General features: G+C 64.9%; 95 protein-coding genes and 2 tRNA genes (2 of these 97 cut by a window edge). 40 read left to right on the top strand and 57 right to left on the bottom strand.

The window, feature by feature from the left end; translation table 11 throughout:
- On the bottom strand, positions 1–350 hold the 5' portion of the coding sequence (hemA, locus tag BBTA_RS18840; RefSeq protein WP_041751516.1) for a 5-aminolevulinate synthase. Its footprint begins 880 nt before the window's first position; the window shows 350 of its 1230 coding nt (coding positions 1–350); it begins with the start codon at positions 348–350; the stop codon falls past the left edge of the window.
- 204 nt (positions 351–554) lie between these two features.
- Positions 555–1700: a PLP-dependent cysteine synthase family protein gene (locus tag BBTA_RS18835; protein ID WP_041750750.1), complete on the bottom strand. Its 1146-nt coding sequence runs from the start codon at positions 1698–1700 to the stop codon at positions 555–557.
- A gap of 703 nt (positions 1701–2403) precedes the next feature.
- On the opposite strand from BBTA_RS18835, the gene BBTA_RS18825 reads away from it, so the two are divergent.
- The 4 genes from BBTA_RS18825 (at position 2404) to BBTA_RS39005 (ending at position 6627) form a co-directional block, all read left to right on the top strand.
- Positions 2404–3411, top strand: coding sequence for a PrsW family intramembrane metalloprotease (locus tag BBTA_RS18825; protein WP_012044090.1), 1008 nt, complete (start codon positions 2404–2406; stop codon positions 3409–3411).
- Positions 3412–3534: 123 nt separating this feature from the next.
- On the top strand, positions 3535–4122 hold the full coding sequence (locus tag BBTA_RS18820; RefSeq protein WP_012044089.1) for an HdeD family acid-resistance protein: 588 nt from the start codon (positions 3535–3537) through the stop codon (positions 4120–4122).
- Between the two features lie 258 nt (positions 4123–4380).
- On the top strand, positions 4381–5466 hold the full coding sequence (locus tag BBTA_RS18815) for a 3-deoxy-7-phosphoheptulonate synthase (RefSeq protein WP_012044088.1): 1086 nt from the start codon (positions 4381–4383) through the stop codon (positions 5464–5466).
- Positions 5467–5475: 9 nt separating this feature from the next.
- Complete coding sequence (locus tag BBTA_RS39005) at positions 5476–6627, top strand: phosphotransferase (protein WP_083780678.1); 1152 nt, start codon at positions 5476–5478, stop codon at positions 6625–6627.
- Positions 6628–6679: 52 nt separating this feature from the next.
- On the opposite strand, the gene BBTA_RS18800 is transcribed toward BBTA_RS39005, so the two are convergent.
- Genes BBTA_RS18800 through epmA form a run of 3 tightly spaced genes read right to left on the bottom strand, consistent with a single transcriptional unit; the run spans position 6680 to position 9102 of the window.
- Positions 6680–6919: a hypothetical protein gene (locus BBTA_RS18800; RefSeq protein ID WP_012044086.1), complete on the bottom strand. Its 240-nt coding sequence runs from the start codon at positions 6917–6919 to the stop codon at positions 6680–6682.
- 36 nt (positions 6920–6955) lie between these two features.
- Positions 6956–8050: a lysine-2,3-aminomutase-like protein gene (locus tag BBTA_RS18795; protein ID WP_012044085.1), complete on the bottom strand. Its 1095-nt coding sequence runs from the start codon at positions 8048–8050 to the stop codon at positions 6956–6958.
- Positions 8047–9102: an EF-P lysine aminoacylase EpmA gene (gene epmA / locus BBTA_RS18790; protein WP_012044084.1), complete on the bottom strand. Its 1056-nt coding sequence runs from the start codon at positions 9100–9102 to the stop codon at positions 8047–8049. The genes BBTA_RS18795 and epmA overlap by 4 nt, the downstream gene beginning before the upstream one ends.
- Before the next feature lie 135 nt (positions 9103–9237).
- Here epmA and efp point away from each other — a divergent pair, with 135 nt between their 5' ends.
- From efp to BBTA_RS18775, 3 genes are all read left to right on the top strand, one after another.
- Positions 9238–9804, top strand: a complete 567-nt coding sequence (gene efp, locus BBTA_RS18785; protein WP_012044083.1) for an elongation factor P — start codon at positions 9238–9240, stop codon at positions 9802–9804.
- 104 nt (positions 9805–9908) lie between these two features.
- Positions 9909–11501, top strand: coding sequence for a M23 family metallopeptidase (locus BBTA_RS18780; protein WP_012044082.1), 1593 nt, complete (start codon positions 9909–9911; stop codon positions 11499–11501).
- A 70-nt stretch (positions 11502–11571) separates the two neighbouring features.
- Entirely contained in the window at positions 11572–11835 is a 264-nt protein-coding gene (locus BBTA_RS18775) for a hypothetical protein (protein WP_012044081.1), read from the top strand.
- A 72-nt stretch (positions 11836–11907) separates the two neighbouring features.
- Here BBTA_RS18775 and BBTA_RS18770 read toward each other — a convergent pair whose 3' ends face one another.
- Together BBTA_RS18770 and BBTA_RS18765 are read right to left on the bottom strand one after the other, a co-directional pair.
- Positions 11908–12090, bottom strand: a complete 183-nt coding sequence (locus BBTA_RS18770; RefSeq protein ID WP_012044080.1) for a hypothetical protein — start codon at positions 12088–12090, stop codon at positions 11908–11910.
- 57 nt (positions 12091–12147) lie between these two features.
- Positions 12148–12618, bottom strand: a complete 471-nt coding sequence (locus BBTA_RS18765) for a carboxymuconolactone decarboxylase family protein (RefSeq protein WP_012044079.1) — start codon at positions 12616–12618, stop codon at positions 12148–12150.
- A gap of 53 nt (positions 12619–12671) precedes the next feature.
- Between BBTA_RS18765 and BBTA_RS18760 the strand changes: the two genes are divergently transcribed.
- On the top strand, positions 12672–13226 hold the full coding sequence (locus BBTA_RS18760; RefSeq protein WP_012044078.1) for a MarR family winged helix-turn-helix transcriptional regulator: 555 nt from the start codon (positions 12672–12674) through the stop codon (positions 13224–13226).
- Positions 13227–13277: 51 nt separating this feature from the next.
- Entirely contained in the window at positions 13278–14498 is a 1221-nt protein-coding gene (locus tag BBTA_RS18755; protein WP_012044077.1) for a lytic murein transglycosylase, read from the top strand.
- 171 nt (positions 14499–14669) lie between these two features.
- Here BBTA_RS18755 and BBTA_RS18750 read toward each other — a convergent pair whose 3' ends face one another.
- On the bottom strand, positions 14670–15461 hold the full coding sequence (locus BBTA_RS18750; RefSeq protein ID WP_012044076.1) for an NYN domain-containing protein: 792 nt from the start codon (positions 15459–15461) through the stop codon (positions 14670–14672).
- 257 nt (positions 15462–15718) lie between these two features.
- On the opposite strand from BBTA_RS18750, the gene BBTA_RS18745 reads away from it, so the two are divergent.
- A complete protein-coding gene (locus BBTA_RS18745; RefSeq protein ID WP_012044075.1) occupies positions 15719–16117 on the top strand; it encodes a hypothetical protein in 399 nt (132 codons plus the stop codon).
- A gap of 77 nt (positions 16118–16194) precedes the next feature.
- On the opposite strand, the gene BBTA_RS18740 is transcribed toward BBTA_RS18745, so the two are convergent.
- Together BBTA_RS18740 and recJ are read right to left on the bottom strand one after the other, a co-directional pair.
- Positions 16195–17202 carry a serine hydrolase gene (locus tag BBTA_RS18740; protein ID WP_012044074.1) on the bottom strand — a complete coding sequence of 336 codons (1008 nt, stop codon included), beginning with the start codon at positions 17200–17202 and terminating at the stop codon, positions 16195–16197.
- An 826-nt stretch (positions 17203–18028) separates the two neighbouring features.
- Positions 18029–19870: a single-stranded-DNA-specific exonuclease RecJ gene (recJ, locus tag BBTA_RS18735; RefSeq protein WP_012044072.1), complete on the bottom strand. Its 1842-nt coding sequence runs from the start codon at positions 19868–19870 to the stop codon at positions 18029–18031.
- Between the two features lie 297 nt (positions 19871–20167).
- On the opposite strand from recJ, the gene BBTA_RS18730 reads away from it, so the two are divergent.
- The gene (locus tag BBTA_RS18730; protein WP_012044071.1) at positions 20168–21256 is read left to right on the top strand and encodes a methyl-accepting chemotaxis protein; all 1089 of its coding nucleotides are present in this window, start codon (positions 20168–20170) and stop codon (positions 21254–21256) included.
- A gap of 10 nt (positions 21257–21266) precedes the next feature.
- Here the strand turns inward: BBTA_RS18730 and BBTA_RS18725 are convergent, their stop codons facing one another.
- The 5 genes from BBTA_RS18725 to BBTA_RS38995 all read right to left on the bottom strand — a co-directional run bounded on the left by BBTA_RS18725 (position 21267) and on the right by BBTA_RS38995 (position 26318).
- A complete protein-coding gene (locus tag BBTA_RS18725) occupies positions 21267–21986 on the bottom strand; it encodes a haloacid dehalogenase type II (protein ID WP_012044070.1) in 720 nt (239 codons plus the stop codon).
- 15 nt (positions 21987–22001) lie between these two features.
- Positions 22002–23003: a class II fructose-bisphosphatase gene (gene glpX, locus BBTA_RS18720; protein WP_012044069.1), complete on the bottom strand. Its 1002-nt coding sequence runs from the start codon at positions 23001–23003 to the stop codon at positions 22002–22004.
- A gap of 204 nt (positions 23004–23207) precedes the next feature.
- Complete coding sequence (locus BBTA_RS18715) at positions 23208–24527, bottom strand: homoserine dehydrogenase (RefSeq protein WP_012044068.1); 1320 nt, start codon at positions 24525–24527, stop codon at positions 23208–23210.
- A gap of 39 nt (positions 24528–24566) precedes the next feature.
- The gene (locus BBTA_RS18710) at positions 24567–25787 is read right to left on the bottom strand and encodes an LL-diaminopimelate aminotransferase (protein WP_012044067.1); all 1221 of its coding nucleotides are present in this window, start codon (positions 25785–25787) and stop codon (positions 24567–24569) included.
- 231 nt (positions 25788–26018) lie between these two features.
- Positions 26019–26318 (bottom strand): hypothetical protein, encoded by a 300-nt coding sequence (locus tag BBTA_RS38995; RefSeq protein WP_012044066.1) that lies wholly within the window; start codon positions 26316–26318, stop codon positions 26019–26021.
- Here BBTA_RS38995 and BBTA_RS40135 point away from each other — a divergent pair.
- The 3 genes from BBTA_RS40135 (at position 26206) to BBTA_RS18695 (ending at position 28841) form a co-directional block, all read left to right on the top strand.
- Positions 26206–26526 carry a hypothetical protein gene (locus BBTA_RS40135; RefSeq protein ID WP_148221472.1) on the top strand — a complete coding sequence of 107 codons (321 nt, stop codon included), beginning with the start codon at positions 26206–26208 and terminating at the stop codon, positions 26524–26526. The genes BBTA_RS38995 and BBTA_RS40135 overlap by 113 nt on opposite strands.
- A gap of 34 nt (positions 26527–26560) precedes the next feature.
- The gene (locus BBTA_RS18700; RefSeq protein ID WP_012044065.1) at positions 26561–28369 is read left to right on the top strand and encodes an alpha/beta hydrolase; all 1809 of its coding nucleotides are present in this window, start codon (positions 26561–26563) and stop codon (positions 28367–28369) included.
- A 73-nt stretch (positions 28370–28442) separates the two neighbouring features.
- Positions 28443–28841, top strand: a complete 399-nt coding sequence (locus BBTA_RS18695) for an MAPEG family protein (protein WP_012044064.1) — start codon at positions 28443–28445, stop codon at positions 28839–28841.
- Between the two features lie 51 nt (positions 28842–28892).
- Here the strand turns inward: BBTA_RS18695 and BBTA_RS18690 are convergent, their stop codons facing one another.
- The 10 genes from BBTA_RS18690 to BBTA_RS18645 all read right to left on the bottom strand — a co-directional run bounded on the left by BBTA_RS18690 (position 28893) and on the right by BBTA_RS18645 (position 38809).
- A complete protein-coding gene (locus BBTA_RS18690) occupies positions 28893–29942 on the bottom strand; it encodes a LacI family DNA-binding transcriptional regulator (RefSeq protein ID WP_012044063.1) in 1050 nt (349 codons plus the stop codon).
- On the bottom strand, positions 29939–30583 hold the full coding sequence (locus BBTA_RS18685; RefSeq protein ID WP_012044062.1) for a ThuA domain-containing protein: 645 nt from the start codon (positions 30581–30583) through the stop codon (positions 29939–29941). The genes BBTA_RS18690 and BBTA_RS18685 overlap by 4 nt, the downstream gene beginning before the upstream one ends.
- A 10-nt stretch (positions 30584–30593) precedes the next feature.
- Positions 30594–31691: a Gfo/Idh/MocA family protein gene (locus tag BBTA_RS18680; protein WP_012044061.1), complete on the bottom strand. Its 1098-nt coding sequence runs from the start codon at positions 31689–31691 to the stop codon at positions 30594–30596.
- A 22-nt stretch (positions 31692–31713) separates the two neighbouring features.
- Positions 31714–32562 carry a carbohydrate ABC transporter permease gene (locus tag BBTA_RS18675; protein WP_012044060.1) on the bottom strand — a complete coding sequence of 283 codons (849 nt, stop codon included), beginning with the start codon at positions 32560–32562 and terminating at the stop codon, positions 31714–31716.
- Positions 32555–33496 (bottom strand): carbohydrate ABC transporter permease, encoded by a 942-nt coding sequence (locus BBTA_RS18670; protein ID WP_012044059.1) that lies wholly within the window; start codon positions 33494–33496, stop codon positions 32555–32557. Before BBTA_RS18670 ends, BBTA_RS18675 begins: the two co-directional genes overlap by 8 nt.
- A gap of 1 nt (position 33497) precedes the next feature.
- Positions 33498–34757 (bottom strand): extracellular solute-binding protein, encoded by a 1260-nt coding sequence (locus BBTA_RS18665; RefSeq protein WP_012044058.1) that lies wholly within the window; start codon positions 34755–34757, stop codon positions 33498–33500.
- A 283-nt stretch (positions 34758–35040) separates the two neighbouring features.
- Positions 35041–36267 (bottom strand): threonine ammonia-lyase, encoded by a 1227-nt coding sequence (locus tag BBTA_RS18660; protein ID WP_041750746.1) that lies wholly within the window; start codon positions 36265–36267, stop codon positions 35041–35043.
- Between the two features lie 117 nt (positions 36268–36384).
- Entirely contained in the window at positions 36385–37371 is a 987-nt protein-coding gene (gene argC / locus BBTA_RS18655) for an N-acetyl-gamma-glutamyl-phosphate reductase (RefSeq protein WP_012044056.1), read from the bottom strand.
- 11 nt (positions 37372–37382) lie between these two features.
- A complete protein-coding gene (locus BBTA_RS18650) occupies positions 37383–38033 on the bottom strand; it encodes an FMN-binding negative transcriptional regulator (RefSeq protein WP_012044055.1) in 651 nt (216 codons plus the stop codon).
- 245 nt (positions 38034–38278) lie between these two features.
- Positions 38279–38809 (bottom strand): DedA family protein, encoded by a 531-nt coding sequence (locus BBTA_RS18645; RefSeq protein WP_012044054.1) that lies wholly within the window; start codon positions 38807–38809, stop codon positions 38279–38281.
- A 268-nt stretch (positions 38810–39077) separates the two neighbouring features.
- On the opposite strand from BBTA_RS18645, the gene parE reads away from it, so the two are divergent.
- The 4 genes from parE (at position 39078) to BBTA_RS18625 (ending at position 43352) form a co-directional block, all read left to right on the top strand.
- Entirely contained in the window at positions 39078–41141 is a 2064-nt protein-coding gene (gene parE / locus BBTA_RS18640) for a DNA topoisomerase IV subunit B (RefSeq protein WP_012044053.1), read from the top strand.
- A gap of 239 nt (positions 41142–41380) precedes the next feature.
- Positions 41381–42169 (top strand): outer membrane protein, encoded by a 789-nt coding sequence (locus BBTA_RS18635; RefSeq protein ID WP_012044052.1) that lies wholly within the window; start codon positions 41381–41383, stop codon positions 42167–42169.
- 187 nt (positions 42170–42356) lie between these two features.
- Entirely contained in the window at positions 42357–42542 is a 186-nt protein-coding gene (locus BBTA_RS18630) for a hypothetical protein (RefSeq protein ID WP_012044051.1), read from the top strand.
- A 42-nt stretch (positions 42543–42584) separates the two neighbouring features.
- Positions 42585–43352: an SDR family NAD(P)-dependent oxidoreductase gene (locus BBTA_RS18625; RefSeq protein WP_012044050.1), complete on the top strand. Its 768-nt coding sequence runs from the start codon at positions 42585–42587 to the stop codon at positions 43350–43352.
- Between the two features lie 9 nt (positions 43353–43361).
- On the opposite strand, the gene BBTA_RS18620 is transcribed toward BBTA_RS18625, so the two are convergent.
- Positions 43362–44864, bottom strand: coding sequence for a caspase family protein (locus BBTA_RS18620; RefSeq protein ID WP_012044049.1), 1503 nt, complete (start codon positions 44862–44864; stop codon positions 43362–43364).
- Positions 44865–45366: 502 nt separating this feature from the next.
- On the opposite strand from BBTA_RS18620, the gene BBTA_RS18615 reads away from it, so the two are divergent.
- Positions 45367–46803, top strand: a complete 1437-nt coding sequence (locus BBTA_RS18615; protein ID WP_012044048.1) for a DEAD/DEAH box helicase — start codon at positions 45367–45369, stop codon at positions 46801–46803.
- 314 nt (positions 46804–47117) lie between these two features.
- Complete coding sequence (locus BBTA_RS18610; RefSeq protein ID WP_012044047.1) at positions 47118–48185, top strand: GGDEF domain-containing protein; 1068 nt, start codon at positions 47118–47120, stop codon at positions 48183–48185.
- A gap of 27 nt (positions 48186–48212) precedes the next feature.
- Here BBTA_RS18610 and BBTA_RS18605 read toward each other — a convergent pair whose 3' ends face one another.
- The 8 genes from BBTA_RS18605 to BBTA_RS18570 form a co-directional block, all read right to left on the bottom strand.
- Complete coding sequence (locus BBTA_RS18605) at positions 48213–48761, bottom strand: TfoX/Sxy family protein (protein ID WP_012044046.1); 549 nt, start codon at positions 48759–48761, stop codon at positions 48213–48215.
- A gap of 122 nt (positions 48762–48883) precedes the next feature.
- On the bottom strand, positions 48884–49288 hold the full coding sequence (locus BBTA_RS18600; RefSeq protein ID WP_012044045.1) for an iron-sulfur cluster assembly accessory protein: 405 nt from the start codon (positions 49286–49288) through the stop codon (positions 48884–48886).
- Between the two features lie 52 nt (positions 49289–49340).
- A complete protein-coding gene (locus BBTA_RS18595) occupies positions 49341–49712 on the bottom strand; it encodes an SUF system Fe-S cluster assembly protein (RefSeq protein ID WP_012044044.1) in 372 nt (123 codons plus the stop codon).
- Positions 49709–50956 (bottom strand): cysteine desulfurase, encoded by a 1248-nt coding sequence (locus tag BBTA_RS18590; protein ID WP_012044043.1) that lies wholly within the window; start codon positions 50954–50956, stop codon positions 49709–49711. Before BBTA_RS18590 ends, BBTA_RS18595 begins: the two co-directional genes overlap by 4 nt.
- Positions 50953–52275, bottom strand: a complete 1323-nt coding sequence (sufD, locus tag BBTA_RS18585; RefSeq protein WP_012044042.1) for a Fe-S cluster assembly protein SufD — start codon at positions 52273–52275, stop codon at positions 50953–50955. Before sufD ends, BBTA_RS18590 begins: the two co-directional genes overlap by 4 nt.
- A 23-nt stretch (positions 52276–52298) precedes the next feature.
- Positions 52299–53051 carry a Fe-S cluster assembly ATPase SufC gene (gene sufC / locus BBTA_RS18580; protein ID WP_012044041.1) on the bottom strand — a complete coding sequence of 251 codons (753 nt, stop codon included), beginning with the start codon at positions 53049–53051 and terminating at the stop codon, positions 52299–52301.
- Positions 53052–53162: 111 nt separating this feature from the next.
- Entirely contained in the window at positions 53163–54659 is a 1497-nt protein-coding gene (sufB, locus tag BBTA_RS18575) for a Fe-S cluster assembly protein SufB (protein WP_012044040.1), read from the bottom strand.
- A gap of 84 nt (positions 54660–54743) precedes the next feature.
- A complete protein-coding gene (locus BBTA_RS18570) occupies positions 54744–55907 on the bottom strand; it encodes a cysteine desulfurase family protein (protein ID WP_012044039.1) in 1164 nt (387 codons plus the stop codon).
- Positions 55908–56142: 235 nt separating this feature from the next.
- Between BBTA_RS18570 and BBTA_RS18565 the strand changes: the two genes are divergently transcribed.
- Positions 56143–56925 carry a LytTR family DNA-binding domain-containing protein gene (locus BBTA_RS18565; protein ID WP_244424039.1) on the top strand — a complete coding sequence of 261 codons (783 nt, stop codon included), beginning with the start codon at positions 56143–56145 and terminating at the stop codon, positions 56923–56925.
- A gap of 276 nt (positions 56926–57201) precedes the next feature.
- Positions 57202–57849, top strand: a complete 648-nt coding sequence (locus BBTA_RS18560; RefSeq protein ID WP_012044037.1) for an alpha/beta hydrolase — start codon at positions 57202–57204, stop codon at positions 57847–57849.
- Between the two features lie 192 nt (positions 57850–58041).
- Here the strand turns inward: BBTA_RS18560 and BBTA_RS18555 are convergent, their stop codons facing one another.
- Positions 58042–58713 (bottom strand): glutathione S-transferase family protein, encoded by a 672-nt coding sequence (locus tag BBTA_RS18555; protein ID WP_012044036.1) that lies wholly within the window; start codon positions 58711–58713, stop codon positions 58042–58044.
- A gap of 81 nt (positions 58714–58794) precedes the next feature.
- The gene (locus BBTA_RS18550; protein ID WP_012044035.1) at positions 58795–59898 is read right to left on the bottom strand and encodes an anhydro-N-acetylmuramic acid kinase; all 1104 of its coding nucleotides are present in this window, start codon (positions 59896–59898) and stop codon (positions 58795–58797) included.
- Between the two features lie 195 nt (positions 59899–60093).
- Here BBTA_RS18550 and tyrS point away from each other — a divergent pair, with 195 nt between their 5' ends.
- Both tyrS and BBTA_RS18540 read left to right on the top strand, forming a co-directional pair.
- The gene (gene tyrS, locus BBTA_RS18545; RefSeq protein ID WP_012044034.1) at positions 60094–61347 is read left to right on the top strand and encodes a tyrosine--tRNA ligase; all 1254 of its coding nucleotides are present in this window, start codon (positions 60094–60096) and stop codon (positions 61345–61347) included.
- A 56-nt stretch (positions 61348–61403) separates the two neighbouring features.
- Positions 61404–62672, top strand: coding sequence for an MFS transporter (locus BBTA_RS18540; RefSeq protein WP_012044033.1), 1269 nt, complete (start codon positions 61404–61406; stop codon positions 62670–62672).
- Positions 62673–62724: 52 nt separating this feature from the next.
- Here BBTA_RS18540 and BBTA_RS41370 read toward each other — a convergent pair whose 3' ends face one another.
- Both BBTA_RS41370 and BBTA_RS18530 read right to left on the bottom strand, forming a co-directional pair.
- Complete coding sequence (locus BBTA_RS41370; RefSeq protein WP_012044032.1) at positions 62725–65448, bottom strand: autotransporter domain-containing protein; 2724 nt, start codon at positions 65446–65448, stop codon at positions 62725–62727.
- Positions 65449–65697: 249 nt separating this feature from the next.
- Positions 65698–69396: a DUF3971 domain-containing protein gene (locus tag BBTA_RS18530; RefSeq protein ID WP_012044031.1), complete on the bottom strand. Its 3699-nt coding sequence runs from the start codon at positions 69394–69396 to the stop codon at positions 65698–65700.
- A gap of 498 nt (positions 69397–69894) precedes the next feature.
- On the opposite strand from BBTA_RS18530, the gene BBTA_RS38990 reads away from it, so the two are divergent.
- Together BBTA_RS38990 and BBTA_RS18520 are read left to right on the top strand one after the other, a co-directional pair.
- A complete protein-coding gene (locus tag BBTA_RS38990) occupies positions 69895–70602 on the top strand; it encodes a peroxiredoxin (RefSeq protein ID WP_012044030.1) in 708 nt (235 codons plus the stop codon).
- Between the two features lie 106 nt (positions 70603–70708).
- Positions 70709–72070, top strand: coding sequence for a M23 family metallopeptidase (locus BBTA_RS18520; protein WP_012044029.1), 1362 nt, complete (start codon positions 70709–70711; stop codon positions 72068–72070).
- Between the two features lie 75 nt (positions 72071–72145).
- Here BBTA_RS18520 and BBTA_RS18515 read toward each other — a convergent pair whose 3' ends face one another.
- A complete protein-coding gene (locus BBTA_RS18515; protein ID WP_012044028.1) occupies positions 72146–73363 on the bottom strand; it encodes a LysM peptidoglycan-binding domain-containing protein in 1218 nt (405 codons plus the stop codon).
- A gap of 151 nt (positions 73364–73514) precedes the next feature.
- Positions 73515–74681 (bottom strand): PLP-dependent aspartate aminotransferase family protein, encoded by a 1167-nt coding sequence (locus tag BBTA_RS18510; RefSeq protein ID WP_012044027.1) that lies wholly within the window; start codon positions 74679–74681, stop codon positions 73515–73517.
- Between the two features lie 421 nt (positions 74682–75102).
- On the opposite strand from BBTA_RS18510, the gene cas9 reads away from it, so the two are divergent.
- Together cas9 and BBTA_RS18500 are read left to right on the top strand one after the other, a co-directional pair.
- Complete coding sequence (gene cas9, locus BBTA_RS38215; protein WP_012044026.1) at positions 75103–78297, top strand: type II CRISPR RNA-guided endonuclease Cas9; 3195 nt, start codon at positions 75103–75105, stop codon at positions 78295–78297.
- 323 nt (positions 78298–78620) lie between these two features.
- Positions 78621–79883, top strand: a complete 1263-nt coding sequence (locus tag BBTA_RS18500) for a methyl-accepting chemotaxis protein (RefSeq protein ID WP_012044025.1) — start codon at positions 78621–78623, stop codon at positions 79881–79883.
- A gap of 286 nt (positions 79884–80169) precedes the next feature.
- On the opposite strand, the gene BBTA_RS18495 is transcribed toward BBTA_RS18500, so the two are convergent.
- Together BBTA_RS18495 and lipA are read right to left on the bottom strand one after the other, a co-directional pair.
- Positions 80170–80643, bottom strand: coding sequence for a type II toxin-antitoxin system RatA family toxin (locus tag BBTA_RS18495; protein WP_012044024.1), 474 nt, complete (start codon positions 80641–80643; stop codon positions 80170–80172).
- Between the two features lie 10 nt (positions 80644–80653).
- Positions 80654–81613 (bottom strand): lipoyl synthase, encoded by a 960-nt coding sequence (gene lipA / locus BBTA_RS18490; RefSeq protein WP_012044023.1) that lies wholly within the window; start codon positions 81611–81613, stop codon positions 80654–80656.
- Positions 81614–81796: 183 nt separating this feature from the next.
- Between lipA and BBTA_RS18485 the strand changes: the two genes are divergently transcribed.
- On the top strand, positions 81797–82387 hold the full coding sequence (locus BBTA_RS18485; RefSeq protein WP_012044022.1) for a DNA-3-methyladenine glycosylase: 591 nt from the start codon (positions 81797–81799) through the stop codon (positions 82385–82387).
- 78 nt (positions 82388–82465) lie between these two features.
- Here the strand turns inward: BBTA_RS18485 and BBTA_RS18480 are convergent, their stop codons facing one another.
- The 5 genes from BBTA_RS18480 to BBTA_RS18460 all read right to left on the bottom strand — a co-directional run bounded on the left by BBTA_RS18480 (position 82466) and on the right by BBTA_RS18460 (position 89679).
- Positions 82466–85333 (bottom strand): valine--tRNA ligase, encoded by a 2868-nt coding sequence (locus tag BBTA_RS18480; RefSeq protein WP_012044021.1) that lies wholly within the window; start codon positions 85331–85333, stop codon positions 82466–82468.
- A gap of 343 nt (positions 85334–85676) precedes the next feature.
- Complete coding sequence (locus BBTA_RS18475; RefSeq protein WP_012044020.1) at positions 85677–86438, bottom strand: PopZ family protein; 762 nt, start codon at positions 86436–86438, stop codon at positions 85677–85679.
- Between the two features lie 380 nt (positions 86439–86818).
- A complete protein-coding gene (locus tag BBTA_RS18470) occupies positions 86819–88204 on the bottom strand; it encodes a TolC family outer membrane protein (RefSeq protein WP_012044019.1) in 1386 nt (461 codons plus the stop codon).
- Positions 88205–88481: 277 nt separating this feature from the next.
- A complete protein-coding gene (locus BBTA_RS18465; RefSeq protein WP_012044018.1) occupies positions 88482–89141 on the bottom strand; it encodes a protein-L-isoaspartate O-methyltransferase in 660 nt (219 codons plus the stop codon).
- 352 nt (positions 89142–89493) lie between these two features.
- A complete protein-coding gene (locus tag BBTA_RS18460; protein ID WP_012044017.1) occupies positions 89494–89679 on the bottom strand; it encodes a hypothetical protein in 186 nt (61 codons plus the stop codon).
- Positions 89680–89936: 257 nt separating this feature from the next.
- Between BBTA_RS18460 and BBTA_RS18455 the strand changes: the two genes are divergently transcribed.
- From BBTA_RS18455 to BBTA_RS18430, 6 genes are all read left to right on the top strand, one after another.
- Positions 89937–90011 (top strand) — tRNA-Asn (locus tag BBTA_RS18455).
- A gap of 201 nt (positions 90012–90212) precedes the next feature.
- Entirely contained in the window at positions 90213–90716 is a 504-nt protein-coding gene (locus tag BBTA_RS18450) for an NUDIX domain-containing protein (protein WP_012044016.1), read from the top strand.
- A gap of 20 nt (positions 90717–90736) precedes the next feature.
- On the top strand, positions 90737–91579 hold the full coding sequence (locus BBTA_RS18445) for an EamA family transporter (protein WP_012044015.1): 843 nt from the start codon (positions 90737–90739) through the stop codon (positions 91577–91579).
- A gap of 158 nt (positions 91580–91737) precedes the next feature.
- On the top strand, positions 91738–92259 hold the full coding sequence (locus tag BBTA_RS18440) for a response regulator (protein WP_244424037.1): 522 nt from the start codon (positions 91738–91740) through the stop codon (positions 92257–92259).
- Positions 92237–92653: a response regulator gene (locus BBTA_RS18435; RefSeq protein WP_012044013.1), complete on the top strand. Its 417-nt coding sequence runs from the start codon at positions 92237–92239 to the stop codon at positions 92651–92653. Before BBTA_RS18440 ends, BBTA_RS18435 begins: the two co-directional genes overlap by 23 nt.
- A 298-nt stretch (positions 92654–92951) precedes the next feature.
- A complete protein-coding gene (locus BBTA_RS18430; RefSeq protein WP_012044012.1) occupies positions 92952–93131 on the top strand; it encodes a hypothetical protein in 180 nt (59 codons plus the stop codon).
- Positions 93132–93298: 167 nt separating this feature from the next.
- Here the strand turns inward: BBTA_RS18430 and BBTA_RS18425 are convergent, their stop codons facing one another.
- Both BBTA_RS18425 and BBTA_RS18420 read right to left on the bottom strand, forming a co-directional pair.
- Positions 93299–95041, bottom strand: a complete 1743-nt coding sequence (locus BBTA_RS18425; protein ID WP_012044011.1) for a methanol/ethanol family PQQ-dependent dehydrogenase — start codon at positions 95039–95041, stop codon at positions 93299–93301.
- A gap of 93 nt (positions 95042–95134) precedes the next feature.
- The gene (locus tag BBTA_RS18420) at positions 95135–95713 is read right to left on the bottom strand and encodes a ubiquinol-cytochrome c reductase iron-sulfur subunit (RefSeq protein ID WP_012044010.1); all 579 of its coding nucleotides are present in this window, start codon (positions 95711–95713) and stop codon (positions 95135–95137) included.
- Positions 95714–96507: 794 nt separating this feature from the next.
- Here BBTA_RS18420 and BBTA_RS18415 point away from each other — a divergent pair.
- Positions 96508–96581: transfer RNA gene (locus tag BBTA_RS18415), tRNA-Cys, on the top strand.
- Positions 96582–96860: 279 nt separating this feature from the next.
- Here BBTA_RS18415 and BBTA_RS18410 read toward each other — a convergent pair.
- Genes BBTA_RS18410 through BBTA_RS18390 form a run of 5 tightly spaced genes read right to left on the bottom strand, consistent with a single transcriptional unit; the run spans position 96861 to position 106839 of the window.
- Positions 96861–97601, bottom strand: coding sequence for a tRNA-uridine aminocarboxypropyltransferase (locus BBTA_RS18410; RefSeq protein ID WP_012044009.1), 741 nt, complete (start codon positions 97599–97601; stop codon positions 96861–96863).
- Positions 97602–97641: 40 nt separating this feature from the next.
- Positions 97642–100749, bottom strand: coding sequence for an efflux RND transporter permease subunit (locus tag BBTA_RS18405; protein ID WP_012044008.1), 3108 nt, complete (start codon positions 100747–100749; stop codon positions 97642–97644).
- Complete coding sequence (locus BBTA_RS18400; RefSeq protein WP_012044007.1) at positions 100749–103877, bottom strand: efflux RND transporter permease subunit; 3129 nt, start codon at positions 103875–103877, stop codon at positions 100749–100751. Before BBTA_RS18400 ends, BBTA_RS18405 begins: the two co-directional genes overlap by 1 nt.
- 27 nt (positions 103878–103904) lie before the next feature.
- The gene (locus tag BBTA_RS18395; RefSeq protein ID WP_012044006.1) at positions 103905–105326 is read right to left on the bottom strand and encodes an efflux RND transporter periplasmic adaptor subunit; all 1422 of its coding nucleotides are present in this window, start codon (positions 105324–105326) and stop codon (positions 103905–103907) included.
- Entirely contained in the window at positions 105316–106839 is a 1524-nt protein-coding gene (locus BBTA_RS18390; RefSeq protein WP_012044005.1) for an efflux transporter outer membrane subunit, read from the bottom strand. The genes BBTA_RS18395 and BBTA_RS18390 overlap by 11 nt, the downstream gene beginning before the upstream one ends.
- Positions 106840–107133: 294 nt before the next feature.
- Here BBTA_RS18390 and BBTA_RS18385 point away from each other — a divergent pair, with 294 nt between their 5' ends.
- The 4 genes from BBTA_RS18385 to BBTA_RS18370 all read left to right on the top strand — a co-directional run bounded on the left by BBTA_RS18385 (position 107134) and on the right by BBTA_RS18370 (position 111760).
- Positions 107134–108447 (top strand): NAD(P)/FAD-dependent oxidoreductase, encoded by a 1314-nt coding sequence (locus BBTA_RS18385; RefSeq protein ID WP_012044004.1) that lies wholly within the window; start codon positions 107134–107136, stop codon positions 108445–108447.
- 7 nt (positions 108448–108454) lie between these two features.
- Positions 108455–109297: a DUF1365 domain-containing protein gene (locus BBTA_RS18380; RefSeq protein WP_012044003.1), complete on the top strand. Its 843-nt coding sequence runs from the start codon at positions 108455–108457 to the stop codon at positions 109295–109297.
- A 112-nt stretch (positions 109298–109409) separates the two neighbouring features.
- A complete protein-coding gene (locus tag BBTA_RS18375) occupies positions 109410–110639 on the top strand; it encodes a cyclopropane-fatty-acyl-phospholipid synthase family protein (RefSeq protein WP_012044002.1) in 1230 nt (409 codons plus the stop codon).
- Between the two features lie 86 nt (positions 110640–110725).
- Positions 110726–111760 (top strand): cysteine synthase A, encoded by a 1035-nt coding sequence (locus tag BBTA_RS18370; RefSeq protein ID WP_012044001.1) that lies wholly within the window; start codon positions 110726–110728, stop codon positions 111758–111760.
- 102 nt (positions 111761–111862) lie between these two features.
- On the opposite strand, the gene BBTA_RS18365 is transcribed toward BBTA_RS18370, so the two are convergent.
- The 3 genes in view from BBTA_RS18365 to BBTA_RS18355 are tightly spaced (at most 20 nt apart) and all read right to left on the bottom strand, a layout consistent with a single transcriptional unit that may run on beyond the window.
- Positions 111863–112606 (bottom strand): amino acid ABC transporter ATP-binding protein, encoded by a 744-nt coding sequence (locus BBTA_RS18365; RefSeq protein ID WP_012044000.1) that lies wholly within the window; start codon positions 112604–112606, stop codon positions 111863–111865.
- 20 nt (positions 112607–112626) lie between these two features.
- Complete coding sequence (locus tag BBTA_RS18360) at positions 112627–114147, bottom strand: amino acid ABC transporter permease (protein WP_012043999.1); 1521 nt, start codon at positions 114145–114147, stop codon at positions 112627–112629.
- A 13-nt stretch (positions 114148–114160) separates the two neighbouring features.
- A protein-coding gene (locus BBTA_RS18355; RefSeq protein ID WP_041750745.1) for an amino acid ABC transporter permease crosses the window boundary here: on the bottom strand, positions 114161–115343 show its 3' portion. 23 nt of this gene lie beyond the right edge of the window; 1183 of the gene's 1206 nt are visible here — the last part of the coding sequence; its start codon lies off the right edge, out of view — the gene reads right to left on this strand; it ends in the stop codon at positions 114161–114163.

Below are 115343 nucleotides of genomic sequence, written 5' to 3'. Positions count from 1 at the left end.
GAGACATAGCCCGACGTGAACACCAGCGCCGCCTGCTTGCCGTGGAGGTCGGCGAGCTCGCGCTCCAGTTCGATCAACGGATGGTTGGTGCCGGCAATGTTGCGGGTGCCGCCGGCGCCGGTGCCCATGCGCGCGGCCACATCGACCATGGCGCCGATCACCTTCGGGTGCTGGCCCATGCCGAGATAGTCGTTGGAGCACCAGATCACGACGTCCTTGGGGCCGTCGGGTGCGTGCCAGATCGCGCGGGGAAAGCGGCCGGCGAGGCGCTCGAGATCGGCGAACACACGATAGCGGCGCTCCTGGTGCAACTGGTCGAGCGCGCGGTCGAAATAGCTGTCGTAGTTCATCACCTGATCGTCCTTCCCCTGCCCGCGGCGCAAAGACCGGAGTTTCCGCAAGCGTTTAATGGTCTGTTGCGAGGGCGGACCAAAGCCCAGTTCGGCCGGTCGTTCGTTGATCCAGATCAGGGATCTCGCACAAGGCCGGGCATTGGCGGTCCCCTAAGGTCGCCGTCGCGCCGCTTCGGCGCCCCCGGCGACTCCCGCCGCCCTTCAGTCACTTCGCGGATTGACGGCGTCGGGAATGGCGAGGCGGAGCGGCGCGCCGGTGTCGAGAAAAGCGGACAGCGCCGCGTCATAGGGGGCCGGATCGAGGCCGCGCGCCGCCAGCCATTGCGGATCGTAATAGGTCTGGCGGTAGCGCTCGCCAGAGTCGCAGATCAACGTCACGACCGATCCGATCACACCGGCCTCGCGCATCTCGGAGGCAAGCCGGCATAGCGCCAGGAAGTTGGTCCCGGTCGAGCCGCCGACCGGCCGGCGCAGCCGCCTTGTCAGCACGCTCATCGCCCCGATCGAGGCCGCGTCCGGCACCTTGATCATGCGGTCGACTACCCCCGGCACGAAGGACGGCTCGCAACGCGGCCGGCCGACGCCCTCGATCAGGGACGGCCTCTCGCAGGTCTGCCGGACATCGCCCGAGCAGAAGGCATCGAAAAAGGCGGAATGCTCGACGTCGGCGACGCAGAGCCGCGTGGGATAACGGCGATAGCGCAAATAACGGCCCATGGTCGCCGACGTGCCGCCGGTGCCGGCGCCCATCACGATCCATTCCGGCAGTGGACAGCGCTCGCCCTGCAGCTGGTTGAAGATCGATTCGGCGATATTGTTGTTGCCGCGCCAATCGGTGGCGCGCTCGGCGAAGGTGAACTGATCCATGTAATGACCACCGAGCCGCGCCGCGAGCGCAGCCGCCTCGGCATAGAGCGCCCGGCCATCATCGATCAGGTGGCAATTGCCGCCATAATGGGTGATCGCCGCGATCTTCTCAGGCGAGGTGGTGCGCGGCATCACTGCATAGAACGGCACGCCGATCATCTGCGCGAAATAGGCCTCCGACACCGCGGTCGACCCCGAGGACGCCTCGACCACCGGCGTGCCTTCGCGAATATGACCATTGCAGAGCGCATAGAGAAATAGCGAGCGGGCGAGCCGATGCTTCAGGCTGCCGGTCGGATGCGTCGATTCGTCCTTCAGGTAAATGTCGATGCCCGCCAGCGCCGGCACGATGAGGCGGATCAGATGCGTATCAGCTGTCCGGCACTGATCAGCCTCGATCGCGGCCACGGCATCGTCGACCCAGACGCGGCGGTAGCGAGGCAGCGAGACTTGCGAAGCACGGGAGGCAGGCGAGATCATCCCGGCAACCGACCACGATCCCTGCCTCACATCAAGACCGTCGAGTCCGCCCGCCTGCCTGCGAACAGCACCGCCGGATTACGCGCGATATTTGAATTTGCGCAAAAGCGCGCCTAAAAATTGCACGTTTTCGGGGCGAAATAAGGCGGGTATTGCCGATCCGCGCCACCGGCGCGATGCCTGCATGACGGGCTCCGCTGGAGCCGCTAGACGTAAGCGTAAGCTGCGAGGGGCACGATGAAACTTCTTCCTATTGTCATGATTGCATGTGCGGTCGGCCAGTCTGCCTTTGCCGAAGGCCTCGAATGCAGGCGCGTCGCCGATCCGGTGCCGCGGCTGAGCTGTGTCGAGAAGCCGACGACGGCGGAAATCCCCCCGAGCAGCCGTTCCGATGCGACCGCAGGCGACAGCCAGCGCGAGCCGCCTTCCCGGCGGGAGGCGGACAGTCCCGCCCCGCGCACCACGCGCATCTGCCGCAATTGTTGAACCCTTCGCCGCGTGGCCGCGTCAAACCACGAACTCAGCCTGACGCGGGGCCCGGCGACGACCTGACAGCTGGCCATCTCGATCCGGCGGCCCCGCTGCCGCCGACCGTTGCCCGCCGCGCGCAGCTCACATCACCGTCCAGCTGCGCATGGGAACCGCGATTGGGTCCCCAGGCGGCATTGGATGTTCGGACAACACGGCCTATTTGCCATTTCAGATGAACCTGATTGAAGCCATTCCGACCGTCATTGGCACGGCTGCCATTGCCCCGGCGCTCCTGATCCTGTGGCTTGTGGTTGCCGCCGGCGACAATGCTGGACCGCCGCTCAAGATCTGGACCGCTTTCCTGCTGGGCGCGGCCAGCGTGCTGCTGCTCGGCATCGTCAGGGCGCCGTTTCGCGACGTTGGACTGCAGTTGGACAACCCGTGGATGGCGCAGCTGGTGCGGGCCATTTTCGGCGTGTCGATCCCCGAGGAGATTGCCAAGATCGCCGTGATCGCGGCGATGTCGTCGCGGCGCCGGCAGTTCGGCAATGCCATGGATACGGTGTTCTATGGCGCGGCGGTCGGCCTCGGCTTCGCCGCTTACGAAAACCTCGCTTATCTCGTCCAGCACGCCGAGATGTGGCGGTCCTTGGCCGTGCTGCGCAGCATCCTCACGGTGCCGTTCCATGGCGCACTCGGCATTATCGCCGGTGCGTATCTGGCGATCGCCCGCACCGGGACGGCGCTGGGCGCCCATCGCCACAACCGCGACTGGGCGCGGTGGTCGAGCTGGGTCCTGGTGCTGGCAGCGCCGGTGGCGCTGCATGCCGCGTTCGACTACCCGCTGCTGATGCTGCAACGAGGCTCGGGTCTCGACCCGACGGCGCGGCTGTGGCTCGGCGGCGTCAGCGTGCTGATCGGCTTTTCGTCGATCGCACTTGCCGTGCGGCTGGTGCGGCGGGTGGCCCGTCATCACACGCCGCGCACCGACGTCGCGCGCGCGCGGCTGAGCCAGCTGCGACGGATGTGGGCGCTGCTTCTGCTCGGCGGCGCCGCCGGCTTCATCGGGCTCGGCTTCGTCCTGACCTCGGTGCGGCACTGGCTGCTCAACCCCGACCGCAATGTCGCGGGTGTGCTCGTCCCGCTCGGACTCACCGCCATTCTGCTCGGAGCCGCGCTATTGATTGTCACAACGACGATCTACATTTTCGGCCGCAATCGGATCCGCACGACCGCCTGAGCCGGCATATCAGCCTCCCGGTTGCAACGAAATGCGCTTCGCGTGCTTGTCTGGGCGGCGGTTCCGCACCATGTCCGTTGCCGGAGCGTGCGGCATCGAGCGCGCCTGACCGGAGTTGAGACCATGACCCTGCCCCAGGACACGATCCCCCCCGAACTCGAACGCATGCGGTCGGAGATGGGAGCTGCAGTTCGCGCGCATTGGAAGGCGTTCCTCATCGAGGGCATTCTGCTCGCCGTTCTCGGCCTCCTCGCGATGATCCTGACGCCGCTCGCAAGCCTCGCAGTCACCATCTTTCTGGGCTGGATGTTTCTGATCTCCGGCATCGCCGGCCTTGCGCTCACCTTCTGGGCGCGCGGGATGCCCGGCTTCTGGTGGTCGTTGCTGTCGGCCGCGCTGGCCATCATCGCTGGCTTTATTCTGGTGGCACAGCCGGTCCAGGGCACCGTGACGCTCACGGTCGTCATCGGCGTCTACTTCCTGGCCGAGGGCGTCGCGACCATCATGTACGCGCTGGAGCATCGGCGCGAATTGTCGGGACGCTGGTCGTGGCTGGCCATCTCCGGCATCGTCGACATCGCCATCGCCGGCATCATCATTTCCGGCCTGCCCGGCACCGCGTTGTGGGCGATCGGCCTCCTGGTCGGCATCAACCTGTTGTTCGGCGGCCTGTCGATGATCGGCATGGCGCTCGCGGCACGCAACGGCTGAGACGCAGCGGCTGAGAACCTGCGGCTGGGACTCGGCGGTTGCGATTTTCGGGATGACAAGCGGCCGGCAGGACGCTATAGGACTGGCATGATCACCCTCGCCACCAGCTATTATTGGTACTTTAGCTACGACAGCTCGCTGGCGGCGGGAGGATCGCGCTCAATCTGACACATTGCAGCAAGATATCCGAACAAGCCGCCAGACCTGGCGGCTTTTTTATTGCCGGCAGGTGCGCATCAAGACACGCAGGAGCCCGCCGTGCTGAGCACCACAGACGATCTTCGTATCAAGGAAATCAAGGAATTGAGCCTGCCGGTGGAGGTGATGGGTGAGATCCCGCGCACCCTCACCGCCACCCGCGTCGTGATGGCCGCGCGCAACGCGATCCACGCCATCCTGAACGGCACTGACGATCGCCTGCTGGTCATCGTCGGCCCCTGCTCCATTCACGATCCGAAGGCCGCGATCGATTATGCCGGCCGCCTCGCCGCCTTGCGCGAGCGTCTCAATGACCGGCTGGAAATCGTGATGCGGGTCTATTTCGAGAAGCCGCGCACCACGGTGGGCTGGAAGGGCCTGATCAACGACCCCGATCTCAACAATTCCTTCGACATCAACAAGGGCCTGCGGCTGGCGCGCAACGTGCTGTCCGCCGTCAACAATCTCGGCCTGCCCGCGGGATGCGAATTCCTCGACATGACAACGCCGCAATACATTGCCGACCTCGTCGCCTGGGCCGCGATCGGCGCGCGCACCACCGAGAGCCAGATCCATCGCGAGCTGGCCTCCGGCCTGTCCTGCCCGGTCGGCTTCAAGAACGGCACCGACGGCAACATCCGCATCGCCGCCGACGCGGTGAAATCAGCCGCCCATCCGCATCATTTCATGGCGGTCACCAAAGGCGGGCGCTCCGGCATCGCGGCCACCACCGGCAATGAAGACTGCCACATCATCCTGCGCGGCGGCAGCGGCCCGAACTACGACGCGGCCCATGTCGAGCAGGCCGCGAGCGAGCTGGTCAAGGCCGGCCTGCCGGCGCGGCTGATGATCGACACCAGCCACGCCAATTCCAGCAAGAAGCCGGAGAACCAGCCGCTCGTCGCCGCAGATATCGCCGGCCAGCTCGCGGCCGGCGAGCAGCGCATCATGGGCGTGATGATCGAGAGCCATCTCGTCGCCGGTCGCCAGGACGTCAAGCCGGGCGTGCCGCTGACCTATGGCCAGAGCATCACCGACGGCTGTATCGGTTGGGACACGACGGTCGCGGTGCTGGAGCAACTCGCCGACGCCGTCACCACGCGGCGGACACGGCGCAACGAGTCCGTGCGCGAGCGCTCGGCGTAACGCGAACAGATGAACAAAGCGGCGCCATCCGGCGCCGCTTCCGGCGAGGTTGCCGATGCGCGCGACGGCTGCCCGGTTCGCATTCGACGCCCGACGTTCTCCTCTCGCGCTCACCACAGCCGGAGTACCCACGTGGTTGAATGCCTCGACCTGATCCCCTCATCGCGGCAGGAGATCGTACGCCACGCTCTCGCCGAAGCGTTCGGCGCTGGTCGCATGGCTGCTCGCTTCAGGCGTCTGAAAGGCGGCGTGTCGGGAGCGCTGATTTGTCGGGTCGATATCGGGGAACGGTGCTACGTCCTGCGCGTCGAGCCTGAGCGAACGGCCGTTCATCACCGTCGGCGCGGCTTTGCCTGCATGACGATTGCGGCAGCGGCAGGCGTAGCGCCCGCTGTGCATTATGCCGACCCGGTGGGTGGCGTCGCCATTATGGACTTCGTCGATCCGCGACCGCTGTCCGAGCATCCGGGGAATACAGCTGGACTGGTCCGAGAGCTCGGCGGTCTCGTCAACCGGCTGCAGTCGACGCCGACTTTCGTGCCGCTGGACCAGCCGGGCGACATCGTTGCCACGGTGCTCGCCACCTTGGACAGATCGGGCCTGCTTGCCCGCGGCCTATTGGATGGTCACAGAGAGAACCTCGCTCGCATCCGCGCTGCCATTCCCTGGACCCCATGCGGTCTGGTTTCGAGCCACAATGACCCCAACCCGCGAAACCTGATCTTCGATGGCAGGCGGCTGTGGCTGATCGACTGGGAGCTCGCAGCCTGCAACGATCCGCTGTTCGACTTAGCCATTGTGACCTTTGAATTGGCGGCGACCGAGGACCTTGCGAAGGTTCTCTGCGTCGCCGCCGGCAGGACGCCAAGCCGCAGCTTCTTGGCTCGGCTGGCCGTGACTCGTTTGCTGGCCCGGCTGTTCTACGGCGGCATTGCGCTGGAGGCGTTGGCCGCCGGCCCCGGCGCCGCGCCGGAACACACGATCGACGGTCTGACGCCCGCCGAATTCCACCGCGCCGTCCTCGAGGGACGCCTCGCCGTTGATGGGCCTGACATCGCCAGGGCATTCGGCATGATGTCGCTCGCCACCTTCATGCGAGGCGTGTCGGAGCCCGGCTTCGACGAAGTGCTCGCATGGGCTCGCGACGCCGAAGCACCATGATCCGCTCAGCCTGGCCACGGTCCACGATCGGCGCGCGGCAAGCTCGCCGTGCTCAGCAGCCGCGGCAGATGCTCTTGATTTTGCGATCGAGCTCGCGGTCTTCCTTGCTGACATTGCTCATCGAACTGTCCTCCGCGGCCTGCTCGGCCTTGGGCAGATCGCTCGGGCGCGGCTGACGGCGCTTCTTCTGCATCTGCATCGATGCATCGCTGTTTGCGCCGGTGCTCTGCGCCAACGTCGCGCCATCGGTCACGAGGATCAGGAGCCCCATCGCGATCGCAAGTCTCTTCATGTTGCTCCTCCGTGTCAGCGGAATCGGCCGGACACTTCACTCGGCCGCGGGCGGATAGAGATGCGCCTCGCCGCAATAGTCAATCACACGATAGCGGGTTTGCGTACCTGCGGCATGATCCTGCTCAACAAAATCCTCCGCAGTGAGGTATTGCGGCCCCACCGGGGCCTTGCCGTAGCCGCCGGGAATGTCGAGCACGTAATCGGGCTGGCACAGACCGGACACCCGGCCGCGCAATGCGCGAAGCAGCGACTGGCCATGCTCCAGGGTTGTGCGCAGATGCGCCGTCCCCGGCGCGAGATCACCGTGGTGGAGATAATAGGGCTTGATGCGCGTCTCGACGAAGGCGCGCATCAGAGCCTCCAGGGTGGCCACATCGTCATTGACCCCGCGCAGCAGCACGGATTGGCTGACCAGCGGAATTCCCGCGTCGATCAACCGGGCGCAGGCGCTCCGTACCGCGGCATTCAATTCGCGCGGATGATTGGCGTGCAGCGCCACCCAGGTCGCGGCGCCCTGCACCTTCAACGCATCGACCAGCGCCGCCGTGATGCGCTGGGGATCGGCGACCGGCAGGCGCGTATGGATGCGGATGATCCTGACGTGATCGATGGCGGCGAGATCGGCCATGATCTCCTTCAACCGCCGCGGCGACAGCATCAGCGGATCGCCGCCGGTCAGGATCACCTCCCAGATCTCGCCATGGGATCGGATGTAAGCGAGCGCCGCGCGATACGCCTCCTCGGACAGCGCATTGTCCTTGCCCGGCCCGACCATCTCGCGGCGGAAGCAGAAGCGGCAATACACGGCGCAGACATGCACGAGCTTGAGCAGCACGCGATCGGGATAACGGTGCACGATGCCCGGCACCGGCGCATGCGCATCGTCGCCGATCGGATCGCCGCGCTCGCCGGGATGCGCCTTCAACTCGTCCGCCGACGGCACGAATTGGCGGGCGATCGGATCGTCGGGATCGTCAGCGTCGATCAGGTCGGCGAGATGCGTCGTCACCGCGACGGCATAACGCTGCGCCACGCGCTCCAGCGTCGCCTCGTCGGACGGCGCAGCGAGGCCCTGCGCAACCAGGTCGGCAGCGCTGCGCAATGTCGTGGGCCGTTCAATTCTGTTCATCGCTCACCTGCCGGTGGCGTCCACACCACCTGATCGATTCTGGCAGCGCCCGACGCCAGCATCACCAGCCGGTCGAAGCCGAGCGCAACGCCGCTGGCTTGCGGCATCTCGGCGACCGCGGCCAGGAAATCCTCATCCAGCGGGTAGCGCTCGCCATAGCGCCGCTGCTTCTCGGTCATGTCCTGCTCGAACCGCCGGCGCTGCTCGGCTGCATCGGTCAGCTCGCCAAAGCCGTTGGCGAGCTCGACGCCGCAGGCATAGACCTCGAAGCGCTCGGCGACCTCAGGCTGCCCTGCCTTGACCCGCGCCAGCGCGGCTTCCGGGCTCGGATATTCATACAGCACCGTGAGGCGGCCCTGTCCGAGATGCGGCTCGACATGCTCGACCAGCAGCTTGCTGAACAGGTCCGACCAGGTGTCGTCGTCGCTGATCCGGATCTTGCCCGCCGCGGCCGCGGCCAGCGCCGCGCGGTCGCCCGTGCGGTTGCGGATCGTGGCCAGCAGATCGATGCCGGCGTAGCGCGCGAAGGCCGCAGCGACCGTCAGCAGCTCGGGCTCGGCGAACGGATCGGCGGTCCGGCCGCGGAACGAAAATTGTTGGATTCCGGTCGCCTGGGCGGCGTGAGCGATCAGGACGACGGCGTCGGCCATGATGGCATCATAAGGCGCCTCGGCCCGGTACCATTCCAGCATCGTGAATTCCGGCAGATGCAGGTCGCCGCGCTCGCGGTCGCGGAACACCCGGGCGAATTCGAAGATGCGGCGCTCCCCGGCGGCCAGGAGCTTCTTGCAGGCGAATTCCGGTGAGGTTCTGAGATACCTTTTCAAGCGGGTTCCGTCCGCCCCCGTGAGCTCGGTCGCCGGGGCGTGCAGATGGGTCTCGTTGCCCGGCGACACCTGCAGGATGCCGGTTTCGACCTCGGTGAACCCCTGCTCCGCGAACCAGGCCCGCACCGCGCGCATGATCGCGGCCCGCGCTTGCAGGAACGGCCGGACGTCGGCATGGCGCTGGGGCGACCACCACGGCGAGGGTTTGGGCTCCCCGGACATCATCGGATCGGTCGCCGGGGCTGTAAAAGACTGGCAAGGCCGGACAAAATCAGTATGTTGCGCCCCGAAACCGAACCCGGCGTCCGACCGCCGCCCGGCGCTGCCCGTTGCCGGGCCCCTAGATCAGGAAAAACAGCTTTGAAAGTCATCGCCAGCTCTATTCGCAAGGGTAACGTCATTGAGCAAGACGGCAAGCTCTACGTCGTCGTGACGGCCGAAAACATCCATCCCGGCAAGGGCACCCCGGTCAGCCAGATCGAAATGCGCCGAATCAGCGATGGCGTGAAGATCTCGGAGCGCTACAAGACCACCGACCAGGTCGAGAAGGTCACGATCGAGGAGCGCAACTACACCTATCTGTACGAGGATCCGGACGGCTTCCACTTCATGAACCCGGAGACCTACGACCAGGTGCTGGTGCCGAAGGACGTCGTCGGTTCGCAGGCGGCGTATCTCCAGGAGAACATGACCGTCAAGCTCTCGATGCACGACGTGGTCCCGGTCTCGATCGCGCTGCCGCAGCGCGTCACGCTCGAGGTCGTCGACACCGAGCCGGTCACTAAGGGCCAGACCGCGTCGTCGTCCTACAAGCCGGCGGTGCTGTCCAATGGCGTGCGCACCGGCGTGCCGCCGCACATCACGGTCGGCACCCGCATCGTCGTCATGACCGAAGACGGCTCGTATTGCGAGCGCGCCAAGGACTGAGGCCCGCACAGGGCATGGCTTGATCTGACGCCGGGGGGCGTGCGGGATTGGGGGCAAGCAGAGGGGCAAGACGCATCATCACGGTTGCCGTCCTGGCGGCGATCATGATGCTGGCCGCGCCGTCCGCAGGGCGCGCGGCCGACGGCTTCGCCTCGCCGGCCCGCACGGTCCATCGCACTGATTGGCGAGCCGCGTCGGACCAATTGCGCTCCGAGCTCAACGCGGCGCCCGAGGTCGCCGCCGACTTTGCCCTCAGCGCGCGCCGGCGCAGCGTCGGTCCGGATGACCCGCGCAGATGGCCTGCGCTGATCCAGCTCAACGGCGTGACCTCGGCGATCTTCACGGGGATCGGACGCAGTCCGGTCCCCGTTTTGCTGCCGTTCGATGCCACCGCCTATCTGGCGGCGCGCCGCCATGGCGTCAGCGCTGGGGCACCTCCGAAGGATGTCCAGGCCGATTTTCACACCGACCTGTTCGCCGCCGGCCCGTCCGGCTACGACGCGGTGTTCTCGCTGCCGGCGGAGACGTCCGATGGCCTGCCGTCGCGGGTCTTCGCCAAACCGGTCGAGATCCAGATCACTGGCTCGGCCATCACCTACGACATCACCGATCCGGCCGGCGGCAAGGGCGATCCGGTCAAGGCGCTGGCCGCATATTATCCTGACCTGCGCCGTTTCATCCGCGAAGGCTATGTGCGCTACGCCTTCACCCGCTTCGGCGTGCCCTATGTGGTCTCGATCCAATGCCTCGACAGTGCGCCGCGGCCGCGGCGGCTGGCCTGCCGCGAGGCCTATCCGATCGCCGAGCGCTTCCTGAAGGCGCTGCGGGTGGCTGGCGGTCTGCCGGCCCGCCTGCCGCCCGGCATGACGCCGATGGCCGCCGAGCGGCCCGAGACCTTCTCGGCCGACTTCACCTACCGTCCGTCGGGCGACATCGTCGCCAATAGCGGCGCGCGCGGCCAGACCGGCCGGGCCGACCGCACCGCCTATGCACAGATCCGCTTCCCGCTGGATGCGCCGGCCTATGTGCACTCGCAATCGTTCGGCCGCCGCCGCGCCAGCGACAAGCTCGAGCAGCCCTGGAGCCAGTATCCCTGGCGCGACAATTTCTGCGAGGCGCGCGATTTCAATGTCGGCCAATGCGCCAGCGGCCTCGGCCATCAGGGCCAGGACATCCGGCCCGGCGCCTGTCCCACGCGGCGCGACGGCCCCGATGGCTGCGATCCGTGGCAGCAGCGCGTGCTCGCGGTGCGCGACGGCGTGGTGATCCGATCGGCCAAGCAGCAGGCGGTGACCGTGCAGGTCAACAGCGGCACCGAGCATATCCGCTTCCGCTACATGCACATGAACCCGATGGCGATGGACAAAGACGGCCTGCTCAACGGCCGGCCGTTGCGCGAAGGCGAACCGATCGGCGTGGTCTCGAACTATCTCGACCATCCCAACGGCACCACGCGCCATTTGCATTTCGACGTGCAATTGTTCACGCGCGACGGCTGGATCTGGGTCAATCCCTATACGACGCTGGTCGCCGCCTATGAGCGCCTGATCGGCGGCCGTGGCCGCGAGATCGGCCCGGAGACGACGACGCCACCGGCGCTGTCGTCAGCCGTCACGCTGGCGCCGGCGATGACCGGTGCGCTTCCGCCCGCCGCCGGCCCGCAGGCCGATGCCGCCGCAGGGCGTCATCGGAACTGATCGCGCCGCGGCCTGGCTTGCCGGAACCGACCTCCCCGCCCGCGGGTTAGTGGTCGAAGGAGGATCGCGGATGGTGACAGACACGCCTCATCGCAGGACTGGGCTGGCGCTGGTGTCAGCGGCGATCGCGCTCCTCTGCGTCGGCGCGCTGACGATGCTGGTGCGCGACCGCTGGCATCCGCCGGAAATCAAATCCGCCGAGCAGGCGCGCCAATCAGCCACCGGACAGGTCGCGCGTGCTGCCGGCGCGCGCGTGATGCCGACCGACCCGAGGCTGGCCGTGGAGCCCAAGCCCGAAGGGCCCAAGCGCGCGCAGCCGGCGAATCCGTTCTGAGCTACGGCCGGCGGCCGCCGCATCGCCATGGCCGGACTTGATCCGGCCGTTCACGACTGCAAGCGGCCGATCTCACGCCGACCATTTGTCCTCTTCCCGGCGATGCTCCTCGGCATTGAGACGCTCGGCGATCTCGTGGGCCATCGCTTCGGTGTCGGTGCGCGCGATCGGCTTGCCGTCCTGGCGGCAGACGCGGCCCTTTTCCGCCTCGAGCGGGAAATCGTCCGGCTTGAGCGCCTCGTTCGGCTCGGTCATGTGCGCCTCCTCTTTTGAAGACACAACTCGCGCGGCTTGGCCGCGGTTCCCTGCAACTCAGGTCGTGGCGCGCGCCGGCCGCTCCGCCGGCGTCCAGCGGAAGGCGACGCCGTAGCGATTCCAGAGATTGATGACACCGATGGCCGAGGTCAGAAACACCAACTCCGTCTCGGAGAATTCGGCGCGCGCCAGCCCATAGACCTCGTCGCTGACGCCGCCATCCAGCTTGGTCAGTGCCTCGGTGAAGGCGAGCGCCGCGCGCTCCCGGGACGAAAACTGCGGCGCTTCGCGCCAGGCGACGACGAGGTTGATCTTGTCGGCCGACACGCCGAGCTTCTCGGCCAGCAGCACGTGATGCTGCACGCAGAACGCACAGCCGTTGATCTGCGACGCCCGGATCTTGACCAGTTCGAGCAGTTGCTTGTCGAGACCGGCCTTGGCCGCCTGCTGGCTCACCGCGAGGATGGCATCGTAGAGCTCCGGCGCCTGGTTCCTGAAACTCGTGTAATCGCTGCGTGCGTGTGACATTTGACGTCTCTTATGTTATCAGCCTTCTGATAATTTATCAGAGCTCTGATACCATGCGCAAGGCAAGCTCTCGATCGACGAAGCGAAGGCCGCCGGGCCGTCCGTCCACGCGGCAGTCGCGCCCGCCTCGTGCGCGAACAGCGTCGGCCGGCCAAGCCCTGCCGTCGCCCGGTGAAGGCAAGCGCGGCGAGGACGGCCATCTCGCTTATCTGCTGCGCCAGGCCCAGGCTGCGGCGCGGCTATCGCTCGAGCGCGCGCTGGCTTCCACCGGCCTGACCCATCCGCAATTCGTGGTGCTGACCATGCTGAAGGCCTATCCCGGCCTGTCCGGCGCTGACTGCGCGCGCATGGCCCTGCTGACGCCGCAGACCGTCAACGTGATCATCGGCAATCTCGAGCGCGACGGCGCCATTCGCAGGGCTTCGCATCCGGTCCATGGCCGGATGCTGCAATGGACCCTGACCGCGCGCGGCCTCGCGCTGCTGGCCAAGGCGCGGCGCCGGGCGACCGCGCTGGAGCAGCGGCTGGCCGCCGGCCTGGGAAAACGCGATGTCGCGACCATCCGCCGCTGGCTGGCGCGCATCGCCGCCGAGTTCCACCCGGATTGAGCGCCACGCGGGGTCTGCCGTCCGTCCGCAGCAGCCGCTAGAATGCGGGCCATGACCCAGCCCGATTCCCCGACCCGCCGCACCCTGCTCCGTTCCGGCCTTGGTGCCGCCGCGCTGCTCGTTCCTGCCCTGCCTGCAGCCGCCGCGCCGGCCGAATTCGACGCCTGGCGCGACGGCTTCCGCGGCCGCGCGCTTGCCAAGGGCATCTCGCAGGCGACCTGGACGCGCGTGATGGCACGGCTCGAGCCGGACATGACCGTGTTCAAGGAGATGCGCAATCAGCCCGAGTTCAAGGAGCAGCTCTGGCAATACATCAACCGCCGCGTCTCCGACTGGCGCGTCATCAACGGCAAGGCGGCGCTAGCGAAGAACGAGGCGCTGTTCGCGCGCATCGAGAAGGATTTCGGCGTCGAGCGCGGCACCTTGCTGGCGCTGTGGGGCGTCGAGTCCGCGTTCGGCGATCCGCTGGTGCAGCAGAACCACATGCGGCCGGTGTTTCCCGCGCTCGCCGCGCTCGCCTGGAACGAGCCGCGCCGCAAGGCCTATTGGGAGACCGAGCTCACCAACGCGCTGAAAATCGTCGACCGCGGCTGGAGCACGCCGGAGGAGATGCGCGGCTCCTGGGCCGGCGCGATGGGCCACACACAATGGATGCCCGAGGTCTGGCTGAACGTCGGCTTCGACTATGACGGCGACGGCAAGATCTCGCCGTTCGGCCGTCCCGACGACGCGCTCGGTTCGACCGCGCGCTATCTCGTCAATCGCGGCAAATATCATCGCGGCGAGCACTGGGGCTACGAGGTGCGGGCACCCGGCAACATGTCGGGCAGCAGGACCTATGCGGCATGGCAGGCCGCCGGCGTCACCCGCGCCGACGGCCAGCCCTTCCCGCAGCCGAACGCGACCGCGCAGCTGTGGATCCCCGTCGAGGGCGGCCCCGCCTTCCTGCTCGGACCGAACTTCTACTCGGTGAAGTCCTACAATCCGGCGATGAGCTACGCGCTCGCGATTTGCCATCTCGGCGACCGCATCCTGGGGGCGCCGCCCTTCCTGCAGCCCTTCCCCGGCTCCGAGCGCGCGCTGACCTTGGCCGAGGTCCAGGAGATGCAGAAGCGCCTGACGGCGGCCGGCTTCGACACCGGCGGCACCGACGGCCGCGTCGGCAACGACACCATGAAGGCGATCCGCGACTTCCAGGCCAAGGCCGGCCTCACACCCGCCGACGGCTATGGCGGGCTGAAGGTGCTGGCGAAGCTGCGACAGGGCGGTTGAGCAGCCGATCAAGTCGCCTTGTTGGGCAGGCTTTGGGCGATCACATGTCCTCTCGCGTCATTGCGAGCGACGCGAGGCAATCCAGGCTGCACGAAGACTTGGGATCGCTTTGCTTCGCTCGCCGCGCCGGAGAGCCGGGTTGCCCGTCACACGCAGCGCTGCGCCGGAATATCACGGCTTGGCCGCCTCGCGGTGGCCCCTCGGCGCTCTCGCCCTGGGTTGCGGCGCGGTCGCCGCCTTGACGCGGATGCGCACCGAGCCACCGCCCTTCGACTGCTCCTCGATCTCGAAGCCTCCGGTCTTGCGGACGAGATCGCTCAGCTTGCGGCAGCCATAGGTACGCGGGTCGAAGTCGGACACCAGGTTGGAGAGCTGCTTGCCGACCTCGCCGAGCGCGACCCAGCCGTCCTCGCTCTCCATCTGCGTGATGACCTTCTTGATCATCGGCGTCGCCGCGCTGACCGGCAGCAGCGACTTCGGCACTGCCGCGCTGTCCGCGTCCTTGCTGCTCGCAGCGTCGCTGCGCAAGTTCTCCGTGTAGATGAACCGGCGGCAGGCCTGCCGGAAGCTCTCCGGCGTCTTCTGCTCGCCGAAGCCGAACACGTCGATGCCCTGTTCGCGGATGCGCGCGGCCAGCCGCGTGAAGTCGCTGTCCGACGACACCAGGCAGAAGCCGTCGAACCGCCCGCTATGCAGCAGGTCCATCGCGTCGATCACCAGCGTGATGTCGGAGGCATTCTTGCCGGTCGTATAGGCGAACTGCTGCTGCGGCACGATCGCATGTCGCGCCAGCGTATCGGCCCACGGCTTCGAGCGCGGGCTGGAGAAGTCGCCATAGATCCGGCGCACGCTGGCTTCGCCGATCTTGGCGATCTCCTCGAACAGCCCGTCGACGATCTTGGCCGAGGCATTGTCGGCGTCGATGAGCACGGCCAGACGCGGCGAGCGGGGTTCGGATGCCATTGCATGTCCTTGGAGATGACCTGATCAGATTCTCTTATACGCCGGGCCGCCGGCCGCCGTCCGGCTAATTTCATGCGATCGCGGATGATCGGCGCGCCGCCTGGCCAGTCGGGACGCAGGCAGCTGAGCGGCCAAACGGCTCACCATTTGTATACGAATAAATTGCCGGGTTCTCACCGGTTTCGGACGGCTGTTTTCACCTTCCTTTAATTTGCGATGCACAACGATGCCGCAGTCGATCGATGGGGGCCACGCCCATGATAAAGGAAGGTACCTATTCCGCCTGGTTCAAGACCCCCAGGGGCCAGGGGACCGGGATCGTGCAATTGGCCGCGGGCAACGTCCGCGGCGGCGATGGCGTGCTGAGCTATAGCGGGAGCTACGAGGCCCGCGGCGATCGCTTCACAGCCATCATCAGAACGAAGCGGCACGCCCCAGGACAGCCATCGCTGTTCGGTCCCGACGAACTGACACTCAGCCTGGAAGGCTGCTGCCGCACAATTCCCTTCACCTGCTCCGGCCGCGCGGAGGAAGCGCCCGACGTGCCCTTCGAGGCGTTCCTGCTGTACTCCGCGCCGGACGATGCGCCTCCGCCCGCTCCCCGGCCGGCCCCCAAATTCAATCTCGAGCAATTGCCGAAGCCGTTCTGGCGCTGAGCCCGGCCCCCATGCAAGCAAACTTGCTGAGACGTGATCGGATCTCAGGTTGAGCGCGATAGCCTTCGTATGCTCCCTCATGGCACCGACGCGCTGATCCTGCTCACCAGATCGAGAACGCGTTGGGTTCGGACACCATGCGGGTTCGCGTCGAGATCGACCAGTTCGACGAGCACGAGGTGCTTCGACGGGACGACGACGACCAATTGGCCGCCATAGCCATTGGCGAAGAAGGCACTGAAGCCCGAATCCGACTTCGCATACGTCCACCAGAGATAGCCATAGCCGCGTTCCTGCTGCTCCGTGTCCGACAGTCGCGTGGTGGATTCCGTCACCCAATGCGCCGGCACCAGTTGCGCCCCGTTCCAGCGTCCGCCGTTGAGAAAGAGCACGCCGAATCGCGCCAGGTCGCGGGCGCTCATGTGAAACACGTAGGCCGGATGCGAGGACGAGTCCTCCTTCTGGTAGTGACCATCCCTCGTCGAAAAATCCTCCATGCCCAGCGGCCGCGCGATCCGCGTCTCGAAGCTTTTGAACACGTCGCCCATGGATTGCCGATAGATCGTGCCGAGCGCGTTGAAATCCCAATTGTTGTAGTACCAGAAGCTGCCAGGCGGATGGCTTCCGCGCGCCGGCCGGAGCTGCTTCATCTGCGGCGTCTCGTAGGCCGCGAGATGATAGACGCCCGACCGCGCCATCAGCAATTGGCGAACCGTTGCGGTCTTCTCGGCCGGCGACAGGGCGTCGGGGCTATCGTCGATGGCGCGTTCGGCAAGGGTGCTGTCGAGGTTGATCCGGCCTTCCTCGACGGCAATGCCGTACAAGGCGCTGATGAGGCTCTTGCGCGCGGACCGGACATTGACCTTGGCGCCGATGTCGCCCGACGAGGCGATGATCTCATCGTCCCTGACCACCATGATCGCCGTCGGCTTCTGCTCGTCGGCGAACTGCTGAACCTCCCGCGAAATCGCCGCAGACCACGGCTTTTCGCTCGGGTTTGCCGTCTGCCAGTGCTTGCCCGGTTCAGCATGGGCCCACGACGAACCCACCAGCAGGGCCATGATCATGGCAGGCAGACGCCCCATCGAAGTGTCCTCATTCCGGTTGGTTCACTCGCTGCAAATTTAGACGAGGATGATCGGATGGTACAGAGGTACGCCCGCGACGGCGTCCGCCGTCGCGTCGCCGCGCGGTGGTCCGCGCAGCTGCGCGTAAACGTCATGAGCCGCTGCGATGTCAGTGGGATGACCTCGACCGCAGACGCAAGCGAGATTTTGCTTGCCCTTATTCCGAAAATCAGAAATACTCTGTGCATTCCGTCCTCATGAGAGGGACGCTTCGCGATCGTCACGAACGTGGAGGATGGGATGCGGTGGCCGCGATCTTGCCGCAGCGTGCTCTCGCAGCGCGCGGGCGAACGGCAGGTTGCGGACGTGAAATCGCGTGGTCCTGGCGCCCCGAAGCTGGCGCCAAGCCGGTGGGTGATGATGATCCCGCTGACGACGGTGGCTATCAGCCGGACACCGGGGAGATCGCGTATAAACGTTAAACCCATCGCGCAGGGAATGCCGGTTGATCGGCCTGACCTGTGGTGACTGCCGCCTGCTTTTTCGTTTGCAGGCGGGCCATGGGTGAGGTCTTCACCCGGCATTCCCTGCGCCCTCTCTCCTCCGATGAGGGCTTTGATCAGGCATCACTCGGGCGCGATGGCGCGGCGAGATCGAAGCGTCATGCGGGCCACGATGCGCGTCACACGCTCCACTGTCGTTCCGGCGTCCGCGACCTCGGGGATTGAGATCGAACGGACCGTGTCAAATCAGAGCCTGCTGATGAGTTATTTCGTCTTGCCCGGACTTGCCCCGGCCATGACGACGGAGAGATGACTCGGGACGACAGCGGATGTGCGGACTGCTACCGGATCATCGCCGGACCGTGGTCCGGCACGGCGACATCGAGGACGCGCAGCTGCACGCGCTCGACGCCCTGGTAGCGGTCGACAGTGAGCGTGCCGGCGACGTGCAGGACCTGGCCGCGATGCTGAACCAGCGCATTGCCGAGCTTCTGGCCGACCGAGCGGAACGCAATGGCGTTGACGGTGGCGCCGTCACCGGACTTGAAGCGCAGCTTCAGATGCGCCTGCCCGACCTCGTCGGCATAGACCAGCTGATGCGACGGCAGTGCCACGATCGGCTCGGGATTGCCGCTGCCGAACGGACCCGCGCGATTGAGCGTCGCGACCAGCTCCGGCGTCGCGGCGCGCGCGCTGATCGCGCCATCGATCAGGATCTCGTTGACGTGGCGCGCCTCGGCCACGTCAGCCGCGAGCGCGCTTTCGAGATAAGCGCGGAATTCCGCCAGCCGTTCCTTGCGCAGGGTGACGCCGGCGGCCATGGCATGGCCGCCGCCCTTGATCAGGAGGCCCTGCTCCACGGCGTGGCGCACGGCCTTACCGAGATCGACGCCCGGTATCGAGCGGCCCGATCCGGTGCCGATGCCGCCGGGCTCGAGCGCGATCGCAAAGGCGGGCCGCGCGAACTTTTCCTTCAGCCTGGACGCGACCAGCCCGACCACGCCGGGATGCCAGCCTTCGGAGGCTGTCACGATGACAGCACCCTTGTCTTCCAGGCCCAGCGACGCCAGCGCTTCCGCCTCGGCCTGTGCCTCGGCGTGCTGCTCGATGATGCGGCGCTCGCTGTTGAGCCGGTCGAGCTCGGCGGCGATCCGAGCGGCCTCGGAAACGTCGCTCTCCAGCAGCAGCCGCACGCCGAGATCGGCGCGGCCGATGCGGCCGCCGGCATTGATGCGCGGCCCGAGCATGAAGCCGAGATGCCACGCCTCCGGCGGGCCGTTGAGACGCGCGACATCCATCAGCGCGGTATGGCCGACATGGTCGCGCCGGCGCATCGCGATCAGGCCCTTGGCGACAAAGGCGCGGTTGAGCGCGATCAACGGCGCGACGTCGGCGACGGTGCCGAGCGCGACGTGATGCAGCATGCTCAGGAGATCAGGCTCCGGCCGCGTCCCGCTCCAGAAGCCGCGGCCGCGCAGCTCCCTGTTGACTGCGACCAGGGTCACCAAGGTCAGCCCCACCGCAGCGAGATAGCCGAGGCCGGAGAGATCGTCGGGCCGGTTCGGGTTGACCAGTGCCTCGACCTCGGGCAGCTCCTCGCCGCATTGATGGTGGTCGATCACAACCACGGACATGCCGAGCCGCCTCGCCTCGGCCAACGGCTCCAGACTGGTCGTGCCGCAATCGACCGTGACGAGCAGGGTCGCGCCTTTGCCGGCGAGCGCGCGGATGGCTTCGACGTTGGGGCCATAGCCCTCGAAGATGCGGTCGGGAATGTGGATCAGCGGATCCAGCCCGCAATGGCGCAGATGCCAGGCGAGCAGCGCCGCCGAGGTGGCGCCGTCGACGTCATAGTCGCCGAAGATCGCGACCTTCTCTCCCCTGACCGCGGCATCCGCAATGCGCTTGGCCGCGGCTTCCATCTGCGTCACCGTGAACGGATCTGGCATCAGCTTGCGGATGGTGGGGTCGAGGAAGTCGTTGACGGCGTCGATGTCGACGTCGCGTCCGGCCAGGACCCGGGCCAGCATCTCCGGCAGCTGATAGCGCTGCACCATCGCCAGCGCCCGCGCTGCGCCGCGGGCATCCAGCCGGTCGCGCCACAATTTGTTGGTGAGCGACAGCCGCACGCCGAGGAACGCCTGGGGCGCACTCATCGGCAGGGCTGTGGCAAGCGGTGTCATGGGTCGCAAAGCCTCTTGCGCGGTGCGGCGATTCGCAGGCCGCGGCCGAATCTACAGCAACGACGCGCGGCGATCAGGTTCCAGGCCGGGAACCCCAGGGGTTTTGCCAGATATCCAACGAAGTCGATGCGATTGACGGTACCTAATAACAGTTGCCTAAAATTACAGCTATGTCGAAGGGGGTGCATTAAACGGGCGTTAGGCGAACTCCCTACAATTTCAATCAAAAGAACCGTTTATTTTTTTGTTGGCGATCTCCGCGCCGGGAGAGACGTACAGCAACATGGAGTTCATCCGATGCTGACTGCGCCTGATTTGAAGTCGTCCCATTCCCTCGTTTCCCCGCAAGCGTCCCGTGCCGACGACGAGACCGACGTTTCCGCGCTGATCGCGCGGCTCACCGGCGAGGTCAATCAGATCGCCTGCGAGAAGACCAAGTCGATCCAGCAGATCACCAATCAGATGAAGATGCTGGCGCTGAACGCGCTGATCGAGAGCTCGCGCGTCGGCGCGCAGGGCGCCGGCTTTGCCGTCGTGGCGCAGGAGGTGCGCGCCGTCGGCCAGCAGGTCGAGACCATCGCCCGCGAGCTCGAAGGACAGCTGACGACACGCACCGGCAATCTCAAGAGCTCGATCGAGCGCATGACCGAGCGGGCGCGCGGCGAGCGCATGGTCGATCTCGCGCTGAACGCCATCGAGCTGATCGACCGCAATCTTTATGAGCGGACCTGTGACGTGCGCTGGTGGGCGACGGATTCGGCCGTGGTCGATTGTGCGGCTTCGCCCGATGCTGCCCGCGTCGTCCATGTGTCCGAACGGCTCGCGGTGATTCTCTCCGCCTACACGGTCTATCTCGATCTCTGGCTATGCGATCCCAGCGGCAAGGTCATCGCCAACGGCCGGGCGGACCGCTTCAACGTCGTCGGCCAGAGCGTGGCCGATACCAAATGGTTTCGCGAGGCGCGCGGCCTGCGCTCGGGCGACGACTATGTCGCAGGCGACGTCGAGTGCCAGCCGCTGCTCGGCAACGCCCAGGTCGCGACCTATTGCGCATCGGTGCGCGAGGACGGCAAGGCCCATGGCAAGCCGCTCGGGGTGCTCGCGATCCATTTCGATTGGGAAGCGCAGGCGCGCGCCATCGTGCAGGGCGTTCGCGTCAGCGAAAGCGACAAGGCCCGTGTGCTGCTGGTCGACTCCAACGGCCGTGTCATTGCTGCGTCGGACGGCCAGGGCATCCTCAGCGAGCGCGTTTCGCTCAGGCTCGACGGCAAGCCCAGCGGCTTCTATCAGGACGCATCGGGCCGCCTGGTCGCCTTTCACGCCACGCCCGGCTACGAGACCTACAAGGGTCTCGGCTGGTACGGCGTGATCATCTCTGGCGCGTGATGCAGACGGTTCAGCAGCCTAGGCGGTCGGCGATGCCGCCAAAGTCGGCGGCGACGATGTCCCAGGCGCCGGTGGCCTCGAAGTCGCGGCTCTGCAGCGGGCCGTATTCGGTGGGCCGCGCGACGAAGGCGGTCTTGAGGCCGTAGCGCTGGGCCGCTTCGAGATCATTGTTGTGCGCGGCGACCATCATGACCTCGCCGGGCGCAAGACCGAGCAGACGCGCGGCGCCGAGATAGGTCTCGGGGTCGGGCTTGTAGTGCTGAAACAGCTCGGCGGAGAGCACCAGGTCCCAGGGGAGACCGGCGAACTTCGCCATGTTGGTGAGCAGCGCGACATTGCCGTTGGAGAGCGGCGCGATGATGTATTTGCGTTTCAGCCGGGTCAGCCCAGCGACGCTATCGGCCCACGGATGCAACCGGTGCCAGCCGCGGGTGAGATGATCGAGATCGGCCTCGGTGAGGCCGCTGATGCCGAGCTGGGCGACGAGCGTCTCCAGCGAGCGGCGATGCAGCACGTCGAGGATGACGTAGCCGCGCTCAGGATGCTTGCGGACCTCGTCCATCGAGCCGACATAGAGCCCGCGCCAGCCGTCGACCAGCGCGGTCCAGTCGCCCTGGATGCCGCGGGACTTCGACCAGGCGGTGAAGTCGTTGATCAGGCTGGTGCGCCAGTCGACGACGGTGCCGAACACGTCGAACACCAGCGCCTTGACCATCGAGAGATCGGACATCGCGGCACTCCGCCGTCAGTCGAGGTGGAATTTCTCCAGCTGACGGTGCTCGGCGCGGATGTAACGCACCGTGCCGGTCACCGAGCGCATCACCACGGTCTCGGTCTCGATGACGCCGTCCTTGCGGAACCTGACGCCCGACAGCAACGAGCCGGTGGTGACGCCGGTGGCCGCGAACAGGCAGTCGCCACGGGCCATGTCTTCGATGCCGTAGATCATCTTGGGATCGCCGACGCCCATCTTGGCTGCGCGCTCCCTCTTCTCCTCGGTGTCGAGGATCAGCCGGCACTGCATCTGGCCGCCGATGCAGCGCAGCGCCACTGCGGCCAGCACGCCTTCCGGCGCGCCGCCCGTGCCGAGATACATGTCGACGCCGGTGTTGTCGGGATCGGCACAATGGATCACGCCGGCAACGTCGCCATCGGTGATCAGGCGCACGGCGGCACCGGTCGAGCGGACGCCCTGGATGATGTCGGCATGACGTGGACGATCCAGCACCAGCACCGTGATCGCGCTGGGGTCGACACCCTTGGCCTTGGCGAGGCGACGGACGTTGTCGGCCGGGGTGGCGTCGAGATCGACCACGCCCTTGGCATAGCCGGGACCAATCGCGAGCTTCTGCATGTAGACGTCGGGGGCATGCAGCAGGGTGCCGCCATCGGCCATCGCCATGGTCGCGATCGCGCCCGGCATGTTCTTGGCGCACAGCGTGGTGCCTTCGAGCGGGTCAACCGCGATGTCGACCTTGGGGCCGGCATTGAGGCCGACCTTCTCGCCGATATAGAGCATCGGCGCCTCGTCGCGCTCGCCCTCGCCGATCACGATGGTGCCTTCGATCGGCAGCTTGTTGAGCTCGCGGCGCATCGCGTCGACGGCCGCCTGGTCGGCCGGCTTCTCCTGGCCATGGCCGCGCAGCCGCGCCGCCGACACCGCAGCTCGCTCGGTCACGCGCACCAGCTCCAGCGTCAGAATGCGCTCGAGCAACAATTGCTGCGGGACAGAAATCTGCGTCGACATCGGCCAACTCCTCAAGACGTCTCGGCGGACACCCGCCATCAAAACCTATCGCTCAGACGCCGTCCGCAGGGGCGGCGTCGGGATCAGGCGGTCGGCAGCAATGGCCGGTCTCCGCCCAAGAACTTCCCCGGTTTGAGCATGAACCATCAACAAACGCCACGCGTTTGTTTGAGCAGGGACAAGCGGTTCCCTGGGTATCATGCGCTAATTCTTCTCGATTCGGATCACCTGAGGTTTGCCGCTGATGACCTTGTCGCGCTGCACAGCCTGCAGCGCCTTGTGCACAGCATCCTCGTGGGTCGCATAGGTGACCAGGATCACGGGGACGGGACTGCCCTTGCCGGCCGATGGCGGCGGCTCGCCGCCATTGGGATGGCGCTGCACGATCGATTCGATCGAGATCTTCTGCTCGGCCAGACGGGTCGCGATCGTGGCCGCGGTGCCCGCATGGTCGCGCGCCATCAGGCGGATGTAATAGCCGCCCTCATGCCGCTCCATCGGCGCCTTCTCGGTGGCCTGCAGCTTGTCGACCGGCCGGCCAAACGGCGCCGCCCGGATGCCGCGCGCGACGTCGGCGATATCAGCAACGACGGCCGACGCGGTCGCGGCGCCTCCTGCTCCAGGCCCGACCAGCGTGATCGGCGGAATGCCCTCACCATCGATCGTGACCGCATTGGTCACCCCCATTACCTGGGCGATCGACGAGGATTTCGGCACCATCGTCGGGTGCACCCGCTGCTCGATTCCCTTGGCGGTCCGCACCGCGACGCCAAGCAGCTTGACGCGGTAGCCGAGTTCGGCCGCCGCGCGCAGGTCCTCCGGCGCGATCGAGGAGATGCCCTCGACATAGACCGAGTTCTGCGCAACCTGCGTGCCGAAGGCGAGGCTCGCCAGGATCGCCAGCTTCTGCGCGGTATCGTGGCCATGAATGTCGAACGACGGATCGGCTTCGGCATAGCCGAGACGCTGCGCATCCTTCAGACACTCGTCGAACGACAGTCCCTCCTGCTCCATGCGGGTCAGGATGTAGTTGCAGGTACCGTTGAGGATGCCATAGACGCGGCTGATATCAGTGCCGGCGAGCCCCTCGCGCAGGGTCTTGATCACCGGGATGGCGGCACCGACGGCGGCCTCGAAGTTCAATGCGCCGCCATGCTTCTCGGCGGCCTTCGCCAGCTTCAGGCCATGCTTGGCGATCAGCGCCTTGTTCGCCGTGACCACCGACTTGCCGGCCTTGAGCGCGGTATCGATCGCCGACAGCGCGGGATCGCCGGCACCGCCCATCAATTCGACCAGACAATCGACGTCCGGATCGCTTGCCAGCGCGAGCGCATCCTTGGCCCACTTGATACCGGACAGATCGATGCCGCGCTTCTTGGCCTTCGACCGCGCAGTGACCGCGACCACGCGCACGGGCCGTCCCGTCCGCTCGGTCAGCACGCGCCCCTGACGCTCAAGGAGACGAACGACCTCGACACCCACGGTGCCGAGGCCCGCGATGCCCACTCTCAGGGGTGCGACCATGGAATCAGAGAACCTGTCGATAGGAAAGCAGCAGAAGGTTTAGCGCCGATTGGCGATCGGCACGACGTTGTGCAACGTTTCGATGCCACTTTCAAGGAACCGACGGACGCCGCGCGCAGCCTGCCGGATGCGCTGCTCATTCTCGACCAGCGCGATGCGCACATAGCCCTCGCCGTGCTCACCGAAGCCGACGCCCGGCGACACCGCGACCCCCGACTTCTCCACCATGAGGGTCGCGAACTGCATGCTGCCGAGACCCTTGAAGGCTTCGGGCAAGGGCGCCCAGGCGAACATCGACGCCTCCGGCGACGGGATCTCCCAGCCGGCGCGGCCGAACGCCTCGACCAGCGTGTCACGGCGCTTGCGATAGGTCTCGCGCATCTCGCGAATGCAATCGTCGGGCCCGTTCAGCGCCGCTGTCGCCGCAACCTGCACTGGCGTGAACGCGCCGTAATCGAGATACGACTTGACCCGCGCCAGCGCCGCGATGATGCGCTCATTGCCCACGGCGAAGCCGATCCGCCAGCCGGCCATCGAATAGGTCTTGGACATCGAGGTGAATTCGACGGCGACATCCATCGCGCCCGGCACCTGCAAAACAGAGGGCGGCGGATTCTTGTCGTCGAAATAGACCTCGGCATAAGCGAGGTCCGACAGAATGAGGATTTCGTGCTTCTTCGCGAATGCAACCAAGTCGCGATAGAAATCCAGGCTCGCAACATAGGCGGTCGGGTTGCTCGGATAGCAGACGATCAGCGCGAGCGGCTTCGGGATCGAATGGATGATCGCGCGCTCGGCGGCCTCGAAGAATTGCGGCGTCGGTTCCGACGGCACCGAGCGGATCACGCCGCCCGCCATCAGGAAGCCGAAAGCGTGGATCGGATAGCTCGGGTTCGGACACAGAATGACATCGCCCGGCGCGGTGATCGCCTGCGCGACGTTGGCGAAACCTTCCTTCGAGCCGAGCGTGGCGACGATCTGGGTGTCAGGGTTGAGCTTCACCCCGAACCGGCGGTCGTAATAGGCCGCCTGCGCCCGGCGCAGCCCGACGATGCCGCGCGATGCCGAATAGCGGTCGGTGCGCGGCTTGCCGAGGGTTTCCTTGAGCTTCTCCAACACATGGGGCGGGGCCGGCAGATCCGGATTGCCCATGCCGAGATCGATGATGTCGGCGCCGGCGTTCCGCGCGGCCGCCTTGGCCCGGTTGACCTGCTCGAAGACGTAAGGCGGCAGACGGCGGATGCGATAGAAATCTTCCATGGGTCTCTCGGCTCCGGCAACCGGGGGCGATACAGCCAGCATCGCTGGCTCTGCGGCGGCGCGAGCGATGTACCGAAATTCGTGCTAAAACATAAACTTAGCACGACCTTACGGCTTAGCCGGCGACGACACGCTCAGGTGCGGTTGATTCCGGTGTTTTATCATGGACGCTGCGCCGCGCCAGAAAATTACGTGCGTCAAAGCCGTAACGTCGTCCCGGGCGGCGGCGGGTCAGCGGTCCTTGCCGGCCGTCCCTGCGGAGGCTTGGCGATCTCGCGCGGCCGCCAGCTCCTTTTCGATCTTGGCGCGCTCTTCGGGCGAGATGATCGGCGTCTCACGTTCACGCGGCACGTCGTTCACCGGGAGATATCCGCCCGGCTCCTTCGGCCGCACCACCGCATCGGAATCCAGGGACGGCATGTCGGCGATCGGGCTCGAGCAGCCGGACAGCGCCAACGCGGCATACGACAACACCACGCCCGCCGCGATGGCCTGCGTCCGCGTCGTCCAGCTCCGTCCCAACCACCTCAAACCAAGCCCCCACTCCCGCCACAAACCAGCCAATCGCAACGCGGCGCATTTTGCCGCAGCACAACCAATTGTCACCCCAAACGTTACAGGGTTGAACAAGAATCTCGGCTACGAACGCAATGGGTCAGAAACGCCAGACTTTTTCGCAACGCAACACGCAATAATCGAATTAACCGCAAACTCGCGGATTGTTGATCTCGCGCGGTGACGAACCGCTCCCGACGCGATAGTGTGATCAGGCCATGACCGACGTTTCGAACAGCACCACCCAATCAACAAAAACATTCGACGCCGAAGCCTTCGCGACGAATATCGCGAGAGCAATGGAGACGAGCGGCAAGGCTCTCGCAGCCTATTTGAAGCCGCGCGAAACCGGTGAAGTTCAGGATCGGCCGCCGACCGAGCTGGCCGAAGTCGTGAAGTCGTTCACGGCGGTCGCCGATTATTGGCTGTCCGACAAGGATCGCGCCAGCGATATCCAGACCAAGATCGCGAAGGGCTATCTCGACCTGTGGGGCTCGGCCTCACGTCGGCTCGCGGGCGAAGACGCGCCACCGGCGATTTCGCCGTCGCCGCGCGACAAGCGCTTCGCCGATCCGGAATGGAAGTCGAACCAGTTCTTCGACTTCGTCATGCAGGCCTATCTGCTGACGACACAATGGGCGCAGGATCTCGTCCACAATGCCGAAGGGCTCGATCCGCATACACGCAAGAAGGCCGAGTTCTACGTCAACCAGATCACCAATGCGCTGGCGCCGTCCAACTTCGTCCTGACCAATCCGGAAGTGCTGCGGCAGACGCTGTCGTCGAGCGGCGACAATCTCGTGCGTGGCATGCAGATGCTTGCCGAGGACATCGAGGCCGGCAAGGGCACGCTGAAGATCCGCCAATCCGACCCGGCCAATCTCGAGGTCGGCGTCAACATGGCGATGACGCCGGGCAAGGTGATCTTCCAGAACGAGATGATGCAGCTGATCCAGTACGCGCCGTCGACGGAGAACGTGCTGCGCACGCCGCTGCTGATCATCCCGCCCTGGATCAACAAGTTCTACATCCTCGATCTGCGCCCGGAGAAATCCTTCATCAAATGGTGCGTCGATCAGGGCCTCACGGTATTCGTGATCTCCTGGGTCAATCCCGACAAGAAGCTCGGGACCAAGACCTGGGAGGACTACATGAAGGAAGGTCCGCTCACCGCGATGGACGTCATCGAGAAGGTGACGGGCGAGATGAAGGTGCACACGCTCGGCTATTGCGTCGGCGGCACCATGCTCGCGACCACGCTCGCCTGGCTCGCCGACAAGCGCCGCCAGCGCGTGACCTCTGCGACGTTCCTCGCCGCGCAGGTCGACTTCACGCATGCGGGCGACCTGCTGGTGTTCGTCGACGAGACGCAGATCTCGGCGCTGGAGCGCGACATGCAGGCCTCGGGCGTGCTCGAAGGCAGCAAGATGGCGATGGCCTTCAACATGCTCAGGTCGAACGACCTGATCTGGTCCTATGTCGTCAACAACTACCTCAAGGGCCAGCCGCCGGCGGCGTTCGACCTGCTGCACTGGAATTCGGACGCCACGCGGATGTCGGCGGCCAACCACTCCTATTACCTGCGCAACTGCTACCTGGAGAACCGGCTGACGCAGGGCACGATGGTGCTCGACAACACGCTGCTCGATCTCTCCAAGGTGAAGGTGCCGGTCTACAATCTGGCGACGCGCGAGGACCACATCGCGCCGGCGGATTCTGTTCTCTACGGCTCGCAGTTCTTCGGCGGCCCGGTGAAGTATGTGCTCTCGGGCTCGGGCCACATTGCCGGCGTGGTCAACCCGCCCTCCTCCGGCAAATACCAGTACTGGACCAACGACCAGATCCACGACATCTCGCTGAAGGACTGGATGAAGGGCGCGCAGGAGCATAAGGGGTCGTGGTGGCCGGACTGGCGCGCGTGGCTCGCCGAACTCGATCCGGAAGAGGTTCCCGCCCGCAGCGTCGGCAACGATGCCTATCCACCGATCGAGGACGCGCCGGGCTCGTATGTGCGCGTCCGCGCGTAGCGTGATCCGCGGCAATTGATTATAACGCCTCGGTCCCGCCGGGGCGGGACGGTAATCAGTTGAGGGGATCTCGATGACGCGCGAACTGTTCTGGCTGACGCTCACGGTCATTCTGACCGGGCTGCTCTGGGTTCCCTATATTCTGAACCGCTGCCAGGTCCGCGGCCTCACCGGCGCCATGGCCAACCCCTCCCGCAACGACAAGCCGCACGCGCCCTGGGCGACTCGGCTGATGTTCGCGCATGACAACGCGGTCGAGAACCTGATCATCTTCGCGCCGCTGGTGCTGATCCTCAATTCGATGGACTACTCGACCAAATGGACGGTGCTGGCCTGCGCCGTCTATTTCTGGTCGCGGGTCGCCCATGTGATCGTCTACACGCTCGGCCTGCCGCTGTTCCGAACGGTCGCCTTTCTGGTTGGCTTCGCCGCCCAGGCCGTGTTGGCGATCGCGATCTTCGGCTGGCTCTAGACCAGATGCGTTTCCACGAAAACGCATCATGCTCCCGGCCGCTCTGCTAGATCACGGCAGATTGTCGCGCAGAAAGATGTCGATGCGGATGCGCTCCTGATCGGGGCTGATCGGCTCGCCCGAACAATGCGCGAGCAGGACGCGCGCCGCGGAGCGGGCCTCGTGGCCCGGATCCTGGTTGATGATCGCGTCGAGCGTGCCGCGGACCAGGAACCGCCGCGTATGCTGGGTCAGCTCATGGGTGATCCAGACGACCTCGCGGGCCCGCCCCGACGCCTCCAGGGCGTCGGCGATGCCGCGGTTGCCGGCGCCGCAGCAATAGATGCCGCGCAGATCCGAATGGCGCGCCAGCAGCTCGGCCGTGAGCTGGCGCGTGAGCTCGCTGTCGTCGCGGCCCTCGATCGTCGGCAGCGCGCGAAGACTCGGGTACTCGCTGCACAGGATCTGGTTGAAGCCGAACTGCCGTTCGGCGTGATCGCGCAGCGACAACGACCCCGCGATCACCGCGACAGTCCCGTCACGGCCGCCCAGGAAACGCCCCATCAGCGTCGCCGCCGTCCGTCCCGCCGCCGGATTGTCGATGCCGACATAATGCAGGCGGCGCGAGCTCGGCGCGTCGGACACCAGCGTCACGACCGCGACCCCGCGGGCAGCAAGCTCGTCGATCGCGGCTCGCACCCTCGGATGGTCGAGCGCGATCACGGCGACGCCCTGATAGGCCGGCGACAAGGTCTCCAGCGTGCCGGCCAGCACATCCGGGTCGAACACGTCGACATGGAGGATGTCGATGAAGCCGCGCTGCCCGGCCAGCCATTCCGCCGTTCGCTGGACCTGCTCGGTCAAATTCGTCATGAAACTGTTGCCGCCGGTCGGCAGCACGAAGGCAAAGCGGAAGCTCTGGCCCCTGGCAAGACGCGCGGCAGCAATGTCGGCGCGGTAGCCGAGCTTAGCCACGGCGGCCTCGACACGCGCGACGGTCTTGGCCCGCACGCCCTCGCGGCGGTTGATGACGCGGTCGACGGTGGCGAGCGACACGCCCGCCGTCCGCGCGACGTCCTCGAGCGTGGCGCGGACGGGTGACGGCGTCGCTCCAACAGTCACTCGCGCGCCGCCCATAGCATGCCGCGGGTCATCAAGGTGCGGATCTCCGGAACGTCGAGCTCATAGGCGCGATGGCCAAGCGAGGAATAGAACACGCGGCCCGCGCCATATCGCTTCTTCCAAACCACCGGCATCACGACACCTTCGATCCAGGGTGCGTGCTCGCCGCTGAACGTCGTGGTCGCCAACACCTCGTTGGCCGGGTCGACATGCATGTAGTATTGCTCGGACCGGTGCTCGAAACTCTTCAAGCCCTTCATGATGGGATCGTCCGGTCTGGTCAAGTCGACCCGGTAATCGATGATATTGCCGGGATGTGCGACCCACTGCCCGCCGCACAGAAACTGGTAGTCCACCGAATCGCGGAAGGCGTCGCACATGCCGCCATGATGCCCGGCGAGCCCGACGCCGCTGCGCACCGCCGCGCAGAGATTGAGTGCTTCCGCCTTCTCAATCTTAGACATGGTGTAGATCGGGATGATCAGCGACAGATCGTGAATCGCGGGGTCAGCGAAGGCGGCGGTCGTGGTCTCGATCTGCACCTCGAACCCTTCGGCCTTGAGCCAGCCGCGGATCATCGAGGCACAGAGGTCCGGATCATGTCCCGGCCAGCCGCCCCATACAATCATTGCCTTGCGCATCGCTTTGTCCTCAATCGATCTGTCCGGTATCTTGCCCCGCAGGAAGCATCGCCGGCCGCTCCACGCGGCTCTCGATCACGACGCGCCGGCCCTCATTGGCGGAGGTCTGGAACGCCTCCATCACTTCCAGCACGTGAAAGGCCAGCGCGCCGCTGGCCCGATGCGGGCGGTCGTTCAGGATGGCCGTGGCCATGTCGGCGACGCCGATGGAGCGGAATTCGCCATCGACGTGACCGTGCGTCAGCGACATCGTCTCCCATTCACCGCCGGTCTTGGCGACCTGCACCTCGCCGCCGAAACGGTTCGGATCCGGCATCAGCATGCTGCCCTTGTTGCCATAGATCTCGATCGGCGCGTGCCGGTGCTTCGGCACGTCGAAGCTCATCGTGACCGACACGACCGCCCCACTCTCGAATTCGAGCGTGCCCGCGACATGCGTGGCCACCTCGACCGGGATCAGCGTTCCGTTCATCGGCTGGCTGGTGACGAGGCGTTCGGAGCGTGGGCGTGCGGTCGAGCCCATCACGCTGGCGACGGGGCCGAGCAATTGCACGAGATCCGTGATGTAGTAAGGACCCATATCGAGCATCGGGCCGCCGCCGCGGAGATAATAGAAGCCCGGAGCCGGGTGCCAGCGTTCATGGCCGGGGCACCCGAAAAAGGCGCTGCCCGCGACAGGCGCACCGATCGCGCCGTCGTCAATCAGCTTGCGCGCGGTCTGGTGCCCGCCGCCGAGAAACGTATCCGGCGCGCAGCCGACCCGAAGGTTCTTCTGCGCGGCGAGTTCGATCACCTTGCGCGCTTCCGCGACATCGATCCCGAGCGGCTTCTCGGAGTGGACATGCTTGCCGGCATTCAGCACCGCGAGGCTGACGTCGGTGTGGGCCAGCGGCACGGTGAGGTTGATCACGATCTCGATGTCATCGCGCTTGAGCAGTTGGTCGACGCGCATGGCCGGTAGACCAAAGGCTGAGCCCTGACGCTCGGCCGCGTCGCTGCGCATATCGGCTAGTGCTTTGATGTCGAGCACGGGAAAGCGTTGTGCCGCCTTCAGATAGGCGGTGCTGATGTTGCCGCATCCGATGATGCCGATGCCTATTTTTCTCATGATGGTCTCCGTGAGATCGTGTTCATCCCTTGACCGCGCCCGATGTGAGGCCGGCGACGATGTGCTTCTGCGCCAGCAGAAAGAGGATGATCGTCGGAAGGATGGTCAGCGTGATGAAGGCGAGGATCAGGTGCCACTCCGAGGAATACTCGCCCTGATAGACCATGATGCCGAGCGGCCACGGATACAGCGCATCGGTGTTCAGCATCACGAGCGGCAACAGATAGGCGTTCCAGCTGTTGACGAAGGTAATGGTGCCGACGGTGGCCAGGATCGGTCGCGACAGCGGCAGCGTCACGTGGCGGAAGAACTTGACGTAGCTGCAGCCGTCGACCAGCGCCGCCTCGAGCAGCTCGTAGGGCAGGTCCTTGAAGAAGCGCCGCAGCAGCAGCACGCTCATTGCGAGGCTGAAGGCGACCTGCGGCAGCGCGACGCCGAAATAGCTGTCGAGCAGCCCGAGATCGCGCACCTTTATGAACAGCGGCAACACCGCCGTGGCGGCCGGGAACAGCAGCCCCAGGGTGAGATAGCTCAGCAGCATCGAGCTGCCGAAAAACCGGACGTGGGCAAAGGTGAACGCCGCCATCGACGCGACGATCAGGGTCAGGGTGACCGTCAAGGTCGAGATGATCAGCGAGTTGCGCAGCAGCTGCCAGTAGCGCCCCGAGAGCAGGATGTCGGCATAATTCTGCCATTCCCAATGCTGCGGCAGGCCAAAAGGATTGACGCGCAGTTCGCCGAGAGACTTGAAGCCACCGAGCAAGGTCGCGAGCAGCGGCACAAGCACGAAGATCGCGACGACGGCGAGGAACGCCGCCTTCAACAGCACGGCCGGATCGAACGGCGCCCTGGTGGGATCGGCCCTATTCATCGCGCATGAACCATCGCTTGTAGGTGAACGCAAAGGTCACGCAGATCACGAACAGGATAACCCCGATGGCGCTGCCGTAACCGACGCGCATGCGGGAAATGCCGTTGTTGTAGAGAAAGCTGACCATCGTATTGGAGGAATCGGCGGGTCCGCCACGCGTCAGCGGCATGACCAGGTCGAACAGCTGCAACGACCCGATGATCGCAAAGAAGACGGAGAGCCGGATCGTCGGATAGAGCAAGGGGATGACGACATGACGCAAGCTCTGCGTCCGCGTCGCGCCGTCGATCCTGGCCGCCTCGATCAGGCTCTTGTCGATGCTCTGCAGCGCCGCAATGAACAGCATCATATGGAAGCCGAAATACTTCCAGACGATCACGATCAGCACCGCCAGCATGGCGGTGTCCGTCGACGCCAGAAGATGCGGTGGCTCGGCGCCGAAGCTGCGCCAGATCGAAGCGACAAGGCCGTAATCGCCGTCATAAACGAAGCTGAAAATCAGCCCGGTCGCGATCTCGGCGAGGATGTAGGGCATGAAGAACAGCATGCGCAGCGCCACCGCGCCGCGGAACCGTTCCGAGAGCATCAGGGCCAGCGTCAGCGCCAGCGGCAGCTGGACGCAGAGGGAGACCGCGATGATCAGGCCGTTGTTGCGCAGCGCGAGCCAGAATGCGCGCGTCTCCAGCACAAAGCGGTAGTTGTCCAGGCCGATCCAATTGGTCGGCCGGCCGAAGCCGTTCCAGTTAAAGGCCGAGTACCAGGCCGCCTCCCCGATCGGCAGCACCACGAACAGCGTGAACAACAGCAGCGCCGGCGGCAGGAACAGGATCAGGACGGTGTATCGTCCGTCCCAGCTCGGTCCGCGGCTCGCTTGCGCGGCCAGCGGCGGCCGGGCGACGTGGATCGCCGACGAGCTCGCAATCTGACGGGCCATGTCAGTTGCCCTGTTTGCGGGCCGCTTCAATCGCCTTGGCTGCGTCCTGCGGACTCATGCTGCCGCCCGCGATCTCCGCCGAGACATCGTTGACGACGCGGCCGACCGAGGGGCCAAGGCTCTGGTCATAGAAGTTCTGATGATAGTTCGACTTCGCCAGGTTGGCCGCGATCAGCTTCATGAAGCCATTGTTGAGGCCGGCGTCGGCGCCCTGCACGACTGGGACGATGAAATTCCCGGCCGCCAACCGCGTCTGCACGTCCTTCGAAATGAAATACTTCAGGAAATCGACTGCTTCCTTCGGCGAGCCCTTGGTGACGAGCCAGCCGGTGATGCCGCCGAGCGTATCGGTCGGAGCCCCCTTGCCGCCGGCCACGGCCGGGAAATCGAACCAGCAGAGCTTATCCTCGCTCAAGCCGATCTTGTCGGCTGCGAGCGCCCGCTGCAGATGATAGGCGGAGCTGATGGCAAGGGTCATCGCCGCCTTGCCGTCGCCGAAATAGCCAACGGCCTGGGGGTTCTTGAAGCCGAGAAAGCCGTTCTGGAACGGCTGCAGATCGACGAGCTGCTTGAACAGCTCGCCGGATTTGACGAAGGTCTCTCCGGCAAAGCCGCCATTCTCGCCGCGCAGCGCCGCATCGAATGCCGCTTTGCCACCGATGCGAACCGCAAGGTGCGTCCAGTAGAAGTGCAGCGGCCATTTGTCTGCGCCGCCGACCACGATCGGGGTCACGCCCGCGGCCTTCAGCGTCTTCACGGCGCCAAGCAGATCGTCCCAGCTCTTGATGGCGGCCGGATCGATCTTGGCCTTGGCCATCAGCTCCTTGTTGCAGAGGAAACCGACCTGCGACAGCGCGATCGGCAGACCGTAGATGCGGCCATCGTCGGTGAATGCCGCAAGTGCCGCAGGCGTCAGGCTATCGCTGTAGCCCTTCACCTGATCGGTGATGTCGTCGAGGACGCCCGCCTCGATCTGCGCCTTCAGTACGCCGCCGGCCCAGCTGTAGATGATGTTCGGCCGGTCCTTTGATTGCAGAATGGTCGGCAGCTTGGCCTTGTAGGCCTCGTTCTCCAAGAACTGCATCTCGATCTTCACGCCCGGATGCGACGCCTCATAGGCGCGGGCCACCTCGTCCCAGATCTTGACCTGCGCCGGATTGACCTCGATGTGCAGCCATTTGACGGTGGTGTCGGCGTTCGCGGCGTTGGCCCCGATCAGGCATGCGGCAGCGGCGAGTCCCAGCTTCGCGAGCAGTCTCATCACGTCCTCCCAACCGGCTTCTTTGTTGGACGCAATGCTGTCCTCAAATATTGAGGTGCGCAACTAAAATTCTGACCTGATCAACCTCACAGGGATGTTTTGCGTTTGCGAACTCATACGCGATGAGCTCCGGGAGGATTGCTGTTCCGGAACACTCTACGCATTGCGCCGCACACGACTTTGCATTGCGAAATCCAAGCATGATGTGCGACAGCGCCAGCGTCCCCTCCTGCGCCACGCCGATCTCAGTCGGAGAACGCCGCGCGAAAGGCGCGTGGCGGACTCAGGTGCAACGCGCCTTGAAATTCGCTGCGGCGAGCTTGGCCATGACGTCGTTGAGATGCGCTTGATCGCGGGTCTCGATGACGAGTTCCAACAGCGTCGCCTTGGCTGGCAGGACCGAGAAGGTGCGCTGATGCGACACCTCGATGATGTTGGCGCCGGCGTCGCCCAGCAGGCTCGACACCGCCGCGAGCTGTCCCGGCCGATCGACGATGTCGATCGTCAGCTGCGTCAGCCGTCCCTCGCGCGCGAGCTCGCGGGTCAGAACCGACGCGATCAGCCTGGTGTCGATATTGCCGCCGCTCAGCACCAGTCCGACATGGCGGCCGGCGAATTCGCCGGGGTTGGCGAGCACCGCAGCCAGACCGGCGGCGCCGGCCCCTTCGACCACGGTCTTCTCGATCGAGATCAGCGTCGCCAAGGCTTGTTCGATCTGCGGCTCGGTCACGAGCAGAATGTCGTCAACGAGATGGCGGATGATCTCGGTCGTGATCCGTCCCGGCGATTTGACCGCAATGCCCTCGGCGAGGGTGTCGCCGCGCATCGGCAAGTCTTTGCCACTGATGGCGTTGTACATCGACGGATAAAGCTCGGCCTGAACGCCGATGATCCGCACCGACGGCTTGAGCGCGCGGGCGACCACCGCGATGCCCGAGATCAGCCCGCCGCCGCCGATCGGAACGACGAGCGTATCGAGCTCGGGCACCGCGGCGAGCATCTCCAGCGCGACCGTGCCCTGCCCCGCGATGATCAGCGGATCGTCGTAAGGGTGGATCAACGTCATGCCATGCGCCGCACCGTGGCTACGGGCGAATGCGCCCGCTTCTTCCAGATTTGTACCGGAGATGATGACTTCCGCGCCGTGGCGGCGCGTGTTCTCCACCTTTACCATCGGCGTCCCGACGGGCATCACGATGGTGGCAGGAATGCCGAGGCGCCGCGCATTATAGGCGACGCCCTGCGCATGATTGCCGGCGGACATCGCGATCACGCCGCGCGGCCTCTGCTCGGCGGTCAGCGCGTTGAGCCGGTTCAGCGCACCGCGATCCTTGAACGAGGACGTAAACTGCAGATTCTCGAACTTCAACCATAGATTGCATTTACAGATCTCGCCCAATGTGCGGCTCTGATTGCAGGCTGTCTCGAGCACAACGCCTTGGATCGTTGCTGCGGCGGCGCGCACGTCGTCAAGGGTGACGGGCAGCTTGCTGAGATCATAGGCGGTCATGGGTCTGCCCAACATTGGCGCGCGGCGTTGCGCGGCGGAGCCGGCATCATGCCGGCTCACGCATCATGTATCCGATGGAAGTGGCCGCGTCTGCGGTCGTAGCAATGTAGAGCGAACTCAGACGTCGGCAAGGCCGAGCATCAGCCGCATGTTTTGCACGGCAGCGCCCGACGCACCCTTGCCGAGATTGTCGAGCCGCGCCACCAGAACAGCCTGGCCATGCTTGTCGCTCGCGAACACGTAGAGCTCAAGCCTGTTGCTGCCGTTGAGCGCCTCGGGTTCGAGACGGCCGCTTCTGGCCGCATCGCCGTCGAGCGGCATCACCGACACATATTTGCTGCCCGCATAGTGCTTCGCCAGCGCGGATTGAAGATCCGCACCAGACGGCTTGCCGGGCAGCGTGTCGAGCTGCAGCGGCACCGACACCAGCATGCCCTGCCGATAGTTGCCGACAGAGGGAATGAAGATTGGCCGCCGCGTCAGCTTCGAATAAAGTTGCAGCTCGGGCAAATGCTTGTGTTCGAGGCCGAGGCCGTACAACTCAAAGTTGGGAGCCGTGCCATTCTCATAGGCCGCAATCATCGTCTTGCCGCCGCCGGAGTAGCCGCTGACCGCGTTCACGGTGACGGGATAATCCTGGGGCAGCAGGCCGGCGTCGACCAACGGCCTCAGCAGCGCGATGCCGCCGGTTGGATAGCAGCCGGGGTTGGAGACCTTGCGCGCATTGCGGATCTTGTCGGCCTGATCGGCCGTCAGCTCGGGAAAGCCATAGGCCCAGTCCGGAGCCACTCGAAACGCGGTCGACGCGTCCAGCACTTTCGGTGCCGAGGGACCCATTCCATCGATCAGCGCGACGGTCTCCTTGGCGGCGTCGTCGGGCAGGCAAAGAATCACGAGATCCACCTCGGCCATCAGCGCCTGTTTGGCGGCCGGATCCTTGCGCTTGTCCTCGGCGATCGTCTTCACGACGATATCGCTCTGATGGGCCAGCCGCTCGGCAATGCCGAGGCCCGTCGTGCCGGAGCCACCGTCGACGAACACGGAGCGGCTCGCGGCGCCAGCTGCGCTTTTGGCCTTCGGCGGATTGCTATCGATCACGGTCATGACACGCTCCTTCAGGTCTGGGTTTCGCCGGCAAAGGCCTGGGGCCGCGCCTGCCGCATGAGAGACGAAATCTGTTGCGAGCCGATGTCGGGCTGCTCGCCGAGCCTGGTCGCGATCGCCGCGTAGTCCGCCTCGGATTTGTGCTGGTTGAGCTTGAAGCTGCCTTCGACCTGGTCGATCGTCATGACGATGCCGACGATCGCCTTGCGCATCGCCTCGAGGCGTCCCGCCGTCATCTTGTCCGAGGTCCAGGGCTTCTTCGGCAGCAGCCGCTGCTCGAACTTGGCACTGACCTCATCGACCTGCCGCGCGAGCTCGGCCTCCGACAAGATCCGCGCCGTGCCGGTCAGATGCACCGCCTGATAGAGCCAGGTCGGAACCTGATCTGGCGACACGTACCAATCGGCCGAGACATAGGCATCGGCGCCGCTGACGGCGAGCAGCCAGGGCGTCGCGCCGTCGGCAACCTTTGCCAGCGGATTGTTGCGCGCGACATGAAAGAACGCCTGCGGCGTGCCGTCGTTCAACGCGCCCAGATGAAATGGCACCAGAGATGCGATCGGCTTGGAGCCATCCCACGCGCAGACCGTGCCGAAGCCGCGCGCGTCAGCGAAGCCGAGGCTCGCGGCGCGGTCGGGCTTGAAGGGCGGTGGCGTATACATCGGACACTCCTGCTTGACGAAGGAGCCGCCTGATCAATCGCGCTGCAAGGAGAAGGATTGCCGCGGGACTGGATCCGGCGGCAAGGGCTGTGATCTCAAACGCAGATCATCGCCCGTACCGCGGGGGTACGACGGCGCATTTCGGCGATCATGTTGGTCGCTGCGTTGATCATGGGCGCAGGCCTATAAGGCCGGCCGGTTCCTGCGTCAAGATCGCAACTCGCCGGGGACGTCGGATCCCAGCATCAAACCGCGCGCCAGAGCCATTCCATGATGCGGCCGATGATGTCGCCGAACAGCAGCAGCACCGCCGACCACACCAGCGCCGAGACGAAATTGGCAATCTGGAACATCATATAGGGCATCTCGAAGATGCCCGCGGCCAGCGGCACCGAGGCACGCAACGGCCCGAAGAACCGGCCGATGAAGATGCCCGGCACGCCCCAGTCGCGCACGAAGGCTTCCCCGCGCGGCAACAATTCGGGGTAGCGCGACAGCGGCCACATCTGGGCGACGCGGTCCTTGTAGCGATAGCCGAACCAATACGAGACCCAATCGCCGAGCGCGGCACCAATCCCTCCGGCCAGCCACACCGGCCAAAAGCTGATCCCGGTGGCGCCGATCAGGGCACCGATGGCCACCAGGGCACCCCAGGCTGGAATCAGCAGGGATATGAAAGCCAGCGACTCGCCAAAGGCGAGCAGCAGGACCACCGGTGCAGCCCAAGCCTGATGATCGCGCACGAAATCGGCAACCGCGCGACCAAAATCTTCCATCTGCTCGATGCCTTCCCGTGCTGATCGCTAAGTCTTTGATGGCTTTCGCGGTTCCCCTTGGTCGACTGGTACGCCACGGAGCCCGCCGACTTCAAGTCACAACAATCGGCTGTCGCGCGTGAACAGCGCGGTTTCCGCCGTCAATTGCGACAGCGGCCGCGCCGCGGCGGCAGGCGCGCGGTTTCCTGGGTCATTGTTTTATGCCGGTCCATGGCATAGTCAGGCTCAACGATTCGTTCCATCTTGCGCAAGCGCAACATCAAATTCCATGGGTAAGCCATTGAAATCAGCTGCAAAAGCCAAGGCCAAGGGCGTCGTCGACCCGCTGGCGGCGCTCGCCGCCAAGGGTAAGGCCCAGGCCAAGCCAGCCGCCCGCGCGGCAGGTTCCGAGGGCGAGTACACCGCGCGCGACATCGAGGTCCTGGAGGGCCTGGAGCCGGTGCGGCGGCGCCCGGGCATGTATATCGGCGGCACCGACGAGAAGGCGCTGCACCACCTGTTCGCCGAGGTCATCGACAATTCGATGGACGAGGCGCTGGCGGGTCACGCCACCTTCATCGAGGTCGAACTCGACGCCCAGGGCTTCCTCACGGTGACCGACAATGGCCGCGGCATCCCGGTCGATCCGCATCCGAAATTCCCGAAGAAGTCGGCGCTCGAAATCATCATGTGCACGCTGCACGCCGGCGGCAAGTTCGACTCCAAGGTCTACGAGACCTCGGGCGGCCTGCACGGCGTCGGCATCTCCGTGGTGAACGCACTCTCGACCCGGCTCGAGGTCGAGGTCGCGCGCAACCAGAAGCTCTACCGGATGATTTTCGAGCGCGGCCATCCCAAGGGCAAGCTCGAGGAGATCGGCAAGGTCGCCAACCGACGTGGCACCAAGGTCCGCTTCCAGCCCGACCCGACCATCTTCGGTGCCAAGGCGACGTTCAAGCCGCAACGCCTGTTCAAGATGGCCCGCTCCAAAGCCTATCTGTTCGGCGGTGTCGAGATCCGCTGGAAGTGCGATCCGTCGCTGTTGAAGGGCATCGAGGACGTCCAGCCCGAGGCGACCTTCCACTTCCCCGGCGGCCTGAAGGATTATCTGGCGGCGGCGATCCATGCCGACACGTTGGTCCATCCCGACATCTTCGCCGGCAAGTCAGGCCGCACCGGTGGCCATGGCGGCTGCGAATGGGCGGTGGCCTGGACCGCCGACGCCGACGGCTTCCTCTCGTCCTACTGCAACACCATCCCGACCCCCGACGGCGGCACGCACGAATCCGGCATCCGCAGCGCCCTGCTCCGCGGCCTGAAGGACCACGCCGAGCGCGTCGGCCAGGGCAAGCGCTCGGCCAACATCACCTCCGAGGACATCATGGCGGGTGCCGCCATCATGCTCTCGGTGTTCGTGCGCGAGCCGGAATTCCAGGGCCAGACCAAGGATCGCCTGGCGACGGCCGAGGCACAGCGCATCGTCGAGCAGGCGGTCAAGGATCCGTTCGATCACTGGCTGTCCGGCAATCCGGTGCAGGCCAATCGCCTGCTCGATTTCGTCATTGAGCGCGCAGAGGAGCGGATCCGCCGCCGCCAGGAAAAGGAGACAGCGCGCAAGACCGCGACCAAGAAGCTGCGCCTTCCCGGCAAGCTTGCCGACTGCACCGACGCCGGCACCGAGGGCTCCGAGCTGTTCATCGTCGAGGGCGATTCGGCCGGCGGCAGCGCCAAACAGGCGCGCGACCGCAAGAAGCAGGCGGTGCTGCCCCTGCGCGGCAAGATCCTCAACGTCGCCTCGGCCGGCAAGGACAAGCTCACCGCCAACGCCCAGCTCGCCGACCTCGTGATGGCCATCGGCGCCGGCACCGGCACGTCGTATCGCGAAGAGGATCTGCGTTACCAGCGTATCATCATCATGACCGACGCCGACGTCGACGGCGCCCACATCGCCTCTCTGTTGATCACCTTCTTCTACCGGCAGATGCCGCGGCTGATCGACGAGGGCCATCTCTATCTGGCAGTGCCGCCGCTTTACCGCCTGACCCACAACAGCAAGACCTTCTATGCCCGCGACGAGGCCCACCGGGACGAGATCCTGAAGCGCGAGTTCAACGCCAACGCCAAGGTCGACATCGGCCGCTTCAAAGGCCTGGGCGAAATGATGCCGGCGCAGCTGAAGGAGACCACGATGGATCCGGCCAAGCGGACCCTGTTGCGCGTCGTGCTGCTGGCCGACGATCGCGACGGCACCGCCGACTCGGTCGAGCGGTTGATGGGGACCAAAGCGGAGGCACGCTTCGCTTTTATTTCGGAAAAGGCGGAATTCGCCAGCGACGAGCTGCTCGACGTCTAGTTTTTGGCCGATTCTCCCGCGTTGATTGCAGGTTCCGCGCATTCGCGTGGGCCTGCTTTTACCTTTTTAAATCAGGCACCTACCGGAACAACTGTCGTTCCGCACCGCACTTTCCCCTCTGGTGTGCTCAGCCGGCAACAGCATTTGGGCGCCATTCGGCTATAGTTCAGGCAGAAACGGCGAAGGAATCGCCGCTGCCAAATTGGTCTAGGCGACACGTCGATCTTGGGGAATTGAACATGAAGAAGCTTTTGCTCGCTGTGACCGCTATGGCGGCAATGACCGGTACCGCATCCGCCGCCGATTTGGCCGCCCGTCCCTATACCAAAGCTCCGATCGCTGCACCGCTCGCGCCGAGCTGGACCGGCTTCTACATTTTCGGCGGCGGCGGTGGCGGCCTCTGGAATGCGGACACGACGATCAACAGCACGGCCACTGGTGCGGCGCTGATCGGTCTCAACCAGAAGCAGGGCGGCGAAGGCTGGTTCGGCACGGTGGGTGCCGGTTACGACTGGCAAGTCAACCCGACCTGGGTGATTGGTGCATTCGCTGATGGCCAGTTTGGCAGCATCAAGGGCACTATCCAGGACCAGGGGGCGTTGATCGCTGGCAACATCAAGAACGACTACTCGTGGGCCGTCGGCGGACGCGTCGGTTATCTTGTCGCCCCGAACGTTCTCTCTTACGTCAATGCCGGCTACTCCAGCTCGCACTGGAAGGGCACGACGCTGTTGAGCACCGTCACGGGCGGTGCGTCGGGCCTTCACACCGATGGTTTCGATCGCAGCGGCTGGTTCATTGGCGGCGGCGTCGAGAACAACCTGAACATCTTCGGCATCTCGGCGCCGGGCTGGTTCATGAAGACCGAATATCGCTCGGCCTTCTACGACCGCAAGAACATCTCCGAGCGTGTCGACACAACGAACGCCCTTTTCGGTCGCGACATCACCTTCAAGCCGTGGGTGCAGACCATCAGCACCTCGCTGGTCTACCGCTTCAACTGGACCGGCCCGGCCGTCAAATACTGAGCCGCCTGGGTTCGGTATCTTCTTTACTGCGAAAAGCCCCGGTCAATCCGGGGCTTTTTGTTTTGTGCCCGAAAGCGGCTGGTCATCCGCCGCCTTGGCCGCTAGCTTCCTCGTCACAAATCTTCACAAAAATGACCGCAGCGGCGTCTTCGATGCTGTGAAGCGCGTCGATGAAGGAGGAACGGCCATGCGGAGAGTGTTGCTGATCGGCGGCTTGCTCCTGCTCGCCATCGGCCTGTTCTGGATCGGTCAGGGCACTGGCGTGGTGGCTTGGCCGCGGACGAGCTTCATGATCAACCAGCTGCAATGGGCCGGCTATGGTGTCGGCATGGGCGCGCTCGGCTTGGTGATGATCTGGCAAGGCACCTGCTGAACAAGGCACCTGCTGAATCGGAATAGCCGGAAAGGATGCAGAATGACTGGACGATTCGATCTTCGCGGCAAGGTCGCGATCGTGACGGGGGGCAATGGTGGCATCGGCCTGGGCATGGCTCGCGGCCTGGCTGATTCCGGCGCCGATATCGCCGTGGTCGGCCGTAACGCGGCCAAGTCGAAGACCGCTGTCGCCGATCTCGCCGGCCGCGGCGTGCGTGCCATCGCCGTTACCGCCGATGTCAGCAACCAGTACGATGTGGCCGCCATGGTCGCGCAGGTCTCGCGCGAGCTCGGCCGCATCGACATCCTGATCAACAATGCCGGCATGAGCATCCGCAAGCCGCCCCATCTGCTGGAGCTCGAGGAGTGGCGCGAGGTGATCGACACCAATCTCACCAGCGCGTTTCTGTGTTCAAAGGCCGCCTACCCCGCGCTCAAGGCGAATGGCGGCGGCAAGATCATTAACATCGGCTCGATGCTGTCGATCTTCGGCGCCAGCTTTGCGCCGGCCTATGCCGCCAGCAAGGGCGGCATCGTGCAGTACACGCGCGCCTGTGCCTGCGCCTGGGCGCCTGACAACATCCAGGTCAATGCGATCCTGCCGGGCTGGATCGACACCGACCTCACCCGTGCCGCGCGCCAGCAGATCGACGGCCTGCATGACCGCGTGCTGGCGCGGACCCCCGCCGGCCGCTGGGGCGATATCGACGACTTTGCCGGCATCGCCACCTTCCTGAGCTCACCGGCGTCGGACTTCGTCACCGGCACAGCCATTCCAGTCGATGGCGGCTATTCGATCTCGGCCTGACGCGGCACCTCAGCGCCGGAAGCTCTTGATCTCCGAAACGCTGCCGTCGCGATAGGTGAGCTCGACCGAAACGAATTTCGTCGCGGGCGGCAGCTTCAGATAGGGCGTGGCATTCGAGGGAATCGCGATCGGGTCCTTCATGTCGCAACCCGGCATGCTCAACACCTTGTCGGGCACGGCGCTGTCGATGCCGATGCGCACCTCGCGGATGGCGCACCGATACGACATCAGGTGGGTGTAGTAGACGAGCAGGCCGTTGAACTCGCGGAACGACAGCCAGCTGGTCGCCGTCATGTCGAGGATCTTGCGCTGGTCACGCACCAGCGCCGCTTCCGGCTCGAAGCGGATCGGAAACGGCCCCTGCATCTCGCCACCCGCGTCAACATAGCGGACCTCGATCGTGCCGGCCGGCGCATCGGCGGGAAGCTGGATCGAGGGATTGGGCATGCGCTTGCGCGTGCGCGGATCCAGCACGTCCATGAAGCCGGTCTCGCGGAATTCCCCGGCTTCGCCCATGCGCCAGGAAATGCCGAGCGTCGGATCGGCGATCGAGAAGGTGACGGTCCAACCGCCATTGTGGCGCGAGAACATCGCGATCGGCGCGTTCAACGACTCGTTGGGCGGAGGAATGCGCGGGGCCGACACGGGCGGCAAGGCCGCGAGCTTCTGCTGCGGCTCGGCCGGCTTGTTGTCCGCTGCGGCCGATCCCTTGGCCATGCCGTTCAGGAAAACGTCGTCGACCATCTGGTCGAAATAGACCGGAATCTGCTTGTGCCGCACGGTCTCGGCCAGCTCGCTGACCACGCGGCGCGTGCGCTGCGCGACCTGAACGAGATTGACGCCGGGCTGCGTCAGCTCCTTGGCAAAGGTGCGCGTGAACACCGAGTTCGGATTGGCATCGTCGTTCGAGAGCCGGTCGAGCGCGGTCTGCCGGGGTCCTGCGGAAAACACCGAGAACACGCCCTCCGGCAACTGCGTCATCGGCGCCAACCCGCCGCCGCCGGCGACCGCGCGCGTGCCAGCGCGCTCGAACGGATTGTTGCGGCAGGCATCGAACACCAGGATCGACGTGCGCGCCTTCTTGTTCTGCAATCGCTCGATGATGCGGTCCGCCATGATCGAAGCATCGCGCACCAATTCCTCCTGCCCCTCTGTCGCCGCGGGCACGTCAGTGGGCAGCAGGAAGTTCTGTCCGGCAATCTCGAAGCCATGACCGGCATAGAAGAAGAACGCAGTGTCGCCCGCCTCGACAGCACTGTCGAAGGCCAGCAGCGCCTGGCTGAACTGCTGCCGATTGAGATTTTCCGCAACCATCACGTTGAAGCCGAGCTGCTTCAACGTATCGCCCATCGTGCGCGCGTCGTTCACGGCCTTCTGCAGCTTGGGAACAAATTTGTAGTCGTTGTTGCCGACGACCAGGGCGACGCGCTTCTCGGCCTGGGCGGCCGGCGCCAGAAGCAGGCTCAGCACGACCAGTCCGCAGGCCCACCACGTCCGCATCGATCTCATCATCAGTCCCTGCTCTGTTGTCCCGCCGTGACGTCGCCAACCACGTCCCGCTCTGCGATAGTCGGCCGCCTCACGTCGCCGGTTCATGAGCGTCGATGCGCCCGCCCGCTGCTGCCGCCGGGTCAACGACAGGCCACAATTCCGACGACAATTCGACCGTCGGCCCTGCAGATGACTGCGGCGGTATTCGGAGAGCCCGAACTATGACGACTGGGCGGCGGTTTGCCTGCAAATAATGCAAAAACATTAAGGTTTTTCGGGACTTCTCTGGCCACCTCCATTGACTTTGGGCGATTTGACCCTATTTTCTCACTATCGCGGCTTGGAAACGCTACTCGATTCCACCAAGCACTGGCCGCGGGTCAGCGTCAGTCAGAGAGCCCCCAGCTTCGTTAGAGCATGCCGTTTCGGGGTTGAACGCGACCACAGCCTTTTACCCCTCGATTCCTAACGGCGGCGTCGAACAGAGGCCCCGTCGCCTATTGGCGCGTGACACAGAGGCTCGATGTCCTTTTCCAATCTCGGCTTGTCCGACAAGGTGCTGGCTGCAGTTGCAGCCACCGGTTACACCACTCCTACTCCTATTCAGGAACAGGCGATTCCTCACGTGCTGGCCCGTCGCGATGTGCTCGGCATCGCCCAGACCGGCACCGGCAAGACCGCAGCTTTCGTGCTGCCGATGCTCACCATTCTTGAAAAGGGCCGCGCCCGCGCACGAATGCCGCGCACCCTGATCCTGGAGCCGACCCGCGAGCTAGCCGCCCAGGTCAAAGAAAACTTCGATCGCTACGGCGCCGGGCAGAAACTCAACGTCGCATTGCTGATCGGCGGTGTCTCCTTCGGCGACCAGGACACCAAGCTCACCCGGGGCGTCGACGTCCTGATCGCGACGCCCGGCCGTCTGCTCGATCATACCGAGCGCGGCGGATTGCTGCTCACCGGCGTCGAGCTCCTCGTGATCGACGAAGCCGACCGCATGCTCGACATGGGTTTCATTCCCGACATCGAGCGAATTTGTAAGCTGGTGCCGTTTACGCGGCAGACCCTCTTTTTCACCGCGACCATGCCGCCGGAGATCCGGCGCGTCACCGAAACATTCCTGCACAATCCGCAGAAGGTCGAGGTGTCCCGGCCCGCCACGACCGCTGTGACGGTTACACAGCTCCAGGTGCCCGGTGGCCGCGAAGCGCATCAGAAGCGCGAAGTACTGCGCAAGCTGCTGCGCGAGGCAAAGGACCTGAAGAACGCGATCATTTTCTGCAACCGCAAGCGTGACGTCGCCATTCTTCACAAGTCGCTGCAGAAGCACGGCTTCAGCGTCTGCGCGCTGCACGGCGACATGGACCAGTCTGCCCGCATGGCCGCGCTCGATCAGTTCCGCAAGGGCGAGCTACCGCTGCTGGTCGCCTCGGACGTGGCCGCACGCGGTCTCGACATCCCCGAAGTCAGCCACGTCTTCAATTTCGACGTGCCGCATCATTCCGACGACTATGTTCACCGGATCGGACGCACCGGCCGTGCGGGCCGCACTGGCACCGCAATCTCCATCGTGAGCCCGGCTGATCAGAAATCGATAACCGCAATCGAGAAGCTGATCGGTCAAAGCATTCCGAAGGCGGAAGGCGACTACGAGGTGGCCGCGTCAGCCGACGAGGACTCCCATGAACGGCGGCCGCGCGACGGTGCCCGCCGGAGCCGCGGCAAGGCACCTCGCGAGCGCGAGCCGCGCGAGATCCGCGAGACACGTCCGTCCGCTGCCGCGCCGCGGCCTGCGCAAGCGGCGACGCCGCGGCCCGCGCCGAGCCCCCGCAACGACCCTGCCCGGACCGAGCAGCCGCGCCACGAACCCCGGCGGCCGCGACGTGATCACGACAACGAGCCGGCCGATCACTCGCATCTCCCGGCCTTTCTGCTCCGCCCTGTACGCGCGCCGCTCCCCTAAGCGAGGTCCAAACTCACGTGTTGCGGCGGAACCTCGATCAACAAGTTCCGCCCATCATCAAGCGCGCCGACGGCGATCGTGCGTCCCGTTCACGCGACGTCAGTTCCGCCGCTCACGACGCGTCAGCCTGACCACCGGCTTATGCAGTACAACGAGCATATGAGATGACGAGCGTCCTGTAAGGGTAACTTGACGCTTATCCGGAACTCTACGGCCGTATTTACCCCTGGTTCACACACGTCCTTTAGCTTGTCCGGCATTGTTTATTCATTGCTGTGGCGACGGCGACGCGGGCGATTTGGGGAGAACCTGTTGTGGTCAATGCGCTTGACGAACACGAACGAACGATAGGCTTTGGCGAATTTGCGCTTGGCCAGATCAGAGCTCTGCGTCACTCGGCCAATCCTCGCAACTACGAGATTTGGTACGTCTATGCGACGGGCTATAACACGCAGCTGAACGAGATTCTCAACGAGACGATCGCGCGCAACGGCGAGCTTTCTCAAGCCGAACTCGACCAGCTCTACGAATCCTATCTGACGCACCTGAAGACGTCTGATCGCATCGACAAGGTCGGTGCGCGCGTCGTCGGCGAGATCGATGACTTGGTCGGCACGATCTCCGACGCTCTCGGCCGCACCGCCAGCTACGATGCGAGCCTTGCCGGCGCTGACCAGAAGCTTGCATCGGCGACGAGCCGTGAGCAGCTTGTCGACATCATCGAGGCTCTCGCGCATTCGACGAAGCAGATGCGGGAGACCAACCGGATGCTCGAGCAGCGTCTCACGCTGTCCAAGGACGAGATCAGCGGACTTCAGCAGAGCCTCGAGGCGATCCGTGCCGAGAGCCTGACCGATCCGCTCACCGGACTTGGCAATCGCAAATATTTCGATCGCATGATCGAGATGGCCGTTGAGGGTGGGCTGACGTCGAATCAGCCGCTCTCGCTGCTGATGTTCGACATCGATCACTTCAAATCATTCAACGATTCCTTCGGTCACCTGACCGGCGACCAGGTGCTGCGCCTCGTCGGGATGTCGCTGAAGAATGCGATCAAGGGACAGGATATTGCGGCGCGCTATGGCGGCGAGGAGTTCGCAGTGGTGCTGCCGAACACGCCGCTCCGACAGGCGCTGACCGTCGCCGACCAGATCCGCCGCGCGGTCACCGCGCGGGAGCTCAAGAAGAAGTCGACCGGGGAAATTCTCGGACGGGTCACGATCTCCGTAGGCGTTTCCATGCTCAGGCCCGGCGACGACACGGATGCGCTGATCGAGCGCGCGGATGCCTGCCTCTATGCCGCCAAGCGCAGCGGACGCAATCGCGTGATCTGCGAGAGCGATCCGGAATTCGCCGCGGCCACGCGCGGCCAAGTGGCCTGACGAATGCCCAGCACACGGGCGTCCATGTCAGCGCCGCGTCGATGACGTTTTGGGCCGTCTTGCGCCTGTTGCGGTCTTGCGGGCCCGCGCGGAGGCGGGCGGCTGCGCTTTCTTTACGGTCTTCTTGACCGTCTTCGGCACCGCGAGAGGCTTGCTGTTCGTCACCGGTGTCTTGGCATTTGCGCGCCTGGCCGCACCCGTTGCCGTGGCCTTATCACGCCCAATCCGGGATGCCGCGCGCGTCTTGCTGCGCTTGCGCAGGGCCGCAGTTTGCGCCGCGACGAATGCCTCCCGGGCCCACAGCGTGAACTCATCGGCGTCGTCGAACAGATGCGCCGGCACCTGCCAATAAGAGCGCACGGTCATCGTCCGCGCCCGCGTCTCGTAAGAGAACGGCTGGGACCCGGCGGCCTCGAACTTGGCGAAGCTCGCTTCATCGGCGCGCAAATAAAGCCCGCTGCGCAACGCCAGCGCAAAGTTGATGCCGTCAGCGGAGATGCCGAAGCCGGAGAACATCCGGCGGATCGTGACCGGCCCGAAGCCGGCGAACAGCTCAACGAGATAATCGCGATCCATCGCAGCGCCCTCCTGCCGAGACGATTCAGAAACGCTCGACGCGTTTGTCGTCCCGCTCAAGGCAGGCTGTCAATGTCGCGAACACGACAAGCGTTGCGAAAACGCCGGCGGAAAGCCGACGATCAGACCTCGGCAGGCTTCAGCTGCACCGACTCGCCGCAACCGCAGGCGCTGATCTGATTGGGGTTGTTGAAGACGAACTGGGCCTGCATCCTGTCAGCCTGATAATCCATCTCGGTGCCGAGCAGGAACAGCACGGCCTTGGGATCGACCATGATCTTGACGCCCTTGTCCTCCACCACCTCGTCCGTCGGGCGGATGTCGTGAGCATATTCGACCGTGTAGGACTGGCCGGCGCAGCCGCCGTTCTTCACGCCGACCCGCAGGCCAATGATCTCCGACTCGGCCCGCTGCATCAGCTCGCGGATGCGCGTGGCAGCGGCGTCGGTCAAACGCATGACCTGCGGACGGGGCCGCGGCTTGGGCTTGCTGACGATGGGCGCTGGCGTATTGTTCATATCGGTCATCTGGTCAATCCCGGCGGTCAATCAATCCCGCCCACCATTCAAACTTCGTGCCTCACCACATATTGAGGACGAGACGCGCCTCGTCACTCATGCGGTCCGGCGTCCATTGCGGCTCCCACACGATATTGACGTTGACGACACCCACCCCCGGAACGCTGGCGATCGCGTTCTCCACCATGGTAGGCAGTTCGCCGGCCGCCGGACAGTTCGGGGTGGTCAAGGTCATCACCACATCGACGCTGCGGTCATCCTTGATGTCGACCTTGTAGATCAGGCCGAGCTCATAGATGTCCGCCGGAATTTCCGGATCGAACACCGTCTTGAGGGCCGCGATGATCTCGCTGGATAGCCGCTCGGTCTCCTCGGGCGGCAGCGCCGAATGGGTTTCGACGGACTGAGCTTTGACGTCTACCGTGTCGGTCATGCGAACAAATCCCGCGCCTTGATCAGAGCCTGTGCCAGCTGATCGACCTCTTCTCTCGTATTGTACATGCCAAACGAGGCTCGGCAGGTCGCAGTGACGTTGAATCTCTCCAAAAGCGGCATGACGCAATGCGTGCCCGCGCGCACCGCGACGCCCTGCCGGTCGATCACGGTCGCGATATCGTGGGCATGCGCGCCCTTCATCTCGAACGAGATCACCGGCCCCTTGCCTTTGGCCGTACCGATGATCCGCAACGCGTTGATCTCGCGCAGCCGCTCTTGCGCATAGGTCAGCAGGTCGTGCTCGTGAGCGGCAATGCGATCCTTGCCGACGGAATTCACGTAGTCGATCGCAGCACCCAGTCCGACCGCCTCGACGATCATCGGCGTGCCCGCCTCGAACCTATGCGGCGGATCGCCATAGGTGACCCAGTCGCGCGCGACCTCGCGGATCATCTCGCCGCCGCCATTGAAGGGACGCATCGCGGCGAGGCGATCATACTTCCCGTAAAGCACGCCGATCCCGGTCGGCCCATAGAGCTTGTGACCGGTGAAGACGTAGAAATCACAGTCGATGTCCTGGACATCGACGGCAAGATGCACCGCTGCCTGGCTACCATCGATCAGCACAGGAATGCCGCGCGCATGCGCAATGCGCACGACCTCCTTCACCGGCACGAGCGTGCCGAGCATGTTCGACATCTGCGTGATCGCGACCAGCTTGGTCTTGGCGGTCAGCAGCTTTTCGAACTCGTCGATCAGGAAGTTGCCTTCATCGTCGACCGGCGCCCACTTGATCACCGCACCCTGGCGCTCGCGCAAGAAATGCCACGGCACGATGTTGGAATGGTGCTCCATGATCGAGAGCACGATCTCATCGCCCTCGCCGATATTCGGCCCGCCCCACGACGACGCCACGAGGTTGATCGCCTCGGTCGCGTTGCGGGTGAAGATGATCTCCTCGTTGCGTCTTGCATTGAGGAAGCGCGTCACCCGCTCGCGGCCGCCTTCATAGGCTTCGGTCGCGGCATTGGCGAGATAATGCAGGCCGCGATGCACGTTGGCGTATTCGCTGGTGTAGGCCTGCGTCATGCGGTCGAGCACTGCGCGCGGCTTCTGCGCCGAGGCGGCGTTGTCGAGATAGACGAGCGGCTTGCCATAGACCTGCAGCGCAAGTGCCGGGAAATCCTCGCGGATGCGGGCGACGTCATAGGTCCCGTTGGCGACTGCCGGATGCGTGCTCATGCGCGGGCCTCCAGCCAATCCTGGGCGGCGGCGATGACGCGTTCGCGCAAGTCGTCGTCCTCGATCGCCTCGATCGCCTCGCCGACGAAGGCCTGGATCAGCAGCGCCTGCGCCTGCTTTTCCGGCAGGCCGCGCGCCTGCAGATAGAACAGCAGGCTGTCGTCGAGCGCGCCGGCCGTGGCGCCATGGCCGCAGGAGACGTCGTCGGCGAAGATCTCGAGCTCCGGCTTGCTGTCGGCCTCGGCCTCGTCGGACAGCAGCAGCGCCCGCGTCATCATCTTGCCGTCGGTCTGCTGCGCGTCCTGGCGCACGATGATGCGCCCCTGGAACACCGAGTGCGCGCGATCGTCGAGCACCGCGCGGAAATTCTCGCGGCTGGTGCAGCCGGGCACCGCGTGGTCGACGACCAAGGTCATGTCGCCATGCTGCTTGTCACGCAGCAGGTTGACGCCGTTGACGATCAGCTCGCTGGCTTCACCGGCGAGCGTGATGAAGGCCTGCAGCCGGCTGACCGCGCCGCCGCTGGTCATGTTGAACAGGCTGAGCTTCGATTTCGCGCCGACCGTGAACAGTTCGGACGAGACGTTCACGACATCGGTTGCGTCCCGCATCAGCCGCACATGCGACAGCGCGGCCTCGTCGCCGACCCAGATCACCGCGGCATCATTGGCCTGATAGGCGGCAGCGCCCTCGGCGGCGATCGAATTCTCGACCAGCGCAGCGCGGGCGCCCTGCCCTATCAGCACATGAGAGCGGCTGTAGCGCGCCACCTTGGAGGCGGTGGCGACGTGAATGAGCTGCAGCGGCGACGACAGCTGCACGCCGTCCGCCACCGTGACCACGACGCCATCGGTCGCGAGCGCCGCGTTGAGCGACAGCATCGGATCGCTGGCCTTGGTCAGCAGCAGGTCGCCGCGGGACTCGTTGGACTGCTCGTCCAGCAGGGCGCGCAGCGTGCGCACGGACACCCCGGACGGCAATGCCGCGAGATCGGACAGCTCGAGCGCAACCACACCATCGACCAGCACGATCTTGGTCGCCCCGTCGATCGCGACCGACGCGATCGCGACCTTGGCGCGCGCCAACGCAGCCGCGTCGGGCGTACCGGCGAGCGGCAGCACCTCACGCACGAGGGCGCGCAAATCGGTGTACTTCCACTCCTCGATGCGCCGGTGCGGCAGGCCCGTGCGCTCGAAGGCAGCAAAGGCCTCGCGCCGGATATCCGCCACCTTGCCGGCGCCGGGCAGCCGGCCTTGCGCGGCAGCAAACACGCTGCTTGCCGCCGGACCGCTGTCGTTCTTGACCAAAGCTACGTTCATCACAGATCCATTCACGCCAGCGATCAGGCCGCGTCTTCGAACTGGGCGTAACCGGACGCCTCCAGCTCGAGCGCGAGCTCCTTGCCGCCACTCTTCACGACGCGGCCCTTCGACATCACGTGAACGACGTCGGGCACGATGTAGTTCAGCAGCCGCTGATAATGGGTGATCACGATCATCGAGCGCTCCGGCGAACGCAGCGCGTTGACGCCGTCGGCCGCGATCCGCAGTGCGTCGATGTCGAGGCCGGAATCCATCTCGTCGAGGATGCACAGCGAGGGCTGAAACAGCGCCATCTGCAGCACCTCGTTGCGCTTCTTCTCGCCGCCGGAGAAGCCGACATTGACGCCGCGCTTCAGCATGTCCTGCGGGATGTTGAGCTGCTTGGAGATCTCGCGCACCTTCTTGAGGAAGTCCGGCGTCGAATATTCCTCCTCGCCACGCGCCTTGCGCTGCGCGTTGAGCGCGGTGCGCAGGAAGGTCATGGTGGCGACGCCGGGGATCTCGACGGGATATTGGAACGCCAGGAACACGCCCTTGGCGGCGCGCTCGTCCGGCGCCATGGCGAGCAGATCCTCGCCCTTGAACAGGATCTCACCGCCGGTGACCTCGTAGCCCGGCTTGCCGGCGATGACGTGGGACAGCGTCGACTTGCCGGAGCCGTTCGGCCCCATGATCGCATGCACCTTGCCGGCGTCGATGGTCAGCGTCAGGCCGTGGAGAATCTCGCGCTCCTCGACGCGGACCTGCAGATTCTTGATTTCGAGTAGTGCCATTATCTCTTTCCGCTCAGCGCTTGCCCTGGAGCAACCGATCGACCGGGTCCGAGGGCGGATGATGTTTGATGTCAGCACGCGCAGGCCGCGCGACGGGCCCGCTCCGTGGCTTTAGCCAACCGAACCTTCGAGGCTGATCGAAATCAGCTTCTGCGCCTCGACCGCGAACTCCATCGGCAGTTGCTGAAGCACATCCTTGACGAAGCCGTTGACGACGAGCCCGACCGCTTCCTCTTGGCTCAGGCCACGCTGGATGCAGTAGAACAGCACGTCCTCGGAGATCTTAGACGTCGTCGCCTCATGCTCGAAGGTGGCCGAGGAATTCTTGGCCTCGATATAGGGCACGGTGTGCGCGCCGCAGCGGTCGCCGATCAGAAGCGAATCGCAGGCGGTGAAGTTGCGCGCGCCGGTCGCCTTGCGATGCGCCGTCACCAGGCCGCGATAGGTGTTCTGCGAACGGCCCGCCGCGATGCCCTTGGAGATGATCCGGCTCGACGTGTTCTTGCCGAGATGGATCATCTTGGTACCCGAGTCGACCTGCTGATAGCCGTTCGAGATCGCGATCGAGTAGAACTCGCCACGCGAATTGTCGCCGCGCAGGATGCAGCTCGGATATTTCCAGGTGATCGCCGATCCGGTCTCGACCTGGGTCCAGGAGATCTTCGAATTGTTGCCGCGGCAGTCACCACGCTTGGTGACGAAATTGTAGATGCCGCCGACACCTTCCGAATTGCCCGGGTACCAGTTCTGCACCGTCGAATACTTGATCTCGGCATCATCATGCGCGACCAGCTCGACGACAGCCGCGTGCAGCTGGTTCTCGTCGCGTTGCGGCGCCGTGCAGCCTTCGAGATAGGACACATAGGCGCCCTTGTCGGCGATGATCAGCGTGCGCTCGAACTGGCCGGTGTTGCGCTCGTTGATGCGGAAATAGGTCGACAGCTCCATCGGGCAGCGCACGCCCGGCGGCACGTAGACGAACGAGCCGTCGGAGAACACCGCCGAGTTCAACGTCGCATAGAAATTGTCGGAGGTCGGCACCACGCTGCCGAGATATTTCTGCACCAGCTCGGGATGCTCGCGGATGGCCTCGGAAATCGGCATGAAGATCACGCCGGCCTTCTTCAGCTCCTCCTTGAACGTCGTCGCCACCGACACCGAATCGAACACGGCGTCGACCGCGATCTTGCGCGTCTCGGGGCTGCCGGCACCGGGCTTCGGCTCGACGCCCTCGAGGATCGCAACCTCGCGCAAGGGGATACCGAGCTTCTCATAGGTCTTCAGGATCTCCGGATCGATCTCGTCGATCGAGGAGAGCTGCTTCTTCGGCTTCGGCGCCGAATAATAATAGAGATCCTGGAAATCGATCTTCGGATAGTCGACGCGCGCCCAGGTCGGCTCGGTCATGGTCAGCCAGCGGCGATAGGCCTCCAGGCGCCATTCGAGCATCCAGGCGGGCTCGTTCTTCTTACCCGAGATGTAGCGGATCGTGTCTTCGGAAAGCCCCTTGGGAGCCTTCTCGGATTCGATGACCGTCTCGAACCCATAGCGATATTGGTCAACGTCGATCCGCCTGACGCGGTCGACCGTCTCTTGTACGGCTGGCATTCCATCCTCCGCTCGCGGTTTCAAGGACCGCGGTGGACACGTTCTGGAACCGTCTTACGACGTTTCACGGACGAAATCACGCCCTTAGAATCGCTCAAGCACGGTTTCGTCGCTTCTCTTAAGTAGGGTCAATGACAGCTTTCGCCAAGCCTGCAGGCAGCGATCGACGTCCGCCTCTGTGGTGGACCAGCCCAGACTGAGGCGCACCGCTCCCTGGGCGACCGCGGGACCGACGCCCATGGCTTCGAGCACATGGGATGGCTGCACTTTGCCGGACGAACAGGCCGAGCCGGAGGACACCGCAATACCTTCCAGATCGAACCCGATCACTGCGGTCTCCGCCTTCATCCGGTCGGCAGTGAACAGTGTCGTGTTTGGCAGCCTCGGAACGCCACACGAGAATACCGTCACCTCCGCGACCTGCCGAAGGCCCGCTTCCAGCCGGTCGCGCAATTCCCCGAGCCGCGCCTGATCGCTCTCCAGCCCAACCAGGGCCGCACCGGCAGCCGCGCCAAATCCCGCGATTCCCAGCACATTCTCGGTTCCCGCGCGACGGCCTCGCTCCTGGCCGCCGCCGCGCAGCACGGGGATCGGCTCCTCGACGCCACTCCCCAGCACCAGCGCGCCGACCCCCTTGGGGCCGCCGATCTTATGTGCAGAAAGCGACACAAGATCTGCGCCCATCTGGTTGATATCCAGCGGGATCTTTCCAAAAGCCTGGATCGCATCGACGTGCAGGACCCCACCAGCCCGCCGCACGAGCTCAGCGACCTGCGAAACCGGTTGAAGCACCCCGGTCTCGTTGTTGGCTGCCATCACGGAAACCAGCGCCGGCGGCCCGCCGGCCAGTAGCAGGTCCAGGCGGCCCAGATCGACCACGCCGGACGGGTCGACCGGGATGCTCTGGATCTTCGCGGGATCAAAACGGCCGCCAGCCAGGACCGACGCATGCTCGACAGCCGAAACCAGCAGGCGTTCGATCCTGCCGGCCGGCGCCTTGAGCCCTGGGCTCAGGGCCAGAACATTGGCCTCGGTGCCGCCGGACGTGAACACGACGCGGCGGGCCATGGCACCGAGGCCGCGGGCGATGACCTCGCGCGCATCCTCCACCAGCCGCCGGGCTTTGCGGCCCTCAGCATGAACCGAGGAGGGATTGCCGAGATGATCCATGGCCGCGATCATCGCCGCGCGTGCTTCCGGGCGCAGCGGCGTCGTCGCATTCCAATCGAGGTACACCCTGTCAGCCATGGATCACTTCATATCAACTGGTGTCGTCAACGGCCACTGCAGCTCCGGCGACCCGCGACCGGTCGTCTGCGGCTGCCGCCGGGGCGAGACAATGGTAATGTCCGCTATGGGATGAGATGGCGAGTGCGGTCCCATGAACAAGCTCAGCGGTTTGATCCTGCGTCCGAACGATCGGACGTTCTATATGACGACAGCCGTGCTTTCGGTCGGTGTCGGCCTCGTCAACGCCTTCTCATTGGCCCAGGACGCGGCCAGGCGGGGCGCGCCCTACGATCTCGGAACGCCGCTGCTCGGCGAAATGACCAGCATCCTGGTCATCATCCTGTTGGCGCCATTGCTGGTCGCGACCGTCCGATCGATCCGCCCGGCGCCCGTTGCACCCCATAGCGCCGCACGCGCTGCATTGGCCATCGTCGCGTTCTCCGCGCTCCACATCATCGGCATGGTGGCACTGCGCAAGCTCCTGATGTGGGCCGCTGGCGGCAGCTATGACTTTCACCTCTCATGGCCCACAGTCATGTACGAGTTCCGCAAGGACATCATGACTGCGCTGCTGATCGGCACGACGCTCTGGCTCTATGACGGCTATCGCGACGGCGCCGCGCGCCAGGCCCCCCGTGACACGCCGGCTCCCGCGACCCTGTGGCTGCGCGACGGCGCCAACCGCGTCCGAATTTCGCCGGCGGACATCCTGTGGGTCGCCTCGGCAGGCAATTACGTCGAATACGCCATGGCGGACGGCAGGCAGCACCTTATTCGCGGCACTCTCACCGCCGCCGAGAGCGAGCTTGCCCGGTTCGAACTGGTGCGGATCCACCGCGGCCGGCTGGTCAACATGGCCCGGGTAAACGCGCTTTCCTCTCTTCCCTCCGGAGACTTCACCCTGACGTTTGACACCGGGCAGACGGTCCAGGGCAGCCGCCGCTATCGCAGCGCCGTTGCGTTTTCGGAGCAGACGCCAGCGACGGCGCCGGAAGCCGCCGGCAGGGAAAAAGAAAACTCCAGCGTTTTCAATTAACTGCCTGGAGCGCCTGCGGGGGCCAAGCGGCCACCGGAGGCCGCGCGCAGCAATCCGTCGCCGCAATCCACGCTCGGGGCCGCCATGGCCGGGCGTTGAAAAGCCTTGCTTTTTGCCCTGCGCTCCATGTTAGAAGGCCAACTTCCAGTCACGCATGCGCCGTTCTGTTCAAGTGAGCGGACGGTGCTCGATCACCACTTTTCCTGCTGATATCGTCGGCGAGGCGCCAGATGAAGCACGGACGGAGTCGGTCGATGCTCTGCCAAGGATTCTCTGATGCCTGAAGTCATCTTCAACGGTCCGGCCGGCCGCCTCGAAGGCCGTTACCATCCGGCGAAGCAGAAGAACGCGCCGATCGCGATGATCCTGCATCCGCATCCGCAGTTCCACGGCACGATGAACCACCAGATCGTGTATCAGTGCTACTACGCCTTCGCGCATCGCGGCTTTTCGGTGCTGCGCTTCAATTTCCGCGGCGTCGGCCGCAGCCAGGGCTCGTTCGACCATGGCACCGGCGAATTGTCCGATGCGGCGTCGGCGCTCGATTGGGCGCAGACCATCAACCCCGAAGCCCGTGCCTGCTGGGTCGCCGGTTTCTCCTTCGGCGCCTGGATCGGCATGCAGCTCCTGATGCGCCGTCCCGAGGTCGAGGGCTTCATTTCGATCGCCCCGCCCGCCAACCTCTACGACTTCTCCTTCCTGGCGCCCTGCCCGTCCTCGGGCCTGATCGTCCATGGCGAGAAGGACGCGGTCGTCCCGCCGAAGGACGTCAACACGCTGGTGGAGAAGCTCAAGACTCAAAAGGGCATCGTCATCGACCAGCAGATCATCCCCGGCGCCAACCACTTCTTCGACGGCAAGCTCGAGCCGCTGATGGAGACGATCACGGCTTATCTGGATATGCGCCTCGCCAATGTGAGGTGAGGTCGGCGCGTCGTTGCCGGACATTCGAACGGTCGTGCCGTAAGCCGCTGCCGTCATCACCCGCGAAAGCGGGTGATCCAGTACGCCGCGACCTCTCGGCTGATCGTCGGCGCCTCGGACTACTGGATCGCCCGGTCAAGCCGGGCGATGACCCTGTGAGTGGTATGCGCGTTCGGTACGACAACAACGTCCCTACGCCGCCTGCTTCAACAAATACGCATCGTGCCGCGCCAGAAACGCGCGGAGCAGCTCCGGATAGTCGGCGCCGACCGCCGTCTGCACACTCGGCCGCTGCGCGAGCTGATCGCGCCACGCTCGGACCTTCGGCGTAGCGGCAAAAATGCCGAGATCGCCGTAGGCATCGAACACATCGAAATAGCGGAAGACCGGCGCGAACACGGCGTCCACCAGGCTGAACTGCGCGCCGGCAAAATATGGCCCCTCGCCCAGCGCCGCTTCGACGCGGGCGAACTTCGCGGCCAGCGCGTCGCGCTTGGCCGCGAACGTCGCGGCGTCCTGCGTCGTCTCCAGGCCCCAGAGGTCGCCGAGGATCGCCGAGCCGAACTCCATCCAGGCGCGATGCTGGGCGCGGGTCAGCGGATCCGCCGGATGCAGCCGCGCGCCAGCCTGCGTCTCCTCAATATACTCGCAGATGACGTTGCTCTCGAATAGCGCCACCTCGCTTTCGGCTGAGCGCACCACCAGCACCGGCACCTTGCCGAGCGGCGAGAGCTTCAGGAACCTGTCCGGCTTGTTGGCGAGATCGATGTCGATCCGCTCGAACGCGACGCCCTTCTCCTTGAGCGCGATGACGGCGCGTTGCACATAGGGGCAGAGCTTGTGGCTGATCAGCTTCAGCGTCATGACATCCTCGGCAGTTCAATGCAGATGCATTAAACTAGATGCAGGTGCATCAAGCTGTCAAGGTTCATGCAACTGCATGAATCACGGACGCGCGATCACGCCGCCGGTCATCGGAAATGGCACGCCGGTCGTGGTCGGATAGCTCAGCGGCAGCCCCTTCATGCCGCGGACCGCCAGGAACCCGAACGCCTGGGCCTCGATCGCATCGGCCGACCAGCCGAGCGCGTCCGCCGATTCGACGCTCGCCGGCGCGAGCCGCGCCCGCAGCATCCGCATCATGGTATGGTTGCGGGCCCCCCCGCCACAGACAATCCAGCTCGCCGGCGGCTTCGGCAACAACGGAACGACGCGCGCGATGGCGGCAACCGTGAACGCCGTCAAGGTCGCCGCGCCGTCGGCCGGAATGGCCTGATCCAGCTTCAGCGCAGCGAAGTCGTTGCGGTCGAGCGATTTCGGCGGCGGCAGGGCAAAGAACGGGAGTTGCAGCGCCTGGGCGATCCAGGCTTCGTCCGGCCGCCCCTGCTCAGCCAGCCGACCATCCTGATCGAACGGTTGCCCGGTCGTCCGGGAGACGAAATCGTCGAGCAGCGCATTGCCCGGACCGGTATCGCAGGCGATCAGCACATCCTCGCCGTCGATATAAGTGATGTTGGCGACGCCGCCGATATTGACGACCGCGATCGGCCCGTCGCGTGACAGCGACTGGGTCAGCGCGCGATGATAGACCGGCACAAGCGGGGCACCTTGGCCGCCGAAATCGACGTCGGCGGCGCGGAAGTCGTGCATCACAGGCATGTGGACGGCCTTGGCCAGCGCCGCGGCGTCGCCGATCTGCACGGTCAGGCGCCGTTCCGGCCGGTGCAGCACGGTCTGCCCATGGAAGCCCACGATGTCGACGTCTTCGGGCATCAGCCGGTGCTGCGCCAGGAACGCCGCAATCGCCTCTGCATGCGCCAGCGTCACCGCCTGCTCGGCCTCCCGCACTCGCCCTGGCCGCTCCTCGCGCCGCTCGATCTGCACCGCATCTGCAAGCGCCTGGCGCAGCAGGCTGCGCTCGGCGGCGCTGTAGGGCCGGTAGCCGGAGGGACCCAGGCTCTTGATCTGCCGCCCATCCGTCTGGATCAAGGCCACGTCCACCCCGTCCAGCGAGGTGCCACTCATGAGGCCAAGTGCGGTCAGAATCATTGCAGTCGAACCTGAAAACCCTGCCCTGATTGCCAAGTGCGGCCGATTTGAGGTCCCACCGGAGCCGTGCACATGCTTGTACAAGCCCGGCGCATCTTATAATGCCACATCGCCCGGACCCCTGCCATCTGCCCTTCCGTGCCGGAGCCGCGACAAGCGGTCAACACCGTAAACAAATACTCAGAGTTGCCGAGAATGACTGGCTTCAAGTCCGACTTCCTGAACGTGCTGCAGAGCCGCGGCTTCATCCATCAGTGCTCCGATTTCGAGGGCCTGGATGCGCTCGCCGCCAAGGGCCAGGCGACTGCCTATGTCGGCTATGACTGCACCGCACGCTCGCTGCATATCGGCAACTTCCTGACCATGATGATGCTGTACTGGCTGCAGCAGACCGGGAACAAGCCGATCACCCTGATGGGCGGCGGCACCACCATGGTCGGCGACCCCTCCGGCAAGGACGAGACCCGCGCCATGCGCACGGTCGAGGAGATCGAGGCCAACAAGGCCTCGATCCGTGGCGTGTTCGCCAAGGTGCTGGCTTACGGCGACGGCGCCACCGACGCCATCATGCTCGACAATGCCGAATGGCTGACCAAGCTGAACTGGATCGAGATGCTGCGCGACATCGGCCGGCACTTCTCGGTCAACCGCATGCTGACCATGGACTCGGTCCGGCTCAGGCTCGAGCGCGAGCAGGAGATGAGCTTCATCGAGTTCAACTACATGGTCTGCCAGGCCTACGACTTCGTGGAGCTGTCGCGGCGCACCGGCTGCCGGCTGCAGATGGGCGGCTCGGACCAGTGGGGCAACATCGTCAACGGCGTCGAGCTCGGCCGCCGCATGGGCACCGAGCAGCTGTTCGCGCTGACCACGCCGCTGCTGACCACCGCCTCCGGCGCCAAGATGGGCAAGACCGCGCAAGGCGCGATCTGGCTGAATGCCGATCAGTGCAGCCCGTATGATTTCTGGCAGTACTGGCGCAACACCGAGGACGCCGACGTCGTCAAGTTCCTCAAGCTGTTCACCACCCTGCCGCTGTCCGAGATCGAGAAGCTCGGCGCGCTCCAGGGCGCCGAGATCAACGAGGCCAAGAAGGCGCTAGCGGATGCGGCCACCACTTTGCTGCATGGCGAAGAGGCCGCGCGCACCGCAGCCGAGACCGCGCGCCGCACCTTCGAGGAAGGCGCGATCGCTGAGAACCTGCCGACGGTGGAAGTGGCCCAGGCCGAGCTCGACGCCGGTCTCGGCGTGCTCAATGCCTTCGTCAAAGCAGGACTCGTGGCATCGAACGGCGAAGCCCGGCGGCAGATCAAGGGCGGCGGGCTGCGCGTCAACGACGTCGCCGTCACCGACGAGAAGATGGCGCTGACGGCGAAGGAACTGACCGCTGAAGGCGTGATCAAGCTGTCGCTCGGCAAGAAGCGCCATGTGCTGGTCAAGCCTGCATAGGGGCATTCGTTTTTGACTGCTTGTCAGGGAACGTCGAAACGCGCTCCCTGACAGCCATGACGATCAGCGCGCCGCAAGAGCCTGCGCAAGCCGAGGAAACCCCGCCTGCTCCGCCGCCTGCGAAGGCGGCACGGACGGCCTTGGTCGTGCTCGGCCTGTGCTTTGCGCTGTCCGTGCTCGGCCGGGGGCTCGGCGAAAGCTTCACCGTCTTTCTCAAGCCGATTTCCGACAGCTTCGGCTGGGACCGTGCCGAGGTGGTGTCGATCTATTCGCTGACGGCGCTGGCCGGCGGTCTCGCCGCCCCGCTGATCGGCCGGCTGTTCGACCATTCGGGGCCACGCGCGGTCTATGCGCTCGGGCTGCTGCTGCTCGGAACGGCGTTCACGGCGGCCGCGCATGCCCAGGCGCTGTGGCAGTTCCAGCTCAGCATCGGCCTGTGCGTCGGCAGCGGCATCGCGCTGATCGGCAACGTCCCGAACTCCATCCTGCTCGGACGCTGGTTCGGCAAGAAGCTGCCGACCGCCATGGCGGTGATCTACTCGGCCACCGGCGCCGGCGTGCTGCTGCTGCTGCCGGGCTCGCAGCTCTTGATCGATGCCATCGGCTGGCGCAGCGCCTATCAGTTGTTTGGCATCACGGCATTCGTCCTGCTGCTGCCGCTGGCCCTTCTGCCCTGGCGGCTGTTTGCGGCCGGCGCCCCCCACGTCACCAAACCGATCGCCGCAGACTTCACCGACGATGCCTGGACCTTGTCGCGCGCGCTGCGCCATCACGCCTTCTGGGCGCTGTTTGCGACCTTCTTCTTCACCGCGATCGGCATGTATGCGATCGCCCCGCAGGTCGTCGCCTATCTGATCGATGCCGGATTCGCGCCGCTGCAGGCGGCCACCGCCTGGGGCTTCTCCGGCGTCGTGCTGCTGTTCGGCATGCTCGGCGTCTCCGCGCTCGACGGGCTGATCGGCCGGCGTCCGTCAGTGCTGTTCTCTTATGCGGTCTCGATCGCCGGCATCCTGATGCTGTGGGCGCTGCAGGTCTGGCCCAACATCCTTCTGCTCACCGGCTTCGTCGTCTGCTTCGGCAGCATGATCGGCTCGCGCGGACCGCTGTTGTCGGCGACGGCGATGAAGATCTTCCGCGGCAAGCGGCTCGGCACGATCTACGGCACCATCACGATCGGCAGCGGGCTCGGCTCGGCGTTGGGATCATGGAGCGGCGGCGTCATCCACGATCTCACGCATGGCTACGACGCGGTCATCCTGCTGGCGCTCGTCAGCGTCATCATCGGCATGATCCCGTTCCTGGTCGTGCCGGCGCTGCGGAGCTGAGCAAGCCGCGCGCGTCGCGACCTGCTGCGCTCGCGCACCGGAAGCGACCCGGCTACCACGCGTAGCGAACGACGGCTTTGCCCGCATATGAGCGGGTCGTATCCGAAAACTCCCCTTCGAAGGTCGCTGCCGCCGACCAGCCGGCCATCCAATGCATCTCGACCGCGGCGCTGGTCAGCGCCGAATCTCTGGCTTGCGCCGCCCCATTGACGACAAAACTCGCCCCGGGCACCGCCTGGAATGTTGCGGCAGTCGCCCGGTCGGGATTGAAGTCATGCGCCCAGGCAAGGCGGCCACGAAGAGAGAGCACACCATTTGTCACCGCAAACGACTTGTCAGTACGGAAGCCGAGCTCGCTGCGGGTGTCGGTCGGGCTCCTCGAAGCGTAATTCAAGGCGAAGCTTCCGGCACCGGAGACCACCTGCTCCGAATAGGACGGCAGGGCGATCGTGGTGACCTGCGCCGCTGCGTAGGGCGCGATGCCGACGCCACCGCTCCAAGGTCCGACAAAGCGGTAGCCACCTTCGACCCGGCCGGAATAGGCGTTCGCGTTGAACGCCGCGCGGAGATGATCGACGCCTGTGATCGTCACGTAGCGATCGGTCGTGATGTCCTGCCAACCATAAGCCGCCGCTGCCGAGACGTAGGCCGGTCCGTCCGTGTGGCGCATATACGCACCGACCTGAAAAAGATCAGAGCGTCCCGAACCGAGTCCGTTGATGCTGAAATTCGTGCCACCTCCGGCGAGCGAGAAGCCCGCCAGCGTATTCGGCGAAAACAGGTAGTCGGCCCCCGCAGCTGCACCGTAGATTCGGCTGGTCGTGTCACTCGATCCAACGCTCGCTTGCCCGTTGCTCGATTGCGACCCACCGAAGCCTGCGGTCCACACGTTCCAGTGCTGCACGAATGGCAGCGGAGGGGCTTTGGTGAACATCGCAAACGCGTCGGCCCGCCGATTTGCCTGGTTCGCCTCGCGCTCGCCCGCAAACCCTGCCCGGCCGGACCACGAAGCAGGCGCGGCCGTGCTTTGTATCAGTGGGTCGGTGAGTAGCCCGATGAACTGGCCCATTGCATCGAACGTCGTGTGCTGCGGCAACGTGCCAACCTCACCTGAGGCCTGCGTCAGCCCATTCGCCGTCAGCCCAGCATAGACGAACGGAATTCCACTGCCGGTGAACACGTTGATCAGCGTATTCCCGACTGCGGCCTGGTTGCCCTTGAGCCCACCGGGAAGTCCGTAATTGAGGATCAGATCAAGGTAGACATCCTTGGTGGTGTAGCTCAGCGCAGCATGAAAATTCGCGGGCAGGTTGGTCTCTACCAAGGTGGAGAACCTCGTGTCGTTAAGGCCGCCGGCCGCGGACAGGATCGTGTATCGCTTGGTCACATAGGCGGCGGGGTTGAAGACCGCATTCACCGTGCCCGACAATGCCGCCGTTCCCGACGCGACGATCTGATCGGATGCGGTGGGCGAGACCTTGACCAGATAGGTTCCGCCCGAATTCAGGATCAAATTGCCGCTGAGATTGGTCGTCTGGATCGCGGCGCTCCCGCCGGGAGCGAGCAATCCACTATTTGTCAGCGTCATTCCGTCCCCGAGCGCAATCCAAGCGCCCGGCGCGAACACGGCCCCTGCAAGATTGTTGAAGCTGTTGGTTCCGCGGCCGAGGTTGACGCTGCCAATGATGGTGCCGGAATTGTTGACGACAATGTTGCCGGTATCGCCCAAAATCGCGCTTCCTGCGGTGCCCGCTGCGCTGGTGACCGTGCCATAATTCGTCAGGACGTTGGCGTTGCCTCCCTGCAGGTAGATGCCGGCGCCCGCTCCCGGCCCTCCGGAGATCGTACCTCCCAGGTTGGTCACGGTGGTGTTGCCTATACTGGACGTGATGGCATGGATTGCGTAGGAGCCGTCGCCGGACGCGGTGATGTTGCCGTTCGAGCTGATGGAGCTGAGTTGGCCAAAGGATGTGGATCGCGCGAGGATGCCATCAGACCCGCTTCCGCTCGTGACGATATTGCCGATCGAATTGATGGCGATGTCCCTGCCGGACGCAGTGATTCCTGGAGCGCTGCTTCCCGATGTCGCCAGGTTGCCTTGCGACGAGATCCTCGCCAGGGAGCCGCTGCTGAATGCCGCAATGGCGGCCGAGCTGTCGCCTGCGGTCGTCACGTTTCCCTTCGACGTCACCGCGCTCGAGAAGGCGCCCGCCTGCGCGACAAGACCGTTGGAGCTGTTCCCATTCGTCGAGATGTCTCCCGTCGAGTCAAGAGTCACGCCCCCGCAGCAACTCGTGCCGGCGGTGATACCGGCCGCGCCGGCCCCGCGGGTCGAGATGTTTCCCGTCGAGCTGACACGGACATCGAAGCTCGGCTCACCACCGCTGTACGCAACGATCCCCGCACCCCCATTGGTGGAGATCGCCCCTTTGAATGTGAGATCTACGTTTCGCGCACTGATGAACCTCACCCCTCCAGCCCCGGAGGTGATGATTTGAAACGGCCCGAGATCGATCGTGCTGGAAATATCGGAGGTGAATTGCCCGGCCGAAACGCCGGCAGTCCCTGAGGTCGGCGTGATGCTGGTGGTCAGTGAATTGACCAGCAGCGTGGCCGCGGAGGGATCGACCGCAACACCCGCCGACACATCTCCAGTGCAGGTTTGAACCGTTCCGCCGATTGAGCAGCCGGCCCGGGCTGAATCCGGCGCGACGATCAGACCCAGCAGCGCAAAAACGCCGGCACGCAGTCCGACCAGGACAAGCGAGTGTTTCACAATGAACTCTCAGAAACAGTAAGAAACTACCGGAAATATAGTCGCAAGCCGACGCATGCCGCAATCTGATCTTGCACCATACGCGCATTGAATCCTGCAGGTGCACCGGCGGGCCCCCAAGAAGGTGTCTGCCGACGTGCCTCGACAATCGACGAGCTTGGACAGGGCGTCGCTTGTCTCGCGCGCCCACCACAACCAAGGGTATTCGTCAGGAAAGCGGCCTCAACGCCGACCGGCGCCGCCAGCCCCTCAATTGTTCGGCGGCAGCTCACCCGGCGGGTATTGCTGCTTGCCCGTGTTGAAATCCATGATCTTGCGCGTCACGCCCGGCAGCATCGCCGAGATCGGATTGATGCGCACCACCGGCTGGCTCGGCGTTCCCACGACCTCGTAGGTCACGCCAAACAGACCCTCATTGCTGCCGCCGAGGAACAGACCGACGATCGGAATCTGGTTGAACATGTTGTTCAGCCCATACAGCGGCACGATCGTGCCGGAGGCGCGGACCTGGTTGACGTTGTAGTCGATGCTGCCTTCGAGGGTGAGGCCGAGCGTCGGTCCCTTGACGACGCCGTCACGAACCGAGAGCAGCCCGTTCTGCCGTGTGAACTCCGCGCGCAACATCGTGAAGGCGATGCCTTGCGAGGCGCCCTGCACCGCGCCGGACGCGGCGCGATCGAGCGCCTGCTCGCCCCTGACGGTGAAATTGCGAACGATCGCCAGCCCCTCCTTCGGGCTGCTGTCGGCCGTCGGCGGCTCCATCGCGAGCTCCAGCTCGCCACCCGCCATCTTCGTATAGGTATCGGCAAAGCGCAGCAGCGCGCCGGCATCATTGGTCACGAGATAGATCACCTCGCGTCCCTGCCGGCGGGCGCGCGGATCGGAGCTCGGCGCCTCGCGGCCGACCCGAATATCCGCGGTGACCGGCGTATCGCGCCCGACCTTGCCGCTGAGATTGAAGCTCTTGAAGGCGCCGCCGCGCCTGGAGAGCTTGACATCGACGCTGCGCAGCGCCTCGCCATTGAAGCCGGCGACGGCTCCGAGCTTGACCTCGGCATCGAAATCGAGATTGGAACGCGCCTTGTTCTTCTCGGCATCCTTGTTGGTGCCCGAGATCGCCGATTTCAGGAAGCCGCGACCGTCGAACACGTCGCCGCGCATCGACAGCTTCAAAACGCCGTCCTGGCCGCGCTCGGCCTTCAGCTGCGTCTTGTCGCCCTCCGATGGCGAATAGGTCGGGAAGTTGGCGTTCATCAGGTCGCCGTTCTGGTCGACCTCAAGCGAGCCTTTGATCGCGACCCCGCCGCCTTCGACGTTGATGTCTTCGAAGCGGGTCGATTGCTGCTTGGCGACCACGTTGAAGGTCGCCTTGCCCGCCTTGCCCGGATTCTTGACCCAACCCGGCAGCAGATTGTCGAGCTTCAGCTTGGTCAGATCCGCTTCGACGCCGAGCCGGCTGTCGCGATCGGGAGAGCCGGCGATCTTGCCGTTCAGCTTGAGCGGCACGTCACCGGTCACGGCCGTGCCAAGATCCATGCCGAGCCGCGCACGGCTGGCATCGTCGAGCACGGCCTGCATCTTGATGTCGGCGTCGCCCTCGGTCGGCTTGCGATAGTCGAGCGTCGCCGGTTGGCCGTTGATCTTGACGTCGCCCTTGACCTGATAACCCGCAGTGTTGGCGACGATCTTCAGCGTATTGGCCTCGAGCTTCTGGTTCATCACCAGCTTTTCGGCGGCGAAGCCGCTGAGGTCCGCAGTGACCGTATAATTGGTGTCGGCCTTGGTCAGCTCCCCCTTGACCGGCATCGCGAGCGTGACATTGGCCTGGAACGTGCCCTTGGTCTGGTTCGGATCGATCGGCACCGACGAGAGGTCGTTGAGCCGATCAGAGGCGAGAATCTCCGCTGCCGCGGCGACCTGCCCGTCGACGCGCATGCGCAGACGCGACGGCGACGGCTTCGGCGCCATGTCCGGCACTTCGAACACGACGTCGGAGAAGTTCAGCTTGCGCCCCGCGGGCGTGTCGGCCACGCCCTGCCCGATGGTCACCGTGGCGGTGCGCCCCGTGACATGCGCCTTCATGTCGGCATCGCGCACCGACGGCAGGCCGTCGACGGGATGCACCGTGACATTGGTCGCCAAGATGTTGACGTCCAGTCCGTCATCGGGGATCGGCGGTCCCTTGCGCGGCAGGTTGCGGGTCGGCGAGTTCACCGCGACGTCGACGCGCTGCACGTTGCCGCGCTCGATCCGTTCGATGATCCAGGCCCGCACCTCCGGCACGATCAGCGCCGGCCAGATCCGCTTCAACGCCAGTGCCGGCATCGGCGTGGCGGCAAAGCCGAGCTTCAGCCGCGGCTCGCCGGCATATTCGACGCTGCCGGTCCCGGCGACACCGATCTCGCCGTTGGACACTTCGGCCTGCGTGAGCACCACGCGCTTGCCCTCGGTGTCGAAGCGGAAGTTGATCGAGATCCGGTTGAAGATCAGCGGCGCCTCGTTCTCGATCGCGCCGAGCAGGATGGTGCCGCCGCTCAGTCCGAGCCGCCAATCATTGACCGCGTCGTTGGGTGGCTCCAGATTGGCGTTCAGCGTGATCCGGTTGGCGCCCGAGATGACCTTGAACGGTGCGACCAGCACGCGGCGGCCGGCATCCCATTCCATACTCATCTCGGCGGAGTCGATCGCCATCGGATAATCCGGCGTATCGGTATCGATGATGTTGCCGGCGCCGATATTGATCTTGCCGCGCAGATAGGTCGGCAGCCCGTCACGGGCGAGCTCGCCCTTGATCTCGCCGGTCAGCGGCAGGTCGGCCATGTAGGTCAGGTCCTTCAGGCGCAGCGCCAGAAGGATGTTGCTGGTGGAGACCTTGTCGGCCTTGATGTCGATCGAGCGCACGCCGTTGGAGGGCGGTCCGACCAAAACCCGCAGCAGCCACGGCTTGGCGCCCTCCTCGCCCAGGCTCAGCGCGACGCCGCCGCCGGAGGGACGGCGCAGGCTGAGGCTGATATTTTCGAATGTCCATTTGTTGCCGCGCTGCTGGTCGTCGACGATCAGCACGCCGTTCTTCAAGCCGATCTCGTTGAGGTTCTGGCCATCGAGGCCGGTCAGGCTGAGGCTGTCGAGCCAGTCGAGACCGGCCAGCAGGCCGCTCTGGGCGCTCGCCGGCACCGCGGTCCCTGCGGCAGCCGGGTTCGCGGGCGCAGCTTGCTGGGTCGCCGCCTCGGGCGCGGTCGGCGGCGTGACGGGCTGGCCCGGCCGCGGGAAGGTCGGCGGCAGGCCTGCATCACGCTTGGAGGCAACGCCGGTGGCAAGCGGCTTGCTGGTCTCACCGGTGGAGACCGTGACGGTGCCGTCCGGGGTGATGCGGATCGCGAGCTCGGCATCGACCAGCTTCAGGCTTTCGGCCCGGAGCTGACCCATCAAAAGGGCAGCGCCGGACAGCCGCACCTCGGCCTTGGGCGCGCTGGCCACGATCGCCTGCTCCTGATCGCGAACGACAATGTCGCGAATCCGGACCGCGATCCGGATGCGGCCGGCGCGCTCGATCTGCGTGCCGCCGACCTCGACCGTATTGCCGTGACCGATATTGTCCGCGATCGCCGCGGCGAGCCAAGGCGTCGCAAGGTCGAGGCTGATCGGGCCGGCGCCGAGCCGCAGCCACAAGCCGCCGAACCCGATCGCCAGGATCAGGACCAGAGCGACCAGCGCAATGCCGATGCGCCGCGCCAGGCCGCCCTTGCGCGCCTTGCCGGACCGGCCCGACAGGGCAGCCGAGCCCGAATCGTCGCGCGACAGCAGCCTGCGGACGCGTTGGCCGGCGATCTCGTCATGCGCTGCATCCGCGTCGTGGGGGTGAGCCGTATCCCAATCGGCGTCATCCCACTGTTGGCCCTGGGTGTCCGCCTGCAGATGGGGCCGGTGGGGGGATGTCTGTCTTGCCATTGCCTCTCGGTGCTGGCCCCTGGTGTTGGATGCGTAGGTGACAATCTGGCCCGAGCCAGATTGGTCGCCGATGTTGCCCCGCCCGTTCACAGGCTGCGCGCTTCGATCGCCGGCATCGCCGCTTCCCCGCCCGTCCCACAGAAACGGGCCCAATCGAGCCGCCTGCTGTCGTCAATTCCGCGACGCGGAGAAGACGACGCACAAACTCCTCGTCACTATACCCTGCCGCCGTGAGGTTTGCCCACCCGCTCGTGCCGACGAAGCTGCGCCTCACTATGACCGGTCGGAATATGTGACGGGGACAGCTGATCCGGAGACGGTACGAGAGTCGTCATTGCTTTGGTACTCACGCGTGCTGGTATCCGTGATTTTCACGTCGTCGCAAGAGGCGTCGCCCCCCGCGTGCGCCGAAGCACGGATGCAAGATTTCCCGGGACACCGGACAAGGACCGAGACACTCTCATGATTGAGCTGCGGAAAGCGACGAAAGGAAGGCGTATGTCAAAGGAATCACGAAAGAAATCCTCCAATCCGGGAGTCCGCGATGGGATCGCGGGGAACCGGGCCGCAATGGCCGCCAAGAAGGCCGTCAAAAAGACCGCCAAGCCCGTGACGACGAAGCCTGCCAAGGCGACCAAGACGACAACAGCCAAGACGACCGTCGCCAAGAAGGCAGCCAAGCCCGCGACCAAGCCCTCGGCGAAGGCGAAGCCCGCATCGACCATCCCCGCTGCAGGCGGAATCGTACTGGCCGAGGGCGCCAAGGCCCCTGCCTTCAAGCTGCCGCGCGACGGCGGCGGAACCGTTTCGCTGGCCGACTATGCCGGACAAAAGCTGGTGTTGTTCTTCTATCCGAAAGCCAATACCCCCGGATGCACCAAGGAAGCGATCGACTTCACCCGCCTGACCAAGGAGTTTGCCGCCGCCGGCACCGCGGTGCTCGGCGTATCCGCCGATTCGGTCAAGGCGCAGGACAATTTCCGCGACAAGCACGATCTGGCCGTGCCGCTGATCTCCGACGAGACGCACGAGATGCTGGAGGCCTATGGCGCCTGGGGCGAGAAATCCCTCTATGGCCGCAAATTCCTCGGCATCATCCGGAGCACGGTGCTGATCGGCGCCGACGGCCGCGTCGCCAAAGTGTGGCGCAACGTCAAGGTCGACGGCCATGCCGACGCCGTGCTCACGGCGGCGCGCGAGCTCTGAGATTGCAACGCATGGTGTTGGGGAAAAATTAACCATGCAGGGGTCAAATCCCTCCCGTAAATGACGCCGCTGGAAACGATGAGCTCCGGCCGGCGCGGGAGTGTCGATGTCGCATCGTTCCGGCCAGTACGCCGAATATCCCCAGCACCATTCGCATGACCGCGGGCGCGCCGTGCAGCAGCGGCGCTCTCCGGTCGGTCACCCTGCCCCCGCTCCGGCCACCTCGCAGAGCGACTACACGCTGGTGCATGCCGGCCGCCAGGTCCGAATCGGCCCGGTCGTGTTCTGGATCGTCGTCGGCACCGTCAGCCTGCTCGGCCTGTGGTCGGCGGCGACCGCCACCTATTTCGCATTCCGCGACGACGTGCTGACGCGCCTGATCGCCCGTCAGGCCGAGATGCAATACGCCTATGAGGATCGGATCGCGGAGCTGCGCGCCAAGGTCGATCGCGCCACCAGCCGTCAATTGCTCGACCAGGAGCAGTTCGACCAGAAGCTCGACCAGATCCTGAAGCGCCAGACCGCGCTCGAGGGCCGCGCCACCGCGCTGGGCAGCATTCCCGATGTGACCGGCGCGATCCGTCCGCCGGCGCGCGGCCCCGCGATCGAGCCGTCCGCCGCGCCGGCCACGCCGAAGCCGTCGCCGATCAGCGATACCGTGATCTTCACGGCGCCGCCAGACCGTGAGGCGCGGCTGGAATCGCGCAGCCCCGTGCTGGCGAACGTGCAACCGAACCAGGCGACCAAGCTCGCCGGCGTCGACAATGTGCTGACGCGGCTGACGCGCTCGCTCGACCAGGTCGAAGCGCGGCAGCTGGCAATGCTGTCGTCGGCGGAAGAGACGCTCGAATCGAAGCTGCGCCGGATGCGCGGCGTGATCACCGATCTCGGCCTCGACATGGGCCAGCTCGAAGCTGCGGCCCCGAAGGGCGCGATGGGCGGCCCCTTCGTGCCGGTAAAGCTCGGCGCCGAATCCGGCCCGTTCGAGCGCCAGCTCTATCGCATCAACATCACCCGCGCGCAGGTCGAGAAGATGAACCGCACGCTGTCGCTGGTGCCCTATCGCAAGCCGGTCATCGGAGAGGTCGAGTTCACCTCCGGATTTGGCGTGCGCTCCGATCCGTTCCTCGGCCGGCCCGCGATGCACACGGGCCTCGATTTCCGTGCAGCCACAGGCGATCCGGTCCGCGTCACCGCCAATGGAAAGGTGGTCAATGCTGGCTGGTCAGGCGGCTATGGCCGCATGGTCGAGGTCGATCATGGCAACGGCCTGTCCACCCGTTATGGCCATCTCTCCGAGATCAACGTCAAGATCGGCCAGCAGGTGAAGATCGGCGACATCATCGGTGAGGTCGGCTCGACCGGCCGCTCGACCGGCCCGCATCTGCACTACGAAACGCGCATCGACGGCGAGGCGGTCGACCCGCAGAAATTCCTGCGCGCCGGCGTGCGGCTCAGCGCCGGTTGACGCGGCCATCTGCCGACACCGCTTCTCCCAAGTTTCGCCAATCTTGCAAGCCGCGTGATCGCGGGTAGCATCGCATTATCGCTTGGCCGGCAGCAGGAACACCTGACCCGGATAGATCAGGTCGGGACTGCGGATCTGCTCGCGATTGGCCTTGTAGATCACGGCGTAGCGCGTCCCACCGCCGAGCAGGCGCCGGCTGATGTGCCACAGGCTGTCGCCGCGGGCGACGGTGACGGTGATCATCTTCGGCTCACCTCCGCCGGCATGAGCGACCGTGTCCTGGGAACCACCCGCGGCTGCGAGCGCTGTGCGCTGAGCTGCCGGACTGCCGTTCGCCTTGCCTGCAGCTCCCGCGGCTGATGGCAGCGAGGCGGTCGTCGAGTCCTCCGGCAGACTTAACGGCACCTCGGCCCGGGCCTGAACCGATCCCGACTTCGGATCCACCTCGTCGAGCCGGATCCGGTCGTTGCTGGCGCGCGCCACGTCCTTGCCGATGGTGATGTTCAAACGTCCATCGGCGGCTGCGATCGCCGAGGAGATCAGGCGATCATTCAGGTAAAGTCTCACGGTCGCCCCCGGCCGCGCGCGGCCGCTGACGCGGAGGATGCCGCTCGGCTCGACGTCGACCGCGTCCACCGCGAGCGCCTGCGGGATCGATCCCGAAGGCTTCGAGAGAACGCGGGTCGGTTCGCCGGGCGCGAGCAGGGCCACGGTCGCCGGCTGTCGGCCAGCCTCGACGATGACGGCAACGCTCTGTTTCGAGGACAGCTCTCGCCCATCCGCGAGCTTCGCCCGCAAGGTCAGATCGTAGGTCCCCGCAGGGAGCCGCCGTGGAACCATGGCAAACTGCCCGGAACGATCCGCAACGGTGCGATCGTGGACCTCGCCATTGCGCAGCAGTTCCACGGCGGCCCCAGGCGTCGCCCGGCCCGCGACGACGGCGTCACCCGATGGGTCGACATTGACCACGTCAAACGCCGGCAAATCGCTATCGGCACTCGGCTGAGGAACGAGCGGGCTCAGCACGTCTGCGAGACCACCCGCCTGCTGCTGCATCTTGGCGAGCGGGCTTGCAGCGCGATCCTGGTCCTGAGCGCCAGGAGTTTGCACGGCGACCCCGCCCGATCCGGACTGGGCCGGCGCCCCTGCGCCCGCTGCCGTCTTCTCCCTGGCGGAGGGCGGAAAATCAAAATTGATGGCTGGGTCGAACACGAAGATCAGCGCGACCGCCGTCACGGCGACGGCCACCACGCCGAGGACGATGCGGATCACCGCTTTGCCGCTGACGATCATGCGTCGCTCCATCCCTGGTCGATTTCGCTCGTGCTTGCGCCGAGCCATTACGAGCCCCCTCTATACACCATCGCGGCCAAGCCGGCACGATTCCGCAAAACTCCGGACCGCCGCGCCCGATGTGAGCCGCCACGAGGTTAACGAGCGCAGCTCAGCCGGACCCGAGCGCCGCAAGAAAGCGCGTGAGGTCCTCCCAGAGTTCGTTTGGCTCTTCGAGGCCGATGCTGAGCCGGACCAATCCCTCCACCGGATTCCAAGGGCGCACCGTGCGGCTGGCCGCGACGTCCATCGGTGCGATCAGGCTGTGGGTGCCGCCCCACGACGCGCCAATCGCGAACAACCGCAGATGTCCGAGCGCAACAGGGATCCGCGCCGTGAACTCCGGCCGGATCACGATGCTGAAAACGGCGCTCGCGCCGGTGTAATCGCGCGCAAAGATCTCGTGACCCGGACAGGACGGCAGCGCCGGATGCAGAACACGCGCAACCGCAGGCACGCTCTGCAGCCGTTCGGCAAAGTCACGCGCGACACGGCCGCTATGCGCGATGCGAACGCCCATCGTCTCGATACCACGCAAGGCCAGCGCCGCCTCGTCGGGCGAGACGCCGATGCCGAGTACGCCCAGCACCTGCTTGAGCGCGCTGCGCAGAGCCAGATCCTTGACCGTGATCGAGCCCAGCAGCAGGTCGGAATGGCCGCCGACATATTTCGTCAGCGCCTCGATCGCGAAATCGACGCCATGCGCCAGCGGCTTGAACAACAACGGACTGGCCCAGGTATTGTCGCAGCCCGTCAGCACGCCCCTCGCCTTCGCGACGGCAGCGATCGCCGCGACATCCTGCACCTCCATTGTTCCGGAGCCCGGCGACTCCAGCCATATGAGCTTCGTGCTGGCATCAATGAGGTCGGCAATACCGGCGCCGATCAGCGGATCATAGACCGCGTAAGAGATGCCGCGCGACGCGAGATAGTTCGCGCACAGGTCACGTACCGGTGGATAGACGTGATCCGGTATCAGCACCTTGTCGCCCGGCTTGAGCACCGCAATCATCGTCACCGCGACGGCCGCCTGCCCGGACGGAACCAACACGGTGCGTTCGCCGCCATGCAGCGCCGTCAGTTGCGCTTCCAAGGTCCGCGTCGTGGGCGTTCCATGCAGGCCGTAAGTGTAGCCGTCCAGGCCGCGCTCCGCGCGATGCGCGAACGCCTGCGGATCGCTATAGACAATGGTCGAGGCGCGAAAGGTCGGAACCGCGAGTGACGAAAAGCCGTCATGGGACACTGTGGGGTGCTGAACACAGCGGGTGAGATCGTGCATGAAAATCCTCGTGAGGAGACGTCGCAACGATCGTAGCCAAACGAGATCACGGATGCGAGCGCAGCGTCTGCAAGGTCCATTACGCTGGATTCCTTGCGTCATCGAACTGACTCGCGCCAGTGCGCGCACCAAATGGAAGGGGCGAGCCGCAGCCCGCCCCATTTGGTGCTCTATTCGAACTTGTTAACGGGAGGCCCTCAATCACCAGACCGCTACGTCGTTGGCAAAACCTCTGTCCACGCATTCGACATAGATACCACCACCAGCATCTATTCCCCTTGAGGTTGTGTCAATCCGACACCTGGGGTGCAATCGAGAACAAAGCAGCCGGTCCTCAGAGTTGAATCAGCGCTGCGTCCATCGAACAATGACGGCTCGGTTGTCTGCTCCTTCCTCGGAGCAGGTTAATTAATGAGTCATCATGAAGAGAACGAGTTTACGGGCCTACCGTCTGGGCGTGGATCTCGGCGCCAATTCGCTGGGATGGTTCGTGGTCTGGCTCGACGATCACGGACAGCCCGAGGGCCTTGGCCCGGGCGGCGTCAGGATTTTCCCCGACGGTCGTAACCCGCAATCCAAGCAATCCAATGCGGCCGGTCGCCGCCTCGCACGCAGTGCACGACGACGACGAGACCGCTATCTGCAGCGACGCGGAAAGCTGATGGGCTTGCTGGTCAAGCACGGCTTGATGCCCGCCGATGAGCCGGCCCGAAAGCGATTGGAATGCCTCGATCCCTATGGTCTCCGCGCGAAAGCGCTCGATGAAGTGCTGCCTTTGCATCATGTCGGCCGGGCGCTGTTTCACCTCAACCAGCGGCGCGGCCTGTTTGCCAATCGAGCGATCGAGCAAGGCGACAAGGACGCCAGCGCGATCAAGGCCGCGGCCGGCAGACTGCAGACATCGATGCAGGCGTGCGGCGCGCGCACGCTCGGCGAATTCCTCAACCGCCGTCATCAGCTCCGCGCCACAGTGCGCGCCCGCAGCCCTGTCGGCGGCGACGTCCAGGCGCGGTATGAATTCTATCCGACACGCGCGATGGTTGATGCGGAGTTCGAAGCCATCTGGGCGGCACAGGCACCGCATCACCCAACGATGACGGCCGAAGCGCATGACACGATCCGCGAGGCGATCTTCTCTCAACGCGCGATGAAGCGGCCGTCGATCGGGAAATGCTCGCTCGACCCCGCCACCAGCCAGGACGACGTCGACGGCTTTCGCTGCGCCTGGTCGCATCCCCTGGCGCAGCGTTTCCGCATCTGGCAGGACGTCCGCAATCTAGCCGTGGTGGAGACTGGCCCCACGTCTTCCAGGCTTGGCAAGGAGGATCAGGACAAGGTCGCACGGGCACTGCTACAGACCGACCAACTCAGCTTCGATGAGATCCGCGGCCTTCTCGGATTGCCGTCGGACGCGCGGTTCAACCTTGAAAGCGACCGGCGTGATCACCTCAAGGGCGACGCGACCGGCGCGATCCTGTCCGCCAGGAGGCATTTTGGCCCGGCATGGCATGACCGGTCCCTGGATCGTCAGATCGACATCGTCGCGCTGCTGGAGAGCGCGCTCGATGAAGCAGCGATCATCGCCTCGCTCGGGACAACTCACAGCCTTGATGAAGCAGCTGCGCAGCGGGCGTTGTCCGCCTTGCTGCCTGACGGATATTGCAGGCTTGGACTGAGGGCGATCAAGCGGGTCCTGCCGCTCATGGAAGCTGGCAGGACCTACGCGGAGGCCGCCAGCGCGGCCGGCTATGATCACGCTCTGCTGCCGGGCGGCAAGCTCTCTCCCACCGGCTACCTGCCCTATTATGGACAATGGCTGCAGAACGATGTCGTGGGCTCGGACGATGAGCGCGACACCAACGAACGGCGCTGGGGCCGCTTGCCGAATCCCACCGTTCACATCGGGATCGGCCAGTTGCGACGCGTCGTCAATGAGCTCATCAGATGGCATGGACCGCCGGCCGAGATCACCGTCGAGTTGACGCGTGACCTGAAGCTGTCGCCCCGACGGCTGGCGGAGCTCGAACGCGAGCAGGCCGAGAACCAGCGCAAGAACGACAAGCGTACCTCCCTATTGCGCAAGCTCGGGCTCCCCGCGAGCACGCACAATCTCCTCAAGCTTCGGCTCTGGGACGAGCAAGGCGATGTTGCAAGCGAATGCCCCTATACGGGCGAGGCGATCGGCCTCGAACGTCTGGTCTCTGATGATGTGGATATCGATCACCTCATCCCATTCTCGATCAGCTGGGACGACAGCGCGGCCAACAAAGTGGTCTGCATGCGCTACGCCAATCGTGAGAAGGGCAATCGAACGCCGTTCGAGGCCTTTGGCCATCGCCAAGGCAGGCCTTACGATTGGGCGGACATTGCAGAACGCGCAGCGCGCCTGCCGCGCGGCAAGCGCTGGCGCTTCGGTCCAGGCGCGCGGGCGCAATTCGAGGAGCTCGGCGACTTTCAGGCACGCCTGCTCAACGAGACCAGCTGGCTGGCGCGCGTCGCCAAGCAATATCTCGCAGCGGTCACCCACCCGCACAGGATCCACGTTCTGCCGGGCCGGCTGACAGCGCTGCTCCGCGCAACATGGGAGCTCAACGATTTGCTGCCCGGAAGCGACGACAGAGCCGCGAAGAGCCGCAAGGACCACCGTCATCATGCCATCGACGCGCTGGTGGCGGCACTGACAGACCAGGCGCTGCTGCGCCGCATGGCGAACGCGCATGACGATACGCGACGGAAGATCGAAGTTCTCCTGCCCTGGCCGACGTTCCGGATCGATCTCGAGACCAGGCTGAAGGCGATGCTCGTATCGCACAAGCCCGATCACGGCCTCCAGGCCCGCCTGCATGAAGACACCGCCTATGGGACCGTCGAACACCCCGAAACCGAGGATGGTGCAAATCTGGTCTATCGGAAGACCTTCGTGGACATCAGCGAAAAGGAGATCGACCGCATTCGCGATCGCCGCTTGCGTGACCTCGTCAGAGCCCATGTGGCCGGCGAAAGGCAGCAGGGCAAGACGCTCAAAGCGGCGGTGCTGTCATTCGCGCAGCGCAGGGACATTGCTGGTCACCCGAATGGCATTCGCCATGTCCGCCTGACCAAATCGATCAAGCCGGACTATCTGGTACCGATCCGCGACAAAGCCGGCCGCATCTACAAGTCCTACAATGCAGGCGAGAATGCCTTCGTCGACATCCTGCAAGCCGAGAGTGGCCGATGGATCGCGCGGGCCACGACCGTCTTTCAGGCCAATCAAGCCAATGAGTCGCATGACGCGCCAGCGGCGCAACCGATCATGCGGGTCTTCAAGGGCGACATGCTGCGCATCGATCACGCTGGCGCGGAGAAGTTCGTGAAGATCGTCAGGCTTTCGCCCTCGAACAACCTGCTCTACCTCGTCGAACATCATCAGGCGGGCGTGTTTCAGACCCGCCATGACGACCCGGAAGATTCCTTTCGGTGGCTCTTCGCCAGTTTTGACAAGCTTCGCGAATGGAACGCCGAGCTTGTCCGGATCGATACGCTGGGACAGCCCTGGCGGCGCAAGCGCGGCCTTGAAACAGGAAGCGAGGACGCCACTCGCATCGGCTGGACGCGACCAAAAAAATGGCCCTGAAGCCAGGGCCATGCACTGAGGCGAAGATAGCGGTCTGGTGATTGAGGGCCAACCGCAACTGTGCTCCACACCTTCAACGCGCCGGGGCATCATAGCGGTCTCGTGAACGAAAGCCACGCGCAACTTGGCCGTATCGCTGATCGCGCATGAAACTTCACTCGCCGGCTGCGCCGCCTCGATCTGCGGGAAAGGCGTCCCCGTGATTGTCCGGCGGCTGAGACGTCCGGCGATTTCTTCCGCGCGCCTGCGCCACGAAGGTTTTGGTTAATTTTGTCCTGCTAGCTCTGATTCAATCTTCTCTGACAGTGGATTCGGGACCCCCCATGGCTTTCTTCTCCGGCAAGTCGGCTGATCGCGCGCACAACCTCTTGATGACCGAAGTCTTCGAACGCAATCGCGATGCCATTCTGGTGATGTCCGAGGGCAAGATCATCGCCTGCAACGAAACGGCAGTCCGTTTCGGCGGCTTCCGCAGCAAGCAGGACCTGCTGTCGCGCTCGCCCGCCACGATGGCGCCGGAGTTCCAGCCGAACGGCAAGCGGTCCGCCGACATGGTGCGCGAGATGGACGCCCAAGCCAGGCGCGAGGGCCATGCCAGCTTCGAGTGGACCACCAAGCGCGCCGACGGCAGCCCGGCCCTGGTGCAGATCACGCTGGTGCCGACGCAGGTCGAGGGCCAGACCTACGTCATGAGCTTCCGCCGCGATCTCTCGGATCTGGTCGCCGCCCGCGAGGAGAAGAAGCGCGCGCTCGACCGGATCGCCAAGGATTTCGAGACCAGCGTCGGCGCGATCGCCAATGCCATTTCCGGCGCCTCTCGCGAGGTGGAAACGACGGCCGCCTCGCTGACCGCGACTGCCGACCAGGCCGCGCAGCGCGTGGCGCTGGTGGCTTCGGCGTCCAACTCCGCCTCCTCCAACGTCCAGTCTGTCGCCGGCGCGACCGAGGAGCTGTCGAGCTCGGTCAGCGAGATCAACCGCCAAGTCGCGACCTCCTCGACGATCGCCTCAGAGGCGGTCGAGGCCTCGTCGCGGACCAACGACCTGGTCAACAGCCTGGCGGATGCCGCGGCCAAGATCGGCGCCGTGACCGACATGATCAACGCCATTGCGAGCCAGACCAACCTGCTGGCGCTGAACGCGACCATCGAGGCGGCGCGCGCCGGCGATGCCGGCCGCGGCTTCGCCGTGGTCGCCTCGGAGGTGAAGAGCCTGTCGAGCCAGACCGCGAAAGCAACCGACGAGATCTCGGCCCATATCAGCGCCATGCAGCGCGCGACCAGCGACACGGTCGCGGCGATCCAGGGCATCGGCGGGACCATCGGCCAGATCAGCGAGATCGCCAAGACGATCGCGACCGCCGTCGACCAGCAGGGCCACGCCACCCAGGAGATCGCGCGCTCGGTCAGCCAGGCCGCCAGCGGCACGCGCGAGGTCGCCACCAATATCGGCTCGGTCAGCCAGACGGTGGAATCCGCCGGCGGCGCCGCCCGGCAGATGCTGGGCGCGGCGGGCCAGCTCGCCAGGCACGCCGACGAGCTGCGCAGCAAGGTGAAGGACTTTTTGAACGCCGTGCAGGCGGCGTAGGGTTCGATCGTCCACGTATCACGTCGCGTCAAGCAGCGCTGCGGAGCTACGAGTTGGGAGGCGCCAGCTTCAAACGCGGTGTCGTCCCGGGCAAGCCACAGCGGCGCGAGGCGCCGCGCAGGCGCTGACCCGGGACCCATACGCCGCAGCAGATGTGGTAGAACGAGATCGGAGTCACGGGCGTGCCGCCACACGCGATCCTGTGGTGATGGATCCCCGCTTGCGCGGGGATGACGACTGAGGGTGAGGCGCCGACCGAGGTCGACAATCGGCGAGCGATGCGACCTTACGTCGACGACACCGCCGGCTTGCGGCCGTAGATCGCATCGGCGCGCTTTTCGAACGCCGCCGACATGCGCGCGAAGATGGTGTCGAACATCGAGCCCATCAGCATCGCCAGCATGCGGCTCTTGAACTCATAGGCGATGAAGAACGTCACCTCGCAGGCGCTCTGCTCGCGCGGCTCGAAGCTCCAGCGGTTCTCGAGGCTCGAAAACGGCCCGCTGACATATTCGACCAGGATCTTGCGTCCCGCACGGTCGAGCGTGACGCGGCTGGTGAAGGTCTCCTTGACCAGCTTGAACGATACCGTCATGTCGGCGACGATCACCTCGAGACCATCGGGCTTCTGGCTGCGCTGCCGCACCACCAGCCGCTCGCACAGCGGCACGAATTCAGGGTAGCGCTCGACATCGGCGACGAGGTCGAACATCTGGTCGGCCGTGTGCGGCACGCGCCGCTTGTTGGAAAATCTCGGCATCTCGTCTCGATCAGCGCGCGAGCGCGTCGCGCGCGGCCTTCAGCTTGGCGAAGTCCTCGCCGGCATGATGCGACGAGCGCGTGAGCGGACTCGCCGACACCATCAGGAAGCCCTTGGTGTAGGCAACGGTCTCGTAGTTGGAAAACTCCTCCGGCGTGACATAGGCCATCACGGCGTGGTGTTTCTTGGTCGGCTGCAGATACTGCCCGATCGTCAGAAAATCGACTTCGGCCGAGCGCAGATCATCCATCACCTGCAACACCTCGTGGCGCTGCTCGCCCAGGCCGACCATGATGCCGGATTTGGTGAAGATGGTGGGATCGATCTCCTTGACCCGCTGCAGCAGTCGGATCGAGTGGAAGTAGCGGGCGCCCGGACGAACCGAGAGATAGCGCGACGGCACGGTTTCGAGATTGTGGTTGAAGACGTCGGGCTTTGCCGCGACGACCTGCTCCAGCGCACCGTCCTTGCGGAGAAAGTCCGGAGTCAGCACCTCGATCGTGGTGGTCGGGCATGTCGCGCGAATGGCGCGGATGGTCGCGGCGATATGGGCGGCGCCGCCATCCGCGAGATCGTCGCGGTCGACCGAGGTGACGACGACATGGGCGAGGCCGAGCTTGAAGGTGGCTTCCGCAACGTGCTCAGGCTCACCGGCGTCGAGCGCGGCCGGCAGGCCGGTCTTGACGTTGCAGAAGGCGCAGGCCCGCGTGCAGGTGTCGCCCATGATCATGAAGGTGGCGTGCTTCTTGTCCCAGCACTCGCCGATGTTCGGGCAGCCCGCCTCCTCGCACACGGTCACGAGGCCGTTCTCGCGCACGATATTGCGGGTGTCGGCATAGCCGCGGGTGGTCGGCGCCTTGACGCGAATCCAGCTGGGTTTCGCCGGCGAGATGGAATCCGGCCGGTTCGCTTTTTCGGGGTGGCGCGGGCGCAGCGGCGTGTTCGAGAGCGTGTCGACGATGGTGACCATGGGGACCTGGCAAACCTCTGTTGCGCCCTAGCTATTCCGTGCCGGGGCGCGCCGCAACCGGCTGGCCGAGGATACCAGGGCATGGCAGATATGGGCAGCGCGGAACAGCGCTCATCGCGGCGGATTTTCTCGAGAATGGCGCAAAAACCGGCAAAATCCCCCGGAGTTTCACGGCCTCGGCCGATGGCCGCAGGCCAACGACTCACCCGGGCGTTTTTCGCCCGCGCCGTGCTGGAGGTCGCGCCGGAGCTGATCGGGGCGACGTTCCTGGTCGACGGCGTCGGGGGCGTGATCGTCGAGGTCGAGGCGTATCACCACACCGACCCGGCGGCGCATTCGTTCCGCGGGCCGACGCCGCGCAACCAGGTGATGTTCGGCCCGCCCGGCTTTGCCTATGTCTACCGCTCCTACGGCATTCACTGGTGCGTGAATTTCGTTTGCGAGGCCGAGGGCTCGGCCAGCGCGGTGTTGATCCGGGCGATCGAGCCGACGCTCGGCGTCGACGAGATGCAGCGGCGGCGCCGGCTGGAGGATGTCAGGGCGCTGTGCTCAGGGCCCGGCAAGCTGACGGAGGCGATGGGGATCACGATTGCGCACAACGGCCTGCCGCTGGATCGTCAACCGATCGAGCTGTTCGCGCGCCCGGCCGATGTCGAGGTCGTCACCGGCGTCCGCATCGGCATCACCAAGGCGGTCGAGCTGCCCTGGCGGTTCGGCCTGAAGGGCTCGCGCTTCCTGAGCAAGCCGTTTCCTCCGTCATCGCGAGGAGCGTAAGCGACGAAGCGATCCAGGGCTACGCGCGGGACCCTGGATTGCTTCGCTGCGCTCGCAATGACGACGGAGAGAGCGGAGCTACCCCACGCCCTGCAGCCGCGACAGCGCGTCCTGGAACTTGGCCTTGCGGGCCAGCGCCGCCTCGCGCTTTTCCTTCTCTTCCTCGACGAGCTCTTCCGGCGCGTTGGCGACGAACTTCTCGTTGCCAAGCTTCTTGTCGACCCGCTCGATATCGGCGTCGGCCTTGGCGATTTCCTTGGCCAAGCGGGTGCGCTCGGCGGCGAGATCGACGACGCCCTTGAGCGGCAGGGCCGCCACCTCGCCACGCACCACGAGTTGAGCAGCCCCCTCAGGCGCGGTGTCGGCGAACGAGATGTCCGAAAGGCGCGCAAGCCGTTTGATCACGTCGCTCCAGCGCGGCGCGCGCTCTTTCGTCTCGGCGGACGCACCGACCAGCGCCAGCGGCATCAGGGTCGCGGGCGGGATGTTCATCTCGGCCCGGACCGAGCGGATCGCCGTGACGAGATCGACCACCCAGCCGATCTCGGCCTCGGCCGCCTCGTCCTTGAAGCTGGCGGCGTTGAACGCGACCAGGACCGGCGGCACCAGCGGATCGCCGAAGCTCGCGGCCGACAGCGCGGCAATCTCGGCGACGGTCGGCACGTCCGTGCGATGCGGCCAGGGCGACAGGGTCAGCAGGCCGTCGCGCTTGGCGGTCGATTCCCACAGCGCCTCGGTGATGAAAGGCATGAAGGGATGCAGCAGCTTGAGGATCTCGTCGCGCGCCCAGGCGACCATGGCGCGGGTCTCGGCCTTGGCCGGGCTGTCCTCGCCGAGCAAAGTCGGCTTGGCGAGCTCGACATACCAGTCGCAATAGACGTCCCAGACAAAGCGGTAGATGGCGTTCGCCGCATCGTTGAAGCGATAGGCCTCCAGGGCCTCGGTGACCTCGCGCGTGGCAGCGGCGGCCTCATGGGCGATCCAGCGGTTGAGCGTCTCCTTGGCGGAGGCCGGATCGAAGCCCACCGGCACCGTGCAGCCGTTCATCTCGGCAAAGCGGCTGGCGTTCCAGAGCTTGTTGGCGAACTTGCGGTAGCCGTCGACGCGCTGGGTCGACAGCTTGATGTCGCGGCCTTGGGCGGCCATCGCCGCGAGCGTGAAGCGCAGCGCGTCGGCGCCGTGCTCGTCGATCAGTGCCAAGGGATCGATGACGTTGCCCTTCGACTTCGACATCTTGGCGCCCTTCTCGTCACGGACGAGCGCGTGGATGTAGACAGTCGAGAACGGCACCTCCTTCATGAAGTGCAGGCCCATCATCATCATGCGGGCGACCCAGAAGAAGATGATGTCGAAGCCGGTGACCAGCACGTTGGTCGGGTAGTAGCGCTTCACCTCCGGCGTATCGTCCGGCCAGCCAAGCGTCGAGAACGGCCACAGCGCCGAGGAGAACCAGGTGTCGAGAACATCTTCATCACGTGTGATGAAGCCCGCGCGCTTGTTGCGGTCGAGGGCCATTGCGCGGCCCTGCTCGGCCGTGATGACCTCCTGCTCGACATAGTACGCAATGGCGTGGCTGACGGCCTCCTCCTCGGTCTCAGCGACGAACACCTTGCCGTCGGGACCGTACCAGGCCGGGATCTGATGGCCCCACCACAGCTGGCGCGAGATGCACCAGGGCTGGATGTTCTCCATCCACTCGAAATAGGTCTTCTCCCAGTTGCGCGGCACGAACGTCGTCGCGCCTGACTTGACGGCGGCAATCGCCGGCTTTGCCAGCGTCTTGGCGTCGACATACCACTGGTCGGTGAGGTACGGCTCGATGACGACGCCGGAGCGGTCGCCATGCGGCACCATGTGGGTGTTGGGCTCGACGCGCTCGAGGAAGCCGAAGGTCTCCAGCCGCTCCAGGATCTTCTTGCGCGCGGCGAAGCGCTCGACGCCGTGGAACTCCCGCGCAAACTCCTCCGAGCCCTCGGGCAGCCCGCGCAGATAGTCCTCGTTGTCGACGAGGGCGATGCAGCCCTCGCGGTCGAGAATGCTGATCTGCGGCAGGCCGTGGCGGCGGCCGACCTCGAAATCGTTGAAGTCATGCGCCGGCGTGATCTTGACCGCGCCAGTGCCCTTCTCCGGATCGGAATAGGTGTCGGCGACGATCGGGATCTCGCGGCCGACCAGCGGCAGGATCACGCGCTTGCCGACGAGATGCTGATAGCGCTCGTCATCCGGGTGCACGGCAACCGCGCTGTCGCCGAGCATCGTCTCGGGACGCGTGGTGGCCACGACGATGAAACTGGTCGGATCCTCGGGGTTGAAGGTTTTGCCCTCGATCGGATAGCGCAGGTACCAGAGGTTGCCCTTGACCTCGATCTGCTGCACCTCGAGATCCGAGATCGCCGTCAGCAGCTTCGGGTCCCAGTTGACCAGCCGCTTGTCCTTGTAGATGAGGCCGGCGCGGTGCAGCTCGACGAACACCTTCACGACGGCCTTCGACAGGCCCTCGTCCATGGTAAAGCGCTCGCGGCCCCAATCGCAGGAGGCGCCGAGGCGCTTGAGCTGGTTGATGATGGTCCCGCCGCTCTCGTCCTTCCACTGCCACACGCGTGCGAGGAACTTCTCGCGACCCATCTCGCGGCGGCCCGGCTGCTGGCGTTCCATCAGCTGGCGCTCGACCACCATCTGGGTGGCGATGCCCGCATGGTCGGTGCCCGGCTGCCACAGCACGTCCCGGCCGCGCATCCGCTCGAACCGGCACAGGATGTCCTGCAGCGTATTGTTGAGTGCGTGCCCCATGTGCAGCGAGCCGGTCACGTTGGGCGGCGGGATCACGATCGTAAAGGGATCGGCATCCCGGCGATCGGGACGGCCGGCGGAGAATGCGCGCGCATCCTCCCAGACCAGGGACATGCGGCCTTCGAGGTCGGCGGGCTGATAATTCTTGTCGATCATCACATTTCCAGCGGGCGCAGGGCCGGCCGTCCAATTCATCTATCGCGGAACTCGTCTTGGCCTTCGGTCGCGACCTGAAAAAGCTCACGCAAGCTGTTGGGACTTGGCTATTTTTCGACTGATGCCCGGTCCGGGATCGCGTTCTCGGGAGAGCACGCTGCGATCCGCCGGGCCTGCATCAGCTTGAACGGGCTAGAAAGCCGCCACGCGCCGCCAAGTCAACAGCGGCGGCGAACATTGATGGCAAACGGAGACAACGCCAGCCCTCTTGCGTGAGGAACCGGGTCGCGAAAACAGCCGGCCTGCGTCAGGAGACCGGCAGCCCGCGCGACAAGATCCGCCGCTAGCGGCCGCGCGAGACCCGCTCGATCTCCGCCTTGACGATGCGCTCGACCAGGGCCGGCAGATTGTCATCAAGCCACGATTTGAGCATCGGCCGCAGCATTTCCTTGACCAGATCCTCGAGCGTCCGGGCATTGTTGCTCAACACGGTATTGGCGAGCGCATTGAACGCGGACTCCACGGCGTTCACCGTGGACGGCGCAAGGATCGGCTGCTTCGGCGGCATGGCCTCGAAGGCCGATTCGAAAGCCGGGGCCGCTGCAGGCTGCGGCGCTTTACGGGCAAGACGTCCGGATTCAATGAACTCGATATCGTCCTGCGGCTCGACCTTGCGGAAGGAAGCCGCTGCGGGGGCTGGAGCGGGGGTCGGTGGGGCCACTGCCATGTCGTCCGTCAACTCAAGTACTTCAGGTTCGGGATCAGGCTCAGGTTCAGCCGGCGGAGCCTCGGCCGCCGGCGCAGTCGTTTCATCCAAACCCGCCAGCAATGCGTCAATGTCGTCCTGGCTGTTACTTGCGGGCGCCGGCGCAGGGGCCGGCGGAGGCACAGCCTTCGCCGGAGCCGCCGCCGCAATCTTCGACGGCGGAACGTCGTTCATCACAGGCTTCGGTGCCGGCGCAGCCGGCTTCTCGGCCTTGGCGGGCTCAGGTGCAGCAGCTTTTTCGGCTGCCGGGGGCTTGGCCTCATCATCGGCAATGATCCGCCGGATCGACGCCAGAATCTCCTCCATCGAGGGTTCTTGGACCTTTGCAGGCTGCGTCATTTCCGACTCCAAATCAGCGACGCCGCCGCACGCGTCGTCTTAGCGCGAATGCAAAAAACGCCGGATCCAAGTGGCTCGGACTTCGCTGTGGTCATGCCGACTTGTCCCAGACGCGGCCTCAATCGATGCAAACAACGGAACGATACTGACCAGATCGGAGACTATTCTTAGAACAACATCCGACGCACTGCGAATCGTTCCGCGGCCATTTTGAGGCTATGTCATGGCAACATTTGAATGCAAGCAACGGCCGCCCGCAACCGGGGGAGCACGGAAATTGACGGAGAAGCGTCGCCCGCCGACCACAACCTGAGCATGTGCCACAAACGCAAATCCCTCGGCCAATGGCCGAGGGATCAAGAATCGAAGTTAAGATCCGACTAACGGCCGTCGGGAGTGCGGACGCCAGCCCAACTGTCACGAATCTGCTGGTAGTGCACGGTTGGATCATACGTCGTCGTGGGCAGCCGCAGCACTTGCGGCGACAGGCGACCGACCGTCTGCAGCACGGTGTAGGATGCAACGACGCGGTCATGCTGGGCGTTCACAAGCGAGTTCCGCGCATTGACAAGCGCCTGCTGCGCGTTGAGGACGTCGAGCGTCGTACGCTGGCCGGCCTTGGCCTCCTCGCGAACGCCGTTCAGGGCGATTTCCGAGGCAGCCACCTGCGCCTGTGCCGACTGCACCTGCGCCTTGCCGGCGAGCAGCTTGCCCCAGGCCGAAACCACGTCGGACCGGACCTGGTCGCGGGTCTGCTCGAGCGCGAGACGTTGCTGCGCCAGCGTCTCCTTCGACTGCCGGATCAAGGCATATTCGCCGCCGCCCTGATAGATCGGCACAGTGAGCTGTGCGGCCGCGCCGGCGCTGAAGGAGCGATAGGAGGTCAGCTGCGATTCGTAGGCCTGCGTTGCCGAGGCCTGGACGGTCACGGTCGGCAGCAAGGCTCCTTCGTTGATCTTGACCTGCAGATATTGAACGTCGATGCCATACATCGCCGAGGTTACGCTGGGGCTCTCGGTCAGCGCCGTCTCGATCGATTGCTGCAGCGAGGGCGGCAGGTAACGATCGACGGGAGAGCCCGGCGCGAGGTTCTCGGGATCGTTGCCGATGATACGGCGGAAGTTCGAGCGCGTGGCCGTCAGATTGGATTCGGCCGTCAGTTGCTGCGTGCGGCCGGCTGCGAGTTGCGCTTCGGACTGCGCAACGTCGGTGCGCGTGACCTCGCCCACATTGAAGCGATCGCGCGTCTGTTTGAGCGTCTGTTCCAGAACCCGCGTATTGCTGCGCTGAACCTCGACGATCGCCGCATCGCGCAGATAATCCATATAGATGGTCGCAGCCTGCAGCAGCACCGACTGTTCGAGCACCCTGAGGGCCTCGCGCTGACCCGACACACTCGCCTCGGCCTTGCGGACGCCGTTCGCCGTCTGCTGGCCGTTGTAAAGCGTCTGGTTCACGGTCAGGCCGACGCTGCGGGGCCTCAATAGGCCATGGGCCGCCGCAGTCCCGGGCGCGACCTGCCCGTCCTGATACTGAACTCCACCCGATGCTTGAAGATTGACCTTCGGCCGGTAGCCCGAAAGTGCCTGCGGCACGCCTTCGTCGGTGGCGCGAACGAGAGCTCGCTGCGCGTTCAGCTGCGGGTTGCTCTGATAGGCGCGCACCAGCGCAGCCTCGATCGTGTCGGCCAACGCAGGCGTCGGGCCTGCGCAAGCCATCACGAGGACCGCAGCCGCCGCTGCGGTGACGACCTTCACCCCAAACATCCCTGTTCCATTCATTGTTGTTACCGGCTCGAACGCCAAAGCCGGGCCGTAAACCTGTTAGAGACTCCCGCGCACCTCACACCTTATTCCCCATGCCTGCGCAACGGAACCTCTCTGCCCGGAACCCATGCGGAAAACTGTCGACGTGCAGCATCCAAGCCACACTTCTGATTTGAAACAGATTTTCGCCGGCCCGCAGCCGTGAAGACGACCGAAAGCCACCGTGCCCTGAGCGGATCACAGCCCAATGCGGCTCGTCCCCAGGGAACCGCAGGAGTTAGAAAACGAACTCGGGGACCTGCTCGAGACCAGGAAGGATCGGTGCCGCAGCGTCGAACAGGGTCCTGCTGCCCACTTCACCATGGGATCGCGTAAAGATGATGGCACGGGCCGGCTTGGTCTTCGCGGAGACGCCGACCAGGCGACCGCCTTCCTTGAGCTGGCGGCACAGCCCATCGACCGCGATCTCGGTCGCCCCGTTGAGAAGAATCACGTCGAAGCGACCATCGGCCGGATCGCCCTGCACGGCAGGCGCGACGCGAACAGAGACACTCGCGATGCCGGCCAGCAGCTGCTTGGCGCGCCCCTCGAGAGCTGGGTCCGGATCGGTCGCGACCACGCTGGCCGCAAGCTTCGCCGCAAGCGCGGCAAGGTAGCCCGTCGCGCACCCGACCACGAGCACGTGATCGGTCGGCTTGATCTCGGCGGCCTGAAGCAGCTTACCCGTCAGCATGGGGGTGATCAGGAAGCGCTGGGCCGAGCCGGCTTCCGACACGTTGAGATTCTGGTCGAGATAGGCCAGCGCCTGCCGGTCCGACGGGACGAAGTTCTCGCGCGGCACCGTCAGCATCGCATCCAACACACGGTGGTCGGTAACGTCGTTGGTGCGCACCTGGCCATCGACCATTTTCTGACGCGCCGTCGCGAAGGGGAGCATGAGCAGACCTGCAAGCAAAGAGGATGAACCGCGAACGATCTGCGCACCCTTTTGGTACAAGGTCGGTGAAAACGCAACACGCGGATCGTCCGGATACACCGCGCACATCGTCAGACCTCAGGTCAGACGACGGCCTGGCGCCGCATCGGCATGGCGGCGCATGCAGCGCTTCGATTCGGACCGAGCGTCCGCCGGCTCATCGGCGAACGCCGCAATCGCGTGTCTTCGAGGTCGCGTCGGATTGGATCTCGGAGCACGCGCGGGCGCCGACTCAATGGATCGGTGGACCCGGGCGGACGCGGACCCGGCCGGAGAATGTCAGTCGTTTTGGCCGATCCTCTTGAGTCGAGGGTTACTCGATCACAACCGCTAGGCGGCCGAGCAGCTGCGCAACCTCATCCAGCCGCTCCGACTCACCGCGGCTGACGGCATGGACCAAGCGCGACAGGCACTCGTCGTCGGAGAGTCGCTCCATCGGGTCGGGAATCAGCGACGGTGACGACACGCTTTCGGCGGCTTGAAAGGGGGTGTTCGACATCTGAAACGGCTCCATGTCCGAGGCAGCGGCAAGTTCCGGCCTACTATCCGCAGCCGATTGCGCCGATTCTAGTGAAATTCCTGTCACCCAATTGTGGGCGACGGCTGCCCATCAAGCGTTCAGATCATGGATAAACCCATGATTTTCCGTGTTTTTGGCCTCGGCGCGACAATCGTCACAAAGATGCGATTTGGTTCTAGGCAAGGCCAAAAGGCTTTGTTATACGCACCCCGCTCGCGAGGCATTGCTTCGCCTGTTCCTCGGTAGCTCAGCGGTAGAGCATTCGACTGTTAATCGAATGGTCGCTGGTTCGAATCCAGCCCGGGGAGCCAATTCGGCCGATGCCGACTGGCTCGCTTAGACAATCCAACCCAAGATCATCTGACAGGTAGGCCGCTCGAACAGGCACGCGTGCGCTGCGCATCCCGTGCCGCAGGCAGACTGCTCGCAGCAAAACCCGGCCCCCCCAACTGCCTTGACGTCACCGATTCGGTCGGGCAAGCGACCAGTCCAGCTCCAAGGCAACGTCAGCCATGCCCATCTCCGATCACCTGAGAGCCGTCCGCAGCAAGGTCGGCCACGATCTGCTTGCGACCACGGCCGTCTCGATCTCGCTGTTCGATGACCAGGGTCGGATCCTGCTCGGCCGCGACGCGGAGACGGGCCATTGGACCCTGCCCGGCGGCGCCATCGATCCGAACGAGCATCCCGCCGACGCCGCGACGCGCGAATGCTTCGAGGAGACTGGTCTGCTCGTCCGTCCCCAGCGCCTGCTCGGCGTGTTTGGCGGCCCCGAATTCCTCATCCGCTATCCCAACGGAGATCTGACTTATTACACGGTGATCGCGTTCGAGGCAGCCGTCATCGGCGGTGCGCTCGCAGCCGATGGCGACGAGATCGCCGCGCTGCGCTTCGTCGACAGAACGGAGTGGGAAGCGCTCGATATCTCCCCCTCGAGCCGCATCATCTCGCGCCGGGCGTTCGAGCGCGATGCCGTCCCCTATTTCGCGCCGGCCTGCTGGCGGCCCGAGAGCTGATACCCGCGAGACCTTCGCCGTTGGACCCAATCGCCGCGCTTCTGATGCTGCTCGCCGGCCTGCTTCACGCAAGCTGGCACGCGATCGTCAAGAATGGCAGCGGCCTTTCCATCCTGGCCGGGATGGGTCTGGTCAGCAGCGTCGTGACGCTACCCTTCCTGTTCCTGGTCCCGATTCCCTCCCCCTCGACCTGGCCGATCATCCTGGCGTCGCTTGTGCTGCATGCGGCGTACAAAGCGAGCCTGGCGGTGACCTACGGGTCAGCCGAGTTCGGGCGCTCTTATCCCATCGCCCGCGGCTGCGTGCCGCTGTTCGCAGCGGTGTTCGCCTATCTGGCGCTCCAGCAGCCGCCGCAGATCGGACAGTTGATCGGCATCGCGCTCATCAGCGTTGGGATCATCGGCCTCGCGCGAGATCGCGTCCATGGCTCGATCGATCGCCGCGCGTTTGCTGCGGCTGTCCTCGCTGCCGCGATGGTTGCTGCCTATTCGGTCGTTGATGCCGCCGGGACTCGCCAGGCGGCCGGATGGGCCTCGTTCACCGCTTGGATCATCGTGCTCGACAGCCTGGTGTTCCTCCTCGTCGCGGCGATACGACGCGGCCCGGTCCTCTTCGCCGAGATCCGAACGGCCTATGTTTCGGTCGTGATCGCCGGGCTGCTGGGTCTGACATCCTTCGCCGTGTTCCTCTGGGCGCTGAGCAGGAATCCGATCGCCAACGTCGTCGCGTTTCGCGAATGCAGCGTTCTGTTTGCCAGCCTGATCGGGATTGTCGTCCTGAAGGAAAAGGCCACGCTCTGGCGAGCAACCTGCGCTGCACTGATTGCGTCGGGCCTCGTATGGATCGCAATGCTCAAAACGTGATGAGCAGCACATCGACGCCAACGCTATCATGGCTCCATGTTCATCGTATCGTACACAACTTGAGGAACAACACGGTCGCAGTAGTGGCCCGTAAAACTCCTGGTTGCAAACTTGATACAACTAATTCAGTGTCAATTACTTATTCGTTTTGAGTCTTGATGCATTGTCTGTCGCGTGCGTGTCCTTCAGTCAGGCCGATACTGAGGTGGCCCATGCCTACTGTTCTCATTATCGATGATGATTCTGCGACGCGCGCGGCGCTTGAAACCCTGCTCAAAAAGAAGAAGTTCTGCGTCTTTCTCGCGCCCGACGGACCGACCGGTATTCGTTTGATCGGCAGCGTGTCATTCGACGCTGTCGTGATCGATATGTTCATGCCGGGCATGGACGGAATTGCGACCATTCGCGAATTGATCAAGATCGATCCGACCGTTCCGTTCATCGCAATCTCCGGCTACGCATTCACGGACAAGAAACAGGGAGCTCCCGACTTCCTCGGAATGGCGATCAAGCTCGGGGCGACGGCTGCGCTGCAGAAGCCGTTCGACCTCCTTGATCTGCTCGAAGCTGTGGATCGCGCCATCGAGGTCCGCCAGCGGCTTCTCGCCGACGCGCGCGGCAACCTCGCACCACACCGGCATCTGAGCGGAGAGCCTCATGACGAACATCCTGGTCGTTGATGACGAAGTTGGCGTCTGCTGTGTCATTCAGCATCTTCTCGTTCGTGAGGGATATGCGGTGACTGCCCTGACCGACGGACGCCAGGCGCTTGACGTTGTTGCCCGCAGCGATTTCGCCGCGGCCCTGATCGATCTCAATCTGGCCGACATCGACGGCAACGACGTCATACGAGCGGCACGTGCGGCGCGCCCGAACATGCCGATCGTCATGATGTCGGGCATGGTCCTCGAATCAGACCACGGAATGCCGGAGTCCCTGGGACTATCGGCGAGGGTTCAGAGACTTCATCGACTGGCCAAACCCTTCAAGCCGAAGGACCTCGCGCAATTGATGCGCGAGATTCTTACCCCCGATGAAGCGTTCGCCCCTGCCAGGATGCAGTGCCGGCAGTAATCACATCGGAACGCCAGTTCGGTGGTCGCGGCGTCTTCGCTTGCGAGGTCTGCGAATCGCCAGGGCAATGCCTCTGGCTGGCGGCTCCGAGCAATTGTCGACAGGTAAGATAATCTCGCCGCGAATGTGACGCAGTTCACATCGCGCCCGACCTGATTTGGCTACCGTCGTGAGGAACGAAAGATAACGGTAACCAATTAAGCCCTTCGTCCGCGATCCTTACAATTTTAGTGATCCGTTCAATTTGGACAGAGTGGAGCTTTGACATGGTGGCCGCGCAGATTGCGCGAGGGCCATGATGAGCGAAGCCGAGTATGAACTGTTGCTGGATGCTGTAAGATCGGCAGTTGCGCCTGAGCCCGAGATTGATTCGATGACCCGCCTATTCTCGATGTTGCGGTTTCCCCAAGCAGCTAACGACAATCAGGGCGCTTGGCCGCTGATCCCCTTCCCCGACGGCTGGTTTGCGGCCTGCTGACCGCATCCTGATCGGACATGTGTTCGTTGCCCGGCGGCAGGCTGAGCCGTCGTCGCGACACACCGAATCGACATCGCCGTATTGCAGCACCATGTTGCGGCGCAATGCAGCGGTGCCCACAAACGGTCAGGCGACGGCGTGCGGCCGTCGCCTGACCAACTGCGCTTCTACTTCTTGACGGCGAAGACCCAGACCACACCGCCCTGCGGGACATTGTCCTCCAATCCGGTGTTGCCCTTGGCAAGCGCATCCTGGATGCGCTGCGCATCGACGCCCCAGCCGGACTGCACCGCGATGTATTGCGTGCCGTCGACCTCATAAGCGACCGGCATGCCCATGATTCCCGAGTTGGTCTTCTGCTCCCACAACAGTTCGCCCGTTTTGGCGTGGAAGGCCCGGAACATCCGGTCATTGGTCCCGCCGACCAGAACCAGATCGCCGGCCGTCGCCGTCACCGAGCCGAACAGCTGTGACTTCGGGAAATTGTGCGACCAGACCTTTTTGCCCGAGGCCGGATCCCACGCCTGCAGCTCGCCGAAATGGTCCGCTCCCGGCCGCACCGTCAGCCCGATATCCTCCGCCTTGGTGCCGAGCCAGAGCTGTCCGGGAACGAGCGGCAGCTTCTCGCCGGTGAAGCCGCCGCAGAAATTCTCATTCGCCGGCACATAGACGAAGCGCGTCTTCTGGCTGTAGGCCGCCGATGGCCAGTCCTTGCCGCCCCATAGCGACGGACAGAAGTCGACGCGCTTGCCGAGCGTCGGCTTGTGCGCGGGATCGACGATCGGCCGTCCGGTCTCCGGCTCGATCCCCTTCCACACGTCGGTGTGAACGAAGGTCCAGCCATTGACGTAGTTGATGCGCTCCGGCGTGCGCTCGAGCACCCAGAAGATGGCGTCGCGCCCCGGATGAATCAGGCTCTTGAAGCTGCGGCCATCGCGCTGCAGGTCGACCAGCATCGGCGCGTCGACCTCGTCCCAGTCCCATGAATCGTTCTGGTGGTACTGGAAATGCGTCTTGATCTTGCCGGTGGCAGGGTCGAGCGCGATCACCGAGCTGGTATAGAGATTGTCACCCGGATGCAGGCCGCCGGGCCACGGCGCCGCGTTGCCGACGCCCCAATAGACGGTCTTGGTGTCCGTGTCGTAGGTGCCCGTCATCCAGGCGGAGCCGCCGCCACTCTTCCAGTCGTCACCGCTCCAGGTGTCATGCCCCGGCTCGCCCTCGCCGGGGATCGTGAAGGTGCGCCAGAGCTCCTTGCCGTCCTCGGCATCGTAGGCCACGACATAGCCGCGCACGCCGAACTCGCCGCCGGAGCCGCCGACGATGACCTTGCCGTCGACGATCAGCGGCATCAGCGTCAGATATTGTCCCTTCTTGTAGTCCTGGACCTTCTTGTCCCACAGCACCTTGCCGGTCTTGGCATCGAGCGCGACCAGGTGATCGTCGGTCGTGGCGAGATAGAGCTTGTCCTGCCACAAGCCGACGCCACGGTTCGTCGGATGCAATTGGAACAGATCCTCGGGCAGCTCGCGCTTGTAGCGCCAGTATTGATCGCCGGTCTTGGCATTCAGCGCGATCACCTGTCCCATCGGTGTGGTGATGAACATCACCCCGTTATTGACCAGCGGCGGCGCCTCATGGCCCTCGATCACGCCCGTGGCGAAGGTCCACACCGGCACCATATTCTTCACATTGGTGGTGTTGATCTGGTCGAGCGGGCTGTAGCCCTGGCCGTCATAGGTGCGGCGGTAGAGCATCCAATTGCCGGGCTCCGGATTCTCCAACCGTGCCGGCGTGACAGGACTGTAGTTCTCGATCGGACCGGCAAGCGCGGTTTGTGCGGCGACACAGGTGAACGCGACGGTGCTCGCGAGCATCCATTGCTTGATGGTCTTCGACGTGATGGTCATGGACGAACCTCCCCTGCTTTCGTTTTTCGCTTCAATTGTCGTGACGTTTGACTGTCGAGACGATGCGAGTTCCGATAGGCACACGAGACCTCATCAGCCCTGCTGGCCACCTACCTTTCCGATGAAGGGGGCAGCGATCACGAGCGCGCCATCCTTGATGACGAGCGGCAGCGCAGCCAGCCTGCGCGGCGCCGGCCCGAACACCACCTGCGCGCCACGCCGCGGATCATATTCGGAGTTGTGACACATGCATTTAAAGACTTCGTCGTTGCCTTCCGTCGCCTTGATCCAGGCCGTCACTGGGCAGCCCGCATGCGAGCAGATCGCCGAATAAGCGACGATGCCGCCGGCCGCGCGCGGGCGCGTGTCCTCGTCGAGTTCGTCAGGATCGAGCCTGACGAGAAGCACCTCGTTCAAGCGCGACCCATCGCGCACGATCGCATTCGCTGCATCCTTCGGCCACGCGTGCACCGGCGGTTCGCCGACCTTCAAATCATCCGGCGTGATCGTCTGCCCCGCGCGCTCCCCTTCCGAGAACACGAGAAGGTCGCCCTTCTGCGGCCGCTTCTCCTTGCGCGGATCGTCCTCATCGCCGGCCGCTGCGCCCGTGACAGACGCGCATGCGACAAGCGTGCCGAGAACCACCGAGCGGCGTGTCGGATGATCGTTCATGATTGATCTTTGCGAGTGATGTCGTGTGTGATTCGAGAGAATGCTGCTCTGCCGCCCAGCGTCCCGCAGCGCACTCTATCATAGAACAATTACATCAACACAACCTGACAAAATCAAGGCGCGCTACGCGATTTCGCCGCGAAGTTATCAACTATCGTCGCTGCTGCGCGTCATTGCAGGTGCAGCACGCGATCCACGAGCGACATCTCGCATGCCGAATGCAGAACTCGCACAGCAAGCATCCGCATCCGAGCGGCGATAGCGATGTCCTGACGCTGCTCATTCCGGTCGAGCCCGCAAGACGGCGTAAAACTGATCTTTTTTGTATGTGAGACCCGGTCAGGAATTGCACGCAGCCAACTTCATCGACGAACGTCTGCTCACCAATGCACTGCGCAATGTTCGTTAGTCAGGATATCCCGACGTCGCTCGCGCCGCTTCGTGAGGATCGCGCTCCAACCTGGAGACCTCGACCGTCAGGGCTACGATCTATTCACACCAACGCGCCGTGCGACCCGACAAGATCATGACAACGGACCTGTTTCACGAGGCTGCTCCGGATGCGGACAGTGGTCTGAAAAGGATGCTCGGACGGGTCCACTGAGGTTCGCCCGCTGTTCGCAGGACGTCACCGACCAGACTTCGCCCTGGGCTTCTGCGGGACTCGGGCGAGTTCGGAAACGGGCTGCCGCGTGTCCGACCCGATCCAAGAGAGCGATCTCAGAACTGGTGGACGGTACGAAACAGGGCGGTTGCTTAAGCCGTTGATCTCCGGTATCGATCCGCCGTGTTGGGGCCACGTGGCGGAGTGGTTACGCAGCGGTCTGCAAAACCGTTTACACCAGTTCAATTCTGGTCGTGGCCTCCACTCAATCAAATCAAACGGTTAGCGTCGTCACTCGGTCGGATCTTCCGACCTAGACCGGCAGATCGTCGATCCCTCCGGGATAGGGCGCCTGCCCCCGCGGCCACGACAGGATGGCACAGCGCTATCCTGTCCCGGAGCAGGTTGCGGCTGGCTCCACTCCCGCGCGACTGCCCCGCCGGCTGGCATAGTCCCGGAATTGCACCACGTTCGACTTTTCGACGTCCTGCATAGCTCGCTTCCTCACGCTATGCTGCAATGCAAGAAGCGTACCTTTGGTTCCTAAACCCGGCGTTTACGGCCGCGCCGATCCGGCTTGCCGCGGGGCTTGGGCCGCGGGGTGAGCTCCGGACGCTCTTTTTCGACCTCCTGATACCGCGCCAGCATGCGCTCGAAGCTGGCGTCGAGGGCCGCGGCGATCTCCGGTCGGCGTTCCAGCGCCGCCATCAGCAGGCCCGCCGCCTCGATGGTCGACAGCCCGTCGCGGCGCGGTTCCCGGCGCAGATGTCCATAGCGCGAGGGCCGGCGCGGCCCGAGGATCACGCGCTGGCATTTCAGCATCCAGGGATTCCGCCACCACAGCGCCTTGGCCTGGCTCCAGGTGCCGTCGAGCAGGATCACGCCATCGATCGATTTGAGGATCGCGCGCTGGTTCTCGGCGACCTCGCCCTTCCGCGTGAGGGCCAGCACCTCGCTGTCGGGGTCGAGATCGGCCGCCTTGGCCGACCCGAGATAAAGAATCGCCCAGCGCGCGGGGTCTGCGACGGGGCGGCCCAGCGCCTTGGCGAGACTCGGCCAGGACAGCCCGACCCTGACCACCGCGGTCTTGAAATGCTGCGCGGCGAGCCGTGCTGTGCCGAGCGCACGGTCCTGCTCCTGCGGATGCTGCAGGATCAGCAGTCCCAAGCGGCTCTCCAGCGGCGTGACGCTGTCGCAGATGCACAGCGGCAGCGGCTTCTGACAGTGCGGGCAATCGGGTGGCGCTTCCGCGAGCGGCGGATGATCGTGGGGCTGGTCTGACATAGCGCGGCCTATACGCGCCCGCGACCATCGCGACAACGCCTCATTCTGCCGGCGCGGCGAGCGGCTCCGGCGCCGAGCGGCGGCGCAGCCGGTCGATCAGGAGATAGATGACCGGCGTCGTGTAGAGCGTCAGGATCTGCGACACCAGCAGGCCGCCGATGATGGTGATGCCGAGCGGCCGGCGCAGCTCGGTCCCTGGCCCGGTCGCGAGCACCAGCGGCAGGCCGGCGAACAGCGCGGCCAAGGTCGTCATCAGGATCGGACGGAAGCGCACCCGGCAGGCCTCGAAGATCGCATCGGCCGACGACATGCCGCGCTGCCGCTCGGCCTCGAGCGCGAAGTCGACCAGCATGATGCCGTTCTTCTTGACGATGCCGATCAAGAGGATGATGCCGACGAAGGCGATCACGGTCAGCGGCGTATTGGTGACCTGCAAAGCGAGCAGCGCGCCGAGCCCCGCCGATGGCAAGGTCGAGATGATGGTCAGCGGATGCGCCAGGCTCTCATAGAGCACGCCGAGCACGATATACATCGCGACCAGCGCGGACAGGATCAGCAGCGGCTGCCGGCCGCTGCCCTTGTTGAAGTCGCCGGCATTGCCGTCGAAGCCGCCGCGGATGCCTTCCGGCATATGCAACTCGTCCACCGCCCGCTGGATGTTCGCGGTCGCGGCCTGCAGCGGCACGTCGGGCAGCAGGTTGAACGACACGGTGGTGGAGGGGAACGACTGCGAGTGAAACACCGCGAGCGGCGACAGGCCTCGCTCGGCCTTCACCAGCGCCGAGAGCGGAATCTGCGCGTCCCCTGCCCCCGCCACATAGATCCGATCGAGGTTCGACGGATCGGTCTGGAATTTCGGATCGATCTCCAGCACCACCATGTACTGGTTGCGCTGGCTGTAGACGATCGAGATCTGGCGCTGCGCAAAGGCGTTGTTCAGGGCGGTGTCGATGTCCTGGACGCGCACGCCAAGGCTCGCCGCCTTCTGCCGGTCGATCCGGAGCGCCAGCTGCAGGCCGCCGGGGTCGCGGTCGCTGGAAATGTCGGTGATGCCTTCCACCGTCTCCAGCCGCTTGGCGACGATCGGCGCCCATTTCTGCAGCAGATCGAGATCGGGACTGCTCAGCGTGTACTGATAGTCGGAATCGCTCTGCCGGCCGCCGGCGCGGACATCCTGTGCGGCGAACATGAAGAGACGGATGCCCGGCACCATCGCGAGGCTGCGCCTCAGACGGTTGATCACGAGCTCGGTCGAGACACCGTCCCGCTCCGCCGGCGGCTTGAGATTGATGAACATCGTGCCGCGGTTCGACGTCGCGCCGCCCGGCCCGCCACCGCCGCCGATGGTCGAGCCGATCCCTGCGACGGCCGGATCGGCCATCACGATGTCGGCGAGCCGCTGCTGCAGGCTCAGCATCGACTGGAACGAGATGTCGGCGGAGGCGCGGGTCGCGCCGATGATGAAGCCGGAATCGTCGGTCGGGAAGTAGCCCTTGGGCACCTTGATGTAGAGCGTGACCGTCAGCGCGATGGTGGCGAAGAACACCATCAGAGTCAGAAACGGGTAGACCAGCACGCCGCGCAAGGTCCAGGCATAGAAGCGGACCATGCCCGACAGCGAGCCCTCGACGATGCGGTCGAACCAGCTGGCGCGGTCGGACAGCGTCTCCTTGATGTAGTGCGCACAGATCATCGGCGTGACGGTCAGCGACACCAGGGTCGACACCACGATCGCAAAGGTCAGCGTCAGCGAGAACTCGCGCAGCAGGCGGCCGACGACACCGTCCATGAAGATCAGCGGCACGAAGGCCGCAATCAGCGACAGGCTGATCGACAGCACGGTGAAGCCGATCTGGCGCGCGCCGTCGAGCGCGGCGCGCATCGGCGGCAGGCCGTGCTCGAGATTGCGGTACATGTTCTCGATCATGACGATGGCGTCGTCGACGACGAAGCCGACCGAGATCGCGAGCGCCATCAGCGAGAGATTGTCAATCGAGAAGCCGGCGAGCCACATCGCCGCGCAGGTGCCGGCCAGCGCCAGCGGCACCGAGACGCCGGCCGCCACCGTCGGCACGAGACGACGCAGGAACAGGAACACCACGACCATCACCAGCACGGCGGTCGCCAGCAAGGTCCATTGCATGTCTTCGACCGAGGCGCGGATCGTGCCGGTGCGATCGATCAGGGTCGAGATCTCTATGCCCGCGGGCAACCACTGCTTGAGCTCGGGGATCAGCGCCTTCACCCGGTCGACGGTCTCGATGACGTTGGCGTCACCCTGCTTGGCGATCTGGATCAGCACCGCCGGCTGCTTGTTGAACCAGGCGATCGAGCGCACATTGCGCACGGAATCCTCGACGTCGGCGACATCCGACAGCCGGACGAAGCTGCCATTGCTGCTCTTGATCAGGATGTCACGGAATTCGGCCGCGGTCCGCATCTGCCGGTTGATGGCGATGGTCTCGCTCTGCCGCCCCCCCTCGAAGATGCCGACCGGCCCGATCGGGTTGGCATTGATGATCGCGGTCCTGACGTCGTCGGTCGAGATTCCCGCATTGGCGAGCGAGACCGGATTGAGCGCGATCCGCACCGCCGGCTGGTCGGCGCCGCTGACGGTGACGTTGCCGACGCCTGGCACCTGGAACAGCCGCTGCGCCAGCACCGTATCGGCGACGTCGTACATCGCGCTCGGCGTCAACGTCTTCGAGGTCAGCGCCAGCACGAACACCGGTGCCGCAGCCGTATTGGCTTTGCGGAAGCGCGGCAGCGCCGGCAGATCACTCGGCAGGTCCGACAGCGAGGCGTTGATCGCGGCCTGCACGTCACGCGCGGCCTTGTCGATGTCGCGGCCGATCGAGAACTGGATCTGGATATTGGTGGTGCCGAGCGAGCTGGTGGATGTGATCTGGTCGACGCCGGCGATCTCGCCGAGCCGCCGCTCCAGCGGTGCCGCGACGGTGCCCGCCATGACCGAGGGATCGGCGCCCGGGCGCGTGGCCGTGACGAAGATCGAGGGGAAGTCGACGTTCGGCACCGGCGCCACGGGCAGGAAGATGTAGGCGACGATCCCGACCAGGAACAGTCCGATCGAGAGCAGCGTGGTGCCGACCGGCCGGCGAATGAACGGCTCGGAGATCGAGAAGGCCATCACTGGATGCCTTCGGTGGCGCCCGCGATCGGCGGCGACGGCAGGTCGGGCGCCGGCGGCAGCGCCGTCTCGAAGCGGCGGTTGAGGCGGTCGAGCGCCAGATAGATCACCGGAGTCGTGTACAGCGTCAGCAACTGGCTCAGCAGCAGGCCACCGATGATGGAGATGCCGAGCGGAAAGCGCAGCTCCGAGCCGGTGCCGCTCTCGATCGCCAGCGGCAGCGCGCCGAATAGCGCGGCCAGCGTCGTCATCATGATCGGACGGAAGCGCAACAGGCACGCCTGCACGATGGCATCATACGGCGTGCGGTTCTCGTGCCGTTCAGCCTCCAGCGCGAAGTCGATCATCATGATCGCGTTCTTCTTGACGATGCCCATCAGCAGGATGATGCCGATCAGGCCGATGACCGAGAGATCCTGGCCGAACAGCATCAAGGCGAGGATGGCGCCGACGCCAGCCGACGGCAAGGTCGAGAGGATCGTGATCGGATGAATGTAGCTCTCATACAGCACGCCCAGCACGATATAGATCGTGATGACAGCCGCCAGCAGCAGCCAGGGCTGACCGGCGAGCGACTTGGCGAATTCGGCGGCATCGCCGGAGTAGACGCCGATGATGCTGCCGGGCATGCCGATGCGGTTCTCGGTGGCGTGAAGCGCGTCGACCGCCTCGCTCAGCGCCACGCCGGGCGCGAGGTTGAAGCTCAGCTGCACGGCCGGGAATTGCGCCTGATGCGAAATCGCCAGCGGCGCCGTGGTGCGCTTCAGACTTGCCACCGCCGACAGCGGCACCTGGCCGCCCGCGCCCGGCAGGTACAGCTTCGACAGGATGGAAGGGTCGCGCTGATACATCGGCATCGCCTCCAGCACCACGCGGTACTGGTTGGCCTGGCCGTAGATGGTCGAGATCTGGCGCTGCGCAAACGCATCGTTGAGCGTGTCGGTGACGCCTTGCAGGCTGACGCCAAGTTGGCCGGCGCGCTGGCGGTCGATGGTCAGTTCGGCGCGCAGCCCGCCCTCCTGGGCTTCCGATGAGACGTCGCGGAACAGCGGGTCGCGCCGCATCTCTGCCACCAGCTGTCCAGCCCATTTCGCGACGTCGCCGGCATCGGCGCCGGTCAGCGTGTACTGATATTGCGAGCGGCTCGCCTGGGTCGAGATCTGCACGTCCTGGACCGGCTGGAAGTACACGGTCATGCCCGGCACTCCGGCTGTCTTCTGCTTCAGCCGGTCGATCACCGCGGCGACGCCGTCCTGCCGCTCGCCGAGCGGCTTCAAGGTCATCACGAGGCGTCCGACGTTGGTGGTCGGGTTGACCGATCCGGCCCCGATCACCGAGACGACGCCCACCACGTCCGGGTCCGCCTGGATCGCCGCCGCCACCTCCTGCTGCCGTCGCTGCATCTCGGCGAACGAGACGTCCGGGCCCGCCTCCGTCACCGCCGTGATCGAGCCGGTGTCCTGCAGCGGCAGAAATCCCTTGGGCGCGACGACGTAGAGCGCCAGGGTCGCTGCCAGCGTCGCGAAGGTGACGACCAGCGTTTCGGTCTGGCGGTCGAGCACCCAGAGCAGGCTGCGGTGATAGACGGCAACCGTGCGGTCGATGAAGCGGCTGATCGCGTTCAGCCCCGGCAGCACCCATTCATCGCTGGCGTGCTTCAGCAGCCGCGAGCACATCATCGGCGTCAGGGTCAGCGACACGACCGCAGAGGTCACGACCGCGATCGTCAAGGTCAGCGCGAATTCGCGGAACATGCGGCCGACCAGGCCAGACATGAACAACAGCGGAATGAACACCGCGATCAGCGACACCGTCAGCGAGATCACCGTGAAGCCGATCTCACGGGCGCCACGCAGCGAGGCGTTCATCGCGCTCTCACCGTTCTCCATATGGCGGACGATGTTCTCGATCATCACGATGGCGTCGTCGACGACGAAGCCGGTGCCGATGGTCAGCGCCATCAGCGACAGATTGTCGAGGCTGAAGCCGGCGAAATACATCACGCCGAAGCTCGTGATCAGCGACAGCGGCAGCGCCACGCCGGCAATGATCGTGGCGCGCAGCGAGCGCAGGAACAGGAGCACGACCAGCGTGACCAGCACCACGCTGAGCACCAGCGTGAACTGCACGTCATGCACCGAGGCGCGAATGGTCACCGTGCGGTCGCTGACGATGGCGAGCTTCACGCCGGCCGGAATCGTACGCTGCAGCTTGGGGATCTCGGCGCGGATCTGCCTGACGACCTCGATCACATTGGCGCCGGGCTGACGCTGGATATCGAGGATCACGGCCGGCACGCCCTGGTACCAGCCGCCAGTCCGATCGTTCTCGAGCCCGTCAACAATGGTGGCGACGTCGCCGATCGTCACCGGTGAGCCGTTGCGGTAGGCGATGATGATCGGCCGGTAGGCGTCTGCAGCGGCGATCTGATCATTGGCTGTGATCAGATAGGCCTGCTGCGCGCCATCCAACGATCCCTTCGGTCCGGAGACGTTGGCGCCGGCAATGGCGGCGCGCAGGTCCTCCATCGAAATGCCATAGGCAGCAAGCCGCGCCAGATCGGCCTGCACACGCACCGCGGGCTTCAATCCGCCGAGCACCGAGACGCGGCCGACGCCGGAGACCTGGCTGAGACGCTGGGCCAGGATCGTATCAGCCATGTCGCTCATCGCCCGCAGCGAGACGGTATCCGAGGTCAGCGCGAGCGTGATCACCGGCGCGTCGGCCGGATTGACCTTGGCGTAGGTCGGCGGATAAGGCAGCGATTTCGGCAGCACGCCGGCCGCGGCATTGATCGCCGCCTGCACGTCCTGCGTGGCGCCGTCGATATCGCGCCCGAGGTCGAACTGCAGCGAGATCTGGCTGACGCCGAACGAGCTTGTCGAATTCATCGCCGCCAGCGACGGGATCTGACCGAGCTGCCGCTCCAACGGCGCGGTGATCAGCGCGGCGATCACGTCGGGGCTGGCGCCCGGCAGCTGCGTGGTCACCTGCACCGTGGGAAAGTCGACCTGTGGCAGCGCCGAGACCGGCAGCGCGAGATAGCCGAGCAGGCCGCCGATCAAAAGCGCGACGCCGAGCAGCGAGGTCGCGATCGGGCGGCGAATGAAGGGTTCGGAGACGCTCATCGCGACCTGCCCGTCACGCTGTCATTGTCATGGCTGCGGCCTCGCGCCACGTCCCTGCTCACCACCCGCCTGAGGCGGCGGCGGCGCGCCGGCCGAGCCCGCCTGCCCGCTCTGGCCATCGCCTTGCGGCCTGCGCCTGTGCTCGCCGTCTTTGGCTGTGCCGTCGGGCGCAGCGCCGCCTTCCTTGGTTTGATCCTTGGTTTGATCCTTGGCTTGCGGGCTGCGGCCACGCTTGCGCGGCGCAAGATCGGCCTGCGGCGTCTGCTCGGCGCGCCCGATCACGACCTTCACGCCATCGGCGAGATTGGCGAATCCGGTCGTCACCACCCGGTCGGATGGGCTGAGCCCGCTCGCGATCACCGCCTCGCTCTCGTTCTGCTGCACGACCGTGACCGGATGCGCCGAAGCGACCTCGCCTTCGCCGATCACGTAGCTGAACGTGCCGGCTGGCCCGCGCTGCACGGCCGATGTCGGCACGGTGATCGCCTGCGGCAGCGTCTCGACCTTGAGCCGCACATTGACGAACTGGCCTGGCCACAGCTGGAATCTGGCGTTTGGAAATTCTGCCTTCAGCTTCAGCGTGCCGGTGGTCTGATCGACCTGGTTGTCGATGCCCCGCAGGGTGCCGGTATCAATCACGGTGACGCCGTCATTGCCGAACACGTCGACCGCGAGCTGTCCCTTCGCCGCCGCGGCATTGACCCGCATGATCTGCTGCTGCGGCAGGCTGAACTGCACGGCGATCGGCTGCAGCTGGGTGATGACGACGAGGCCGGTGGCGTCCGACGCGCGGATGATGTTGCCCTGGTCGACCTGGCGCAGACCGGCCCGGCCCGAGATCGGCGCCACGATCTTGGTGTAGCTGAGCGTTGCCGCGGCATTGTCGATCGCCGCCTGGTCGGCCTTGATCAGCGCCTGCTGCTGCGCGACGACGGCGCGCTGCGTATCGGCCTGCTGCTTGGAGCCGGCGCTGCTGGCGGCGAGTTGCTCGTAACGGGCGAGATCGAGCTTCTGGTTGGCAAGCTGCGCCTCGTCCTGCGCCTTCTTGGCGACGGCCTGATCGTACTGGGCCTGATAGATGGCCGGATCGATCTCGGCGAGCACATCGCCCTGCTTGACGTCCTGCCCCTCGACGAAGTTGACGGCGATCAGCTTGCCGTCGACCTGCGATCGCACCGTCACCGTGTTCAGGGCGCGGACCGCGCCGACGCCGTCGAGATAGACCGGCACGTCCTTGATGACAGGCGAGGCCGCGAGCACCGGCACCGGAAGGTCGGGCCGGGCGAATCGGTTGACCTGCTGCTGCTTCTGCTGCATGGCCATCCAGCCGATATAGCCAAGGCCGCCGAGGATCAGCAGCGTGATCGTGATCGACACCAGCCGCCGGGCCACGCTGGCCCGCGCCCGTTTCACGGCTCCTGCTCCCTTCTCGTCCGGTTTAAAGAGCATCGGCCGACTTCTCCATGCGCGGCTCCCAGCCGCCGCCCAGCGCCTGATACAGGCTGACGAACGCCTGCAGCCGCGCCAGCTGGGCCTGCCATAACGCGTCCTCCGCCTGGAACAGCGTCAATTGCGTGTTCAAGACGGTCACGATGTCGGCAGTGCCTGCGCGCAGCTGCTGCTCCGACAATTCGAAGGCCCGCCGCGACGCGGCGACGACCTGACGCTGCAATTGCAATCGGATTGTCGTCTGCTTGATCGCGAACAACGCGTTGTTCACGTCGGTGAAGGCCTGGATGACGGTCTTGCGATAGGTTTGCAGCAGTTCATCCTGGCGCGCTTTTGCGTTCTCGAAATTGCCGAGAATCCGGCCGCCATCAAAGATCGGCTGGGTCAGGCTGCCCGCGAGGCTGAAAAATGCCGCGTGCGGCTGGAACAGCGAGACCAGTGCCGCGCTCTGGTAACCGCCATTGCCGGTCAGCTGGATGCTCGGAAAGAACTGCGCCCGCGCACTGCCGACATTGGCGGTCGCGGAGGCCAGCTGCGCTTCCTGACGGCGAATGTCCGGCCGCTGCGTCAGCAGTTCGGACGGGAGCCCCGGCGTCACCCGCGGCGTCTTGATCTGGTCGAGCGAGCCGCCACTGACGCGAATGCCCTCGGGCGATCTCGCCACCAGGACGGCGAGCGCATTGACGTTCTGGTCCAGCGTCTGGCGCAGCGGCGGGACCGCCGCCTTCTGGTTGGCAAGCACGCTCTCCTGCTGGGCAACGTCGAGGTCGTTGCCGGTGCCGGCCTTCTGGCGCTCGCGGATGGCGTCGAGCACGCGGGTGGCGCTGGCGATGTTGCGCTCGGCGGTGCGGATCCGATCCTGCGCCGCCAGCACCTGGAAATAGGCATTGGCGACGGTGGCCAGTGTCGTCAGCTGGGTGACGTCGCGGTCGAAGCGGTTGGCGACCGCCGTCTCCTCCGCGGCCTGCAGGGCGTCGCGGTTCTGGCCGAAGAAGTCGAGCTGATAGCTCGCCGACAGCGAGGCCTGATAATTGACGACCTCGCGGCCGCCATTGGTGAGCCCGCTCGAGCTCGAGCCTGACGTGCGCGAATAGGTCTCCTGGCCGGTCGTGGACAGGCTCGGCAGCAGCGCCGCGCCGGCCTGCCGCGCCAGCGCATCAGCCTGCCGGAAGCGCGCGACGGCGGCGGCGATGTCGAGGTTGACGCTTTGCGCCTCCTCCATCAGCTGAGTCAGCTCACGGGAGCCGAAGCCCCGCCACCAGTCGAGCGTCGGCGGCGCAGCCATGTCCGCGCCGGCGGCCGACTTGTACCGGTTGGGAATGTCGAGGGCCGGATCCGGAATGTCCTGCGTCAGCAGGCAGCCAGCGGCGTTGACCGCCAGACCGATCGCCGCGAACCAGCGGACGAAATGCCGCAGGCCCGCGGACACGCGGCTCTCCCGCTTCCCGGCAACGGTCCGCGTCTCAGCGGGCGCGCGGCGAGGCTCGTCGACGGCGATCTGCACGATGGACACTGGCGTGATGCTTCCCTGTCGTCTTACGACTCATTCTAGCCGCCCCCCACGGCGCCGGACAGCCCCGCGGGCCCCCTGTCCCGTTCCGCTACGACGGCGATCTGGACGGCCGGATCGACGAATCTCCCGCAAATCAGCGGGTTTTCTGCACGACAGGGTGCGAGTTCAGGGCGCGCGCCTTACCAAGATTTCATCTCTCGGATGGCATTTTGGACAAGTGTGACGCGCGGAGCGCAGGGTGAAACCCATTGGCGGGAGCTCCGTAACTTGCATGTGAACTTCAGGGGGCTCTTCATGCGAGTTGCGGTGGTTGGAACAGGTATTGCGGGGAATGCCGCAGCCTGGTCCTTGGCGAAGCGTTATCCGATCACCGTCTACGAGCGAGATCTCCGTCCGGGCGGCCATAGTCACACCATAACGATCGACTATGATGGCAGCCTTGTCGCTGTCGACATCGGCTTCATTGTCTACAATGAGCTGAATTATCCGGAATTGACCGCCATGTTCGATCATCTCGGGGTCGAGACGGTCGCCAGCAGCATGAGCTTCGCGGTGACGGCGGATGCGGGCCGCTTCGAGTGGAAGGGCGGCGGTGATAATTGGCTCGATACCGCCAAAGGACTGTTCGCCCAGCCGCGCAACCTGCTGTCCACGTCCTATCTGTGGATGCTGCGGGACATCCTGACCTTCAACGAGCAAAGCGTCGCCGACTTCAAGGCCGGCCGCCTGCAGGGGCTGACGCTCGGCGACTATTTCCGGCGCAATCATTTCGCGCCACGGCTGCTGACCGATTATCTGGCCCCCATGGGGGCGGCGATCTGGTCTGCGCCGGCATCCGAGATGCTGGATTTTCCCGCCGAGAATTTTGTAGCCTTCTTCAGCAATCACCGATTGCTGCAGTATGATCGTCCGGTCTGGCGAACCGTCAAGGGCGGCAGCCGCCAATATGTCGAGAAGCTGACGGCCTCCTATCGCAACCAGATCCGGCTAGGCAGCGCCGTCACCAGCATCGAGCGCAGCGGACAGGGCGTGGTCGTGGCGGACAGCAGCGGCCATCGCGACACCTTCGATCATGTCGTGATCGCCGCCCATAGCGATCAGGCGCTTGCGATGCTGGCCGATGCCGACGAGCAGGAGCGCAGCATTCTCGGCGCAATCAAATACTCGCCCAACACGATCTATCTGCATCGCGACGCCAGGCTGATGCCGAAGCGGCGCCGCGCCTGGGCTTCTTGGAATTTCCTGCGCTGGCAGCGCGAGGGCGTGCCGATGAACGACGTCGCGGTGACCTATTGGATGAACAATCTGCAGGGCATCGACCACGACAAGCCGCTGTTCGTGAGCCTCAACCCGCCCTTCGCTCCGGCGCCGGAGCTTACGTTTGGCAAATACGTCTGCGAGCACCCGCAATACACGGCGGCCGCCTTTGCGGCGCAGAAGCGTCTGGCGGCGATCCAGGGGCAACGCCACACCTGGTTCTGCGGGGCCTGGACGGGTTATGGTTTCCACGAGGATGGGCTGCGTTCGGGCCTCGCTGTGGCCGAGGCGCTCGGCGCGACCGTGCCCTGGCGGGGACTTCCGGCGGAGCTCGCCGAGGCCGCGGAATAGAGGCGACATGCAAACCGATCAGTCCGGATCACGCGATCGGCCGGCGGCGGCCACGCTCTATGTCGGCGACGTCATGCATGCGCGGATGCGGCCGGTCCCGCATCGCTTCCAATATCGCGTGATGAGCCTGCTGATCGACCTCGGCCGGCTCGGCGAAGCCGACCGGCAGTCGCCGCTGTTCGGGGTCAACCGGCGCGCGCTCTACAGCTTTCACGAACGCGACCATGGCCTGCGTGACGGCTCGCCGCTGCTCGCTTATGTGCAGGCGCGGGCGGCGGAGCACGGCATCGATCTCGCGGGCGGCCGCGTCCTGCTGCTGTGCTATCCGCGGCTGCTGGGTTACGTCTTCAATCCGCTCTCGGTCTATTTCTGCTATCGGAGCGACGGCACCCTGGCGCTGATGATCTACGAGGTGCGCAACACCTTCGGCGAGATCAAGCCCTATGTGCTGCCGGTCGAGCCGGATCAATTGTCGACGGCCGGGCTGCGTCAGCAGCAGGACAAGACGTTCTACGTCTCGCCTTTCATCGACATGGCGATGCGCTATCATTTCCGGATCTCGCCCCCCGCCGAGAGCGTGAAGTTGCGAATTCTGGAAACCGACGGCAACGGCCCGTTGCTCGCGGCGACGTTCTTCGGCCAGCGGCGGGCTCTGACCACGAGCTCCCTGCTCGCGGCCTTGCTTTCGCTTCCGCTCGTGACCCTGAAGATCTTCGGCGCCATCCATTGGGAGGCGCTGCGGCTGTGGGCAAAGGGCGTCCGCCTCGTTCCGCGCGGCGAGATTGCGGCCGATGGAACCGATACCGGCTTGGCGGGAAACGACAGCCACGCTTATATATCTCGGCGCTGACTGGAAACCGTCGGCGCGCTCTGATCCCCTCCATCCAGGCGCGAACAGCTGCTGCGTCGGCCAGCCGCGCCTGAGGCGGGACCGCGGAGCCGTTTGCGTGAATGGACTTGCCATGCCGGACGTCATCCCTGTTACCCCCGACACCGTCGACAAGGTGCTTGCCGATCTTCCCCGCCTGCCCCGCCTGGCTCTGGGATTCGGCTCCCGACTGAGGAAAGGCACCCTCGACGTCACCCTGCCCGACGGTCGCATCATCCGGCTCGGCGGTGCGGAGCCGGGACCGGCGGCCGCGATGATCCTGGCCAATTACGGCTTCGCATCGCGCCTCATCAACGGCGGCGACATCGGAATTGCCGAGGCCTATCTGAACGGCGACTGGGATACGCCGGACCTGACGCAATTTCTGTATCTGTTCTGCGTGAACCAGCATTTGCTGCAATCGATGCTCGAGGACAAGCCGCTGATCCGGTTTGCCCAGCTGGTGCGGCACTGGTTCAATCGCAACACCAAGCGCCAGGCGCGCCGCAACATCTACGCCCATTACGACATCGGCAATGCGTTCTATTCGGCCTGGCTCGACCCGAGCATGACCTATTCGTCGGCGCTGTTCGAGGAGCATACGACCGACCTCACGGCGGCGCAGACCAACAAATACAAGCGGCTCGCCGAGGCGATCGATCTTAAGCCCGGCCAGACGCTGCTCGAGATCGGCTGCGGCTGGGGCGGCTTCGCCGAATATGCCGCCAAGACGTTCGGCACCAAGGTGGTCGGCCTGACCATCAGCCAGCAGCAGCGTGATTTCGCGCAGCGCCGCATCCACGAAGCGGGCCTCGCCGACAAGGTCGAGATCCGCCTGCAGGATTATCGCGACGAGCGCGACCGCTATGACCGGATCGCCTCGATCGAAATGATCGAGGCGGTCGGCGAGCAGTTCTGGCCGAAATACTTTTCGCAGTTGCGAGATCGGTTGCTGCCCGGCGGTCTCGTTGGCGTCCAGGCGATCACCATCCAGGACAATCTGTTTCACCATTATCGGCGCGAGGTCGACTTCATCCAGCGCTACGTGTTTCCCGGCGGCATGCTGCCGACGCCGCAGATCCTGAAGTCGCTGGGTGAGCGATTTGGAATTCCCGTCATTCGGGAGCGCATCTTCGGGCAAGATTATGCCAAGACGCTCGCGATCTGGCGAAGTAATTTCCGCGCGGCTTGGCCGGACCTCACACCGTCCGGCTTCGATGAGCGCTTCCGGCGATTGTGGGAATATTATCTCTCCTATTGCGAGGCCGGTTTCCTTTCCGGGAACATCGACGTCAGACAGGTCGTTTTCGCCAAGTCAGGGTAGCAGAATGCACGGCTTACGCCGCACTGGAGACTAGGCTAGGGTCATCCTAGATCTGGTTGAGGAAAGCTGCCCAAGGTATTTTCGACATGGCCATAAGAAACGACGTCGTCGCGGCGATCGGCAACACGCCCCTGATCAAGCTGAAGCGTGCCTCGGAAGCGACCGGCTGCACCATTCTTGGCAAGGCCGAGTTCATGAATCCGGGCCAGTCGGTGAAGGACCGCGCCGGCAAATGGATGATCCTGGAGGCCGAGAAGCGCGGCGATCTCAAGCCCGGCGGCCTCGTGGTCGAATCGACCGCCGGCAACACCGGCATCGGACTTGCCGTGGTCGCCAGCGCGCGCGGCTATCGCACCCTGATCGTGATCCCGGAGACGCAGAGCCAGGAAAAGAAGGACATGCTGCGGCTGTGCGGCGCCGATCTGATCGAGGTGCCGGCCCTGCCCTTCAACAATCCGAACAATTATGCCCATGTCGGCCGCCGGCTCGCCGACGAGCTGCGCAAGACCGAGCCGAACGGCGTGTTGTTCGCCGACCAGTGGAACAATCTCGACAACGCCAAGGCGCACTACGAATCGACCGGGCCCGAGATCTGGGAGCAGACCGGTGGCAAGGTCGACGGCTTCGTTTCCGCGGTGGGCACCGGCGGGACACTGGCCGGCACAAGCCGCTATCTGAAAGAGAAGAACAGCAGCATCGTCACCGCCTGTGCCGATCCGCATGGCTTCGCGATGTACAATTGGTTCAGGACCGGTGAAGTCAAATCCACGCCCGGCGATTCCATCACCGAGGGCATCGGCATCGCTCGCGTCACGCCGGTGATCGAGACCGCGAAGGTGGACACCGCCTTCCTGATTTCGGATGAGGACGCCGTCAACACCATCTACGACCTGCTGCAGCACGAAGGCCTGTGCCTCGGCGGCTCAAGCGGCGTCAACATCGCCGGCGCGGTGCAGCTTGCGAAGCAGCTCGGCCCGGGCCACACCATCGTGACCATCCTGTGCGACCCCGGCAATCGCTATCAGTCGAAGCTCTACAATCCGAGCTTCATGCGCGCGAAGAACCTGCCGGTGCCGGAATGGCTGGAGCGGCGCAGCGACATCAAGCCGCCATTCGTGTGAGGGCGAGTAGCGAGTAGCGAGTAGCGAGTAGCGAGTAGCGAGTAGCGTCGCTCGATCTTGAGGTTTCACAACCCCTATTCGCTGCTCCCCATTCGCCCTGCGTCAATGCCGCAGGATCTGGCTCAGGAACAGCTTGCTGCGGGCGTGCTGCGGGTTGGCGAAGAACTCCTGCGGCGTATTGGACTCGATGATCTGGCCGGCGTCCATGAACACGACGCGGTTGGCGACCTCGCGGGCAAAGCCCATCTCGTGCGTCACCACCAGCATGGTCATGCCTTCCTGGGCGAGGTCGACCATGGTGTCGAGCACCTCCTTGACCATCTCGGGATCGAGCGCCGAGGTCGGCTCGTCGAACAGCATGACTTTCGGGTTCATGGACAGCGCCCGCGCGATGGCGACGCGCTGCTGCTGACCACCTGACATCTGCCCGGGATATTTCTGCGCCTGGTGCGGGATCTTGACCCGTTCCAGGAACTTCATCGCGGTCGCCTCGGCTTCCTTCTGCGGAACATTGCGCACCCAGATCGGTGCCAAGGTGCAGTTCTCCAGCACGGTCAGATGCGGGAACAGGTTGAAGCTCTGGAACACCATCCCGACCTCGCGCCGGACCTCGTCGACCCGCTTGAGATTCGGTCCGAGATCGATGCCATCGACATTGATGTCGCCTTCCTGAAACTCCTCCAGCGCGTTGATGCAGCGGATCAGGGTGGATTTGCCGGAGCCCGAGGGCCCGCAGATCACGATGCGCTCGCCCTTTGCGACGGCGAGATTGATGTCACGCAGGACGTGGAATTCGCCGTACCATTTGTTGAGGCCGGAAATGCTGACGATCGAATTTGCGGTCATTTGTATCTTGCTCGATGATCTCAATGACGCCGGTGCGCGTTCAGGCGGCGCTCGACCAGCAGGGAGTAGCGTGACATGCCGAAGCAGAAGACGAAGTAGATCAGCCCGGTGAAGGCGAACCCCGTGAACGCGGTGGTCGGCGTCGCCCAGACCGGATCGGCGAACGATGCCTTGAGGCTGCCGAGCAGGTCGAACAGCGCCACGATCGACACCAGCGAGGTGTCCTTGAACAGCGAGATGAAGCTGTTGACGATGCCCGGAATGACGTGGCGCAGCGCCTGCGGCAGCACGATGAAGCTCGTCGTCTTCCACCAGGACAGGCCGAGCGCGCTCGCCGCCTCCGCCTGCCCCCGCGGAATCGCCTGCAGGCCGCCGCGGATCACCTCCGCCATGTAGGCCCCGGAAAACAGCGCCACGCCGACCAGCGCCCGCACCAGTCCATCGATGCGCATGTTGCCGGGCAGGAACAGCGGCAGCATGTAGGTGGCGAAGAACAGCACCGTAATCAGCGGCACGCCGCGCACGAGCTCGATGAAGGCGATCGAGAACAGCCGGATCAACGGGATCGTCGAACGGCGGCCGAGCGCCAGCGCGATGCCGATCGGCATCGAGGCGACGATGCCGATCACCGAGACGACCAGGGTGACTAGCATGCCGCCCCAGAGCCGGGTGTCGACGATCGGAAGTCCGCCGCGATCGAGGCCCATGATGGCGATGACGAGAGCGATGCCGGCGAAGGTCGCGGCGGTGGCGACCACGCTGCGCAGCGCCCTGCTGCCGCCGCCGATGACGAACACCAGCGCCGTGACCACGATGGCGGTCAAAGCGAGATCGGTCCAGACCGGCTGATGCGAGGCCTGCAGCTGATCGCGAACCCAGACCAGTGGCCAGATCAGCAGCGACGCCAGCATGCCGATCAGAACGACGAGCTTGCCGAGCAGCCACATCAGCATGCCGACGACCGGCAGGTTGGCACCGCCGCGAACCAGGGCGTTGCCGGCGGTGTCGACGCTCTCCGCGAACAGTTGCAGCGTGGCCGCGGTCCAGCTCACGCCGAAGCCCGACAATCCCCCGCCATAGAGCAGGAAGAATGCGACCACCGGAAGCGCGAAAAAGAACAGGCCGGCGTTGAGCCCCTTGGCCGGCAGGCGCGGGATCAACAGCGGTACCAGCAGCACCACGGCCAGCCCATAGGTCAGGTTGACCCGCCAGCGCTCGGCGTCGGGATAGAACCCGTACATGAACTGGCCGAATTTCGCGGTGACATAGGGCCAGCACGCGCCGACGGCATGGCCGACGTTCTGCTCAAGACACGCCTCGCGATCCTTGCCGACCCAGACGGCATCCACCAGCAGGAACTTGAGCGCCGGGATCACCGTGAACCAGATCAACAAGGCGCTCACCAAAGTGAGCAGAATGTTGGTCGGCGAATTCAACAGCCGGGTGCGGACGAAGCCCGTGAACCCCGTGGTCTTGACCGGTGCCGGACGTTCGCCGGCCATGTCCTGGCGAATGAAGGTGGAGGCTGTGATATCGGTCATGCGCCAAATCTCTTCATGCACCAAGTCTCTTGCCAAGTCGCCAGCTGTAGAAGCTCATCATCGCGCTGGTGATCAGCGAAATCGCCAGATAGACGCCCATCGTGATCGCGATGATCTCGATGGCCTGGCCGGTCTGGCTCATCGTCGTGCCGGCAAACACCGAGACGAGATCGGGGTAGCCGATCGCGACGGCGAGCGACGAGTTCTTCGTCAAGTTGAGATATTGGTTGGTCAATGGCGGCAGGATCACCCGCAGCGCCTGCGGCACCACGATCAGGCGCAGCACCGTGCCGCGGCTAAGGCCCAGCGACAGGCCCGCTTCCATCTGCCCCTTGTGCACCGAGAGGATGCCGCCGCGCACCACCTCGGCGATGAACGAGGCCGTGTACATCGTCAGCGCCACGGTCAGCGCAACGAGCTCGGGGATGATGCGCGAGCCACCGGCGAAGTTGAAGCCTTTCAGCACCGGAACCTCGAAGGCAACGGGCACTCCGAACATCAGCATCGCCATCAGCGGCAGGCCGACCAGCAAGCCGAGCACGTAAGGCCAGATGCGCATCGCATGGCCGCGCACGAACAACTCACGCCGCGCATAATAACGCAGACCGAGGGAGACGACGATCGCGGCCCCGAGCGCGATCAGGAACGGCGTCAGGCCGGGCTCCTCGATCGGGCGCGGAACAATGAAACCGCGATTGTTCAGAAAGAAGGTCGAAAACAGCGAGATGCTCTGACGCGGCCCCGGCAGCGCCGACAGCACCGCGAGATACCAGAACAGGATCTGGAACAGCAAAGGCAGGTTCCGGATCAGCTCGACATAGGCGCCAGAAACCCGCGACAGCAGCACATTCGGCGACAACCGGCCGAGCGCGACCAGGAAGCCGAGGATGGTCGACAGGACGATGCCGATCACGGAGACCAGCAACGTATTGAGGATGCCGACCAGCAGCACGCGGCTATAGCTGTCAGAGCCAGAGTAGCTGATCAAGGCCTGGTTCACGTCGAACCCGGCCGTGTTGTTGAGAAATCCGAAGCCCGACGTGATGCGTTGGGCCGCGAGATTGCTGCGGGCGTTGGCTACGATCTCGTAGCCAACCCACACCAGGACTGCGACGAACAGAATCTGCAGGATGACGCCGTTCCATCCTGCCTTTCCTCCGAGCATGCGCTTCAACCGAAGCCCATATTGCGCAGGC

The organism is Bradyrhizobium sp. BTAi1, assembly GCF_000015165.1.
Classification (GTDB): domain Bacteria; phylum Pseudomonadota; class Alphaproteobacteria; order Rhizobiales; family Xanthobacteraceae; genus Bradyrhizobium; species Bradyrhizobium denitrificans.
This window is presented reverse-complemented; position numbering and strand designations above follow the sequence as displayed.

Excerpts from the sequence above, each read along its gene's own strand:
- BBTA_RS18835 (WP_041750750.1), bottom strand. The coding sequence starts at position 1,700 with ATGATCTCGCCTGCCTCCCGTGCTTCGCAAGTCTCGCTGCCTCGCTAC.
- BBTA_RS18825 (WP_012044090.1), top strand. The coding sequence starts at position 2,404 with ATGAACCTGATTGAAGCCATTCCGACCGTCATTGGCACGGCTGCCATT.
- BBTA_RS18820 (WP_012044089.1), top strand. The coding sequence starts at position 3,535 with ATGACCCTGCCCCAGGACACGATCCCCCCCGAACTCGAACGCATGCGG.
- BBTA_RS39005 (WP_083780678.1), top strand. The coding sequence starts at position 5,476 with ATGAACAAAGCGGCGCCATCCGGCGCCGCTTCCGGCGAGGTTGCCGAT.
- BBTA_RS18800 (WP_012044086.1), bottom strand. The coding sequence starts at position 6,919 with ATGAAGAGACTTGCGATCGCGATGGGGCTCCTGATCCTCGTGACCGAT.
- BBTA_RS18795 (WP_012044085.1), bottom strand. The coding sequence starts at position 8,050 with ATGAACAGAATTGAACGGCCCACGACATTGCGCAGCGCTGCCGACCTG.
- epmA (WP_012044084.1), bottom strand. The coding sequence starts at position 9,102 with ATGATGTCCGGGGAGCCCAAACCCTCGCCGTGGTGGTCGCCCCAGCGC.
- BBTA_RS18780 (WP_012044082.1), top strand. The coding sequence starts at position 9,909 with ATGATGCTGGCCGCGCCGTCCGCAGGGCGCGCGGCCGACGGCTTCGCC.
- BBTA_RS18775 (WP_012044081.1), top strand. The coding sequence starts at position 11,572 with ATGGTGACAGACACGCCTCATCGCAGGACTGGGCTGGCGCTGGTGTCA.
- BBTA_RS18770 (WP_012044080.1), bottom strand. The coding sequence starts at position 12,090 with ATGACCGAGCCGAACGAGGCGCTCAAGCCGGACGATTTCCCGCTCGAG.
- BBTA_RS18765 (WP_012044079.1), bottom strand. The coding sequence starts at position 12,618 with ATGTCACACGCACGCAGCGATTACACGAGTTTCAGGAACCAGGCGCCG.
- BBTA_RS18760 (WP_012044078.1), top strand. The coding sequence starts at position 12,672 with ATGCGCAAGGCAAGCTCTCGATCGACGAAGCGAAGGCCGCCGGGCCGT.
- BBTA_RS18755 (WP_012044077.1), top strand. The coding sequence starts at position 13,278 with ATGACCCAGCCCGATTCCCCGACCCGCCGCACCCTGCTCCGTTCCGGC.
- BBTA_RS18750 (WP_012044076.1), bottom strand. The coding sequence starts at position 15,461 with ATGGCATCCGAACCCCGCTCGCCGCGTCTGGCCGTGCTCATCGACGCC.
- BBTA_RS18745 (WP_012044075.1), top strand. The coding sequence starts at position 15,719 with ATGATAAAGGAAGGTACCTATTCCGCCTGGTTCAAGACCCCCAGGGGC.
- BBTA_RS18740 (WP_012044074.1), bottom strand. The coding sequence starts at position 17,202 with ATGGGGCGTCTGCCTGCCATGATCATGGCCCTGCTGGTGGGTTCGTCG.
- recJ (WP_012044072.1), bottom strand. The coding sequence starts at position 19,870 with ATGACACCGCTTGCCACAGCCCTGCCGATGAGTGCGCCCCAGGCGTTC.
- BBTA_RS18730 (WP_012044071.1), top strand. The coding sequence starts at position 20,168 with ATGCTGACTGCGCCTGATTTGAAGTCGTCCCATTCCCTCGTTTCCCCG.
- BBTA_RS18725 (WP_012044070.1), bottom strand. The coding sequence starts at position 21,986 with ATGTCCGATCTCTCGATGGTCAAGGCGCTGGTGTTCGACGTGTTCGGC.
- glpX (WP_012044069.1), bottom strand. The coding sequence starts at position 23,003 with ATGTCGACGCAGATTTCTGTCCCGCAGCAATTGTTGCTCGAGCGCATT.
- BBTA_RS18715 (WP_012044068.1), bottom strand. The coding sequence starts at position 24,527 with ATGGTCGCACCCCTGAGAGTGGGCATCGCGGGCCTCGGCACCGTGGGT.
- BBTA_RS18710 (WP_012044067.1), bottom strand. The coding sequence starts at position 25,787 with ATGGAAGATTTCTATCGCATCCGCCGTCTGCCGCCTTACGTCTTCGAG.
- BBTA_RS40135 (WP_148221472.1), top strand. The coding sequence starts at position 26,206 with ATGTCGGCGATCGGGCTCGAGCAGCCGGACAGCGCCAACGCGGCATAC.
- BBTA_RS18700 (WP_012044065.1), top strand. The coding sequence starts at position 26,561 with ATGACCGACGTTTCGAACAGCACCACCCAATCAACAAAAACATTCGAC.
- BBTA_RS18695 (WP_012044064.1), top strand. The coding sequence starts at position 28,443 with ATGACGCGCGAACTGTTCTGGCTGACGCTCACGGTCATTCTGACCGGG.
- BBTA_RS18685 (WP_012044062.1), bottom strand. The coding sequence starts at position 30,583 with ATGCGCAAGGCAATGATTGTATGGGGCGGCTGGCCGGGACATGATCCG.
- BBTA_RS18680 (WP_012044061.1), bottom strand. The coding sequence starts at position 31,691 with ATGAGAAAAATAGGCATCGGCATCATCGGATGCGGCAACATCAGCACC.
- BBTA_RS18675 (WP_012044060.1), bottom strand. The coding sequence starts at position 32,562 with ATGAATAGGGCCGATCCCACCAGGGCGCCGTTCGATCCGGCCGTGCTG.
- BBTA_RS18670 (WP_012044059.1), bottom strand. The coding sequence starts at position 33,496 with ATGGCCCGTCAGATTGCGAGCTCGTCGGCGATCCACGTCGCCCGGCCG.
- BBTA_RS18665 (WP_012044058.1), bottom strand. The coding sequence starts at position 34,757 with ATGAGACTGCTCGCGAAGCTGGGACTCGCCGCTGCCGCATGCCTGATC.
- BBTA_RS18660 (WP_041750746.1), bottom strand. The coding sequence starts at position 36,267 with ATGACCGCCTATGATCTCAGCAAGCTGCCCGTCACCCTTGACGACGTG.
- argC (WP_012044056.1), bottom strand. The coding sequence starts at position 37,371 with ATGACCGTGATCGATAGCAATCCGCCGAAGGCCAAAAGCGCAGCTGGC.
- BBTA_RS18650 (WP_012044055.1), bottom strand. The coding sequence starts at position 38,033 with ATGTATACGCCACCGCCCTTCAAGCCCGACCGCGCCGCGAGCCTCGGC.
- BBTA_RS18645 (WP_012044054.1), bottom strand. The coding sequence starts at position 38,809 with ATGGAAGATTTTGGTCGCGCGGTTGCCGATTTCGTGCGCGATCATCAG.
- parE (WP_012044053.1), top strand. The coding sequence starts at position 39,078 with ATGGGTAAGCCATTGAAATCAGCTGCAAAAGCCAAGGCCAAGGGCGTC.
- BBTA_RS18635 (WP_012044052.1), top strand. The coding sequence starts at position 41,381 with ATGAAGAAGCTTTTGCTCGCTGTGACCGCTATGGCGGCAATGACCGGT.
- BBTA_RS18630 (WP_012044051.1), top strand. The coding sequence starts at position 42,357 with ATGCGGAGAGTGTTGCTGATCGGCGGCTTGCTCCTGCTCGCCATCGGC.
- BBTA_RS18625 (WP_012044050.1), top strand. The coding sequence starts at position 42,585 with ATGACTGGACGATTCGATCTTCGCGGCAAGGTCGCGATCGTGACGGGG.
- BBTA_RS18620 (WP_012044049.1), bottom strand. The coding sequence starts at position 44,864 with ATGATGAGATCGATGCGGACGTGGTGGGCCTGCGGACTGGTCGTGCTG.
- BBTA_RS18615 (WP_012044048.1), top strand. The coding sequence starts at position 45,367 with ATGTCCTTTTCCAATCTCGGCTTGTCCGACAAGGTGCTGGCTGCAGTT.
- BBTA_RS18605 (WP_012044046.1), bottom strand. The coding sequence starts at position 48,761 with ATGGATCGCGATTATCTCGTTGAGCTGTTCGCCGGCTTCGGGCCGGTC.
- BBTA_RS18600 (WP_012044045.1), bottom strand. The coding sequence starts at position 49,288 with ATGACCGATATGAACAATACGCCAGCGCCCATCGTCAGCAAGCCCAAG.
- BBTA_RS18595 (WP_012044044.1), bottom strand. The coding sequence starts at position 49,712 with ATGACCGACACGGTAGACGTCAAAGCTCAGTCCGTCGAAACCCATTCG.
- BBTA_RS18590 (WP_012044043.1), bottom strand. The coding sequence starts at position 50,956 with ATGAGCACGCATCCGGCAGTCGCCAACGGGACCTATGACGTCGCCCGC.
- sufD (WP_012044042.1), bottom strand. The coding sequence starts at position 52,275 with ATGAACGTAGCTTTGGTCAAGAACGACAGCGGTCCGGCGGCAAGCAGC.
- sufC (WP_012044041.1), bottom strand. The coding sequence starts at position 53,051 with ATGGCACTACTCGAAATCAAGAATCTGCAGGTCCGCGTCGAGGAGCGC.
- sufB (WP_012044040.1), bottom strand. The coding sequence starts at position 54,659 with ATGCCAGCCGTACAAGAGACGGTCGACCGCGTCAGGCGGATCGACGTT.
- BBTA_RS18570 (WP_012044039.1), bottom strand. The coding sequence starts at position 55,907 with ATGGCTGACAGGGTGTACCTCGATTGGAATGCGACGACGCCGCTGCGC.
- BBTA_RS18560 (WP_012044037.1), top strand. The coding sequence starts at position 57,202 with ATGCCTGAAGTCATCTTCAACGGTCCGGCCGGCCGCCTCGAAGGCCGT.
- BBTA_RS18555 (WP_012044036.1), bottom strand. The coding sequence starts at position 58,713 with ATGACGCTGAAGCTGATCAGCCACAAGCTCTGCCCCTATGTGCAACGC.
- BBTA_RS18550 (WP_012044035.1), bottom strand. The coding sequence starts at position 59,898 with ATGATTCTGACCGCACTTGGCCTCATGAGTGGCACCTCGCTGGACGGG.
- tyrS (WP_012044034.1), top strand. The coding sequence starts at position 60,094 with ATGACTGGCTTCAAGTCCGACTTCCTGAACGTGCTGCAGAGCCGCGGC.
- BBTA_RS18540 (WP_012044033.1), top strand. The coding sequence starts at position 61,404 with ATGACGATCAGCGCGCCGCAAGAGCCTGCGCAAGCCGAGGAAACCCCG.
- BBTA_RS18530 (WP_012044031.1), bottom strand. The coding sequence starts at position 69,396 with ATGGCAAGACAGACATCCCCCCACCGGCCCCATCTGCAGGCGGACACC.
- BBTA_RS38990 (WP_012044030.1), top strand. The coding sequence starts at position 69,895 with ATGTCAAAGGAATCACGAAAGAAATCCTCCAATCCGGGAGTCCGCGAT.
- BBTA_RS18520 (WP_012044029.1), top strand. The coding sequence starts at position 70,709 with ATGTCGCATCGTTCCGGCCAGTACGCCGAATATCCCCAGCACCATTCG.
- BBTA_RS18515 (WP_012044028.1), bottom strand. The coding sequence starts at position 73,363 with ATGATCGTCAGCGGCAAAGCGGTGATCCGCATCGTCCTCGGCGTGGTG.
- BBTA_RS18510 (WP_012044027.1), bottom strand. The coding sequence starts at position 74,681 with ATGCACGATCTCACCCGCTGTGTTCAGCACCCCACAGTGTCCCATGAC.
- cas9 (WP_012044026.1), top strand. The coding sequence starts at position 75,103 with ATGAAGAGAACGAGTTTACGGGCCTACCGTCTGGGCGTGGATCTCGGC.
- BBTA_RS18500 (WP_012044025.1), top strand. The coding sequence starts at position 78,621 with ATGGCTTTCTTCTCCGGCAAGTCGGCTGATCGCGCGCACAACCTCTTG.
- BBTA_RS18495 (WP_012044024.1), bottom strand. The coding sequence starts at position 80,643 with ATGCCGAGATTTTCCAACAAGCGGCGCGTGCCGCACACGGCCGACCAG.
- lipA (WP_012044023.1), bottom strand. The coding sequence starts at position 81,613 with ATGGTCACCATCGTCGACACGCTCTCGAACACGCCGCTGCGCCCGCGC.
- BBTA_RS18485 (WP_012044022.1), top strand. The coding sequence starts at position 81,797 with ATGGCCGCAGGCCAACGACTCACCCGGGCGTTTTTCGCCCGCGCCGTG.
- BBTA_RS18480 (WP_012044021.1), bottom strand. The coding sequence starts at position 85,333 with ATGATCGACAAGAATTATCAGCCCGCCGACCTCGAAGGCCGCATGTCC.
- BBTA_RS18475 (WP_012044020.1), bottom strand. The coding sequence starts at position 86,438 with ATGACGCAGCCTGCAAAGGTCCAAGAACCCTCGATGGAGGAGATTCTG.
- BBTA_RS18470 (WP_012044019.1), bottom strand. The coding sequence starts at position 88,204 with ATGTTTGGGGTGAAGGTCGTCACCGCAGCGGCGGCTGCGGTCCTCGTG.
- BBTA_RS18465 (WP_012044018.1), bottom strand. The coding sequence starts at position 89,141 with ATGCTCCCCTTCGCGACGGCGCGTCAGAAAATGGTCGATGGCCAGGTG.
- BBTA_RS18460 (WP_012044017.1), bottom strand. The coding sequence starts at position 89,679 with ATGTCGAACACCCCCTTTCAAGCCGCCGAAAGCGTGTCGTCACCGTCG.
- BBTA_RS18450 (WP_012044016.1), top strand. The coding sequence starts at position 90,213 with ATGCCCATCTCCGATCACCTGAGAGCCGTCCGCAGCAAGGTCGGCCAC.
- BBTA_RS18440 (WP_244424037.1), top strand. The coding sequence starts at position 91,738 with ATGCATTGTCTGTCGCGTGCGTGTCCTTCAGTCAGGCCGATACTGAGG.
- BBTA_RS18435 (WP_012044013.1), top strand. The coding sequence starts at position 92,237 with ATGACGAACATCCTGGTCGTTGATGACGAAGTTGGCGTCTGCTGTGTC.
- BBTA_RS18430 (WP_012044012.1), top strand. The coding sequence starts at position 92,952 with ATGAGCGAAGCCGAGTATGAACTGTTGCTGGATGCTGTAAGATCGGCA.
- BBTA_RS18425 (WP_012044011.1), bottom strand. The coding sequence starts at position 95,041 with ATGACCATCACGTCGAAGACCATCAAGCAATGGATGCTCGCGAGCACC.
- BBTA_RS18420 (WP_012044010.1), bottom strand. The coding sequence starts at position 95,713 with ATGAACGATCATCCGACACGCCGCTCGGTGGTTCTCGGCACGCTTGTC.
- BBTA_RS18410 (WP_012044009.1), bottom strand. The coding sequence starts at position 97,601 with ATGTCAGACCAGCCCCACGATCATCCGCCGCTCGCGGAAGCGCCACCC.
- BBTA_RS18405 (WP_012044008.1), bottom strand. The coding sequence starts at position 100,749 with ATGGCCTTCTCGATCTCCGAGCCGTTCATTCGCCGGCCGGTCGGCACC.
- BBTA_RS18400 (WP_012044007.1), bottom strand. The coding sequence starts at position 103,877 with ATGAGCGTCTCCGAACCCTTCATTCGCCGCCCGATCGCGACCTCGCTG.
- BBTA_RS18395 (WP_012044006.1), bottom strand. The coding sequence starts at position 105,326 with ATGCTCTTTAAACCGGACGAGAAGGGAGCAGGAGCCGTGAAACGGGCG.
- BBTA_RS18385 (WP_012044004.1), top strand. The coding sequence starts at position 107,134 with ATGCGAGTTGCGGTGGTTGGAACAGGTATTGCGGGGAATGCCGCAGCC.
- BBTA_RS18380 (WP_012044003.1), top strand. The coding sequence starts at position 108,455 with ATGCAAACCGATCAGTCCGGATCACGCGATCGGCCGGCGGCGGCCACG.
- BBTA_RS18375 (WP_012044002.1), top strand. The coding sequence starts at position 109,410 with ATGCCGGACGTCATCCCTGTTACCCCCGACACCGTCGACAAGGTGCTT.
- BBTA_RS18370 (WP_012044001.1), top strand. The coding sequence starts at position 110,726 with ATGGCCATAAGAAACGACGTCGTCGCGGCGATCGGCAACACGCCCCTG.
- BBTA_RS18365 (WP_012044000.1), bottom strand. The coding sequence starts at position 112,606 with ATGACCGCAAATTCGATCGTCAGCATTTCCGGCCTCAACAAATGGTAC.
- BBTA_RS18360 (WP_012043999.1), bottom strand. The coding sequence starts at position 114,147 with ATGACCGATATCACAGCCTCCACCTTCATTCGCCAGGACATGGCCGGC.